The sequence below is a fragment of the Candidatus Sysuiplasma jiujiangense genome, from assembly GCA_019721075.1.
Classification (GTDB): domain Archaea; phylum Thermoplasmatota; class Thermoplasmata; order Sysuiplasmatales; family Sysuiplasmataceae; genus Sysuiplasma; species Sysuiplasma jiujiangense.
Genome location: JAHEAD010000012.1, coordinates 1 through 91764 on the forward strand (window position 1 = coordinate 1; position 91764 = coordinate 91764).

Annotated in this window: 78 protein-coding genes and 1 tRNA gene; 38 read left to right on the plus strand and 41 right to left on the minus strand. The window is 48.7% G+C overall.

What is annotated here, in order from left to right; translation table 11 throughout:
• Positions 1-158 precede the first annotated feature (158 nt).
• The 6 genes from purH to KIS29_07705 all read left to right on the plus strand — a co-directional run bounded on the left by purH (position 159) and on the right by KIS29_07705 (position 6413).
• Entirely contained in the window at positions 159-1724 is a 1566-nt protein-coding gene (gene purH, locus KIS29_07680; GenBank protein MBX8640197.1) for a bifunctional phosphoribosylaminoimidazolecarboxamide formyltransferase/IMP cyclohydrolase, read from the plus strand.
• 9 nt (positions 1725-1733) lie between these two features.
• Entirely contained in the window at positions 1734-2636 is a 903-nt protein-coding gene (locus KIS29_07685; protein ID MBX8640198.1) for a bifunctional 5,10-methylenetetrahydrofolate dehydrogenase/5,10-methenyltetrahydrofolate cyclohydrolase, read from the plus strand.
• Between the two features lie 183 nt (positions 2637-2819).
• Complete coding sequence (locus KIS29_07690) at positions 2820-3428, plus strand: RNA 2'-phosphotransferase (protein MBX8640199.1); 609 nt, start codon at positions 2820-2822, stop codon at positions 3426-3428.
• A gap of 59 nt (positions 3429-3487) precedes the next feature.
• On the plus strand, positions 3488-4324 hold the full coding sequence (locus tag KIS29_07695; protein ID MBX8640200.1) for a DUF2797 domain-containing protein: 837 nt from the start codon (positions 3488-3490) through the stop codon (positions 4322-4324).
• 133 nt (positions 4325-4457) lie between these two features.
• Positions 4458-5438: a hypothetical protein gene (locus tag KIS29_07700; GenBank protein ID MBX8640201.1), complete on the plus strand. Its 981-nt coding sequence runs from the start codon at positions 4458-4460 to the stop codon at positions 5436-5438.
• 30 nt (positions 5439-5468) lie between these two features.
• On the plus strand, positions 5469-6413 hold the full coding sequence (locus tag KIS29_07705) for a methylenetetrahydrofolate reductase (GenBank protein ID MBX8640202.1): 945 nt from the start codon (positions 5469-5471) through the stop codon (positions 6411-6413).
• Positions 6414-6416: 3 nt separating this feature from the next.
• On the opposite strand, the gene KIS29_07710 is transcribed toward KIS29_07705, so the two are convergent.
• From KIS29_07710 to KIS29_07720, 3 genes are all read right to left on the minus strand, one after another.
• Positions 6417-6953: a Zn-ribbon domain-containing OB-fold protein gene (locus KIS29_07710; protein ID MBX8640203.1), complete on the minus strand. Its 537-nt coding sequence runs from the start codon at positions 6951-6953 to the stop codon at positions 6417-6419.
• A 54-nt stretch (positions 6954-7007) separates the two neighbouring features.
• Positions 7008-8294 carry a thiolase domain-containing protein gene (locus KIS29_07715; protein MBX8640204.1) on the minus strand — a complete coding sequence of 429 codons (1287 nt, stop codon included), beginning with the start codon at positions 8292-8294 and terminating at the stop codon, positions 7008-7010.
• Positions 8295-8516: 222 nt separating this feature from the next.
• On the minus strand, positions 8517-9665 hold the full coding sequence (locus KIS29_07720) for an acyl-CoA dehydrogenase family protein (GenBank protein ID MBX8640205.1): 1149 nt from the start codon (positions 9663-9665) through the stop codon (positions 8517-8519).
• A 622-nt stretch (positions 9666-10287) separates the two neighbouring features.
• Here KIS29_07720 and KIS29_07725 point away from each other — a divergent pair.
• The 3 genes from KIS29_07725 to KIS29_07735 all read left to right on the plus strand — a co-directional run bounded on the left by KIS29_07725 (position 10288) and on the right by KIS29_07735 (position 12708).
• Positions 10288-11094 carry a hypothetical protein gene (locus KIS29_07725; protein ID MBX8640206.1) on the plus strand — a complete coding sequence of 269 codons (807 nt, stop codon included), beginning with the start codon at positions 10288-10290 and terminating at the stop codon, positions 11092-11094.
• A 56-nt stretch (positions 11095-11150) separates the two neighbouring features.
• Positions 11151-11735 carry a DUF1404 domain-containing protein gene (locus KIS29_07730; GenBank protein MBX8640207.1) on the plus strand — a complete coding sequence of 195 codons (585 nt, stop codon included), beginning with the start codon at positions 11151-11153 and terminating at the stop codon, positions 11733-11735.
• Between the two features lie 85 nt (positions 11736-11820).
• Positions 11821-12708 carry a twin-arginine translocase subunit TatC gene (locus tag KIS29_07735; protein ID MBX8640208.1) on the plus strand — a complete coding sequence of 296 codons (888 nt, stop codon included), beginning with the start codon at positions 11821-11823 and terminating at the stop codon, positions 12706-12708.
• Positions 12709-12905: 197 nt separating this feature from the next.
• On the opposite strand, the gene KIS29_07740 is transcribed toward KIS29_07735, so the two are convergent.
• The gene (locus tag KIS29_07740) at positions 12906-13091 is read right to left on the minus strand and encodes a twin-arginine translocase TatA/TatE family subunit (GenBank protein ID MBX8640209.1); all 186 of its coding nucleotides are present in this window, start codon (positions 13089-13091) and stop codon (positions 12906-12908) included.
• Positions 13092-13498: 407 nt separating this feature from the next.
• Between KIS29_07740 and KIS29_07745 the strand changes: the two genes are divergently transcribed.
• Positions 13499-14830 (plus strand): multicopper oxidase domain-containing protein, encoded by a 1332-nt coding sequence (locus KIS29_07745; GenBank protein ID MBX8640210.1) that lies wholly within the window; start codon positions 13499-13501, stop codon positions 14828-14830.
• A gap of 95 nt (positions 14831-14925) precedes the next feature.
• On the opposite strand, the gene KIS29_07750 is transcribed toward KIS29_07745, so the two are convergent.
• Complete coding sequence (locus KIS29_07750) at positions 14926-15075, minus strand: hypothetical protein (protein ID MBX8640211.1); 150 nt, start codon at positions 15073-15075, stop codon at positions 14926-14928.
• A 141-nt stretch (positions 15076-15216) separates the two neighbouring features.
• On the opposite strand from KIS29_07750, the gene KIS29_07755 reads away from it, so the two are divergent.
• The 6 genes from KIS29_07755 (at position 15217) to coxB (KIS29_07780) (ending at position 23678) form a co-directional block, all read left to right on the plus strand.
• Positions 15217-17316, plus strand: a complete 2100-nt coding sequence (locus KIS29_07755; GenBank protein MBX8640212.1) for a 4Fe-4S ferredoxin — start codon at positions 15217-15219, stop codon at positions 17314-17316.
• 133 nt (positions 17317-17449) lie between these two features.
• Positions 17450-18373, plus strand: a complete 924-nt coding sequence (locus KIS29_07760) for a Rieske 2Fe-2S domain-containing protein (protein ID MBX8640213.1) — start codon at positions 17450-17452, stop codon at positions 18371-18373.
• Between the two features lie 10 nt (positions 18374-18383).
• Complete coding sequence (locus KIS29_07765; GenBank protein MBX8640214.1) at positions 18384-20186, plus strand: cytochrome bc complex cytochrome b subunit; 1803 nt, start codon at positions 18384-18386, stop codon at positions 20184-20186.
• Between the two features lie 203 nt (positions 20187-20389).
• Positions 20390-22810, plus strand: coding sequence for a cbb3-type cytochrome c oxidase subunit I (locus KIS29_07770; GenBank protein ID MBX8640215.1), 2421 nt, complete (start codon positions 20390-20392; stop codon positions 22808-22810).
• A gap of 11 nt (positions 22811-22821) precedes the next feature.
• On the plus strand, positions 22822-22986 hold the full coding sequence (locus tag KIS29_07775) for a hypothetical protein (GenBank protein MBX8640216.1): 165 nt from the start codon (positions 22822-22824) through the stop codon (positions 22984-22986).
• 20 nt (positions 22987-23006) lie between these two features.
• Positions 23007-23678, plus strand: a complete 672-nt coding sequence (gene coxB, locus KIS29_07780; GenBank protein ID MBX8640217.1) for a cytochrome c oxidase subunit II — start codon at positions 23007-23009, stop codon at positions 23676-23678.
• Positions 23679-23757: 79 nt separating this feature from the next.
• On the opposite strand, the gene KIS29_07785 is transcribed toward coxB (KIS29_07780), so the two are convergent.
• Positions 23758-24330, minus strand: coding sequence for a hypothetical protein (locus KIS29_07785; GenBank protein ID MBX8640218.1), 573 nt, complete (start codon positions 24328-24330; stop codon positions 23758-23760).
• A 179-nt stretch (positions 24331-24509) separates the two neighbouring features.
• Between KIS29_07785 and cyoE the strand changes: the two genes are divergently transcribed.
• Positions 24510-25367, plus strand: a complete 858-nt coding sequence (gene cyoE, locus KIS29_07790; protein MBX8640219.1) for a heme o synthase — start codon at positions 24510-24512, stop codon at positions 25365-25367.
• Positions 25368-25455: 88 nt separating this feature from the next.
• Here cyoE and KIS29_07795 read toward each other — a convergent pair whose 3' ends face one another.
• The 5 genes from KIS29_07795 to KIS29_07815 form a co-directional block, all read right to left on the minus strand.
• A complete protein-coding gene (locus KIS29_07795) occupies positions 25456-27063 on the minus strand; it encodes a hypothetical protein (protein ID MBX8640220.1) in 1608 nt (535 codons plus the stop codon).
• Between the two features lie 141 nt (positions 27064-27204).
• Positions 27205-27292 (minus strand) — tRNA-Leu (locus KIS29_07800).
• A gap of 475 nt (positions 27293-27767) precedes the next feature.
• The gene (locus tag KIS29_07805; protein MBX8640221.1) at positions 27768-28118 is read right to left on the minus strand and encodes a hypothetical protein; all 351 of its coding nucleotides are present in this window, start codon (positions 28116-28118) and stop codon (positions 27768-27770) included.
• Positions 28115-30235 carry a heavy metal translocating P-type ATPase gene (locus KIS29_07810; protein ID MBX8640222.1) on the minus strand — a complete coding sequence of 707 codons (2121 nt, stop codon included), beginning with the start codon at positions 30233-30235 and terminating at the stop codon, positions 28115-28117. Before KIS29_07810 ends, KIS29_07805 begins: the two co-directional genes overlap by 4 nt.
• Before the next feature lie 26 nt (positions 30236-30261).
• Entirely contained in the window at positions 30262-30408 is a 147-nt protein-coding gene (locus KIS29_07815; GenBank protein ID MBX8640223.1) for a YHS domain-containing protein, read from the minus strand.
• Positions 30409-30560: 152 nt separating this feature from the next.
• Here KIS29_07815 and KIS29_07820 point away from each other — a divergent pair, with 152 nt between their 5' ends.
• Positions 30561-31157 carry an AsnC family transcriptional regulator gene (locus KIS29_07820; GenBank protein MBX8640224.1) on the plus strand — a complete coding sequence of 199 codons (597 nt, stop codon included), beginning with the start codon at positions 30561-30563 and terminating at the stop codon, positions 31155-31157.
• Between the two features lie 145 nt (positions 31158-31302).
• On the opposite strand, the gene KIS29_07825 is transcribed toward KIS29_07820, so the two are convergent.
• The 3 genes from KIS29_07825 to KIS29_07835 form a co-directional block, all read right to left on the minus strand.
• On the minus strand, positions 31303-32070 hold the full coding sequence (locus tag KIS29_07825; protein MBX8640225.1) for a glucose 1-dehydrogenase: 768 nt from the start codon (positions 32068-32070) through the stop codon (positions 31303-31305).
• A gap of 169 nt (positions 32071-32239) precedes the next feature.
• Positions 32240-33295 carry a prenyltransferase gene (locus KIS29_07830; protein MBX8640226.1) on the minus strand — a complete coding sequence of 352 codons (1056 nt, stop codon included), beginning with the start codon at positions 33293-33295 and terminating at the stop codon, positions 32240-32242.
• The gene (locus KIS29_07835; protein ID MBX8640227.1) at positions 33292-36024 is read right to left on the minus strand and encodes a GNAT family N-acetyltransferase; all 2733 of its coding nucleotides are present in this window, start codon (positions 36022-36024) and stop codon (positions 33292-33294) included. Before KIS29_07835 ends, KIS29_07830 begins: the two co-directional genes overlap by 4 nt.
• 393 nt (positions 36025-36417) lie before the next feature.
• On the opposite strand from KIS29_07835, the gene KIS29_07840 reads away from it, so the two are divergent.
• Both KIS29_07840 and KIS29_07845 read left to right on the plus strand, forming a co-directional pair.
• On the plus strand, positions 36418-37512 hold the full coding sequence (locus KIS29_07840; GenBank protein MBX8640228.1) for a hypothetical protein: 1095 nt from the start codon (positions 36418-36420) through the stop codon (positions 37510-37512).
• A gap of 45 nt (positions 37513-37557) precedes the next feature.
• Positions 37558-38817, plus strand: coding sequence for a hypothetical protein (locus KIS29_07845; protein ID MBX8640229.1), 1260 nt, complete (start codon positions 37558-37560; stop codon positions 38815-38817).
• A gap of 576 nt (positions 38818-39393) precedes the next feature.
• Here the strand turns inward: KIS29_07845 and KIS29_07850 are convergent.
• The 5 genes from KIS29_07850 to KIS29_07870 all read right to left on the minus strand — a co-directional run bounded on the left by KIS29_07850 (position 39394) and on the right by KIS29_07870 (position 45145).
• Positions 39394-40074, minus strand: a complete 681-nt coding sequence (locus KIS29_07850; protein ID MBX8640230.1) for a hypothetical protein — start codon at positions 40072-40074, stop codon at positions 39394-39396.
• A gap of 493 nt (positions 40075-40567) precedes the next feature.
• Entirely contained in the window at positions 40568-40792 is a 225-nt protein-coding gene (locus tag KIS29_07855) for an SHOCT domain-containing protein (GenBank protein ID MBX8640231.1), read from the minus strand.
• Positions 40793-41049: 257 nt separating this feature from the next.
• Positions 41050-41634, minus strand: coding sequence for a hypothetical protein (locus KIS29_07860; protein MBX8640232.1), 585 nt, complete (start codon positions 41632-41634; stop codon positions 41050-41052).
• A gap of 902 nt (positions 41635-42536) precedes the next feature.
• Positions 42537-44279: a nitrite/sulfite reductase gene (locus KIS29_07865; protein MBX8640233.1), complete on the minus strand. Its 1743-nt coding sequence runs from the start codon at positions 44277-44279 to the stop codon at positions 42537-42539.
• Between the two features lie 704 nt (positions 44280-44983).
• Positions 44984-45145, minus strand: a complete 162-nt coding sequence (locus KIS29_07870; GenBank protein ID MBX8640234.1) for a DUF2080 family transposase-associated protein — start codon at positions 45143-45145, stop codon at positions 44984-44986.
• Between the two features lie 107 nt (positions 45146-45252).
• Between KIS29_07870 and KIS29_07875 the strand changes: the two genes are divergently transcribed.
• The 4 genes from KIS29_07875 to KIS29_07890 all read left to right on the plus strand — a co-directional run bounded on the left by KIS29_07875 (position 45253) and on the right by KIS29_07890 (position 48915).
• Entirely contained in the window at positions 45253-46236 is a 984-nt protein-coding gene (locus tag KIS29_07875; protein ID MBX8640235.1) for an ISNCY family transposase, read from the plus strand.
• 177 nt (positions 46237-46413) lie between these two features.
• Complete coding sequence (locus KIS29_07880) at positions 46414-46719, plus strand: cupin domain-containing protein (protein MBX8640236.1); 306 nt, start codon at positions 46414-46416, stop codon at positions 46717-46719.
• Complete coding sequence (locus KIS29_07885; protein ID MBX8640237.1) at positions 46700-47908, plus strand: sedoheptulose 7-phosphate cyclase; 1209 nt, start codon at positions 46700-46702, stop codon at positions 47906-47908. Before KIS29_07880 ends, KIS29_07885 begins: the two co-directional genes overlap by 20 nt.
• On the plus strand, positions 47905-48915 hold the full coding sequence (locus KIS29_07890; GenBank protein ID MBX8640238.1) for an ROK family protein: 1011 nt from the start codon (positions 47905-47907) through the stop codon (positions 48913-48915). The genes KIS29_07885 and KIS29_07890 overlap by 4 nt, the downstream gene beginning before the upstream one ends.
• Before the next feature lie 68 nt (positions 48916-48983).
• Here KIS29_07890 and KIS29_07895 read toward each other — a convergent pair whose 3' ends face one another.
• A complete protein-coding gene (locus tag KIS29_07895) occupies positions 48984-49943 on the minus strand; it encodes a Gfo/Idh/MocA family oxidoreductase (GenBank protein ID MBX8640239.1) in 960 nt (319 codons plus the stop codon).
• A 570-nt stretch (positions 49944-50513) separates the two neighbouring features.
• On the opposite strand from KIS29_07895, the gene KIS29_07900 reads away from it, so the two are divergent.
• The 4 genes from KIS29_07900 to coxB (KIS29_07915) all read left to right on the plus strand — a co-directional run bounded on the left by KIS29_07900 (position 50514) and on the right by coxB (KIS29_07915) (position 58079).
• Positions 50514-53078 (plus strand): GAF domain-containing sensor histidine kinase, encoded by a 2565-nt coding sequence (locus tag KIS29_07900; protein MBX8640240.1) that lies wholly within the window; start codon positions 50514-50516, stop codon positions 53076-53078.
• A gap of 291 nt (positions 53079-53369) precedes the next feature.
• Positions 53370-54338, plus strand: a complete 969-nt coding sequence (locus tag KIS29_07905; protein ID MBX8640241.1) for a hypothetical protein — start codon at positions 53370-53372, stop codon at positions 54336-54338.
• Between the two features lie 555 nt (positions 54339-54893).
• Entirely contained in the window at positions 54894-57299 is a 2406-nt protein-coding gene (locus tag KIS29_07910) for a cbb3-type cytochrome c oxidase subunit I (protein ID MBX8640242.1), read from the plus strand.
• A gap of 96 nt (positions 57300-57395) precedes the next feature.
• Positions 57396-58079 carry a cytochrome c oxidase subunit II gene (gene coxB, locus KIS29_07915; protein MBX8640243.1) on the plus strand — a complete coding sequence of 228 codons (684 nt, stop codon included), beginning with the start codon at positions 57396-57398 and terminating at the stop codon, positions 58077-58079.
• A gap of 709 nt (positions 58080-58788) precedes the next feature.
• Here the strand turns inward: coxB (KIS29_07915) and KIS29_07920 are convergent.
• Positions 58789-61899, minus strand: a complete 3111-nt coding sequence (locus KIS29_07920; protein MBX8640244.1) for a PAS domain S-box protein — start codon at positions 61897-61899, stop codon at positions 58789-58791.
• A gap of 320 nt (positions 61900-62219) precedes the next feature.
• Here KIS29_07920 and KIS29_07925 point away from each other — a divergent pair, with 320 nt between their 5' ends.
• Positions 62220-63197 (plus strand): polyprenyl synthetase family protein, encoded by a 978-nt coding sequence (locus tag KIS29_07925; protein ID MBX8640245.1) that lies wholly within the window; start codon positions 62220-62222, stop codon positions 63195-63197.
• 79 nt (positions 63198-63276) lie between these two features.
• Positions 63277-64389: a geranylgeranyl reductase family protein gene (locus tag KIS29_07930; GenBank protein ID MBX8640246.1), complete on the plus strand. Its 1113-nt coding sequence runs from the start codon at positions 63277-63279 to the stop codon at positions 64387-64389.
• A gap of 71 nt (positions 64390-64460) precedes the next feature.
• Here KIS29_07930 and KIS29_07935 read toward each other — a convergent pair whose 3' ends face one another.
• Both KIS29_07935 and KIS29_07940 read right to left on the minus strand, forming a co-directional pair.
• Positions 64461-65960 (minus strand): MFS transporter, encoded by a 1500-nt coding sequence (locus tag KIS29_07935; GenBank protein MBX8640247.1) that lies wholly within the window; start codon positions 65958-65960, stop codon positions 64461-64463.
• Positions 65961-66090: 130 nt separating this feature from the next.
• The gene (locus KIS29_07940; GenBank protein ID MBX8640248.1) at positions 66091-67137 is read right to left on the minus strand and encodes a zinc-binding dehydrogenase; all 1047 of its coding nucleotides are present in this window, start codon (positions 67135-67137) and stop codon (positions 66091-66093) included.
• A gap of 364 nt (positions 67138-67501) precedes the next feature.
• On the opposite strand from KIS29_07940, the gene KIS29_07945 reads away from it, so the two are divergent.
• Genes KIS29_07945 through KIS29_07955 form a run of 3 tightly spaced genes read left to right on the plus strand, consistent with a single transcriptional unit; the run spans position 67502 to position 69718 of the window.
• Positions 67502-68233: a hypothetical protein gene (locus KIS29_07945; protein MBX8640249.1), complete on the plus strand. Its 732-nt coding sequence runs from the start codon at positions 67502-67504 to the stop codon at positions 68231-68233.
• A 1-nt stretch (position 68234) separates the two neighbouring features.
• The gene (locus KIS29_07950) at positions 68235-69143 is read left to right on the plus strand and encodes a hypothetical protein (GenBank protein MBX8640250.1); all 909 of its coding nucleotides are present in this window, start codon (positions 68235-68237) and stop codon (positions 69141-69143) included.
• Complete coding sequence (locus tag KIS29_07955; protein MBX8640251.1) at positions 69140-69718, plus strand: hypothetical protein; 579 nt, start codon at positions 69140-69142, stop codon at positions 69716-69718. Before KIS29_07950 ends, KIS29_07955 begins: the two co-directional genes overlap by 4 nt.
• Here the strand turns inward: KIS29_07955 and KIS29_07960 are convergent.
• Positions 69702-70403, minus strand: a complete 702-nt coding sequence (locus tag KIS29_07960; GenBank protein MBX8640252.1) for an NUDIX hydrolase — start codon at positions 70401-70403, stop codon at positions 69702-69704. The two genes, KIS29_07955 and KIS29_07960, sit on opposite strands and share 17 nt — an antisense overlap.
• Before the next feature lie 90 nt (positions 70404-70493).
• Here KIS29_07960 and KIS29_07965 point away from each other — a divergent pair, with 90 nt between their 5' ends.
• The 4 genes from KIS29_07965 to KIS29_07980 all read left to right on the plus strand — a co-directional run bounded on the left by KIS29_07965 (position 70494) and on the right by KIS29_07980 (position 76318).
• On the plus strand, positions 70494-71441 hold the full coding sequence (locus KIS29_07965; protein MBX8640253.1) for a 50S ribosome-binding GTPase: 948 nt from the start codon (positions 70494-70496) through the stop codon (positions 71439-71441).
• A gap of 106 nt (positions 71442-71547) precedes the next feature.
• Entirely contained in the window at positions 71548-72204 is a 657-nt protein-coding gene (locus tag KIS29_07970) for a hypothetical protein (protein MBX8640254.1), read from the plus strand.
• 104 nt (positions 72205-72308) lie between these two features.
• Complete coding sequence (locus tag KIS29_07975) at positions 72309-75620, plus strand: DNA polymerase II large subunit (GenBank protein MBX8640255.1); 3312 nt, start codon at positions 72309-72311, stop codon at positions 75618-75620.
• A 29-nt stretch (positions 75621-75649) separates the two neighbouring features.
• Positions 75650-76318, plus strand: a complete 669-nt coding sequence (locus KIS29_07980) for an HAD-IB family phosphatase (GenBank protein MBX8640256.1) — start codon at positions 75650-75652, stop codon at positions 76316-76318.
• Here the strand turns inward: KIS29_07980 and KIS29_07985 are convergent.
• The 17 genes from KIS29_07985 to KIS29_08065 form a co-directional block, all read right to left on the minus strand.
• Positions 76283-77113, minus strand: coding sequence for a DNA-directed RNA polymerase subunit D (locus tag KIS29_07985; GenBank protein ID MBX8640257.1), 831 nt, complete (start codon positions 77111-77113; stop codon positions 76283-76285). The genes KIS29_07980 and KIS29_07985 overlap by 36 nt on opposite strands.
• Before the next feature lie 12 nt (positions 77114-77125).
• Positions 77126-77506 (minus strand): 30S ribosomal protein S11, encoded by a 381-nt coding sequence (locus KIS29_07990; GenBank protein ID MBX8640258.1) that lies wholly within the window; start codon positions 77504-77506, stop codon positions 77126-77128.
• Positions 77503-78246, minus strand: a complete 744-nt coding sequence (locus KIS29_07995) for a 30S ribosomal protein S4 (GenBank protein ID MBX8640259.1) — start codon at positions 78244-78246, stop codon at positions 77503-77505. The genes KIS29_07990 and KIS29_07995 overlap by 4 nt, the downstream gene beginning before the upstream one ends.
• A 20-nt stretch (positions 78247-78266) precedes the next feature.
• A complete protein-coding gene (locus tag KIS29_08000) occupies positions 78267-78899 on the minus strand; it encodes a 30S ribosomal protein S13 (GenBank protein ID MBX8640260.1) in 633 nt (210 codons plus the stop codon).
• 116 nt (positions 78900-79015) lie between these two features.
• Positions 79016-80527 (minus strand): NADH-quinone oxidoreductase subunit N, encoded by a 1512-nt coding sequence (locus KIS29_08005; GenBank protein ID MBX8640261.1) that lies wholly within the window; start codon positions 80525-80527, stop codon positions 79016-79018.
• Positions 80524-82056 (minus strand): NuoM family protein, encoded by a 1533-nt coding sequence (locus KIS29_08010; GenBank protein MBX8640262.1) that lies wholly within the window; start codon positions 82054-82056, stop codon positions 80524-80526. The genes KIS29_08005 and KIS29_08010 overlap by 4 nt, the downstream gene beginning before the upstream one ends.
• 4 nt (positions 82057-82060) lie before the next feature.
• Positions 82061-83995, minus strand: coding sequence for a hypothetical protein (locus tag KIS29_08015; GenBank protein MBX8640263.1), 1935 nt, complete (start codon positions 83993-83995; stop codon positions 82061-82063).
• Between the two features lie 73 nt (positions 83996-84068).
• A complete protein-coding gene (gene nuoK, locus KIS29_08020) occupies positions 84069-84386 on the minus strand; it encodes an NADH-quinone oxidoreductase subunit NuoK (GenBank protein ID MBX8640264.1) in 318 nt (105 codons plus the stop codon).
• Positions 84386-84616 carry a hypothetical protein gene (locus KIS29_08025; protein ID MBX8640265.1) on the minus strand — a complete coding sequence of 77 codons (231 nt, stop codon included), beginning with the start codon at positions 84614-84616 and terminating at the stop codon, positions 84386-84388. The genes nuoK and KIS29_08025 overlap by 1 nt, the downstream gene beginning before the upstream one ends.
• Positions 84617-84629: 13 nt before the next feature.
• Positions 84630-84884: an NADH-quinone oxidoreductase subunit J gene (locus KIS29_08030; protein ID MBX8640266.1), complete on the minus strand. Its 255-nt coding sequence runs from the start codon at positions 84882-84884 to the stop codon at positions 84630-84632.
• Positions 84881-85642, minus strand: a complete 762-nt coding sequence (locus KIS29_08035; protein ID MBX8640267.1) for a 4Fe-4S binding protein — start codon at positions 85640-85642, stop codon at positions 84881-84883. The genes KIS29_08030 and KIS29_08035 overlap by 4 nt, the downstream gene beginning before the upstream one ends.
• Before the next feature lies 1 nt (position 85643).
• A complete protein-coding gene (nuoH, locus tag KIS29_08040; protein MBX8640268.1) occupies positions 85644-86702 on the minus strand; it encodes an NADH-quinone oxidoreductase subunit NuoH in 1059 nt (352 codons plus the stop codon).
• Entirely contained in the window at positions 86686-87768 is a 1083-nt protein-coding gene (locus tag KIS29_08045) for an NADH-quinone oxidoreductase subunit D (GenBank protein ID MBX8640269.1), read from the minus strand. Before KIS29_08045 ends, nuoH begins: the two co-directional genes overlap by 17 nt.
• Positions 87761-88363 (minus strand): NADH-quinone oxidoreductase subunit C, encoded by a 603-nt coding sequence (locus KIS29_08050; GenBank protein ID MBX8640270.1) that lies wholly within the window; start codon positions 88361-88363, stop codon positions 87761-87763. The genes KIS29_08045 and KIS29_08050 overlap by 8 nt, the downstream gene beginning before the upstream one ends.
• A 9-nt stretch (positions 88364-88372) precedes the next feature.
• On the minus strand, positions 88373-88861 hold the full coding sequence (gene nuoB / locus KIS29_08055) for an NADH-quinone oxidoreductase subunit NuoB (GenBank protein MBX8640271.1): 489 nt from the start codon (positions 88859-88861) through the stop codon (positions 88373-88375).
• Positions 88862-88953: 92 nt separating this feature from the next.
• Positions 88954-89313 (minus strand): NADH-quinone oxidoreductase subunit A, encoded by a 360-nt coding sequence (gene ndhC, locus KIS29_08060; GenBank protein ID MBX8640272.1) that lies wholly within the window; start codon positions 89311-89313, stop codon positions 88954-88956.
• 66 nt (positions 89314-89379) lie between these two features.
• Positions 89380-90672, minus strand: a complete 1293-nt coding sequence (locus tag KIS29_08065) for an MFS transporter (protein ID MBX8640273.1) — start codon at positions 90670-90672, stop codon at positions 89380-89382.
• A 258-nt stretch (positions 90673-90930) separates the two neighbouring features.
• On the opposite strand from KIS29_08065, the gene KIS29_08070 reads away from it, so the two are divergent.
• Complete coding sequence (locus tag KIS29_08070; protein MBX8640274.1) at positions 90931-91662, plus strand: PAC2 family protein; 732 nt, start codon at positions 90931-90933, stop codon at positions 91660-91662.
• Positions 91663-91764 lie beyond the last annotated feature (102 nt).

Below are 91764 nucleotides of genomic sequence, written 5' to 3' on the forward strand. Positions count from 1 at the left end.
GTTGTTTGAAATGCGAAGCGGATGGCGTTTACTTCGTATCCTGCAAAAGTATCCAGTCAGACATGCCTATCGGCAACATAAAAAGGATCGGAGATACTGGGCATCCAAATAACGTTTAAATGCCAGTAATTAATGACGGACGGGAACTTTGTACGGAGTTGAGAGGTGATTTTTCGCTTAAGATTAAGAACGCGATAATCAGCGTTCATGATAAACAAGGTTTAAAGGAGTTTTCAGCTCTATTGAATAAATTTGGCGCCCGGCTGTTTGCTACCGACGGGACTGCTGACTTCCTGGAAAAAGCCGGCATAACTGTAAAGAGGGTTTCATCAATAACGGGGTTTACCTCTCTTCTTGAAGGACGGGTAAAGACACTTCATCCCGCCATATTTGCAGCCATACTTTCCAGACCTGAAAGGAGGGAGGATGAAGAGCAGCTTGACAGTCTGGGTGTCCCTCATTTCGACATGGTGGTATCCAATCTCTATCCCTTTGAGGATCTTATAGCATCTGGAGAAAAAGGTCTGGATAAACTGCTGGAGAACATAGATATTGGCGGCATTTCTCTGACAAGGGCAGCAGCAAAGAATTATTCTCACGTGGCAGTGGTTTCGGACATAAAACAGTATAAGGCAGTGGCGGAGGAAATGGAAAAATTCGGTGGTGCTGTTTCCGAAACAATGCTCGAAAAACTCTGCGTGCAGGCGTTTCAGAGTGTTTCATTCTATGACGGTTTGATTTCCACCGTACTGGGGGATCGCTTTAAATCCAGTCCTTTTCCTGATCGCCTGATAATGATAGGAAGGAAGAAATCAGACCTCAAATACGGCGAGAATCCGTACCAGAGGGCAGCGTCGTATTTTGTTCCGTTTATCGGGAGTTCCGTTCTCAACGCTGCTGTAGACTCAGGCAAAAGTCTCTCTTACAACAACCTTCTGGACATCAGTAATGCCGTTGACTTGTTACGCGACTTCACCGAACCGAGCTGTGTAGTCGTAAAACATGCAAATCCGTGCGGTGTTGCAACGGCCGGCAGTGCCGAGCATGCACTCAGGGCCGCGTATGACGCTGACTCCCTGTCTGCATATGGCTCTGTGATTGGTCTGAACAAACCGATCGGCAGAGAGTCCGCGGAATATCTGTCAAACAAATTTGTTGAAGTCATTCTGGCTCCTGACTATGATGAAGATGCACTGGCAGTGCTCCGCCGTAAGAAGAGACTCAGGATCCTTACATTTCCGGGTATAGGCGGATATACAGATAAACCAGAAAAGGATGTGCGAAGGATCTCCGGGGGCTTCCTCGTCCAGGAAGTCGCTGCTCCCGACATCAGGCTGGAAAATTTAAAAGTGGTTACGGAAACGAAACCAACTCCCCAAGACATAGATTCGATGATTTTCGCTAACAGGGTTGTAAGGCACCTCTGGTCAAATGCAATAGTCCTTGCGGACGGAACGGTAACCGTTGGAATGGGAACCGGCCAGAGCAGCAGGGTCGATGCCGTAAAACTTGCAATAATGAAGAGCAGGGGAAAGGCCAGAGGCAGTGTCCTCGCATCGGACGCATTTTTCCCGTTCAGGGACGGTATAGACGAAGCTGCAAACGGAGGAATACGGGCGATTATCCAGCCCGGTGGTTCCATACGTGATGATGAGGTCATTTCTGCCGCAGACGAACATCACATAGCCATGGTTTTTACCGGAATAAGGCTCTTCAGACATTGAGTTGTGAAAATGAGTCCACCCAGAATAATTGACGGAAGAAGAATTGCGGCATCAATCAATTCTGAAACGCGGGAAAAACTGAAAAACGCCAGGTCTGAAAGAAGACCTGCCATTCTTTCAATCACCATAGGTTCGGATCCGTCATCTGAAAGTTACCTGAGACAGAAGCAAAGGGCAGCAAACTCACTTGGCATAGAGCTGAAACTGAAACAGTTTTCCAGGAGTGCGTCCGAGGATGAAATTATTGAGTTCGCGGACATGGCATCAGAAGATGGCGCGATAGATGCCATAATGCTTCATTCACCGGTCCCCCCAGGGTTTGATGCCGACAGAATAGCAGCTCATATTTCACCGTCAAAAGATGTGGACTGCATGTCTATGCACAGCCGTGGCCTGCTGTATTCAGGAAAACCTCTATATTCGCCTGCCACGGCGGAGGCAGTGGTCGAGACACTGCGCAGAGAAAATGTGCAGATTTCCGGCAAACATGTAGTCATCATAGGAAGGAGCCTGGTTGTGGGAAAACCACTTGCATCTCTCCTCCTCGTTAACGGGGAGAGGGGCGATGCAACAGTTACCGTCTGTCATTCAAAGACAGCTGAATTGCCATCCATAACGGTAACTGCAGACATTCTGGTGGCGGCAATAGGAAAAGCCCATTTTGTAACAGGAGAAATGGTAAGAAAAGGAACAGTGGTTATCGATGTCGGGATCAATGCTTCCAGAACAGTAAACGGACTGTTCTCCGGCGGAATCACAGGTGATGTTGATTTCGCCTCAGTCTCTCAAGTGGCGGCGGCACTGACGCCAGTACCTGGCGGAGTTGGCCCGGTTACAACAGCCATACTCATGAGAAACGTCGTAAAATCATGGACAAGACGCATAATTGCCGGAACGAACCATCCTGGTTAGTGGATACACACCGACGGAAAATCGCGTTCACTTGCGCAACAGGGAAGCATAATTCATTCAGACAAAACAGTATTAAATAGCCACACTATAGCAACCCCGGATAAGATGCTCAGAGAATGTCAGGAACACGGTTATTTCAGGGGCGAAGCGTGCCCTGTTTGCGAGGCGGAAGGCAAATTTCTTATGAGTGACAGAGAACTTGAACACATTGGCCGGAGCATGGCAGGTGTTCTGAGACACTTTCCCGAGCGCTTCAACCTCCAGATGGACGAGCATGGCTGGGTTGATGTAAGATCATTCATTTCAGCAATGACTGAACGTCAGCCCAGGCTGCACTGGCTCCGAATGCACCATATCGTAGCAATCATTGAGACTGACCCGAAAGGGAGATACCAGTTCAGCAACGGCAGAATGAGAGCCACATATGGCCATTCATTCGATATTGAGCTGGATCTGCCTACGGATAACATACCGGACCGCCTCTATTACCCTGCTACGGAGGAGGAGGCGTCCATACTTGCTGAAAACGGGCTTAAGCCGGCGGACAGGCGCATGGTCCACCTTTCTAAGACATCTGCGGATGCGTTCACAGCAGGAAGAGTGAGGACGGAGAAGCCTGTAATAATCGAAATTGATGCGTCCGCGATGATAAAGGAAAACGGGGCCATTCAGAGGGCCGGCAAGACAGTCTACCTGACAAAGGAAGTGCCTCCGAAGTACCTCAGAATAATGAGCGAAGAGGAGATAATTGTGCCCGACGAAGATACAGATAAAGAAGCGGAAACAGATTAACCACCGTTACTGTCAGCTTCAGGTTAAGGACAAATAAAGGATTGTGAATGGAGTAACCCATGTTCATTACTGCTGACAGGCTCCTTGCAATCAACAAAGGCAGCAGAAGTCATGCGATCTCCTTTTACTGGGAAGGATTCGAGCCCCATTTTGAAGTATATTCCTGTGAAACCGATGCACTGGGGGAGCTTGAAATGAACAGGTTTTCATTTACTGTCACTGAAGAGCAGAAATGCGTCGGAAGCTTCAGGAACGGCGCTTACAGACCGTGCCCGCTCAACAGGCATGTGGAAAACATGGATCAATGCGACTTCTGCAGCAGGACGCTCATACCCATACAGAAGTGCCTTTTCGATCCGATATGTGACGGCGAAATATGCAACTGGGATCTGTGCAAAAGAGAGCATTCCGTTTATCTGGCGTTTTACGGAGGAAAAATCAAGGTTGGAATGACAAGCACCACAAGGATCAGGGAGAGATTGATAGAGCAGGGGGCGGACGCGTACATGGTTGCCGGCAGATTCCGATCCAGGAAAGCCGCGAGAGAAATGGAAAAGAAGATAAGCCATGACCTTGGAATTTCACAGACACACAGGTACGGCGACACACTGAATGAGCTCCAGGCTGCAATTGACTATAATGCCGTTGAGGCAGGCTACAGCAGAATAAGCGCTGAGCTCGAAGAAAGATTCAACCTGAGATGCTCCGGCCTTGAGGTACTCGACGGGTATCCTATGGCACAGCCGCTGGAGAGCGCCCCTCTTTACGTCAGCATCACAGGCTTCCATGAAGGGGAGGTAATTGGGGTGAAGGGCAGAATTGCCATTTACAGGAACGGGGGGCTGAAGGCGCTGAATCTTGCCGCGATTCCATCGCGTTTCATAATAAGCGTGTAGAGAAGGCATAGAAAAGCAAACAGGGCATTAATTCTGATTAGAATAAAAACCACACAAGTAATGAAGATTATAATTGCCATTTGCATTGGTATTTATTTGTGTAAGGAGCTAGCGTAAAGAAGAGTGGAGATAAATGAAAGGGGATTTTGTCATTTGCACAGACGACGATATCGAGGAACTTGTTTCAAGGGACGACATGATCGGAGATATCGTCGCCGAAGTGGAGGAGTTCTTCCGTGACAAGAAGAAGGGGCAGGTTGTTTCTCCTCCCCGTTTCACATGCGAGGCATCTGATGGAAAGCTTGTGGTTACTGCAGGTGCAAGCGAGCGAAAAAGACTGATTGGACTCCGCGTTTATTCGACGTTCGGCATCAAAGAAAAAGATCCGCAGGTTACTGCAGTCTACAGCATGGACGGTTCTCTAGCGGGCATCTTCATCGGTGAAACGATTGGAAGGGTAAGAACGGCAGCGATCAACGCCGTGGCCGTAAAACACATGTCAAGGCATGATTCCAGGATCCTGGGGGTTATCGGCAGCGGGAAACAGGCGAGATCAGTTGTTCCCTATATTGCCAGGATGAGGCAGCTTGAAAAGATAATTGTGTTCAGCCTCCACCCGGAACATGCAAAAACATACATTCAGGGTATCAGGGATGAAATGAACGATCTGGGCATTGAGCTGAGCGTTGGGGAGACGGCGGAAGGGACCGTCTCACAGTCTGACATAGTGCTCACTGTGACCACATCTTCCACTCCCGTGATAAGGAACAGCTGGATTAAACCGGGGCAGCACATTTCCTGCATGGGACGTAAATTCAGGGAATCGCATGAGATTGAGCCTGAAACTGTGCTTACGTCTGAAATAGTTGCTTCCGATTCGGCGCAGCAGTTGAAAGACTACGGTTCACTTTTCTTCATAGATGAAAGGGGAAGGGAGAGCATTTACGACCTTTCGGATTTGGTTGACGGAGGCGGAAGGAAAGACGAGGATAGATCGCTTTTCCTTTCCGTCGGTCTCGCTGGAACAGAGGTTGCAGTTGCAGGCAGGATATTGTCGAAAATAGAGAAGGAGAAGGAAGCTGAAGGGACAAAAAATTTTTCGCATGCCAAATGACAAGGGAGAGATAAATTGGAAGACGGCGGGATAACTGGACGAAGTAGCAGGGAAGGAAGACTGCAGTCTCTTCTGAAGAATGGAAAATTTGTCATAACATGCGAACTCGGACCTCCGCAGGGGGCGTCCCCCGAACCGCTGATCAGAAAGGCGGAGGCTGTGAGGGATTATGTGGATGCTGCCAATCTTACCGACTGCACAAGCGCCATGGTGAGAATGTCGAGTCTTGCATCCTCCCTGATAGTCATGAGAGCCGGGATTGAACCGATAATGCAAATAACACTGCGGGACAGGAACAGGATCGGACTGCAGAGCGACGTGCTTGGAGCGTCTGCACTTGGGATACGCAACGTTCTCTGCCTGTACGGCGATCCGCCTTCCGCCGGAAATGAAAAAGAGGCAAAGGCAGTTTATGACATACCGACGGAAGCACTGATAGGCACGTTGAGAAAAATGAGGGATGAATCTCTTCTTCTGGGCGGTGGAAAGCTGAATGCCCCGCCTGAGCTGTTCATCGGCGCCGCCGCATCACCATCCAGAGAGGAGAGTCATGTCAGAATCGACAGGATAAGGAAAAAGGTGGATGCAGGCGCGCAATTTATTCAGACCCAGCCTGTGTTTGATACGGCGCTCTTCGAGGATTTCATGAGGGACATGAATTCTTGCGGGATAGCTGACAGAGTCGGGATCATCGCCGGGCTGATGCCAATCAGGTCGGTAAAAATGGCAAAGCATCTCAGGGAGCAGGTTCATGGCATCAGTGTCACTGACGAAATCGTCGAAAGGATGGAGAAATCTTCCTCTCCGGAAGAGACGGGAATCGAAATTGCAGTCGAGACAATAGAAAAGCTCAGGAAAATGCACGGTCTGAAGGGAGTGCACATAATGACCGTCTCATGGGAACATATCATACCGGAGCTGATCGAAAGAGCCGGCCTGCCCCTGAGGAAAGAGGCTACACAGCAGGCAGATTGACCTTCACCGGTGCCGGCCCGCCTGCCGGTCCTTCCTTCCTTTTCCTTTTGTGAGCATTTTTGAATTTGAAGGAACAAACCACACGTCCCTTACCAGGTATTCCGGTTTCTTTGCAAATTTCGCCTCGACCGGCATTCCGACGTATATTTCATCTCTCCTGCAATCCTTCAGTCTTGTCATGAAAAGGCTGTCTGCACCATCAAACTCAATCAGTGCGAGGTTGTAAGGTGTTTCCTTGAGAAATGCCTCGCTTCCGAATTCGCATGTTGTCCAGGAATGAACCCTCCCCTTTAACGGAAGGCGCTTCCAGGCAGTCGGCAAACCGCAGAACATGCAGTGGCTCCTCGGTGTTGCATATACATACTCGCACTTTGCGCATTCGGATCCGTAAAGTTTCCCCTGCGCGAGACCGAGGAAAAATTTGGAGTCGTTAGCATAGCTGTGTATATAGTTGACTGAATAAGGGAATCTGATGACCAGCTGCTCGCCGGACTTTCCCTGTCTGTAAATAGCTGCTCCATGCCTGAATACCTCTTTCATCACATCTCTGTATCTGCCGAACTTTTTCGGCTGTTTCCCGGAGCTTGCTGCCATCTATTTCACCGCCTCAAGTATTGAAACAGTTACAGAACTGCCTGTTCCCGCATGGGAGTGTATTGCCCCCATCTTCGGATTCTTCAGTTGCAGTCTACTGTTGCCAAAATGTTTGCCGATTGTTCCCTGCAGCTGCCATAACGCAAAGACTGCCTGCATGAGTCCGGTGGCGCCGACAGGATGACCGCATGCTATCAGTCCGCCCGAAGGGTTGACCGGTATTCTGCCGGCTTCCGGAACAGGGAAACCATAATCCATGTCAGAAAGGAAAGGCTTTCCGCTTTCAACAAAGTCATAACCTTCGCCGTATCGGCAGAGGCCCATGTCTTCATATGTCTGTATTTCGGACGATGCATATGCATCGTGCAGTTCTATGAAGTCCAGCTGGTCCAGGGGATTGTCGATGCCTGCTGAGTTGTATGCTTCAATGGATGCCGCCCTCCCGGCACGGAAAGAATGAACACCGGGATATTGGAGCGTTTCATAGGATGATTCACTCTCATGCTTCATAACTGGAACTTTTCCGAACGGCCTGTCCGCAAGACGCATCGTGTCAGTTCCGCATCCCACACCCTTAACCAGCACGGGATGATCCGAAAGTCTGAATGCTTCCTGCTCATTTGCGAGAATCGCGACCGCTGCGCCATCGCTCATTGTGCATATCATTTCCCTTGTGAGGGGATATGAGATCATCTCTGAGTTGAGAACATCCTGAACGCTGAGTTTCTTGGGATACTGTGCATAGGGATTGTGCATGGCATTCAGGTGATTTTTCACCGAAACCATCGCAAGAATTCTGGATGCTTCCCTTATTGCCAGCTTCTGGGCTTCTTTCTCATCCCTGACATTCGCAAACCTTCCCCTGCGCATAAATTCGTAAATATGCCTGGTTACCATCAGCGCGTAATAGCCCGAATAGAAGCCGCCTATCGGGAAGTCATAGTTTACATCAGACGCAAGCGCAATGAATTCATTGCCCTTCCAAGTCTGGACCCTTGACATTGTTTCGAAGCCTGCTACCATGCATACATCCATTCTGCCCGATGCGACAGCCTCAAAACCTGCCTGGAAAACCTCACCGCCGGTGGCGCCGCCCCATTCGATGCGCATGCTGCCTTTTGGGTTAAGACCAAGATAATCCTGGACCATGCTTGCTGCCTTGAGCTGTCTTGCGAAGTGATCCGAAAAATAGGAAATCCTTGATCCGTCGATATCTTTCTTCTCGAGCGAGGGAATGTCGTTCATGGCGTAATCGTAAGCCACTTTGACCATGTACCTGAAATCCATCTCGGGATGTGCCTTTGCAAACTTGGTCACACCCCCGGAGACGAGATACACCTTTCTGCTGAATTTGTAATTGTCAACACCGTTCCTGTTTTCAGCCCCGATTATCTTAATCACCGTGGCGAAGATAACAATTTGGTTATTAAACGAATTGCATATTCTGTCCTGAACCTAGAGATTCAATGCCATGCTTCAATGAAACCGGTTTTCATTAACATGCTGCAGCTATTCAATATCCCTGAGCACTTCCCTCGCTATGATTATTTTTCTTATCTCTGTAGTGCCTGCACCTATTTCAAGCAGTTTGGCATCCCTCATGAATTTTTCAACCCTGAATTCCTTCATATAACCGTATCCGCCGAGAATCTGTATGGCATCAAGGGCGCTCTTTGTGGCCGCCTCGGCGGAATACAATATGGCAGCAGCAGCTTCCTTGTTGCTCCTGCGATCCTTCTGCAATGCGCTCAGCGATTTGTATATCAGCAGTCTGCTGGATTCGATTCCAACATACATTTCTGCAATTTTCTCCTGTATCATCTCGAATTCCGAAATCGGTGTCCCGAACTGTTTTCTCCGCTTTGCATATTTCGCTGCAATCTCCAGCATTTCCTCCTGTATGCCAAGAGCAATAGAGGCGAGAACTGCCCGTTCGATGCTGAGCCCCGACATTACTATGTACGAGCCCTTATTCTCCTCTCCGACCAGATGATCCGACGGAACATGACAGTTCTCAAAGAACAGTTCGCCGGTTGGAGACCCCCTCATCCCCATTTTATCGAATTTCTTTCCTCTCTTGAATCCTTCAGTCCCGCTGTCGATTACGAAAGCACTGATACCTCTGTCTCCCGCTTCTGGAGCAGTCTTGGCATATGCAAGGCAGACATCTGCGACAGGCGCATTTGTTATAAAAGTCTTGGAACCGCTGATAACATAATTTTCACCTTTCCTCCGCGCTACCGTCTTCATTGACAGCGAGTCAGAACCAGAATCCGGTTCAGTTAGTCCGAGGCAACCTATGATTTTGCCTGTTGCGAGTTTGGGAACATATGCGTCTATCAGCTGTTTGCTCCCGTTGCGGTATAGATTATCAAGACAGAGATTCGAGTGGGCACCGACTGAAAGTGCGAAAGCAGGTGAAACCCTTGAAATTTCTTCAAGGCATATTGCCTGAGAAATATAGTCGAGACCAGAACCGTCAAATTCAGTGGGCACGGTTATACCAAGCATTCCGAGTGAACCTAGCTGCCTGAAAAGATCCTCGGGAAAGTAATCGTCAGCATCCATTCTGTCGCAGACAGGTGCAAGTTCTGCGCGGGCGAACTTCCTGACAGTCTCCCTGACCATCTCATGTTCTTCATTGAGCTGAAAATTCATCTGTACCATCCGGTCTATGCACATCGGGATAAAAATAGGTAAGTGAACACTCTTTTTGCGCGGAACTCCGGCATGCCTTATGCCGCCTTCCTCCTGGGCATCTCGTATGTACCTGCCTGCAAAACATTAATGATACCTGCGGCAGCGCCGCTCCCGTGTCTCCGTTTCCTGAATTAGATGCTCTATCCGCCTGTCCCAGGGACACAATCACCTTCTGTTGCCGTCTGTAAGGCATCCTGAAAGCATGATAGATGAATGGCTGCCGCTGAAGGTAAGTGCAACCAAACTGTCGACGGTATGGCAATTGCGCACAGTTCTTCAGTCAATGCAGAAAATATCTTCTAATTGAACAGAAAAGAGGGCCATTTAGCTCTTGGAACGGACTTCTCATGAATGTCGCGCAATCGCAACTGCGTGCACCTGCTTTTCGACGGCACATTTGCCTGGCGCCGACAGTGCGGTCCGGATTCCCATTTCGAATATGCGTTAACTATATTAAAACGCTTGAAGTAGCTTCACGGCGTAATGAGGCGACAGAAAATACGCTGCCTTCAGTTTTACACCCCGGCGCTTACGGAGTGTGAGAAGCAATTGATAGAGAGATCAGTCTCCGAGGGGTGGTGTGACGGCAAGATTTGAGAAATACGGAGATGCTGATTACGGTCCCGTTCTGGTTGGCCTTACGATTGCGGCTGTTTTGCTGTTTTCATACTGGTATGCAACTGAATTTATAGGCTACAGCGGTGCGGGAAATGCAGACCTGCCATCGGTAATTTCAGCAGTCGTTGCATTGCTTTTCTGGATTTCCGTTTCACTGATTACCTTCCGGTACCTGTTCAACAACGTCCTGAGACGATTTGTTGCAATAGTCAGGGTTAAGAGATGGGCATTGTTCCTCTTCCCGGGTTACCTGATCATTCATCTCCTGATCTATGGGCTTGTTGTCGAAAACATACTTGTTCTGACATTTGGTTCTCCAGGTTTTTCAAACAGCAGCTTGGGCGGTTTCATTGTCCTCGGTAATGCATTTTTCCCCCATACACTCGCCAATGCGTTGCTGCAGATCGCTCTGAATCCGAGTCTTGCTGTGTACATACCGCCCTACTTCGGGCTGGACTGGGGTCCGTTTTCATTTTATTCTGCCATCGTGATAGGGATGCTGGTAACAGTGCACATCGAAAGACTGGGCAGATTGAGACAGCCGCTTAGGAGGGTTGGCGGTTCTGTAGTTTATCCTGCAGCAGGTGTTGTCGGCGGAGCCTCCTGCTGCATATCGCTGCCTGTGCTTCTTCTTACACTGAGCCCGCTTTCCTCTGCCACATTGCTTGTTCCGATGTGGGTTGCGCTTGCTTACGCACTTTACTTCGTACTTCCAATATCTGTTATTGCACTTCTTTTCAGTGGACTCCGTCATCTGGGAAGAAGATAGAAGACAATGCAGCCGACGAATGACAGTCCGCGAAGAATCCGATGTGTGAACCGGACATGTATCTGGAGGAAAGAAGACCTACGAAATATGCTGCGAGAATAATTTCTGCCGTGTTACTGACAGTAGCATCTGTCAATCCGGAAACCGAAGCAATCGAGGGAACAAACGCGGTTGTTTTCATGTTTTCTCATTATGCACTGTTTGTTGCGGGTTTCCTGATTTCATTTCGAATTTTCAGAACAGTCAGGCATGCACTCATTGCAGGCATATTTCTCGCCGCAATCTGGCATCTTCCATTCCCCTTTGCACTTTCAGGAGCTTCGGATGAATACAGGATCATCGAGGAAATCACCATGTTTGCTGCCGGATTTCTTGTTGGTTCTTCGGTCGAACAACTTACATCCCTGTCAAAATCGGTGCTCTTTGCATTATGGATCGTAGGAGACAGCGCACTTTCAGTGATATTCATATTATTCCCGGAAATCTATTCGAGCAAAGACATCTCCATTTCCCCGTTCCCGGCAGACCAGTTTATCATACTCGGCGTTCTGATGATATTTTTCATGAATTCAATTATCGCTATTGCCGTTTATGTGTACGTAAGGCAGTTTGGCAATTTGCTGCCCGATTTGGATGAATAATTACTTTCGAAACTGGCCTGCAGATGCCTGTGTTTAGCCTGAAACAGATACATTTATAGTTTGCAGAGTTGCTCTCATCGCACAAATGAATGAAGGCACTCCGGGAAACTCATTGATTAATGCGACACCTCTGCTCGATCATCTGCAGGATCTTGCAAAGAGGATGAGACGCATAATCTTCACAATTCTTCTCTTCACCGCATTTTTCCTTTTCTTTGGCCCTTCAAGCATAGCAATAAAACCATTTGCTTTCGACATTCCCTTCCTGGGCAATTTCACAATAAGGAGATTGCCTGTAATCGTGCCCAGCTTCATAAATAGCTTTTCGACTGTGATGATCAGGTATTTCATTTATCACGAAATACCAAAAGGAATGGTGGTGCTGAATGTCAACGTCTTTGATCCGATTCTTTCATCCATGCAGGTTTCGCTCCTTTTCAGCGTAATCGTTTCCATGCCTGTCATTCTCATAGAACTTTGGAAATTTGTGTCACCCGCTCTTTACCAGAGCGAAAAGACGCACATCAAGTGGACTATTATTCCGGCGATACTGCTGTTTCTCGCCGGCGCATCTTTTGCTTATTTTGTAGTAATACCCGTTCTCCTTCTGGTTGTCAAACTGTATATTGTTTCCCTTGGCATACAGGAAACATTGAGTTTCAAATCGGTAATCACAATAATTGTCGGATTCCTGTTTGCATTCGGGCTTTCGTTTGAATTGCCGGTGATAATGGTGACGCTGACAAAGTTTGGGTTTGTTGGGTCAAAATTCTGGCTTGAGAATTGGAGGATGGGCGTACTCGGCTCATTCATAATTGCTCTCATCATATCACCCGGCGTAACAGGCGGTCTGATTGAAACGATAATCGGGCTTACACTTTCCGGACTGTACATTGCCGGTGCGCTGGTTGCCAGGAAGGTTGAAAACGCATCGGCTGAAAAGAAACAGTTCTTTTTTGATTCACGTTCCTGAATAGACACAAATTGAAATCAATTCATTCAATTCATTGCATGGGATAGAGGAACGTGCTTAAGAGCCGATCCGATTCATTTATGTCCAGTTGACTTCAATAATCGAAAACCTCAATGCAAAGTCCAAAAGGAGAATACATAAACTGGAACATGAAGAGTCTGCCGGATCTTCAGCAGCTTTTTAAACAGGTGATAATTTTATTTAGTTTCCTTTTGAGTCTGGACTTCCTTTTCAAGCTCCTTCTGGATTTCCATCTGGCCACGTTTGAACTCGCCTGTGGCCTTGCCAATAGACCTGAACAGTTCAGGTATCTTGTTTGCACCCCCAAAAAGGATCAATGCAACCACTATGATTATTGCCCAGTCCCAGACATTTCCTATCAATTGCTTCACCGACACTTCAGGCTATGACCTTCTCAATGAAAGCACCTGTTTATAGACATTTCGCATTTCAATCCATTTCCTGTTCCTGTTTACTCTGCTTCATGATGAATTACCGGAGTCATTTTCGCATCGTCAACGACCCGGTAGAAGCAACGATAAAAATCAGGAAACAGTTATTTCGGCTAGCAGGACACTTCATAAGGGAAGAGATTGTGCTTCGCGTTTTGGTTTTCGGGTTGCCCTTCCGTAATTCTTATGACGACACTGGGAGTGGAGAGGAATTGAGATTTGCAATATTTTGAAAAGACAGCCCGATTTGGCGATGCTGCCGTATACGGATCATTTTTCAATTTTTCAATATGTCTAAAAATGTATATAGTAAATGAGAAAATTAGGAGGCGGTAAAAATGCCGAAATCTCAGGAGAAGGGAGTAAAGGTAACCCGCCGGGACATTTATGAAGTAAGGCTAGGTGACAGAGATCCCATTCAGCTTTCAGAAGATGAAGCCGGCGAACTGTACAGGCAGTTGCATTCCACATTCTCTGCCGGAGAAACAGCAGGGACGGCTCTACCGCAGGATGAAGCCCTTGAAGTGTCAGGATCTGAAACTGCGGCAGCTGCCGCGGCAGTTTCCTCCGCGGAGGGAGACGAAAGTGCCCGGATCAAAAAGCCAAAGATGATTAATCCCGCGAAAAGGCACAGGCAGACCGTTCTGATGGCCGGCATCGTTATTATCGTTCTGGGACTGGCATTTGCTTCATACGATTTCGCAACCCTCCATCCGTCAAAACCGGGACAAAAACTGCCACCGCCCAGCCCTTACGTTCACCTTTACGTCCAGGCAGGCGTCGGCGGAGGTTTGAATTTTAACGGAACATCACCGGGTCCGACACTCAAAGCACCGCTCAATGATTGGGTGTGGCTCACATTTTCTGTCGCCAGCGATGCTGGCGTCCAGCACTCATGGGTACTGGTCCAGTCCAACGTTGCAAAGGTCAGTGCGCCGGATTATACACCTGTATTCGCGAATGCATCAACACCAAATCCGACTGCCGGAAGTCCGATTGGAGCCACTGTGAATGTTGTCTTCAAGGCAACAACGGCCGGTGACTATATGTATATCTGCGAAGTGCCCGGGCACTTCGAGGCAGGGATGTACGGCTCATTCATAGTGGGAAATTCGACCAATGTTACTAAATCCTCCCTGACCAAGAGCTTTTCAATTGTTGCAGGATCCGGAGGGACTCACACCTTCAACGGAACTGTTCCCGGTCCGTCCATGACAGTGACAAATGGCACAAAGGTGAGCATTGCATTTACCGTATCCAACAAGTCCACAGCTAACCATTCATGGATTCTGGTTCCCGGAAACGTTACAAATTCGACAACGCTGAACTATACACCTGTTTTCACCAATGCCTCATCGCCAAATCCGACAACCGGAACGGCCCCAAATGAGACAGTCTGGATTAACTTTACTGCCAATCGCACTGGTGATTATAAGTACATATCAGAGGTGAACAGTGATTACAAAGACGGCATGTGGGGCTGGTTCAACGTTACTGCAAGCAATTCATCGGCCGCCGTTTCAGCATACCATACGCCTCTTCAGAAATTTTCATCCGGGCAGAGTAATCGGGACTTCGGGAAAGCCACAGATTACGCTATGCCGTCAGAGATGAACTACATGCGGGCAGTCGATTTCAGGACGGCCACATCGGCATCCCGCTCACCGTAGTTTGGAACGGAGCCGGGGAAGCAGGGATGCGATTATGGGCCGGCAAAACAATTACACCCGCATTTTCCGGAAGCACGCCATTTGAAGCAAATTCCTTATTTCAGTATCATAGAATAGATTCCGAGTTCTGCAAGAAGCACAGAAGCAAATGTTGTCATCAGATTACCGCCGGCAATAGATACGATTGTTCCAATAACACCTACAGAAGCCATCACATAGCCGGATGATTTTTGCTTTTTATCCATGGCCTGGTCCATCCGGACAATATCTAAATTACGTAATTATAGTTTAGCAGTGATTTCAGTTTTGCAATTGCCGAATATCTGGTATAAATCGCCAAACTTATCTAATAACAGCTGCTCAGATATTGCGTGTATGAGCTCATTTTGATCCCTGTATCGGCTGTTATGGTTTACATAATAGCTGCCCTGATTAGATGGGCCTCAAATGTCAGGGAAAGAACAGGCTATTCTCTCGTTCTCTTCCTATTTTCCATGATGGCCGGAATGCTGGGAGGAGCGGCGATTTATTTCTACAAACCTGATCTTTCAACCCTCGAAGTTGCCGCTGTCCTTAATTTTATCCTCATGCCCGTGGGTATCATGGCAATTCTTTTTGCATTTTTGACAAAGGGAAATGAGAAGAGGACAACACCCCCGCAGGCTGGTTTCACTGGTAATGCCATGGCCAATATCAGGACTTCGTATTCTGGAATTTTTGTCTGGTCTGTAATAGGCCTTGCGCTCCTGAACGAAGTACTGATGGGGCTCTCATTTTCAATAATATCCGGCTCAATAGTAATGCGAACTGCAGGCGCCCCAATACAGGCAACAACGCTAATCGGTGAAACGCTCAATTCTTACTGGTTTACGCTTACAATGGGAGCAGAGATGCTTCTTACCACCTATTACTTCAGAAAGAGGATTAAGCATGAACTCAGGAACATACTGCTTTTCCAGGGAATAATAATGTTGCTCTCTCCGCCTGCACTTTTTTCACTTGGTCTTACGCCGTTTTCCATCTATGCAGGCAGCCTGGCGATGATAACTCTGATCATTTACTTCTTCGACTATTTCTACAAGAACCGGTCGATGAACAGACCAGTTTCTAATTATATAATACTGCTCCTGCTGCTCTATTCATTTATGATGGCTTCACTCTTTTACTGGAGATCCGGAGGAAGCGACATTTTATTCGGACTGTCCCTCGTCTTTGAAATGATAATATTCTTTGAAGCCATAATTGAACACAGGAAGTTCAACGTTGCTGACAGGAGGAACTGGGTGGATGAGCCATGGTGGACGCTTCTGCTCCTTGCGCTTGTCTTCGTCTCGGAATACTTCATGGGTGCACTTCTGGACATTCAGTTTTACGGCATTTCGTTCCTGAACAGTGTTAAGCTGGCCGCTCTGAGCGGATCACCCGCGGCAGTTATCGGCGGAGCAATTTACAATTTCATCCGTTATTTTTCACTTATAACAAATTCGTCGTGGTTCTACATAATGATGGGAGCAGAAATGGGAACGCTCGTTGTAATGCAGATTGGGAAAGTCAGGCAACTGGAAACAAAGGTAAGACTCTCGCTGATCATTGTAGCATATGCGCTTTACACTGTTTTCTTCCCCTATTTTTTTCTGTCTCCTTCAGACCTTCCCAGAACCGCGTTTCTGGGTTGGAATATGGGGCTTGGAACCACGGGCCCTCTTGCACCCGCCTTTCTGATAGCGGTTGGCCTTACCTACCTGATAAGCGGCATACTTGCATTCCTCTTCGGCGGAAGGCAGGTGTGCTCGATGTTCTGCTCGGCGGCCCTGATGTATCAGGGCACTTTCTATGACAGTTCGAAAGCGTTCAACAGAAAGTCTTCACTGTCGAGAAAGTTGCACAGGAACAGGCTCTCCAAAACATATGTTGTAGTTGCATCGCTTGTCTGGGCAACTATGCTTTCGTCAGCGGCACTATCCTACCTGGATGCTGTCAGGTTGACAAACATCACGATTTTCGGCGAAGACCCACTCATGTTTGCCTATTCCTTCTACCTCAATTTTCTGTGGTACATAGTATTCATAACAATACCGTTCGTGGGGACATACGGCTGTGTCTCGACTGGTTTCTGTTCATGGGGAATGTTCAACCAGTTCGTAGGCCGCATCGGCTTATGGCGTCTCAAAGTACGCGATCCGTACGAATGCGTAAAGTGCAAAACAAAGGACTGCGCCAACGCATGCCCGGTGGGGCTTACAACAATGCCTGGCAGTTTCATAAAAGGAGGGGAGTTCAGGAACTACAAGTGCATAGGTGTGGGAGACTGCGCCAACGCATGCCCGGTGGACAACATATTCTTTTATGATGTAAGGCACTGGTTTAAGGAGAGAGTTGCGAAGAAGGGTATGGAAGGGAGGCAATTCATCCCCGCGGAAGCACTTGGCAAATCTGTCGAAGACGGCAAAAAGGGCAGTTCTGATTTTACTGCCGGACTGAAATGATGCGGAACACTACAGCCCTTGTAAAGTTTTCAGGCTCTGCCGATGGATAGAGCATGTGCAACAAACGAAACTTCAACCGGCGTTTTGCAAAAATAAATATAAAGAGTGCTGATACATTGGGAGCAGATTAAGTATGACAGGTGAATTTGTTCGAAAAATTGCACCGATGACTCTTGCTGATTTTTACTACCTGCGAAAAACTTCAGGAGCAATGAAGAATCCCAGAACAAGGTTCAGCGATGAACTCTTTGTCAGCGAAGGTGAGGAGTACCTCTTCAGATATCTGACAAAAAACGTCGGCAATGTTGATGAGTCCAGGCGCAAATTTATCAAGGGAATGATGTGGGGAATAGGAGCCATTGCAGCAGGCAGCGTGCTCGACGCTGTACGCGGTCTCCAGATCCCGCTTATAGGTGCAAAGTCCTTTGCAAAAATGCAGCTTGTCGACACTGCCGGGAATCCGATAAAGGCATCGGCCATCCCCGTGAATGAACCTGTCATCACCCTCTATGAATATCCTCTGGAGAATGAAATAAATTTTGTCCTGAATCTGGGAGATTCGAACAACAATCCTGTTGCCATTGCGGCAACAGATGTGAAAATCCCGCTCACCGGTGCGACATACAAATTCCCGGGGGGAGTAGGTCCGAAGGGTTCTGTGGTTTCCTACAGCGCAATATGCCAGCACCTTGGCTGCGAACCGCCTGAAATTCATCTTTATCCCCCTGAATACATGAACAGCAATATGGCTCCACCTGCCTTCCTGCCGCCGGCGGCCCTTCAGGCTGCAAAGGCGGCCAATCTTCCCGCCGTGATACATTGCGACTGTCATGGTTCTACATACGATCCGTATCATGGGGCATCGGTGGTGACAGGACCTACACAGAGGCCATTGCCTGCAATGGTCCTTGAATGGGATTCCTCTACCGACTACCTTTACGTAAGCGATGCAGTAGGTGTCCCGGTTTATGGCCACGTGAGCACGCTTGTCGGCGGTGAACCCGTATCCGGCACATCAACACAGGTTTCGACTACAGTAAATCCGTTTCCGGCCTGAGTGGAATCTTATGGAACTGATGGATAAAATTTCGGAGAAGATCAAGGAGATTTCATCTAGGTTCTCGATGAAGTCAATTATCGACATAAATGAGCAGCCATTATTCAGAATGCCCAACTACATGTTTCGCCTGAAGTACTGGCTTGGAGCCATGGTTGGTGCCGCACTGATTTATGAAGTGATAAGCGGTCTTTTCCTTCTGCTGAATTATTACCCGTCCGATCCCTACAACCAGACAATATACATGATTTACCACATACCGTTCGGCGCTGCAATACTGTTTTCCCATCTCTATGGCGCATATGTAATGATTTTTCTCATCTACATACACATGTTTCGTAACTATTTTGACGGTGCATACAAGAAACCGAGGCAATTTCAGTGGGTTATCGGGATCATACTTTTTGCACTAACGCTTGCCACCGCATTCACAGGCTATTCACTGCCGGCCGACATACTCGGCATTGATGCGGACGACGTGGCGAGGGGAATTCTGGGATCCCTGCCTAGTGGTACAGCCCTTTCTTTCATCATATTCGGAAACGGACTTCCGATAAGCCAGTACACAAGGCTGCTTGGTTTCCACGTAATACTGACGGCCCTGATAGGCGCATTCTTTGCCATACACTTCATGCTCTTTGAGCAGAATGGAGTGATGCCTTCAGAAAAGGTCAAGGGAACCGTACCCGCAATTTATCCAAAAAAGGTATGGGAAAAATTCAATCCCTGGTGGCCAAGAAACTTTGTCTATACGCTTGCAGTAACGATGATGGTATGGGGGATTATCCTGCTCATACCAAATCTGCTGGCGAATGTCAACGGGGTTCCATTTTTATTCCAGCCTGCGCCTGCACCGCCTCCGTCAAGTCCTTCAGCTGCACAAATACCTGCTTACCCTCCATGGTTCTTTCTCTTCCTCTACAAGGTGCTTGATTTCAGCACACCGACAGGCGCATCATACAATCCTGCGGTGGCATCATTGCTTGCCGGACTGGTTCCAGCCCTTTTCCTCCTGGCACTGCCATGGTTGGACAGGTCTCGAGAAACGGCACCCCATAAAAGACCGTTGTGGATCGGCATAGGCATACTGCTCATAACATACCTGGTGCAGCTCAGCGTCTGGGCATATACAGCAGCAGGTGTCAGGGAGCCGTTTTCCACCCAGGTGGGCATCATGCTGCCTCCTCTGGTAATTGCCTTCGTTTCCATATACGGTATTCCGAAATTGCTCATGCTCGATCGCAGGAAACTGGAACTTACACCAAAAACTGCGGGACTGCTCATTGTGGTCGGCCTTACTCTCATCGGTACAATCGGTGCTGCTTTGTCCCAGCCTTCTGTTTACGCGCTTGGAATAATCATACCGATAGGACTCACTTTTATACTGTTTGCAAAGAGGGTTCTTGCCGAAAGACCCGACAGGGCAGTTGTCGTCAAGAGCGACGAAAGGAGAATGAACCCGAATGTCGCAATGGCCATAATGTTCATATTGTTTGTAATTGCGGCAGGAATTGTTTACTTCATGAGTTTCTTCCCGATCACCGGCTACGGAAGCACCTTCTGGGGAATGGGTACGGGCGTCATACTGCTCATTTTCAGTTATGCGCTTATCCTCTGGGATTATGTGGCTTACCCGCAGGAAGAGGACGAAATACCCCTTTCCATACTGCTGCGGGAAGCTGATGCTATTCATGATGCGAAGACTACAAGGACTGCTCCGTCGGTACGAAACCCTTCCATTTCTGTTTCGGTAAATACAACAGCAGGAGATAGGAGCTCAGCACCCAAGAAACTGGAGAACCCGGACAACTGAAAGTGGTTATGATTGTGTTTCCGGCCTGATTGTTTTCCTTGAAATGATCACATGCAATGAAGTAAACTGTGCATTGCAGACTAACCGGATCCTCTGTCGAAATTCACAAGGTATTTATGTTAAAGTTTGTTAGTCGTGCAGCAAAGACGGGTGGGCATATCGCGCCTGTCTGAATTAACAGCGCCGGAAGGGAGATCGGTAATTTGATGGGGCATTACACCGAAAATCCGTACTCGAACAAATTTGCCAAGTCAATAAAGAGATGGCTCTTCACGACGAATCACAAGGACGTGGGTATCCTTTATCTCATTACTTCCCTCGCGTTTTTCTTTGTGGGAGGTTCGTTCGCCCTGCTGATGAGAACACAGCTCTATTACCCGAACAACACATTTCTCAATGCATATTACTACAATCAGCTCGTGACTTCGCATGGACTGATAATGGTTTTCTGGTTCATCAGTGCCTTTGCTTTCGCTTTTGCCAATTATATTGTCCCCATACAGATTGGAGCAAAGGACATGGCTTTTCCACGACTGAACGCACTGAGCTACTGGCTCTACCTCTTTTCAGGCATACTGTTTCTTTCGGGCTTCTTCATGCCTGGCGGAACCATTGCAGGCGGGTGGACAATATACCAGCCGCTGAACCAGCTGAAATATTCTCCTCAGCTGGGCGAGGATGCCGCACTTTTCGGCCTTCTTCTTTTAAGCGTTTCTGTGATAGTGAGCACGATCAATTTTGCAGTCACCATCACCATGAAAAGGGCCAAGGGCTACGGCTGGCTCGATCTGCCCATGTTCACAATTTCAATCATGTTCACCATAATGATGATGTGGATGGCTTTTCCCGTATTCGCCACCGACATCGTGCTGCTGTTGATAAGCAGGACGGTTGGAGGCAGCATACTGCTGTCCGAGGCTGGCGGTGCCCTCCTGTGGCAGCATCTGTTCTGGTTTTTCGGGCATCCTGAGGTGTACATAGTATTCCTGCCGGCGCTTGGAATCATGTACGATGTCTCAAGCGTTTTTTCAGGTATGCCGATTTATACAAAGAAAGTGATGATTGCGACCTTCGCAGCTGAAACGCTGCTCAGTCTTACTGTCTATATGCATCACATGTTCATGACTGGAACGAATCTGTTCTGGCTTGACGTATCCAGCGTAAACACGCTTACAATCGGCATACCGGCGGGCGTGCTCGTCCTCGGTGAACTGACGACCAAGATCGACGGTACATTTCGCCCTGAAACGCCTGCACTCTTCACAGTCGGGGGGGTTATAGCATTCATCATCGGTGGGGCGACAGGCGTTTTCCTGTCATCCATAACGCTTGATTCCGGATTCAATGGAGGGTACTGGGTAATTGCGCATTTCCACTACATATTTGTCGGGACAATACTCTTCGGCATTTATTCCGGACTGTATTACTGGTTTCCCAAAATGTTCGGCAGGATGTACAGCGAGAAACTGGGGAAAATACATTTCGTCACGTCATTCATAGGACTGAATCTCCTCTATTTTCCCATGTTTGCCCTGTACAGCATGCCGCGAAGGTACTACACATATCCCGCGGGCCTTGGCTTTACCCTCCCTAATCAGCTCGCAACCATTGGCAGTTATCTTTTTGGCTTTGCGCAACTGATACTTGTGGTAAACTTAATATATTCATACAGGCACGGCGCCGTCGCCGGCGAGAATCCGTGGAATTCCTGGTCATACGAATGGCTGATCCCTTCACCGCCCCCTGAATTCAACTTTGAGGGGGGAACAAGGGTAAATGACGGCAGGCTGATGATACTTCCGCCTGAGCCAGGGGTTAAAGAGGTTCATACCGGGAGTCACCTGAGCCCGTGGCCTATAACACTGTCGCTCGGTGCCACCCTTTCGTTTCTCGGCCTCACGCTAGCAATCGGTGGTTTCGGGAATATTGTCTTAGCAGCAGGTCTTATGATTTTTACCATAGCCGTTTTCGGCTGGATGATAGACGACTATTATGACGCATTTCCTGTTGTTGAGAAGGACGGAAGCAGGGATAAGGAGACATGGCCGTTCAGCGGAATGGACAGCAGAAGAATGGGAATGTGGGTATTCATTACAGGCGATTTTTTTGTGTTCATGACACTCTTAACATCGACGATGTTTCTGAATCTTCAGATATCATTTTTCCACCTCGACCCGCCGTCTCCTGTAGAAAGCGCTTCAAATTTTGCAATTGCGGCTGCAGTTCTTATTGCGAGTATTTTCAGCATGTATGCTGCGGTATGGGGGGCAAGAAACAAGAAGAGAGATACAGTGCTGATGGGGCTCATCATGACACTGATATTTGCACTGATTTATGTCGGCACGGTGATGATGGACTGGGGGCAGCTGGCTTCAATAGGGGATGGCTTTGGTGCCATGGCTGCCAGCCCGTTACTTTCCGCGTTCTACAGCGCCGACTTTATACACTTGGCACACATAGTCGCTGCAATCGCGCTGCTCATTTACTTTTCAATAAAGGCAGTAAGCAGCCACTTCTACAGGACTGACGGTACAGCTCATTCAAGCCTTGCCTCATTCTTCTATTTCTGGGTCCTTATTGCATTGATGGGCATTGTGTTCACAGGAGTTTTCGCAATGGTATGAGGTGAAATTAATTGAGCAGCCAGGAGACAAATGAAGGAACGGCAGACAACGGAGATGAAAGGAAGGATGAACCATTTGTCGTTACAGACAACCTGGTGATATTCCTGCTTATACTGTTTACTCTCATGATAAGCGCGTGGTGGCTTTTGAACATGTACATGGGAAGATGGATTTGAACTGAAAAGGGACGATTGAAATGATAACGGAACAGATGATGCTGTCGTCGGGTGTATCGGTTACTTCGAATGTCTGGTATTCCATATTTTATCTCTACATGACTGTTGCAATCATTGCCAGCGCTTTCTTCATAGGCTGGATAATATACCTGGTCATTTCCACCAGAGAGAGACCAAGCAGGCATACACCCAGCCAGATACACCCCGGCATCATTCCATCGTCCACCAGAGGAAGGCCGAGAAATGTTGCATTTCTCATCTTATTCCTGATTGTCGTCTTTTTCGGGCTTTGGATATACCAGCTTCCGACTACAAACTTCATAAAACAGGCTCCCCAGAATGCAAAGAATGAGCTTGTAATTGATGTCTATGGACAGCAGTGGTTCTGGAGCTTCAGGTACCCCAACGGCTACAATGTGTCAAAATATGCAACCTTTCCGACAAATACAACCATCCTTTTCAGAGTTACCAGCCTTGATGTGATGCATGAATTTTCAGTGCCTGCATTCGAGATAAAAATAGATGCGTTTCCGGGTGTCTGGAACATCGCATGGACAAAGGTTTACCAGACAGGCAACTATACAGCATTCTGCACGGAACTCTGCGGTCTCGGACATGCCACGATGTGGGCCAAACTCAATTTCGTCAGTCCGTCACAGTATCAGGCCTGGATTGCCGCCCACAATCCCTGACCATGACGGATGCGATTGGATGCATGACAAGAAAACGGACTGATGAAAACACCGAACCCCGGGAAATACATTACGCCGGTTAGCGCAGAGTTCGGCGATCAGCCAGTAGTTTCCTCCAGCTGAGCAGGAGAAGGTAGAGTATTGCCGAATCAAATGTGAACGTGATATAGCCGTAGTCACCGGCAAGCACTGACAGGTATTCAAGAAAAGAGGATCTGTAGGCCAATTCCACGAACATGACGCCGAGGGTGCTGAGGGGGGAGAGAAACATGACAGCAGTAAGAAGAAGTATCCATAGAGCTGGATTCTTCCAGAGAATGACGTTGTTTTCCGGGACATCCGGTTTCAGGGCATTCCAGGCCGCCTGTGTGTCCTTGACCACAAGCGTTGTAATGAGCACTGAGAAAAAAGTATTTCCAAACAGCAGCATGAGTATGATGTGGCCGGTGGGAAACCATTCAATGCCGGAGTTATATACGGAAACAGGATTGTTAGCGTGAAAGAAAAAGAACGGATTCGGAGTCCCGGTCTGTTTAAGCAGAGGATAAACGCTAATCCTGTAGTAGAATATCATATTGTTTGATTCTGCAAAAAGCAGCCAGTACACAATGCCCAGTAGAAGTGTCAGTGCTGCGCTAACATATCTGCCCACTTTTATTTCACGAAGGCAACATAAGTCTACTTGACTTATTCTTTACCGCAATGGACGGAAAAACGGATTATTAATAGTGCAGCAGAGAACACTTACCACTTCGGGCGAAGTAGAAGGTTCCAGAGAGTATTTTAGTAAGTTGCAAATAGAGCGAACTCACGGGAAAAATATCAGACTACGTGGATCTGCTGAAGTTCAGGCTTATAACAGCAGAAATCATGCTTGCATCGGCCAGTCTTATTCTGGCGGCCGGGCCCTCATTGCAGCTGACAAAACTGCTGTACCTGATAGTTTTCGGTTACATGGGACTTGGCGGTTCTGCGGCCATAAACTCCTATCTTGACAGGGACATAGATGCGATAATGCCCAGGACTGCAGACAGACCCATACCATCAGGCAGGATAAGACCACGGAATGCCCTTACATTCGGCATTTCGCTGATAACACTCGCAATTGTACTCACATCGCTACTGCTAAACCCGCTCACTGCGGCAATTGTCGGAATAGGCTCATTCCTGTACATCGTATTCTACTCCATCTATCTTAAGCGACGGACTTCCATGGCTGTCGTATGGGGGGGACTTGCCGGCGCGATTCCTGCACTCGGTGGCTGGTCCGTCTATACGGAAAGCTACTGGATCATACCAATACTGATATTTCTTGTCGTCTTTTTCTGGCAACCTTCTCACTTCTGGAATCTTTCCATATATTATCGCGATGACTATATAGCGGCAAAAATCCCGGTCGGACCAGCAGTAAAAGAACAGTCCGTGATCACCGCCCGGTCACTGGCATTCAACATTGCCACTGTCTCTTTCACCTATCTGCTATATTTTGTTTCACATCTTTCAGTCGAATTTTTTGCAACAATAACAGTGATGAATGCATTTCTGCTTTATTTTTCAGTCAAAGGCATAGGTAACAACAGGAAAGAATTCTACAGGATTTCGTTCTTTTTCTCCGTGACGTATATCTTCATTTTCATCATTGCACTGGCGATATCCGGCATAATCCTGCCTCACAGCTATATTAACTGATTTTTCAGTCAAGGCAGGTGTTGGGTTCATGATTGAAAAACAGGTTACCGCCCGCAGGAGTTAAACAACGGAACGAATAGAGGGAGAATCAGGTCTTTTGACCCTGGCTCTTGGACAATTTAAACAGTGCATCTGACACGTCGGTCAGAGTGTGACCATGGCGGAAAGCGGCTATCAGTAACCCGATGAGTCGCACGTCGACCGAGCCGCAGTCGGATATTGCATCCAGAAATTTGTCGTGCCTGACCACATGTTTCGCGCGCGTGATATCATTTGCACTGGTTCCGGTAGGAGTGTAAAACTGCTTTGACCCGGTTTTAGCTTTTAGATGCTTCCCGCGCCTATGGGCAGCAAGAATATTCCGTTCAACAACCAGTTTTTCACCGGAGGATAACATATCCCTCAACTTTTCCGAGTTCTTCCGCACCGCCGAATACACGTCACCGGTTTCAACTGCAGTCTCAAAACTTCCCAAGTCCTGGAACTTCACCAGATAGGAACGTGCTGTTTTTTCAATATCGTTTGTCATGGATTCCACATAATAGGAGCCGCCTAGTGGATCTATGGTGTCCGTGACGCTGCACTCATTCGCGATTATTCGATGCATCATCAGGCCGCTAAGGATGTTCCTGCCTGCGGTATCGGTATAAGGTGTTCCTGCCCCGACAGCTATCCCCTGCGCCCCTCCAAGAACAGCCGCCATCGCCTGAATTGTTGAGCGCACCGAATTGATTTCGGTGTCCGAATCGGTGAGGAGTGATTTCAGGGGCCTTGCAATGAAACGGAATCGCAGCAGATCGTCATCCAGACCCGGGAATTGTGAACGGACTGAACTGTACCAGAGCCTCCGTGCCGCTCTGAACTTTGCAACCTCAAGTGGGAGATCCATTCCGGCACCTAGAACAAATGACAGCCTTTTGAGCAGTTCAGAAACATCTATGCCCGCGTTGTCCGCATGCTTCAGATAAGTGAGTGCAGATGCAACCACGAATGCAATCTCCTGCGCTTCACTTGAGCCTGATTCCCTCAGATTATAACCACTGATAGTCAATGGTGAAAAATCTGGTGCCTCATTCAGCAGATATTCAATAAGGGAAAGAGACATCCTGACTGAGAAATCTAACGGGAATCGCAGTCTACTGCTGCCGAACAGCGACGGAGCCTCAAATGCGTTGTTCTCTACAAAGCCTTTCATCTTACCAAGGCCTTTCCGTCCGGACAGCAAATATGACATATACATTGCCATTACCTGCGGTGCGGAATAGCCTGAATGAAAGCCTATTTTGCAGTTCGGACTCCTGACAGAATTGAGAAGATACCTGAAATCGCCTGCGGTTCGAATACGCAGGCCCGCGTAGTCCTCCCCGGTCCATTCAAACAGGGCAGGGCGTGTGGTTGCTGCATCCATCACAGGATCAAACGATAGCGAAAACGATGTCATACCGTTTGAGGCTAGTGTACCTATCTCTTTGCGCGCCCCCTCAAGATCCGGCGATTCGACGCACAAGAACAACTCCCATTCTTCTGTCCGAAACATTTCCGGTGTTATTCCGCGAAGATAAGGAGGCTGGCCCGGGAATGAGGCATCCCTCAGATAGTCGATATTCTCTGCATCTTCCTGACTGTAATATGGCTTAGCCCTGGGGGATGCCTTATCCGGCATTTCAGGCATTTTTGAATGTTTTACTTTTTTCATATAAACGCCGGAAGCACGTTTCACAGAAAACATAATGAAGCTCAGGGTTGAAATACTTTTCAAGCTGCCAGATGAATGAGTATCTGCACAATACGCTCATCAAGACTGCCAATGCAATGCAAACGCCTAAAGCCGATCGCGTGGTGCGAGGGCTCGGATTTGAACCGAGGAACTCCTTCGAGAACAGATCTTGAGTCTGCCGCCTTTGGCCATACTTGGCTACCCTCGCGCTGAGCGCCCCTATTCGTTTCGTGTTTTTAAGCGTTGCATGACGGATGTTCAAGCCAATCACCTCCCATTTTAGCGGGAGACATGTAACACTAATTCAAAAGTTCGGAGGTCGACAGCAAAGTTATCCGTTGTTTGCATGTTGGCATCGGACTGCGGAGGTGGGACATGCCCCCGTCTGTAATGTTTTGCGCAGCACGGGGTCTTCACTGAGACAGAAACACTGGAGTCGCCAATGAGCGATGCGTTACAGTTTCGCTCCCTGGACACTGCAGCGTGGACCTTCCCGGCCGCACTGGCAGGTTTCCTTTCATTGTTTACCTGCAGACTGTTTCAAATATACATCTCAGCAGAGATTCCGGTCTGGTGAGGCTACAGTCGCAAAAGAAGCGGTCTCCTTCCTCCAATCGGCATGCTGTGTAATTTCCGCAAGAAAGTGGGATGTGGCTCAGCATGATCGAACCATGAAAATGATATCAGTAATTTGGCGTAAGGCCTGATATCCTTATTCGGCCGAAAGGACCCGAATCCAGGTTTATTCGATCCCTGTTCTTCTGCGCCGAACTGTAAATCCTCTTATCGATATAGACTCTGACTCCGCTGCTGACTTCTACAGTTACAGTGCCCTGCGGGGGGTCATTGCCAGTCATGAAAAAAACTTTGAGTTTGCGGATAGGCTGGCACCAGTTATCTCTGCACGGTCCCTGAACCAGCTTCAGCAAAACAACCACTGGAACTGACTTGCCGTATTTTGCTTTCATCAAAGTCAGTAACCTTTCACTAAGTTCTACAACAGGGAATTCAGTCTCCTGTCCGCCGGATTTCATGCTGGTACCCCCGCTCCAGCCACATACATTCTTCCGGCAGGATTGAATCGGCGCAGCAGGATTGAATTGGAAACTACCGTTGTACTGCTGAATGCCATTGCGACCGCTGCAGCAATCGGCAGATAAGTGTACATACCAAGACCGAAGAAGGGAACCAAAACGCCTCCTGCAATCGGAATCAGAACGGTGTTATAGGCAAATGCCCAGAACAGATTCTGTTTTATCTTTGAAAATGTCTTTCTCCCAAGCCGCAAAGCAACGAGAACATCTCTGGGATCTCCCTTCATCAGCACAATTCCGCCTGTAGCCTTCGCAACGTCGGTTCCGGTACCAATCGCTATGCCGAGGTCTGCAGCAGCCAGGGAAGGCGCATCGTTCACACCGTCTCCGACCATGGCAACTATATGGCCGTCTTTTTGAAGGTCTCTGACAATCCGTTCCTTACCCTCTGGTTTAACGTTGGCAAAGAAGCGTTTTATACCGATCTCCTTTGCGACTTTTTCCGCTGTTGATGTGTTGTCGCCGGTGACCATTACTGCCTCGACCCCAATCTCAGACATCGATTTTATCAGTTCCATAGTTCCCGGCCTGATTCTGTCTTCCAGAGAAACGGCACCCAGGACCTTCTTTCCGGCTCCAAGCATTATGACAGTCCTCCCTTCTTGTTCCTCCGATTCGATGGCATTTTCATTGATCGGAGCGACTGCAGCATTCTGAAGCTTTAACATGTCTCTGTTTCCGGCCCAGTAAAGTACACCGTCCAGCCTTCCACGCAAACCGTATCCTGGTATCGCCTCAAATTCTGCAACGGTGGCCTGTACAGGCGATATGCGTCTCGACCCTGCATAATCGACTACGGCCCTGCCTACAGGATGTTCAGAAGATCTTTCAAGTGCCGCAAGAATGCCGATCACTTTTTCTTCACTTTCCTCATTGAGTGACAGAACACTGGAAACAGATGGTCTGCCCTCAGTGAGTGTACCTGTCTTATCGAATACAACAGTATCTACCTTTCTTGACATCTCCAGGGAATCCCCGCCCTTGTAGAGTATTCCGTTCTCGGCGCCCTTACCGGCTCCCACCATCAGGGCAGCAGGAGTGGCAATTCCAAGAGAGCAGGGACACGCTATGATTATGACAGAAACAAACGCGAGAACAGCCACTGTTACACCAGCGTTTCCAATGAAATACCATGATAACGAGGATATTACAGCCGCAACGGCTACAATGGGAACAAAATATGATGAAACCCTGTCCGCTATCCGCTGAATCGACGCTTTTCCTTCCCTGGCTTCGGTTACAAGTTCGACTATTTTTGCCAATGCGCTGTCGGAACCGACAGTTGTCGCTTTTTCCACAAAAGTACCAACAGTGTTGATAGTTCCTCCAACGACGGCGATGCCCGGCCTTATAACCACTGGTATGCTTTCTCCCGTTACCATTGACTGATCAACTTCACTTGACCCTTCAACCACAATCCCGTCGACAGGAATGCTTTCGCCCGGCCTGACTATTATGTTATCGCCGCTCTGTACCTCTTCGACGGGCGTCGGAATTTCCTGTCCGCCGCGTATTACTCTCGCAATTCTTGGCTGAAGATCAAGAAGTCTCCTAGTGGCCTCAGAAGCTTTGTCCTTCATCATTTCCTCCATCAGACTCCCTGTCCTGATCAGCGCGATTATGAGGGCTGACGTGTCGAAGTATACAACCAGTGATGATGCAAAAGGATTCATCAGGACCAGATACAGGCTGTAAAAAAATGCAACTGTGGTCCCTAAAGCAATGAGAGTATCCATGTTGGATGATCTGCTCTTAATTGCATCAGAGAATCCTCTGTAGAACTTCAGCCCCGGGACGAACTGGACGATACCCGCCATGACCGCTATTGCAATGAATACGCCCGAAAAATGGACAAAATAGCTCATCACGAAAATGGGAATGCCTAGTCCCCAGCTTAAACCTGTAAGGATTCTATTCTTTTTCCAACTTTTAGCGGGCGCATCGAATTGCTCTTTGCAGTCCGTGCTGCAGAAGTAATAAGAACGATCACCGACAATACTCTTCAGTTTAGCAGTATTCTCGTCAACATACATGCCACAAACTGGATCTTTTGCCATTCAGATATACCGCAACTAAACTGAGCTCAGTCTCTGACGAATTTGACAGGATTGGCATCGAAGGATCTTTTGCAGCTGTCAGAACAGAAGTAATACTTCCTGCCCTTGTATTCGGAACTGAACTTCGCGTTCTTTTCATCGACGCCCATGTTGCAGACTACGTCCTTTACCATTTTCATCACCGCTTTATTGAGATACCTTCCAATATATTAGATATTTCATTTAAGATTGTTAAGATATTACCTCAATCTGCGGATTATTGCTAGAAAAATCTGCGATTTACGCAAAAATTATATCTACCACTCCGTAATACTCAGATAATATAATGAAAAAAGACAAGCTTGTTCTTGACGAAGTGGATGCCACACTTATAAGGTCGTTGCAGGGAAATGCGAGACAGTCATTGAGGGCAATTTCCAGAAGAACTGGTTCTTCCGTTCCCACATTGAGCCTGAAATTGCAGAGATTGATGGAAACAGGCGCAATCAAGGGCTTCACCGCGGTGATAGATTCAGAGATGTTCGGATTCCACGATTACCTTGTGGAGATTGCACACAGACCCGGCGTAATGAAAGACCTGGAAAAATACGCCAGCGAGTTCTCTCATTGTGTCATAACACAGGATTCAAGGGTCGTCGGCATATTTTCAGGAAGAGAGAAAGATGTGGTTGCACTCTATTCCAAGATGTCGTCGATCAGGGGAGTGGAAAGAATAAGCATAACACCGACAGTTTCATATGAGACAAATACGATGAAACCCGAACTTGAAAGGGGGGCAAAAATAAACATACGCTGCTATTACTGCAAAGGGGAGATCGGTCCTTCGCCTGTTACAATCAGATCCGGCGGGAAGACAACGTATTTGTGCTGCAGCAGTTGCAAAAAGCTTTACGTTGAAAAGATTGCCGGGCTTAAGGGATAATCGTCCCGTCACCGTATGACACACCCGATGGAAGCGGCGGGGCATTGATGGACGCCAAACGGCTGACGCATAATCCGGGAGTAAATAGCGCTTCCGCAAATCCGTGTATTTAAATTGCGGTTTGTGCGGGAGCGCCTCCTGTTGTTTATCTTGCCGTATATCCTCCGTCTATTACAAGTTCCGAACCAGTCATGAACGCAGATTCATCCGAAAGAAGGAATGCAATACCATCTGCAATTTCGTCGCTTTTCCCTAGCCTGCCGATTGGATGCAGGCTCTTCAGCTGCTCATAAACAAGATTCCTGTTTCCCATGCTGTCAGCGAAGTTCTGAACCATAGGTGTGTCGATAAATCCAGGATGTACCGAGTTAACCCGTATGTTGTATTTTGCATAGAAAAGTGCGTCAGTCTTCGTCATCAAACGGACTGCACCCTTCGAAGCGTGGTATGGTGGTGCATCCTCGGCTCCCACGAGACCGTATATTGACGAGAGGTTGACGATAGAACCTGCCCTTTGCGAAATCATCTGAGGTATGGCATGTTTGGTGCAGAAAAATACACCCTTCACGTTCACAGCAAAAACACGATCCCAGTCTTTTTCATCTATTTCATGAGTTGGCTTGCTTACGCCTGAAATTCCGGCATTGTTGACCAGGCCGAATACGGGACCAAGCTCCCTGGCGACTTTGTCGAAGACGGAAGATACCTCCGACTCCCTGCTCACATCCAGATGATAGTATTTGGCTGAAAGACCCTTAGATATTAGTTCGTCGACGGCCTTATTGCCCTGCACATCACTGATATCACACATTGCGACCTTCGAACCCTCCTGTGCCAGTCTGACCGCAGCTGCTTTTCCTATGCCCATCGAAGCGCCTGTTACAACCATTACCCGATCTTTCAAGCCTTTCATATTGTGTCACCATTTGCTTTCACAGTTCGACTGATATTTAAAAGAACGCTGTGATATATTAAGCAATGAATGTTTATATAATCGCCCGTATGAGCACGGGAAATCACAGGGACAATGTGCCAGATGCTTTTTGCTTCAGTTCTTCCGCACACAGATTAATTGGGTGTTTCTAGAAAAAATGAACAGGGATACCCAGATTGGAGAGAAGCGGATATAGAAGCAGGCCCGCAATGTATAACCAGCCGAAGAGCTTTTCGTGCAGAAGCGCCTGGCGGTGATACCATAACGGCCATCCGACATAACCGGGCGGCGGTTCAGACGGCCTGCTCTTCCTTATCACACTAAATGATTTCAGGAGACTGCTGATGTTTATAAAAACCAGAAGAAGCGTGAAAGGCAGCAGAAGGAATATCGCGGAAATGGCGACTGTTGCGTACATCGCCACCATAGAGAAGAGGAGCATTGCCCGTGACCAGTATTCGCCCAGTCTTACCGGCAGAGTGCCTATGCCTTTCTTGCTGTCAAAGGGCATCTGGTCGATATGCTTGCCAATCAAAACAGACATAACACCAAGCCCGAACGGGACGCTTGCCAGAACAACCGAAAGATTGATTGTACCGGTAATTGCGTAGAATCCGCCTGCAATCATCAATGGTCCCCAGACAACGAAAGAGGAGATTTCTCCGAGGCCCATCATCTTGAGAGATACTGAAGAAACGTCATACAGCGCCAGAAAAATCACACCAGCCAGTATCAGTATAAACGCGCCTGTGCCTCTCAGGAGCAGAAAATAAGCAGCAATGGAAAGCAGAACCGCTGAAATAACGAACAATGTTACCACCATCTCCCCCATGCTCACGATTCCGTCAGCGATTGGATGGAGTGTGTACCTCCTTCGAGGAGAATCTGGTGAATCATGGCCGTACCTGAATCCGAAGTAATCGTTCAGAAGATTGCTCTCCGTGTGAAGCAGAACAAATGACAGCAGTATGAGCAAGAAATTCAGTAAGCTGAATGATTTGAAAATATAAGCCAGCAATCCGCTGATTACGGCCGCCTGAAATGATATTACCAGAATTGTGCTTCTCATTGAATAGAGCATTCTTGTAACAAAGTCGTTCGAAGTCTTTGAACTGCCTTTGTCGTAAAAACCTCGGAAGGCATTTGACCATGAAACCATCCTGTGCTTCACCCCATCCCGGGAAACTGGCGTATCCGCTTTCATGAAAATTGCTCGCCATCCCCGTCCGACAATGCTGGATTCCTCTTCATGCCGAAAATTCCATACCTTTCCACTTTCTGGATTCTAATACGTGTATCCACGATGCTTAATCCCTTGCCCTCGTCATGGACAATCACAGGGTTCATATCCATCTCAAATATCTCAGGCACATCTCTGACCAGAGAACCGATACGGACAATGAGATCGTTGAATGCACTGACATCCTTCTTTGTGTTTCCCCTGAATCCGGTCAACAGAGGATAAGATTTGAGAGAGCTTATCATGGAGAAGGCGTCGGAGTCGGAGATCGGAGGCAGCCTGATAGATATGTCCTTAAAAAGTTCTACCGAAGTGCCGCCGTAACCGCATGCAACTACGGGACCGAAAGTTCCGTCGTTTGTTACACCGACAAACATTTCCGTGCCCTCCGCTGCCATCGGCTGTATAAGGAAACCCGCTGTCTTTTTACCCTTCGATTCTATTTCACTCTTCATAATCTCCGCTTCCTGAGCGACTACAGACGCTTCGAGATTGACCCTGACACCGCCGACATCGCTTTTGTGTATAACCTCCGGGGAGATTATTTTAAGAGCGACTCTGCCTCCGAATTTATTTGCCGCCTGAGCTGCTTCTAATGGAGTCTTGCACTCAGCATACTCGGAGATTTCGATGTTATACGAAGATAGCAGCCTTCTAATTTCGTCTAGATTCAACCACTCTCTGCCTGCCGCAAGAGCAGAGGAGATGACAGATGCCACCTGATCTATCTTGCCGCCGGGGACAGGCGGGTAATTGCCTTTAGGTGATTTCTTCCATATTGCATATTCATTGACTTTGGCAAGCGCATTGACAGCCTCTTCGGGAAAATGGAACGACGGTATACGCCTCCTGTCTGATGAAAGAATATCAGCCACCCCTTTCGATGCTATGAAAACGCTGATAATAGTCGTTTCAGGATGGGCGGCGGCAGCCTCCAGAATGTGGCGGGAAACGTCCTCCGCCCTTACCATGATCGGAGGTACGAATATCACTATTACACTCCCGACCTTTTCTTCCTGACAGACTATGGAGATTGCCTTGAAATAATCCTCTGGAAGAGCACCGGCACTCATATCCACGGGATTGCGTATCGAGGCAAGGGGAGAAAGGGAGGAACGGAGTTTTTCTGTCGTATCTGTAGAAAAACTGACAACTTCGAGACCCGACAGTTCGCATGCATCCGCCGCCAGGATCCCTGCACCTCCTGCATTTGTGACAATAGCGACTCCCTTGCTTTTCGGAAGAGGCTGTGTCGAGAGTATCGATGCAATGTCGAACACTTCTCCCAGCGTCTCGGCACGCAGGACACCCGTCTGCCTGAACAGGGTATCCACGGTGATATCAGAACCGGAGACAATCGAACCCGTATGACTGAGGGCAGCTCTGGAACCAGCCCTGCTTCTACCGCTCTTTACAGCAACGATGGGTTTTGAGAGCGAGACCTTTCTGGCAATAGAAGCGAATTTCCTCGGATTGCCAAATGATTCCAGATACATCAAAATTACGGCCGTTCTGTCGTCATGTGCCCAGAATTCAAGAAGATCGTTCCCTGAGATGTCAGCCTTGTTTCCGGTCGAGATGAATTGAGAAAGACCAAGACCAAGACTGTTCATTTCTGCCATTACTGCGATGCCGAGTGCTCCCGACTGCGAAAAGAAACCGATGTTGCCCGGTGAAACATGAATCGGTGCGAACTGTGCGTTCAGGCTCACTGCGGGATCTGAATTCAGGTAACCCATACAATTGGGTCCTATGAGTCGGACACCATGATCAAGACATAGCCTGTAAAGTTCCTCCTGCATTTTTTTGCCATTTTCAGTGCCCATTTCAGCAAAACCCGACGAAATCACCACTATTGTTTTGACACCTTTGGAAAAGCTCTGGAGTGCGACATCCCTCACGTATTTTGCCGGAACTGCGATTATGGCTACGTCAAGATCGACAGGGCAGTCTGAAACTGTCCTGTAAGAATGCATCGCCTGTACGGATTCATATTCATTGTTTACAGGATAAACCACCCCTGTGAAACCTCCCTCAACTATGTTTCGGAGCAGTTGCCATCCGATTGTTCCCTTCTTTGTTGAAGCGCCGACAACAGCAATGCGTTTTGCCTCAAAGAGAGCTTTCAATGCATTGCGTGCAGAAACCATCTCCATAGTTTCGAAAATGCGCCTGCTCTCTTCCGTGTTTGAGGGCGAAAATCGAATATCAATGACACCCGCATTTATGCTCAGCTTATATGGATAGCCAAGCTTTTCAATCAATTTGAGTAGAGTGGTATTGTCCGGAAGCACTGATGCCGTTACCTCACTGAATCCTTGTTCATTGGCATAGGAGATAGCTGCCTGTACAAGAATTGTGCCTATCCCTCTTCCCGCATATTTATCAGAGACGACAACATAAATTCTCCCTTGTCTGGAACCATCGGTGATTTCTGGAATAAGCAGCACGTGGCCAGCTACAACCTCTTCCCTGATGGCTATGAAGGCGATCTCGCCTTTCTCCGCCGGTATGAGGCTGACGATCAACTCATCTGCAGAACTGAATTTATCGAAGAACCGCTGCTTGAATGATTCTGCGGAGAGGGTGGAAACAAAAGCCGAAAGTCTCTGCCTGTCGGAAGGTGTAACATGTTTGACTTCAATCAGCGAACCGTCCTTCAAAGACGCTGTGAATAAATGTTCTCCGGACATACAAATGACACTCCTTGTATATGGTGGGAATGGATGACGTATTACTAAGGTATTCCTGACAGAGAGATAGAGTGAACTCTCATGAACCCAGGGGATTGTGATTGTTGATTGAAAGTCGATACGACATGAGGGAACGCCGATAAGGCATGCTCAAACATTGATAAACACTGCACGACGATCTCTCCGCCAAGATGAAACAGTCCAAATACATTCGATCTATGATTCATTACCGAAAGGTAATCGGTGTGAAATCGACTGGTGCACAGGGAAAATCCAGTTCGTCTCCTTTTATTCGTATTATACGTACTGTAATGAAGAAGGATAGAAATCGCCTCGCCGATTTTCGTTGAATCGGAACAGCATGACAGAAGAAGTCCAACGAAAGGTGAGAAGATGACTACCGTGCAGGAGACTGAATCAAAACAGAAGACAGAAATGGGTTATGAACACATGACGCTCAAAAGGAGCGGGCTGATACTTGCGAGGATTTCCGCAATAGCGTTCGGTATACTGTGGGCGTGGGACGGATATTTCAAGTTTGCAATGAACCTCTACGTCTACATGCCTGCTGCCATACAGAGTGCGGGTGTAGGCCAGCCCGCGTATCTCAGCGGATGGTTTTCATTCTGGTACCATCTGGTGGCATGGGATCCGATGCTCTTCACCTGGTCTGTCGGCGTGATGGAACTGCTTCTCGCATTCGCGCTGATCCTCGGATTTGCCAGAAAACTCGCATATTTCGGCGGCATAGCCCTGTCGCTGATTATTTGGACTGTTCCTGAAGGGTTCGGCGGACCGTACGGTGCGGGTTCGCTCGTGCTCGGGGCAGCGCATGTCTACGCGATAGCCTTCCTTGTCCTCATAGCGCTCAATGCGACATTTGGTCCTGACATATACACGCTTGACGCCCATATCAGCCGGAAGTACGCGTCCTGGCGCAGGATTGCGGAGATAAGGTCAAACGGAGGTGCGTCACCAAACTGGTTCGGCAGGAACTCAATGAAACTCAGCAGATTCGCAGCGATACTCTTCGGTCTCGTATTCGCGGGCGAGACGTATCTTGTGTTCGCATACAACACACCGTCGACGATTGTTTCTGCAATAAAGGGCGCTGCATCGGGACAGCCGGCATACATCAGCGGATGGTACTCATTCTGGATTTCACAGGTCACGGCCGCACCTGCATTCTACTACTACCTGATAGGTGCTGTCGAGCTGCTGCTGGCATTCTCGCTGCTCATGGGCTTCGCCAGGAAGGCCGGTTATATCGGCGGCATGATATACGCACTGATGGAATGGGCGACGCTCAAGGCGTTCGGCGGACCCATATCCGCCGGCTACACCGATGCCGGGCAGGTGATAACGGCCATAGTGTTCCTGATATTCCTGGCACTCAATGCGGCGCACGGAACAGATCCATACACACTGGATGCCAGGATTGAGAAGAAGTTCCCGTTCTGGCGCAGGGTTGCAGAGATGGCAAAGTGAGCAGCTGCCGGAACTGAAACCATATTCGCAATGTGCGGTGGTCAGATGAGGAGGAACGCCGAAGGCATTATCTGTGCCTGGACAGGCGGCGGCCACCGCACCGCTTTACTCCATCCGTCGCCAGCCGGCAGCGATGCCGGACGGCACGGGAAACGACATGTATGCGGTAATGCCATCTCGCATCACGGAGAATGGTACAATGCAGCAGAGGGGTTCGATTTGGAAAGGGAGTTGAGACGCCTTCAGCGCCTCGGAACAGCGAGTCTCGGCATATCGATACCCAAGGAGTGGGCGAAGGCGAGGGGGTTCAGGGCAGGAAGCCTGCTGAACTTGACGATGTCCGATGACGGCAACATAGTGATAAGCCCGTCCGAAGCCGGGGTGCCGGCATTCCCCGCGGACTGCACCATACATGCCGACAGCTGCCCGGATGCGAAGCTGATACTGAGAACCATCATAGGCTGCTACGTTGTCGGCTACAGCACGATAAGGGTTGTTTCGAGCGAGGAACTCACGGGAGAACAGAACGAGAACGTGAGGCTCGCTGTGGAAATGCTCACGGGTGTCACAGTCGTTGAACAGAGCGACAGACACATTCTCCTGGAGATCATGATACAGCCCCCGAACTACCCGATGATGTCTATGATCAGGAGACTCTATTCGCTGTCCTCCCTCATGGTGGAGAGGACGCTCGACAGCATGTTTAGCCCGGAGACGAAGACGCATACCGAAATACTGAGGATGGAGTCGGATGTTGACAGGCTTTACAGGCTGATCCTGCGCCTTCTGCTGCTGAGCGCACGTGACAGGGATCTTGCCAGGCAGATAGGAATAACGGACATGCGCCATCTGCTCGGGGACAGGGCAATTTCCGCCAGCCTCGAATTCGTCGGCGATCTCTGCGAAGAGCTTGTTCTTGAGTTCGCCGAGGTTCCGCCTCAGAAAGAGTATGAGCACATCATGCATGGAAAAGTTGGAAAACTCTCGGCCATGTTTCATGAGCTGTCAACCAGCGCCTCCTCCTGCCTCTTTGAACACGACCTGAATGCTGCATCACAGGCGCTTGACAGCGTACTGCTGCTTGAAAGGGAGTGCTGGTCAGGCATGAAGACGATACGTGGCAGTGAAATGAAGAGGGGGAGCGCTGCGGCATCTGTGGGAAAGGACGAGACGTGCCGCTATTCCCTGCTCTTCAGCAGCATCAGGAACATAGCCAAGGAATATGAGCTGCTTGTGCAGGTAATGATGAACAGGTTCATCGAGGCACCAAATCCGAAATTTCCCTATCTTGAGATCGGGAAGTGAAAGAACGAAGGTAACCCGGGTCCGCCTTTCCTCCGGTTTGCATATTGTTATTGTTTGTTTTCCTGTTCAGGATTGAACATCCCTTTACAACAGTAACGCTGTCCTATCTTTCCATCATATTTCGTGTCACCTGCCGAATGATAAGGGTCCGTGTCCCGTTAATCTGCATAGCGGCAACGCCGCCACACGGACACACCAGATTTGACAAGGGGACAGAAGATGCGCATATGTTCACTTTACCTGGACAGTCTTCCAGGCATGTTCGAGGCATAAGCGAAAAATAGCCAATAAGATGGGATTCGAAATGAGAGCGCGAATCGCCACTGCAGACAAATCGCTTTGCACATTATAGGTGTAACGACGCATCATGTGTTCGGAGGCGGAAAGCGGAAACAAGACTGGCAGATGTGACGGGCCCGAAGTCCTGAAGAGCATATACATTCTACCTGAAGCACCCCCAGACAATATACGGAAGTCACCCTCGGCGAAGGAGAAGTCATGTACACCTCATAGGCAGAGTCCGGCATATTCTAACGCTTCATAGATCAAAACTGTGTAAATGGACCCGAAGCAGTTTCAGCTCACAACAACCGTACCCATCATCCACCCTGGAGTAGCTGTAGAGCCTCCCCATCCCGTTGGCCCTGAACCACATGCCGCCTCGCACTGCCACACATACACTGCAGAATGATAGAAGATGAAGGACGCCTGAACGATTGATAGAGGTCCCACCGGTATGTTAAGTATCACGGGATTTCCGAGGGTTCTTCCTGCTATCACGGTGAATGTGTGAGAAATGTCGTTGGCTGGAACAGAGGATGACTGTATGCCGCCGGAGATCTGAATGCCATTCTGAACCAAACTGGAATTGACATTCTGGATGTTGAATGTTGAAATTTTATCTCCCAGTGTGCCGGAGACAACGGCATAGTTTCCATTTGGATTGAGAGGACTCGTCGCATTGTCCAGATTTATTATCGTGAGAACAATGAGGCGATTTGCGGGAAACGCAAGATTGGCCGATGAATACAGATTTCCGCGATGAAGAACGAAATAGGCATCCTGATAACCCACACTTGAATTATACCAGTTCTTTGGGGTCACGAGAAGTGTCAGGTGGAAAGGGACACCGGCAACGTTCTGTTCAGGGGACGCATTATAATATTTTGTCAGGAGGTATGGCATGGCTGCAATTGATAAACCGCTGATCAGGACGAGGGCAACTATCACAACCTCAGCCCGTTTAGATTTGTTCATGCTGCTACACTCCCGCAGCAACATTGACTATATTCAGGCACTTGCATGCTGATCACCGATAATGTTAAAGTATTGATCATGGACTTTGCATAATAACTGACCGTCAATACAATAATTACAATATGCATGTCGACAGGGTGAAAGATGATACTGCCTGCCCCGAAAATGCGTTCAGATGGCGATAAATCCGGCGACTTCTGAGATAACACGTTGCAAGCCGTGCAGGAATCACTAGCTGATGCTATTCATTAGAGACGATGGAAATCATGGCATGATGATCGTTTGGCAGACAGCCTGGTATGTACTATAGGCAGAGGCAAGATGGCGAGATGCGACTTGGCACAACCTGCATAGGCGCTTGTGCTGTCAGGGCGATACTTCCCATGCAACCTGGAGGATGCTTCGTACATCACTGTCCTGTTATGCAGATCTGATATTTGCACACCCGATTTGCGTTTCGTATGCAATTCCTGTCGTCTCACGCGTCATGCTTTCACCTCTTCGAAAGATCTTCCCTCATCTGCAGATACTGCTCCCTCGTTATGTCCCCCTTCGCATACTTTTCATCCAGTATCTCTCTGGCTCTGTCTTGACCTCCCCCAGCCTGCGGCCCGCCGGAGTAATAGTGATGAACCTCATGAGGCCCGTTTGCAATCCTGATTATCCAGTATATGAAAAGGAACAGCAGGAGCAGTGGAATCACCATGAAGACGGCCATGAGAGGATATGCATAGGTCGTCATCATGCTGTAACCATACGGATAGCCGTATGTGGTTCTGCCATATCCTGCCAGGAAATAACTGGCGGCTGCTCCAGCAACGATCACCACCGCTATCAACACTATCACAAGCCAGAAAACACGTTCGAATTCGTTCTTCTCTTCCATTTAATCACCAGAGACCCTATTGGCTGAAATTGGATATCAATCCGACCTGAAATTGATTGAAATGAGTTTCAAATCAATTGCTGCAGACATCATTTCGACTGTTTTCTGACGACAATCAAATTTGTCGATCCGTGTCTGACCCTGTCAACCAGTCCCATGCGCTGAAGCCTGTCGAGTATCCTGGTAACCTTCGACCTCGAGTATCTGTCCTGGTTCACAATATTTCTCTGCAATATGGAACCGCCTGCAGAGAGTATCATCTCATAAACATCCCTCTCATTTGCGTCAAGAAAATCTGTTATGTTTCTGTACTCCGCATCAGTATCACTGGATGTGCCTGTTGATGCGGACCCAGATCCGGCTTCACACATAGACTGATTCGCGCCGGCTGCCCTGATATATCTGACGTTCGAAAGCGCCTTTTTCAGAAAATAACCCGAAGCTATTGCAAGCACTAGTGCTACAATCGTTTCAATGACAAGGAATGTATACAGCAACGGATACCCGTTCCACGCTCCCAGCTCGGAATATGTCATCCTCAGAATGATCAGAAACATGGAGTTCATGACCAGGAATATCACAGAAAAAGCGAATGCAACCACGCTGACAGCAATGCTCACAATCGTAGGATTCAGGTTCTGCCCGTCCTTCTTGTCGGCACCTTCAGTATACACCTTCACACCTAGGGATGGTTTCCAATCTGGCCAATTGCTGTATGAGTAATAATTTTTTGGGCCTTGCACAAGCACTTTAGCCCCGCACTACACATAGAATATTCATGCCTCCTGATGATGGTCGGACTGCCCTATAAAAGTCCTCACTGTCCGTTCTGCGGCCATTGATTATTGACTCAGCCAGCACCGGAATGCCCGTGTGTGTAAGCCTCTACAGCACTTTTAGATTCATCCACGGACATCACGTCGTCGGCCAGGAGGATCGTGTCCAACTTACAGTTCAGGCCGGCGAACGAACAGAACATCTCAATGCCTTCAGCGCTTGCCGCGTTCGAAACATGCCTCCACTATCTTCATTCTCACGCCATTGCTGCGATGACCTCCCTTAAGGCGCGTGCATCCGGATATTGCTACTGGCACATATGGAGTAACATGCAGGACGGGGATTTAGGCGTGATACGGATACCGTTGTATAGTGTCACCCGAGAAAGAGCGTGCATAAGTATGCATCTGGGAAAATCTGGCTAAGAGGAGAATAGGTGCAGCTGTTAGTGATGCACTTGTTCCGGCACAGTTACGAGCACTCTAACAGCTGCAGATTGAGTCCGGAAACATGTCGTTAAAGAATACTCGGATATATCATTGAAATGGCTACTGGGATACTGCCCGGCAGAAATTGCGTGAATCCTTCTCCATGCTACTACCGCGACATACACGGAATGTGATTTACTTGTGGCAGAAAAATTAACTGTGTTGCTCACACCGGTTAGGCCGCGGTGTTAAGTAACCTATTTTCTATGAATTTATTCTCATTTACCGGTTTGTCTTAACTCCATCTGACGGAATGATATGGTTTTGTATTGCGTTTTCACATGCCATTCTCAACAAATTCGTTTGTCAGTTTATGGCGCGCATTCCCCCTTTGCAGTCACAGGCCTGTATCTTATCAGAGAGTCCCAGTCTAGTTGTACCGGCATGGTGCCGAATCGCTGGTTGACGAATTCATCCAGTCTTAGCCTGAGAGATTCGAAACCTTCCATATCTTTCTTCCTCAACCTGGAAATCCAGTTGTTGAATGACTCTTCAGTTCCAGATTCGCCGACATATATATTGAGAAGCGCGACGACTGCATCGGGAACCAGTCTGGCGGGTACTCTGAGAAGAGGAGTTCCAAATTCAGTTTTCTCATCGCCACTTCCACCGACCAGCATTGCATAGGATGGGACCCATCCCTCCCTGAGTTTAACAGCGCATCCCACAAGTCCAATTGATGCTATCGGATGTTGCCCGCAAGAATTCGGACATCCACTTACCTTGATGGTCACATTCCTCAATTTGCGGTTCATATCGAATCTTTCTTCAAACAGTCTTTTCTGCAATTCTCTGGTTAGCATCCTGGAGTTGGTGAGCGCGAGATTGCACGAAGTCGTTCCGGTGCAGCCGACTGCCGCTGTCACGGTGCATGCACCTCCCTTGTCCAGATGCGATTCATGCAGCTGATCAAAGAGCGGCGCAACATCGCTACCGGAAACAAATCTCAATGCCAGTGTCTGGTTTGGCGTAAGAATTCCAACGTTTTCTTTGGAGAATCTGGCCGTTATCGTGCTCAATATACGTAGTTGCTGAGGAGCAAAGTCTCCTGCGTTTACCAATACATAGACCATATAAAAATTTCTCTGCTTCTGTGTAACTACATTTCCTGAAAACCACCTTTCATAATCCTGTCCCTGTTTGGGCTTAAGTTCATCGCCCACAGCAAAACTACCCGTGTTCCCGTCAATACTGAATGAGAATCCCTTCAAAGTACTCCTTTCTTCAAAGACGAGCCGTCTGAATTCAGCAAATCCCAGGTCCCTAAGCAGATAACGCAGTCTGTTTCTGTACATATGGACTCGATCGCCTTTTCGGTCGAATACCTTTATGATGGCCGCACATGTGGAAAGGAGACGATCAATTGGAGTGAATTCTTCTAGCGGCTCAGCAACATATGGCTTGGAACCCAGTCCTCCGCCAACAAATATCCTAAAGCCCATGGAATTCATTCCGCCCACACTGTTTAGGGCAGCCACAATACCTATATCAGCAATGGACACACCGGACCAGTGGTCAGGGCAGCATGCTAGATTGATCTTGAATTTCCTTGGCAGATTCTGGTTGAGCGGATTCCTTAGAAAGAAATCTGAAAGCGCCCTTGCATACGGTGAAATGTCAAATGGTTCCTTCACACAAATGCCGGCAAGGTGCGAGCACACGACATTCCTGACAGAATTGTAACATGCTTCCCGGGAAGTCAGACCGGCTTTTCTCATCTCCTTCAGAATATCGACGACATTCTCGGTTTTCGCCCAGTGCAGCTGAATGTCCTGCCTTGTAGTGAAGTGTATGGTCTTCAACCGGAATGTCTCTGCGATATCTGCGACGGCCTCCAGCTGTTCGGGCGTGATCCTGCCTGCAGGCAGTCTTATTCTTATCATGAAATAACCGGTAGACAAACGCTCGGAATAGATGCCGTTCTGAAGTCGGATTCTCCGCAGATCTTCAGGTTCCCTGCCCTTCATATATTCGCTGAGCTTATTTGCAAGTTCCCGCAGTTCTTCATCTGTAATTGCGTTTGAGGCATGCGTGTCAATCCCTGAATTCAGCATAGTGCCAGTACATATTGTTTTTGTTATAACAAAACGTATCATTGTACATATCACGGACGCCATCATCCGCACAGGGGGAATACACAGACACAGGTAGATTGAAGACGATGAAATAACCCGCCATAACCAGGGAAGGCGGAAGGCATCTCTTCAAACTTTTAGGGAGGTCGAGTCCGGATATGGTGCCAAGTATTGCGGTCGGATACGAAAATAGAATAATTATCGCTGTGCCGGAGGCATTCAAGAGTAAAATGGAGTTGGGCCGCCGCCGTTGAGCACCGGAATGAAGAATTTGCAATCGCATATCATGCAACAGAAATGGCGCCACATGCATTGGACGGACTAGTGTGGTGATTCAAAACATACTTCTGCATTTTCCGTTACTGCTACAAACTCATTTAATGAGGGTTTGGAATAAGGAATTCACTTCTTTGTGGTGGCAACCGATAATTTGGAATCCTGAACACAAGTTTTGAAACACGCCAATAGTGCTTTACCAGTCACTTCATGCCTTCCATTCCAGCGTCTTCTGTTTCGCTCCACTCGCGTTCATGATGAGCGATGGAAAGAATACTTTCGTCGCATTAGATTTACTTGACATTGGAAGGGCAATGAAATAATGTTCAAACGATCGGAGATTGCCCTCAACATATTGTTGAAAACGGAAACAACTAATGCAGCGTGGGATATAAGTCGTCTACTGGCTACTTCTTGAGAACGATGACATAGGCTCTCTTTCCTGTGTATTTCTTGGGCGCATCCAGCTCCGCGGAATTGCCGAAATTTGTTACGCGCCTCTCATCGAACACTTCAACCTCATCCTTCGGTAGTATTGTGCCTTCATCGACCTTTATTTCGCGGGACATAGTGTGTTCCCCAGAGGATGACTGATGGGCATTTAACAATATTACAGTGTTGCATGCATATGAGCATTGATGGCTGTCCATACATAGATTTGCGACCATTACCCTCTGTGCTGACGAACGAGCAGTTCGAACGTTTTCACAATGAGTTCGATTTCCTTGTGAAGAAGTACAGGGAACAGTACTCCAGGCACACCGGAAGAGACCGGAGTGCATATGAGCGGTCATATGAACAGAGAATCAGGCATGCAGCAGCTGAAGTGTACTCTGTCGTGAAGAGTGCGTCATCAATCATATTCTCTACGGACGACCGCATGGGCAGGCCGCCGAAGGTGACGCCTGAACAGAAGGTTGCCATACTGCTGCTGAAGGAGATATTCTCACTGAGCAACAGGAAGATGTCCGGACTGCTGTCGCTGTTCGGTCCGCTGACAGACATAGACATATGCTACAAAACAGTGGAAAGGGCATACTCCAGCCTGCCGGTCAGGCTCATAATACACAACATGTTCATTCTCCTTGCCTCCGGTACAGGAGGCAACCTGACCGGCGACGGCACCGGCTGCTCCCTGTCGATAACGCGTCACTACCGTTCCATGCGAGTGAACGGCAACTGCATAAAGACAAATCCAGACCACAGGCTCTTCGTATATGCGTTCGCAATACTCGACCTGGGCACAAAACTCTATGTTGCCTACGGCGTGAGCATTAAGCCTGAGAAGGATGCATACCGCGAAGCGCTCAGGATGCTCGGCATCACAGTGAGGGATGCCGGGAGCATCCGCCTCGACCAGTATTACTGCACACAGTACACACTGGACGACTTCTCTGAAGGAACAAAAGTGTTCGTAATACCCAGAAGCAGCACAACAATCAGGGAACCGCCTGCATGGAAGGAACTCATCGGCAGACTCATCGACTCGCCGATGGAGTTCCTTTCCGAATACTACAGGAGGGAGAACTCGGAGTCTCAGTTCTCCGCGGACAAAAGGACAACGGGATGGCGAATACAGCAGAGAAGAGAGGAAAGGATCAGGACGGCTGCCATGTGCAAGGGCACATGGCATAATCTGTTCAACATGACTTCCGGATAGGGGACTCATGTCCCACTCACAACATAATGAAAAGATTGAAACAGTGTCACCCATTACTTCTCGCAGCTACGCTGAAGCGCATTAATTTCCAGCAAATAAAATAAAGGTGACAATGTGACGCTGAAAGTCAGAAATGTGTTTGAAATTGAACATGAAACCGAAATAAGCCATGGAGGGATTGGTCTTCTTGAAAAAGTCAGAGCGTTCACATCGGACGATTTCGAATCTCAAATTGCATTCATCGATTATGTGGTGGTCCCGCCTGGAACCACAGTGGGATACCACAGGCACGGCAACGACGAAGAAGTCTATTTCATCATCGAGGGGAGTGGTATCATGAGAGATGAGAATTCGGAAATAGCGGTTAAGAAGGGGGACATCATACTGAACACCAGATATGGTTCTCATGGTTTATCCAATAACACCAACGATAATATAGTCATTCTAATCCTTGAAGTAGCATGTGACCGGACTGAAAGTTGATTCTAATTCTGCGGCTACGGAAGTCATAACACTTTCAGAAAGCGGAAACAGGATTTCAGTGAAAAACGGATTCGACTACTCCTACGATGTGCTGTTCACGGAGGAAGATATTTTTTCCACAGACAGTCTACTCCTGCACGATGTAATCGACAGACACAGATGCCTTGTTGTGGTGAGTGAGACGGTCAACAAGCTTTATGGCAGTAAAATAGCGGACTATTTCCGCCACTGGTCAGGAAATGAAACTTTCAGGATACTGCCGCTTCCTATCAGCGAGAACATAAAGAATATAGAAACTGTCATGAGGATATGCAAGGAGGGGAAAAGATTTGGCCTTGACAGGAAATCACTTTTCATCGCAATAGGAGGAGGTGTTCTGATGGACACAGTGGGCCTCGCATCCTCGATATACATGCGGAAATTGAATTTTGTGAGAATACCTACGACACTGGTAGGACAGGTGGATGCAGGCATAGGACTGAAGACAGGCGTAGATTTTGAAGGCAGGAAAAATTTTATAGGTTCATTTCACCCTCCAATTTGCGTTCTTAATGACTTCAGATTTCTGCGCACACTCAATGCGGAAGAAATAAGAAACGGACTGGCAGAGATAGTAAAGATGGCGATTATTTCCGATTCCGAATTGTTTTCAGCGCTAGAGACCAACAGCAAAAGAATCGTTAACTGCTATATGAGCGGATCCGATACCGCATTCACACAGTGGATAAACCTCACTGCGGCAAGAAGAATGCTGGAGCAGCTTCAGGCAAATCCTTATGAGAAAGAGCTTGAACGATTGGTGGACCTCGGGCATACCTTCAGCCCATTTATTGAAATGTACACACGGCACAGTATCAAGCATGGTCGGGCAGTTGCAATTGATATAGCCATTTCAACCGAAATAGCCTGCCTCATCGGCAGAATAGACACGCAGTTACATGACAGGATTCTGTCGATGCTTGCTGCTCTTGGGTTCAATCTTCATGATGTCAAAGCATTCGAGGCCGAGCGCATGTGGCAGTCACTCGATTCGATTATTCTTCGGAGGGGAGGGAAACTGAATCTTGTTATACCAACCGGTATCGGAACAGCCGGGTTCTTGCGTGAAGCGGAAGAACTGGAAAAAGATATACTCAAACAGGCGATGGCAAATCTCTGCAAGTTTCAGTCCGGAGGACACTTGAAATGACATTTTCAACACTTGCGGTAGATGTTGGCGGCACATATATGAGGAGTGCAATGGTGGATGGTGATGAACTGATACTGCCAACGAAGAGGAATGCTCCCGGATTCAGACTTCACCACGTTCCGCTTGCAGACCTTCAGAATATGTTTATCAGAGAGATGTTAAAGCTCGTGGACTCTTACACAGAAAAAGGTTTCAGAGTTTCAAGACTGGCGGTGGGCTTTCCGGGACCTATGAAGGATGGAACCGTTTACGGCGCACCAACCCTCTGGGGCGAGATGGATGTCCCGTATCCGCTTCTTTCCATGTTGAAGAAAGAACTGGGAAATAAGGGTATAACCGACATTGTAACTGTGAATGATGTTACAGCAATGGGCTGGAGCTACCTCACAGACAAAAACAGGACATTCTGCATAATTACTGTAAGTTCTGGTATTGGAAACAAGATATTTCATGACGGCCAGGTACTGACGGGGGAGACGGCGATTGGCGGAGAAATCGGACACTGGTACTGCGGCGATACTTACAGAGAGTTTGTATGTGACTGCGGGAAAAGAGGACATCTTGGGGCAGTTTCCTCCGGAAGGGGTGTGGAAAAAATAGCCGAAAAACTAAAACCGGAATTCGTCGATGTATCGGAAATTGCCTCGCTGGGACGTATCACAACTGCCGACATAGTGGATGGGATAAAAAAGGGAGATACGCTTGCTTTGAAAACGTTGAAATTCAGTGTGTCTCCGCTAGCGAGCGCTATCGGCCTCATCAATCTGGCCGCCGGAGTCAACAATTTCATCCTGGTGGGCGGATTTGCGCTGAGTGGCGGGAAGGCATATGTAGCAACACTCAGGAAAAGTCTCGAACGCCACCGGTTTCATGGACACTTCACGGATGGTGGCGATGGAATCAATGTGAGACTGGGCGTCGACAATGACTTTCGGGCGCTTGAAGGTCTGGGCAGAATGATGAAAGAACGGGATGCTGCCGGTGCATCTGTCATAACTGCAGCTTGAACAGGAAACTTCTGACCGTTCTTCCATCGTCAAAAAACAGGATTTCGACATTGTTTGCGCAATCATTTTCAGTTTATCCTGTGAATCACAGGAGAGGATTTATACGCACTTTCAACAAACACGATATCCCTCAGAGCTATCTCGGGGGGCATTGGAACACTCTCATCCCGGGACACGGCATCAATGAAACCAGATATGCCTATCCTGAAGGGATTATACGGATCAAACACCTCCTCCTTTCCGTTTACCATAAGATTGCCGAATTTCCTTGGCTGTTTTCGATATTCAGGCATCTCGGTAATCCACCCTTCGGTGCCGAGAATTTCCAGCCTCGGCATTGACGGAATTTCATCGAACGCCCATGAATGGATTATGGAACCGAATGCCCCGCTGGCGAACTTCACAGTCGCAGACAGCGTGTCTTCACCTGCCATTTCAGAGTGGCGCAGATTGAAGCGCATTGCACTTACTTCCACACAATCACCTCCGACATTGAGGAAGGCGTCGGCGAGATGTATGCCATCATCCACAAATGAGCCGCCACCCATCAGTTCCTGACTGCATCCCCATGGAGTGGGATCGACCCGCTTGATTTTTGTAAACCTGATTCCGCGTACCTTTCCTATCCTACCTTCATTTATCAGATCACATGCCTTCTTCACCGGTGGTTCGAAAAAGTAATTCTCAAGGACCATGAATTTCCTGTTGACCGCTTTGGCCTTCCTGATCATTTCGGCTCCTTCCGAAGAGTTCAATGCTATCGGTTTCTCCACAAGGACATGCTTTCCCATCTCCAACGCCCTCATTGCTGTGTCCTTGTGAAGATAATGTGGAAGCACTATGTCCACAACATCGGAATCTTCCATTGCCTTTGACATGCTGCTGTACGGAACAGCGTTGTATTTTTTGCTGTCCTCCGACAGAACATTTTCATTTCTATCGTAGACGAGCAAATCCACGTTCATCGATGACAGAATTTCGAGATGCACTTTCCCGAAATTATTTCCGCCTATTACAGCAACCTTCAATCTGCCTCATCCTCACAATATGATTGGTAGTATGCCCGGTGATTAACACTTTTCCATACTGCAATACGACAGCTTCAATCGTTTCGCACGGACATCCGGCACTTTCCACGTGACACTGAATATTATCCGATCATTACTCATCAAAGAAAAAAGGACAGGAGTTTCATGCCGCAGACATAAAACAGGCAGAAAGTAGCCTGACGGAAAACAAGAATATATCGGTTCTGATGCAGATGCAGGTTCCAACATAGTGCATGTGACAGATTATCATTGCTGTTTTTCCTTTCAGACCGGTTTCACTTCACATACCGTTCATGTGCGTGTGATCGACCGATGAATGTTGGCAGAATAGCTACAAAACGCGCCAAGCAGCAAAAACTTCGGAAAACAGGTCCAATTACTGCAGTCGCCATACAGTCCATTCATAGTGATCCTGACTCGGAAACACAGATAAAAGTCCAGAACAATATATATATATATCACCAAATCGAAATTTCTCTTACGTTTCAAAAAACCCATGTGGGCCCGTCACAAAGAATGATGCGCCCTGTGTTAGCTCTCCGGCGGTGGATGAGAGAAGAGAGAGCAATGCCACTCTGGGGGTGGATTTTGCCGGGCACCCTGGTGTCACTGCTTGTGCTCAGCGATACACTGTATTTCATGCATTTTCATTCGGCGATACTGCCGGCTGCAGACTTTGCCTCGGCACTTTACGATATTGGTCTGCTCATTCTTGCTCTCTCATTTCTCGCAGTCCGATATTTCAGGATCGGATTGCGCGCTGATCTGATAATAATGCTTGCACTATGGGCCAGCATGCTTGACACCGCCTATATCGCAGCTTTATCCAATTTGGCGATTGTGAATGCAAGCAACGGGGAATTGGCTTATGCTGTAAGCGAGCTGAGAGTAATCGGTTTTTTGATCCCGGGATTGATTTTTGTAGCTGTCCGCGGCCGATTGAAAGTGGGACGATACTCGCTGTTCCTGACAACGATTCTCTTTGCGATCACGAGTTCTGCGACTGCACTTATGGTTCTGTATTTCGCGGGGGAGTTGCCGTTCCTAAACCCACATTCTGCTTCGGCCTATTCATATCCGCTTGCAGCAATTGGCATGCTTGCATCAATGTTCGTGGCTGCCGGGATAGCGGGAACTTTCTTATCGAAGGCAGGCAGAAGGATATTTGAAAATAGCTTTAAGGGTCTGGTTCTTTTCCTTGCATTTGGTCTGACAGGCAGTTTGCTCAACTCATTTCATCCTGCCTACTATTCTTATGTGTGGTATCTCGCGAAAATATTTGCCGTGCAGGCATACTTTTTCATCGTGTGGGGACTGCTGCTTGATTTTGCCATTTCACGGAAAAGGGGTGATGCTCTCAGTCTTGCCACAAGTGACCTTGCAAACCAGCTAATGCAGTCAACCGCATCAAAAGAGGCTAGGTTGCTCAATCACCATGTTGTCAACGTGATTCATTCTGCGTTTGGAGCGGGAGAATCATTCTCATACTTCTCGAAGAACGGAAACTGGTGGCAGCTGGAGTCGAATATGCGGGGCAGCCTTCGGAATGTGCCAGAATTGCCGACAGAATTCTCTGCGAAACTTGATCGCATGAAAATAATGGATCGCGAGTTATTTTTCACCCAGTTTGGAGCAGACAGCAGTCACATTCAGCTCACAGATATAATGAAAACAACGTTTCTGGCAGGCGTCTGCACATCAGCAAATGGCACATACCATCTTGTCGGTATAAGGGAGAAGAACAGAATAGCATGGTTTGAAGAAGAAAAAACGTTCATTGAAGGTGCCGTTGCTATTTTCGGCGCCGCGATCACCGAGAGAGAAGCGGTCATGAAGGAAAGCGAAAGTATCTCGCGTCTGCTTGCATTGATGACGACAGGCCGTTTACTGGAAAGAGTGGGGGACGGACAGCTGAACGCAGCCTGCAGCGACACTGTAGATGCGGTCATCGGGCTCCTCCATTATGAGCATGCGTCCATATGGCTTCCCGATGAAAATAACAAGCTGAGGCTTGCGGCCTCAAACCGGAATAAACAGATTGAGGAAACCGGCGGTGTGACGGAACTTAATTTTCAGGAGGGAATAATAGGCCGCGCAGCCTCCTGTTTGGCGCCAGTCCTTGCCAATGACATAACGCGTGAACCAGTCTATATCAATCTCTACGGGGAAGAGATCGGGAGTGAATTTGCTGTCCCTGCCGTACTGGATGGCAGGGTTGCTGTTGTGATTGATGTACACTCATCTTATGCCAATTACTTTCAGGAGATTGATATCAAAGTCATGAATTCGATTGCAGGTATGCTTTGTTCAATTATAAGAAACAACCTGGTCTATTCGAGTATTAGTGATGGAAGGAAGCTGGCTGAAACGAGAATGCATCTCATTTCCCACGACATAGGGAATATCCTTCAGGCGATAAGTGCGAACGTGAAGCTCATAAAATTAAAAGGAAGAAAAAGATCGGAGACTTTCAAACAATGTATTGAAAATCTTGACGCAATCAGTAGTGGCGCTCTTGTGGCATGGGACTTTCTGAGTGATATTTCCAATATCCTGCGTCTCGAGACCGGCAGCGCCGATATCCAGAAAGAAGTTGAAGTTGTACCTCTGATTGAGAAGGTGAAGGAAGGAATACGGTGCATCTTCCCCGAAAAAAGGGTGATATGTCATATTGTTGAGAATGGTGCCGGCTGTTCGTACAGTGTAAACGCGTCGGTACTCATCGCCGGAGTTTTCTTCAATCTTTTTTCCAACTCAATCAAATATTCAAATGGCGATTCCGTAGAAGTGTGGATAGAGCTTTCAAGGAATGAGACCGGAGGAAGATCGTGGATATCCATCGATTTCTCAGATAACGGCGTAGGAATAGATCCCGGAAAAATGCCTGAAGTATTTAAAAGAATTAACAAGAGTGTGAGTGTTGCCGGTCATAGCCTTTCACTCATCAAGCAGGTCATTGAAAGTTCCGGAGGAAGCATAGAAGTCAGGGAAAGAGTGAAAGGCGATTACAAGAAGGGCACTACCTTTTCAATCCGGCTGATCCCTTCGGATTCCGCAAATGATATATTGAACGTGAATACAGGCGCAAGGTCGGACAACTCGAATCTGCTCTGACTGAGACACAAAAAGGCTCCGTGCGATGTTGCATGGTACACCATGTCCTGTGGTGGTGTGTTCTTTGCCTGTCTTCGGACCGCGGCTTATCGACGTCTGCGATGCGTGAAGGAGCAGACTGGTTTTACGTGATGATGCCCTCTTTTCGTGACCGCGAAATGCGTCCGCGAGACAACATATCATATCAAACATCATCTCCTCCATGAAATGATGCCGGCGTCTGTCCGGTATCCGCTGCTGCCTGACATATCATTGGACAGTTAGAAATAGGGTTTTTACAATTCATGTTCCATGAAACCTGATACTAACGACGAAGAGCCTCCACAGATAAGACAGCCAAACGCGTATCCCTTTGACTGGGATTTTGTGGATCGCAGGCTGGCAAGAATATATACCCGTGCGAAGAAGGAACACTGGGATCCGGAAGAGATAGACTGGGATTCTGTCAATCCCGCCGACTATGACGAGTTGCAGAAGACGGCGATGGCCTACTGGTGGGCTGAACTTGCAAATTTTGAAAACAATGCGGCTGCCTCCTTCGCTAAGGCACTTGTCCATGTAACCGTAAATCATTACGATAATGCGACACAGAAAGTCACGGCAACAATTGTGATGGATGAATGCAGGCACGACGAAACATGCATGAGGGGGTGCAACAGGCTCTGTCCGAAGTTTCTGAAGGGATGGAAGCCGCGAAACGCGCTTGAAGCAAAAGCACTCAGGAATATAAGATGGATATACTACAATGGAGGCAGGTACTGGGAAGGATACACCAGATCATATGACAAGTACAGGTTTCCTCTCATTTTCACTTCATTCATGATGGGGGAAGCGTGCGCATCGAAGCTCTTCAATGAGATGGCAGGGAAGACCGACCACCCGGCATTTCGGGAAGCATTCAAGCACCTTGCCATGGATGAATCAAGGCATCTTGCATATACCTGGTTTGTTCTGGAAGATGCGATACCCACTCTGACCGAAGAAGAGATAATGCTTATCCCCAAGAGATTGAGGCACGGATTTGTGTATCTCTCAATGATACTTTTCGAGCCACCTGCTGAGTTCTGGGAACTACCCGCGGATTTTATGGATGTGCATAGAAAAATGGAGGATATTGCGGCGCAGGCGGGCCTGGGCGTTCTTTCGCTTGAGGAGAAGAGGGCGGCATGGAGATCCACTATACTCGAAGTCAAGAGGAAAATAGGGAAGTACGGCCTTCCTTTCCCCGAACTTCCGGAGATCGACGTGACAGGAACGTGAAAGTTACCGGTCTGAGCAGAACGTCATGGGGATCACCTATCCCGTATCCCGCTCCCTTCTGCGGATGTCAATCAGGCGCTGCGATCGGTATTATGAACCGGGTGGCTTCAAAATTTATGGCTGATAAATGGACCGGACTCAGATGGGTTGCCATAATGTCGAGATGGAACGAGCGTTTTCCCCTCCCTGTAAAGGGAGACGACCTGAATCCGCACGTGATGCCAGCCCGGAGGGAAAAGAATGAAAATTTGGAAACAGCAGGCAGATCATTCGCTTATGACACGGATCATATAATTCCGGTCAGACATTTTCTTAAAAAACATATATTTAATGTTGATGCCTAACATATCAGGAATGATTATCAAATAGCGATCCCTGATTGGAAAACAAAAATCGCGCGAAAAGCAGAGTATATGGGCAATCGGATGCTTTGAGGTCTGGGTTGGATGGCTGCGACACCGTGAGTAAAAATTTGCGGGACCCAGAGCGGGAACGGGTATTTGCCTCAGGAGAACCGACTAGAAGTCACGGCTTATCAGTGTCCGGTGACTACGCGTGATTGACAGGGGGAAGTCCGGAGCCTTGCCATCGTGCAATACACTGAAAGAATGGTTGTTCACGACAAACCACAAGAAAGTGGGAATTTTCTATCTGGTAACCTCATTTATCTTCCTTTTCATTGCCGGTGCATTTGCGGAAATGATGCGAACCCAGCTTTACAGCCCCAATAACACTTTCCTGAATGCTGCAGAATACAATCAGCTTGTGACGATGCACGGTCTGCTCATGATACTCTTCTTCATCTCTCCCATGGGGTTTGCATTTGCAAACTACTTTGTCCCGATACAGATAGGCGCGAAGGACATGGCTTTTCCGAGACTTAACGCGCTCAGCTATTGGATGTATCTCTTCGGGGGGATCCTTCTTCTCAGCGGTTTCCTTCTTCCCGGCGGCGCATTGAGCGGTGGATGGACACTTTATGCGCCGCTCAATGAAGTTCACTATCTGCCCCAGGCGGGCGAAGATGCAGGAATTGCCGGCATTACAATGCTCGGCATTTCACTGATCGTCTCTACCGTAAATTTTGCGGTAACCATCGCGCTGAAAAGAGCGAAAGGAATGAGCCTCCTTGATATGCCGATGTTCACATGGTCCATACTGTTTACTGTCGCGATGCTCTGGATAGTTTTCCCCGAGTTCGCTGGCGCACTTGTGCTGCTGCTTGCGGACCGCATTATCGGATCTGTTGTCTTTCTGTCTCCGGTTGGTGGCGCGCTGCTGTGGGAACAGATGTTCTGGTTCATGGGACATCCCGAGGTTTATGTTCTCCTCCTTCCTGCTCTGGGGGCCATGTTTGATGTTGCAAGTGTATTTTCCGGCAAGGCGATCTATGCAAAGAAGCTGATGATAGGATCGTTTGCGACAATTTTTATCATGAGTATGCTGGTGTTCATGCACCACATGTTTATGACTGGAGTCAATCTCGTGTGGCTCGAGATACAGGAGATAACCACTGAACTCATATCCATACCATCAGGTGTTCTGATAATAGGCATAATCGCGACGATGCTTCGCGGCAGGATAAAACTCAGGACGCCGGTGCTCTTCACGATAGGTGCGGTCATTGTGTTCATCATCGGAGGAGCGACAGGCGTTATGCAATCCTCGATCGAACTGGATACGGCATTCAACGGGGATTACTGGGTAATAGCCCATTTCCATTATATTCTTGCCGGAACGGTGCTCTGGGGACTGTACGCCGCACTCTACTTCTGGTTTCCGAAACTTACAGGAAAAATGTACAGTGAAAGGCTTGGTGTCATTCACTTCGTCTTTTCATTCATTGGTCTGAATCTGACCTTCGCTCCGATGTTCTGGCTGCTCAACATGCCGAGAAGGTATTACACTTATCCGTCCGGCCTGGGTTTTACCCTTCCCAATGAGATTGCTACTGCCGGCGCACTGTTCTATGGCTTTTCGCAGCTGCTGCCCGTCGTGAATATGCTGTATTCCACACATTTTGGCGATACTGCGGAGGCAAATCCCTGGGGTGCATACAGTCTGGAATGGCTCATTCCAACACCTGTGCCCGAATTTAATTTCACAGGCACGCCTTACATCGTAGACGGCAAATTTATCATGGACAGCAAGGATGCATCGAAAGATGAGCATGGCACGTCCGGTCATTTGAGTCCATGGCCCCTGGCGATAAGCCTCGGTATGTTTCTCTCATTTCTAGGGCTTGTTCTGTTTCTCTATGGTGACGGGAATGCGGTGCTCGCAGCAGGTCTTATGATTTTTACCATTTCCGCGTTTGGATGGATGATTGATGATTACTATAATGTCTTCCCTGAGGTGGAAAAGGACGGAGTTTCCACCAAGGAAACATGGCCATTCAGGCATATGGACAGCACAAGGCTCGGCATGTGGATATTTGTGTCCGGCGATATTCTGCTGTTTACCACATTCATCAGCGCCTCGCTCTTTATTTTTCTCCAGAGCCAGTATTTCGGCGATCCGGCGACAAGCCTGAGGGGTAGTGCCGTGTACGATATCATCTCAATCATGGTTCTCATAGCAAGCATAGGAAGCATGTACGCGGCTGCGGAGGGTGCAAAGAGGGGAAACAGGGAGATGACAGGCCTGGGCCTTCTTCTCACCTTTTTCTTTGGCCTGTGTTACATTGCATCCACGTTGATTGACTGGAGTTATCTCAATGCAGCTGGCTCAGGGCTGGGTGCGATTTCAGGCAGTGCGCTTCTTTCTATTTTTTATGATTCGTCAATTGTACATATTGTGCATATAATCGGGGGACTCGCACTGGTTATCTACTTTTTTGTGAAGAATGCCGGGAACAGGATTGCAGAGAGATCGGTGCCCAGCATGTACGCTCTTCTCTATTTCTGGAGTTTCATTGCGGTTGCAGGTGTGATAATGATAGGTACGTTCGCCATGATCTGAGGAGAAAAGGAAAAATGGATTCAGGAGCAAACAGCATGACAAAAGGGATCGCGGAAGAAATCAAATGCGAGACAGGCCGGCATGCGGTGGGTGGATATGCTTATTGAAATCACAATAACTTCCATTACGTCCGCGAAGTGGCTTTCACTGTTCGACATTTACCTCATCACCGGCGTTCCAATTTCTGCGTTCGTGATCGGATGGATAATTTATGTTGTAATCAGAAACAGGGAAAAGACAATTACAGGAAACGTGGAAGATGTGGAATCCATCGTGCCGGGTTTCATTCCGACAGCGGAACGCGGAAAGAAAAAACCATTTTTATTTTTCATTGTTTTCATGGCAGTGTTATTCCTCGGGCTGACTTCAATTGCGTTGCCTGTTGCCTCTTTTACGAGAACTGCTCCCGCTGATCAGGGAAATGCGCTGGTCGTTGATGTCTACGCATCACAATGGACCTGGACTTTTCACTATCCTGACGGATACAATGTGACCGGATCGGCACTTATTCGCAACTATTCGATAGAATTCCCCGTAAACACAACCCTCATATTCAGGGTGACCAGTACGGATGTGTTGCATGAATTCGCCGTACCGTCTCTCAAGATAAAGGTGGACGCTTTTCCCGGCATATGGAATGTCGTATGGACAAATGTCAGTGTACCTGGAACGTATACGGCATTCTGCATGGAGCTATGCGGACTCGGGCATGCAGGGATGTGGGTGAAAATCAGTTTTGTGGGGCAGTCTGCATTCCGGTCATGGTACGCGTCACACTGACCGTCGACATGCCGTCGCCTAACCTGATGGCGACAGGATATTTTTCATCTCTGAAGACACGGCGCGGAATCAGGATTTTACCTGCCAACATTGTTGCCACACAGCTCTTCAAATCCGCAGGCTGTCACTATTAGGATATACATGACGTGATCGCGGTCTTAACATATTTGCGACTGCCTGAAATTTCGCCGAAAAGACATCCGTCTCCACCGTCCAAGTTTGCACTGCTGACGCTGTTGTAATGCCGTATGCCGGCTGTATATCATAATATCAAGCGGGAAGACCCCCAACCTGTTGGTGGATGAAAACGAGCAAAACTTTCAAACTGTGTAATGACAATGCCCGACCAGGTAGGCAAGAGCCTTCCCGGATTAACGCACGTGGAGAGAGTTGTCTACATAACCCGCAAGGTGGATCGAACGGCCTCCGGGATGCGTGAACTGGCGGAGGGAAGCGGGAACACAATCCGGCAATGATGTCGAAGGTGAACAGCATGCCACGCCTCCTCTCCCGAAATTGTAGTTTTTTATAGCATAACTCAAAAGTTCTGTGGATACCATTCTGCTGAATCGATGGAAAGACTTTCCACAAGACTTTTGTGACTTGCCATAAGTATCGATACAAAGACATGGTTATTGTCTTACTTCCATCTAGGAAAATTCTGAACTTGTTCTGAGGAGAATGTCACATGAGGACCATGCCATTCGGATTAATTTTCCAGACCCGATCGCTTTTCTGTTTCCAGATCAATAAACCTGTAACTGCCCGAAGGAACCTTAAATTCAAATACAGCCCCTTTTCCCTGGGTGCCTTTTTCGCTTATTGAGATATTTGTAATTTTCAGTACGTCACTAACCAATTTCAACCCATGAGGTTGTCTGTCCATACCACCGGAAAAAATGGACTCTTTCATCGAGTCAGGTATTCCCCTACCATCATCGGAATACACGATAAGCAGATAATTATCCTTCACTGAAACATTGAGGGCAATGCTCCTTACTGGTCCGCCGTGTTTAGTTGTGTTGACAATCAGATTGGAAAATGCCCGTTCGAGGAGCGGATCGGCCAAGATTTCCACATCCGGGCCCGTCGTGCTTACACCTATTCTTCCAAGATCCATCGATTCTATGCAGCCCATGAATGTTTTCTTCGGGTCCGTCCAGCGGGGGCTTCCCGAAAACTGCAGCTCCTTCAACGTTTGGAGCTGTGTCCTCATTCTTTCGGTGATGCCGATTATTCTGTCAGTTCGCTCCGAAAGACCTTTGTCAACTGTGGAGTCCACAACCATGCGCGTATAGGCTTCTATCGCCTGTATGTGGTTCATCATGTCATGCCTGCTTATCGTCTCCATGAGATTCAGTTTGTCGTTTATCTTCTTCAGGTTTTCACGGTACAGAGCTGAATCGGTTATGTCCTTCTGTATCAGAACCCAGACCACAGCGCCATCCGTACTATTCTTCATTGGGAAGAAATTCGTATCCAGAATGATCTCCTTTCCGTCCGTCCCGTAGCTCACAACCTCGCCCGAGTAGGGTGTCCCGCTGATGTATGAGGCATACATCCTGTTCAGAGAAGCGGAATCAACGGCATCACCCTGAAGATCCCAGAGTGTCTTTCCAATCACCTCGTTTCTGGAATAGCCGATCGTACGGACATATGCGCTGTTAACATACTTCACAACGGGCTCATTGATGTCGTTCAGTTCCGAGATCACAACCATTTCTTTGAGGTTTTCCATTACCTCGTGGTTGAGCCTGTTTTCGGCATCGGCCAGTCTTTCCTTTGTGATGTCTCTTGCGATGCTGGACATGCTGATCACTCTTCCTTTCGAGTCCACGACAGGAGAAGCAGTTATTCTCATGTAAATGCGAGTGCCGTCCTTCCTCAGTCTCGCAGCCTCATACGTAAAACTGCTGCCGGAAGAGACAGCCTTCAGTTTCTCTTTCACATCCTGACGTAATTCGGGCGGAACAATACAATCCACCGATTTGCCGACAATTTCTTCCCGCTTCCAGCCATATGTTGCTTCGAACGCGTTATTGACGGAAACTATTGTTCCGTCGATCTTGCTGGCAATTATTACAAGCGGTGTGTTCATTATAAAAGATTCAAGGTTGTGTAACAGTGTTTTAAGTTCCTCCTCAACTCTTATTCTCCCTATGAAAAGACCGATCTGCTTTCCTATATCCTCCATCGTATTGAGTGTGTTTCTGTCCGCGTCCAGCTGTGAACTGCTGAAGAACAGCATCGCTCCCTCCACTTTACCCTTGTTTGAGAGCGGAACTCCAAATGCAGATCTGGCGTCGGCAGGTTTTGCTTCATTCACGACCACACCAGGCTGATCAGCCGTCAAATCGCTGATCCAGAGAGGTTTCCCAGTTCTGTATACTGTAATCAGCAATCCGGCTGCTGATTCGGGATCCGCCTTGACAGAAGTTTCCCCATGGTCCGAACCGGAGCCTTTGTCTGCGGGCACGCGCGTTTCCAGGTGTATTCTGCCGTCCTCAGGACTGAGCAGCCATATTTCTCCAGACTGGAAGTTCAACTGACTGCAGACGTTTTCGGCAATACTTTTGAAAGCTCCCTCCATGGATTTTTCCGTCGCAAGTGCAAGAGACACCGCATACCGTGTTCTTCTTCTCCTTTCGGTCAGTTTTTCCTCAGTGGCATCTTTGAAAACCATCACTATACCGCTGATTTTCCCGGATTGGTCCTTTATCGGCGCAGCGGAGTCCTCTATCATGTATTCCCTGCCATTTTTCGATATCAGAACAGTATGGTTTGCGAGACCGACAATCTCTCCTTTCAACATCACGATTTCCACAGGTATGCTGACTTTTTTTCTTGTTTCCTCATTTATTATATTGAATATCTCATTCACAGGTCTTCCAATCGCTTCTTCTTCAGTGTAGCCTGTGAGTTTTGAAGCTATGCCGTTGATTACGGTGATCCTCCCATGCGTGTCCGTCGCAATTACACCGTCGCCTATGCTTGCAATCGTAACCTTCAATTCCTCTCTCTGCCTTGCATTTATCTCCAGTGCTCTTGTAAGTTCGGTAACATCCCGTCCGATGCCGGCGATACCTACGATTTCGCCCTTTGAATTCTTCACCGGGGTGATTGTCATGCTCATTTCAAATAATTCGCCGTTTTTGCGCATTCTGCGTCCGATATAGCTGACCGTCTTCCGTGTGGTTAAAAGCTCCTGAAACTTCCCCTTCGCTTCATCAATGCAGTCGGGAGGCACCATCAGTAACCCCTTCCCAATGGCCTCTTCCGCGGACCAGCCGTAGATTTTCTCAAATGCGTTGTTGACAGAAACAATCTTTCCGTCGAGATCGAAAAAAGCAAACGCATCGGAAGTATTCCTGATTATCGATTCCATTCTTTCATTCGCAAGTGCGAGCTGTTCCTCCCGCCGCTTCCTCTCAACTGCGAGTATTATATAATGGTGAAGTTCAGCAAAAAGCGCGATCGGATTTCCACCCTTCTGCATGTAGTAATCAGCACCGCTGTTAAGTGCTTCAATAACAATTTCTTCTCTTCCTTTACCCGTGAAAAGAATGAAGGGAATGCTGCTGGATTTTCTCAGTTCTTTGAGAAATTGAATACCATCCACTTCAGGCATCTGATAGTCTGAAACAATTGCGTCAAACTCTTCCCTTCCCATTGCTTCAATAGCCTCATCAGGAGACGAAACTACTGTTACCTTGATGTCGAACTGCAGTTCCATGAACTGTTTGAACGAATCACGCATTGCGAACTCGTCGTCAACGTAGAGGATATTAGGGGGTTTTCCAGCACTTTCTTCAATTCGCATTTATCAGCGAACTCCTTTCCTCGACTCCACCTTACCGACGAGAAGCGCGATGGGTTCTGCTCGGAATCGCATTATGTGACTTCTCTTTATCGACTTATAATCCCTCTGTCATACTTATCACATCAGATAATTTCAGTCTTGCCCCTACCATAATCAATTTATCGACGCGTGCCACACCGAAATTCATCAGGTGACTGATTACTTTTGTTTATCCGTGTCGGGTAGAGCGTAGACAAGGGTTGTATCTTCCCGGCTTCCATCTAATCCACTCCAGAGAGTAACAGATAAGATTAATGTAGTTGATGAAAAGTGTCATTATTATGAACGATTACGTTGCCGTTGACTTCGGCGTCGCGAAGGAGCTAAAACTCGTGGAGGATACCCTCAAGAAGAGCGTTAGATCTGAAAGCCCTGCGCTGACCGAAATTGCAATGCATGTGATAGCCGCCGGCGGCAAACGGATCAGGCCCGCGATATGCATACTCGCGTACAAGGCGGTAGGCGGCGGAGACAGTAAACTGCACTCGGCAGTCGACGCTGCTGTGGCTGTGGAGCTCATTCACAGTGCAACTCTCATACATGACGACATAACTGATGAAGGAGAACAGAGGAGGGGAAAAGTCACAGCATACAGGAAGTATGGCGTTCACAATGCGCTGGTTGCAGGTGATTTCATGTTCGTACAAGGATTCAAGTATGGTCAATTTCTCAGCCCCGAATCCATTAGAATAGCGGCTGAAGCATATGAAAAACTTGCAGAAGGGGAAATGCTACAGGAGCAGTGGAGAAACAATCCATCGGTACCGATGAATGAGTACGTAAACATCATAAGCGGAAAGACTGCCTCTGTATTTTCAGCAAGTGCACAGCTAGGAGCTTTCCATGGTGGTGGAACTGATGACGAAATTGAGGCACTGGGATACTTTGGTACCAACGTGGGAATTGCTTTTCAGATAATTGACGACATCCTGGACATAACATCAGATGCCGACACCCTTGGAAAGAGCGTCGGAAACGACATAAAAGAAGGGAATATGACATTGCCGCTGATACTGGCGATGAATAATGGCGTCGACAAAAAACTGCTTGCGGATGTCATAGCCAAGAAGAACAAACCCAGGGAACTCATTGAGAGTGCAATAGAGATGATAAGGGGAAGCGGATGTGTGCCGGAATCTCTCGGGATTGCAGAAAAGTATGCTAAATTGGCTAATGAAAGTCTGAAAAGACTAAAACCGTCTGCCCACAAGGATGCGTTAATAAAGCTCTCCGGTTCCATCATCAGCAGAGTGAGGTAGATCCCTTGGTTCTTCGATACAGGGTAATTTCTTTTCTAAATCATCCGTCCGACTTGAGCAATGCATAGGTGATGCTCAAATGCGGAAATACGATGTTGTCGTTGTGGGAGCGGGTCCTGGAGGGAGTTCTGCAGCAGAGTATGCGGCAAGGAGCGGACTCAGTGTTTTATTCATCGACAGCAGAAGGGAGATAGGATGGCCTGTTCAGTGCGGGGAGTTTATGCCAAAAACAGAGGAGATTCACAGGCTCTTTTCCGAAGTGGACGAACCTTCTGAACTCTTCGATGTACCTGCACGGGTCGTATCTAAGCCCACTTCAATAATACGGATGGTCTCTCCGGGCGGCAGAGACTATGACATAAATTTTTCAGGCTATTCTACAGAAAGAAGAGATTTTGACAAATACCTTGCCGAAAAAGCTGTGAAGGCAGGCGCCGAATTGATGACAGACACAAAATTTCAGAAGTTTGACGGCCGAAACAGGGTGGTCACTTCCAGGGGGACCTTTGAAGCAAAGGTCATCGTTGGAGCTGACGGTCCGTTTTCCACCGTGAGGAAGGAGATAGGGATTGAGTCACCGAAGCTGCTTTACCCTGCAATGTCAACAACGATGAACGGTGAGTTCGGGGACACTGTATACATGTACTTCGGCAATGCTGCTCCAGCCGGATATGCTTGGATTATTCCGAAAAATGGTGGAGCCAACGTTGGACTCGGAGCCGATCCTAACCTGACAAAAAGAAAGGTTGGTTTCTATGCAAGGGACTTTATCGAGGAGATAGGCAGAAAATTCAATACGAAACCGAGACAGATCATCGCCGGCGGATGGGTGCCCATGGCAGGACCGCTGAAGAGGACAGTGGACGGAAACGTGCTGCTTGTCGGAGATGCCGCAGGACACGTAATGGCTACGAACGGTGGCGGAATATGCGTCGCTATGATATGTGGAAGGATCGCAGGCAGGGTAATAGGAGACAGCATCAACAAAGGGACCGCACTTGTGGAATATGAGAAAAAATGGAGAGCTGCGGTCGGAAGGGATCTGGAGACAGCAAGGAGAATGATGGGCTATGCACACTTCTCATTCAGCAATGACTGGATGCTCTCACTCCTGTTCAGAATTGCAGGCAGGAAGGGACTCGGCAAAGTTATCAAATGCAAGTCGATCTTTTCGCTCAAGGACTGGACCTGAAAGCCGAATAATTCGGAAAAGAAATAAAAGAGTTAAGATGTTTAATGTTCGTCTGCCGGGTTGCGCGGCATTTACTCTGTCGTGCCTGTCGGGGCCCATTCACCTGATGCCTGTTCCAGCGTCGCCTGGTTTGTCTCCTTTATGAAGAGAGTGGTAACAGCGACTCCCATTATGGCGACAGCCGAAAGGAGCAGCATCATTCCGGAGTCGTGCAGGACAATTGTGAGTGTTCCAAAGGTCAGAACACTCAGCGCAGCGCCGAGTTTACCTGCACCCGCCGCTATTCCATGGCCCGTTCCCCTGAATCTGGTCGGAAAGGACTCTGCCGGTATAACAAATGTTGTTGTGTTTGGCCCGATGTTGCCGAAGAGGAACGTCAGACCGTATATTCCGACAAACGGAAGGCCCAGCGATATCAGCGAAGGGTCGAGTCCGAGCACCGCGAAGGCAATAGCCATTACAGAAAACCCTACAAACTGCAGTGTTTTTCTTCCCACTCTGTCAATTGTGGCGACTGCGATCCAGTAGCCTGGAATAGTAAACAGAATGTCAACTACTGCAGTGTATTCTTCAGCAATGAGCAGATGCTGGACGTGAGACAGACCGGGCGAATAAAGCAGGCTCAGTGAATTCAGAAGCGTTGGAGTGTATATTGATGTGCCATAGAATGATATGTCGAAAAGGAACCAGCTGAGAGCTGTCCCCACAACAAGAGGAAGATATGATGAAAGGAGACTGAAATACGTTCCTTCGCGCCCCCTGATGTCCTTTCCTTTGACGCTCTTTCCTGTAAGATTGGAAATCACTTTTTCTGCCTCTTCCTTGTTTCCCTTCACCAGGTATGTGTATCTGGGCGTCTCAGGCATTCTCCTCCTGAAGTAATAGACTGAAATGGCAGGTATCGCTCCGGCCAGAAGAAGCAGCCTCCATACAAGATCAAGCGAGGTCGGAAATGAAGCAAGTAGACCAATACCGAGAACTATACCGGAGATGAGACCGAATCCCTGCATTGCAAAAACAGTTGCAATAAGCTTTCCACGGCTCTTTACGTTTGAATATTCACTCATTATGGTTGCGGACATTGGGTAGTCGCCGCCGATGCCTAAACCCAGAATGAGGCGGAATGCGACAAGTGAGATGAAACTCCATGCAATGCTCGATGCTATGGCACCAAGGACGAGTATGATCATTTCTATGCCATACACGGTCTTTCTGCCGAACAGATCACCGAGTCTGCCGAATATAAACGGCCCAACAGCAGCTCCGAATATAGCCGCTGCGCTTATCAGTTCAATTCCTGAAACAACTGCAGTCTTCCCAAGCAGCGGGAATGTGAAAAGGGAATGAGGTATTGGAAAGGGCGTGAAGAAACCGAACATCGCAACAATCACACCTATCACAAACAGATCGTATGCGTCTGTAAAAAATCCCATACCCGCAATGAGTATCGTCTTCAGATGATACTTTTTTACGCTGGATTCATCAAGCGGTCTGAAGGGACTCGGAGATCCTGCGTCCCGGGGGTCTGCGGTTCCTTCTCCTTCCGACTCAGTTTTTGCCTTTTTATTCATGTTCTCCCGGAGGGAAATGAGAACTGGCGGATAGATAGCTCGTTCGCTCTTAGACTAAGAAGCACGTTATAGACTATATAGAAACACATTGAAGACGGAAAGCATGATGAAGCGACAAACAAATGAAATTTCATCTGGAAACGACAACCTTCACTTTGCCGAATTTTCCTCTTTTCGAATGCCTGTCCAGGGCCTGAGGCATACAGTCGAATGCGAATTCAGAATCGACAACCGTCTTGATTTTACCTTCCGAAGAGGCTTGAAGCGCAGCTCGCAGGTCCCTGATCGAACCTGTAGTGGAGCCGACGAGCTCAATTTGTCTCGAATAGAGTCGCAGGAGGCTTATCTCTGAACCCGGACCCGTCATGGTCCCGCATGTCGCATATCTGCCGCCCGGGGCAAGGATTGAAAAACTCTGCTGGAATGTAGACTGACCCAGAAAATCTATTACAATATCCGGTCCGATTTTACCTGCAAAATCTCTGACACAATCGGCAAAGTTGTCCTCTGATGTAATGCAAACAGCATCGGCTCCGAGTTTTTGTAGCTCATAAACTCTTGCAGAATCGTTGACAACAGCCATTACGTTGCAGCCCCCCAGCTTCAATATCTGGATTGCGAACAGACCTATTCCACCTGTCGAGCCCATTACAACTGCGTTTTCGCCACTGTTCGGCCTGGCTCTTTCAACCATATGCCACGCTGTCATTCCGCTCAAAGGAACAGCAAAAGCGCTATCGAACGAAAGGTCGTCGGGAAGAGTGACAACGTTTCTTGCAGGTATCAGCGTTTCTTCCGCCCATCCGCCATTCATGGAAAGAGGGAGCATGTTTGTTGAAAGATCTACCGGCGCATGATCAGGATTCCAGCCGCTTAAACAGACACTTTCCTGGTCAGCCAGGCAATAACGACAGTTGCCACAGAACATCTTCGGAAAAACCGCAACCCTGTCCCCTGGAAAGATGCCCTTGACACCACTGCCGATTTCTTCTACAGTACCGACGTATTCCGATCCCGGAATACGTGGAAGAGGAACCCATTTGAAACGGCCGCCGATAACAAGCCTGTCGATATGATTGACTGCAGTTATTGCCACCCGCACCTTTACGGTACCCTCACCCGGATGTTCAGCGGCACTGTCTGCCAGCTTCAACCCGACCGGAGAACCAAATTCCACTATCCGCCAGTTTTTCAGAAAAACACCTGCATTAACAAGAAGTTCGTCTGTAAGTAAAGTTTATGATTAAGATATTAACCAAATCAGAAGGTATGGCAGTTGAAGACGCGGAATATGATTTGCAGTCTCAAAGCTCTAGTCATTGATTTACTTGGGGAGAATTGTCGTCAGTGCGGTAGATCATTTGACAGGACTGCTCAAAACGGGATTACAATGCATGCCCCACTTTCAATGTTAAGTTCCGCCTCACCTTCATGTGAGAATTTTAAATAATTGTATGACGATATGTCTGACAGAGTGGAATGATTGTTTTTCCGGACGGGAAGCAATCTACCGGCTGAAACAAACAGAGGATGAAGTACGAATGTCGACCATTAGATGCCCTTCATGTAGTGCGCCTTCCGATGATGACGGCGGGAAGAAATATAACATCTGCAATCACTGCAGGACGCTCTATCTCTTTGATGGTACCGGCTCTTACGTTCCTTCTTATGCAGAGGCAAAACTGAAAGAATCCGAAGCCATACGAAGAATCCATGAGTGGGCCTCCGATGTAAAAGGAGGAAGAGAGTTCTCGAGAAACATCGAGCTGGCAAGAATGTCGTTAAAGCACCTTCCCTTATACATATACGGGAAAGACAGGACGGGAAACGACACGGAGGTCGTCGTCAGCGGAATACCGTCCATACAACCCGGAATCAGGCAAATAGATCCTGCCGGCACCCAGAAGACACAGGTAACTGCAGACACAGACATATCCGATTTCCAGATGCCAAACACTGATCCGCAGGCATACATACAGATACTTTCAGTGGATCCCGGATCGAGGCAACTTCTTTTTTACCCTTTCTGGATTACACAGTACGTCTACCGCGGGAAACTCAACACCATCACGGTTGACGCATACAATGGCAGTGTTTACGGTGATCTGAACGTCGAAGTAGAAAGAAAAAATCCAATTCCGCTTGCAGCTGGGAGTTTTGCAATAATTTTTGCGGAAGGATTCATAGCATTTTTCGGTATCGTTTACGCACTTGCTGCAATAGGCGTGACTGCGGCCGGAATTGCCTTCTACACAAACAGGAGGAAGGAATAGAATGATGTCCAAGAGCGGCTGTGTCGAATGCGGCACACCCATTTACTTTGATGATTTTGATCCGGTTACGACCTGCCCCAATTGCAGCACGGCGTTCAGACTTCCACGTGACAGTTCAGGGTCTTTCATCCTAACATACTCATACAACATCGGCGCAGATGATGCAAGATCCCGTGCGGTGAGCATCATCATGTCCAAATTCTGCCCGAACAGATTCAGAAACACATTTGATATCAGTGAAGTATTTCCCGTCTGTCTTCCGTTATGGGGGATAACAGCCAGAATATCCGGATGGACCTGTTCGGGAAACGGTGAATCGGAAACCGTATTGCCTGTGAACATGACTAAGAAATTCCGACTGCCGGCTTATGAAAATGTGGAGTATATCGGAGAGCCTTCCGATGTAAACGGATCTGAGGCGGTGATATCCCCTGAAAGACACTTTCCCTCCCTTGGCCTGACAATCAGGCCCGAGAATGTCAGGGAGCACACGGAGCAGGTCATGCACAGGGAGCTCTCGGTGCGCCATCCGGAATACACAGACAGCAGGCAACTGAAGGTTTCGATTGTTTCGCAGACAATAATAATGTACCCGGCATGGATAGTGAGATTCCGGACCGGGAGAGGGGAGCATGCACTCACGATAGACGGCATAACCGGAGAGCTGATGAACCAGCCTGATGTTCAGAAGATGAATGAAGGACTCATGCACGAAACTGCCATTGCACTTGCATGCTCAGGTCTCGCTGCTTCCGGTGCAGTGCTCTTCACCGCGACATCATTCCATGGCCCCGGCCTTGGGCTGATGACTTCAGGTATTGCACTTTTTGCGGTTATCAACAGCCTCCGCTACCTGCTCAGGACGCCTCATCACAGCCGTTCCAGGAATACAAGGAGAGTAACGGTATGAATCCCGTCTCGGAACGCTGCCCCAGGTGCGGAAAGAGCACAAAACTCGAAAGGGGCGAGATACTGGCTTACTGTTCCTCATGCAAGAGTCTGCATGAGATAGGGGAAAAATCGGTTGTGGATGTCGAGATAGCCAAGTTTGGCAACGTAACGGAAGGAAAAAGAGTTTACATACCGTTCTGGAGATTTTTCTGCTCTTTCAATCTGGATGACGCTGGGAATGAAGCACATGGCAATCTCAGGAATTTCATAAAGGAGGGCAACGGTGGCAGAATGTTTGTATATGTGCCTTCCGCGGATCTTAATCCTCGCGACCTTATAGAGATGGGAGCGCACATGACTGCATATAACCCTGTTTATTCAACGACCTTTTCATTCAATGACATCGAGCACCTCAGGTGCACAAGGAACAGCAGCGACGCCAGGGGCGACATAGAATATTATTTCCTTGCGGCGGAAACCTCCGAAGGCAGAAAGGAGGACATAAGGAACGGTTTCAGCATAGATAGCACACACGAGAAGATGGTTTTTTTGCCGTTTTATCACAACGGAGATGAATTTATTCCCGCTGTCTGACGTTCAGCGACTCCAGGTATTCAGTGACAACCTTTCCATGATCGAATGCAAGAGGCGGAATGGAAGTGACGGGAAAAAAGGATGCCGAGGATGCATCGTCGCCGGCCCTGATGCTGCCTCCTTTCAGGTCAACAAGATAAACGGCACTGACCATCCTCACGCGCGGATCCCGGTCAGGATTGCTGCATATCGTGAGCAACCTGTTTATTTTCCCTCGGATACCTGTTTCCTCAAAGAGTTCACGCAGAGCGCATTGTTCAAGCGTTTCATGTTCATCCAGTATACCTCCGGGCAGTGCATAAAAGCCCTTGTAAGGGTCGTGGGCCCTTCTGACAAGCAGAATCATGTTGTTGTGAATCAGGAGTGAATCGGCGGCGACGCTAGGGCTCTTCCATCTGTTCACAAGCTGTTCTTCGGAAAGACGGACCTTATTCCTGTATATGGCAGCAGCATTGCTGTATTCCTCCCCCTCCTTTATGACAAGATCGTCGTCGAAATCAATTCCGCTGCTGCCTGTAAGCTTCAAAAAGCGGTCGTTTATCCTCAGAACTGTCCGCCTGAATTCAACCGATCGCCTGTCCCCGGATGAAATAGACTCGTATTCTTCCTGGGTCCAGATGAGCTCTCCGTTGAAGAAAAGGTCAAACCTGGGTCTCAGCGAGTAACGGCTGCTGTTTCTGTACATTTTCATGAGACAGGATGGCGGAAGAGACAAAAATACTTGATTGCGCTGCCGATAAGCATTTGAGCAGATGACGGCCTGGGCAGGATAGAAATGAAACTTCCAAGAGTGATGAATGCAGGCGAAATAATAGATTACCTCTTTTCAGCCGCCTCAAAGGCGCAGGGAAGCGGAACAAATGCGCTTACGAAGATCAGAAAGAGAAATATAAACAAACTGCACACGATCGGCGAACGGGCGGATAGACTGTTCTCCGAATATGTGACAGGCTTCCCTTCATTCGAAGAAAACACTTTCGAGTACGAGTTGGCGGATCTGCTTGTAGGTGTCGGTACACTGAAAAAGGCGATTGCATCCGTGCATGGATGCAAAAATAACGTTGTTACTGTGGTGAACAGGGCCGCCAGGGAAGTGGCAAAATCGTCCACCACCTCTGAAATGAGAAAGGCCAGGGAAGGCGCCTATGGAAGGACCGCTTCCCTGATCAAGGGCGTGGACGAAGATCTCAGTATGCTTGCCACGGCTTCGGCCAGGCTTGCAGAAATACCAGACATTGAGGGGGAAAACATAGTTGTTGTCGCAGGATTCCCCAATGTTGGCAAAAGCAGATTCGTATCATATATCTCTGGCGCCAGGACTAGAGTTGAACCCTATCCATTCACAACAACGGAACTTGTGGTGGGCCACAGGATCGTGGCATACACGGACATAACCTTTGTTGACATACCTGGACTCACAGAACGTGCCTTCGTAACCGGAAACCAGTACGAGAAGAAGGCGCTGCTTGCCATAAAACACAAGGCAAGGCTTATGCTCTATATCATAGATCCCACAGGGAGCTGCGGGTGTAGTTTGAAGGATCAGCATGCTCTTTTCACTGAACTCGAAAAGGCATTTGGGTCCAGGAGAACAATTGTTGCCTACAGCAAGGCTGATCTGGACAGCAACGTCAGTGAGGTGGAAGGCCTTCATTTTTCATCTGTGACGGGTCAAGGGGTGGATGACCTTCTGGAAGCAGTGAGAAGGACGCTTGCCGGCTGAAATTTGATTATCAACTTTAGAAACCTGTTGGGAATACTTTAGTATTATCAGGGGCGGATTACAGAACACAGGCAAAGAAGGTGGTCGTCTGGGCGAAGAGCCAGACTTGAGGAGCGCAGCATTTACACTGAAAAAGGAGGTTGACAGGCTTACTGTAGAGTACGCCAATGCCATCAAGATACTCGAGGAAATAGGTCTTAATGCAGAAAAGGGTGAAAGCTTTTCAACTATACAGGGCGCAATCAAGGTTCTCAGAGTCGAACTTGACCGGGAACTCGATATGAGCGAGATGAACAGATTCAGGAGCGAGGTGGTACTGCTCGATCCGGATGAAGAGATGAGACGCGGGAATGCAGAGACTGCGTCGCCTGAAACTTCGCGCCGGAGGCTGCAGGACAGCAAACAGGATGAAATTCGGGAAACGGAAATGCAGTTTTCGGGCGGCGTGCCGGAGGGTGGGGCCAGCACCGGAAGAATTGGAGTCTCCGGTGTTTCCGGGACGACCGGTCCTTACATGGCATCTCAGACCAGGAGACCTGTGGTAAGGGAGGCCGATACAGACAGAATCCAGATAAGGCTATCTTCAATGAAGATTGAGAAGGTTGCCTCCGGAAAACACGATACTTCAGTGACGCAGGATCCTGCAAACGTTGCCTATGAAGCCGATGAGACAGATGGAGAACTCATAAAATGCAGAAATTGCGGCACGAAGATCAGCAGAAAATCGATTGTCTGCGTCTCCTGCGGTGAGTTCCTGCGCTGAATGGCTGTAACACAGGATTCCGGTAACCGCCAGACGGCCATTAAAGAAAGGATTAATACTCAGTACCCATGCCAATCAGTCTGAGTAACAGTTGCTGGTAAACGATGCCTGAAATTGCCATGAGCACGAGGGTGAGGGAATATTTTGCGCGTCTCGAAGAAGAGGCGAGAAAATGTTACGATATTACGTCGAGGGCACGTATCACTGGTATTGATACCGAGGAGAAAGTGGAAATACCCCTTGCGGAGGATATGGCTGCCCGGGTTGAGGAGCTTCTATCGGATTACAATGTGAAAGGGATTGCAGCAAAAATCAGGAAGCTCGCTGAAAACTACAACAGGGAAGAACTCTCGCTTATAATTGCGAAGGAAATAGCAAACGAGGGATCGGGTACAAAACTCGAACTTCTGGAGCGTGCAGTCAGGGTTGGTCTGGCGATACTCACAGAGGGCATACTCGTGGCACCGCTGGAGGGTATTGCCGGTGTAAAAATATCGGCAGAGGGCGGGACCGGGAGCTACGTGACGCTTTATTTTTCAGGCCCCATACGTTCTGCAGGCGGCACAGGGCAGGCCATGAGCGTGCTTATTGCAGATGTGGTAAGAAGAGAACTGGGCATCGGCAGATATGTTCCAACAGAGGAGGAGGTTGAAAGATTCAAGGAGGAAATTCCGCTATACAAGCAGACCCAGCACCTTCAGTATCTTCCATCGCCTGAAGAGACGGAGATAATAGTAATGAACTGTCCGGTGTGCATAGATGGCGAGGGCACGGAAGACGTGGAGGTTGCGGGTTATCGCGATCTCCCGAGGACAGGCACCAACAGACTCAGGGGCGGCGCGTGCATTGTAATTGCGGACGGTTTGTGCCAGAAAGCATCGAAGATAATGAAGCATGTCGGGAATCTCAAACTGGATGGTTGGAATTTCCTGGAGAAAATAACAGGCAAGGCGACCGACATAGATGACGGGGAGGTCAGGATAGCACCAAACGAGAAGTATGTGAAAGATATGGTGGCGGGAAGACCCATATTCTGCCACCCTTCAAGGATAGGAGGATTCAGGCTCAGATACGGAAGAACACGCACAACCGGGCTAAGCGCTGTTGCAATAAATCCCGCTACAATGTTTGTTCTTGACAGCTTTATAGCCATAGGTACGCAGATCAAGCTGGAAAGACCGGGAAAAGCGGGAGCAGTGACGCCGTGCACCGAGGCGGAGGGACCAATAGTTCTGATGAAAAATGGCGACGTTGTGCAGCTCAACACCACTCATGAAGCCCTGGATTCCCTGAAGGAAGTTAAGGAAATCATAGACATAGGGGAGATAGTCATACCATTTGGCGAATTCCTGGAGAACAACCACCCGCTGGTTCCGGCGGGTTATTCGCTCGAATGGCACAGGGCGCTGCTCAGAAACAGACTCGGGAAGCTGCCGCCGAACTGGAGGGAACAGTCGTGGGAAGAGGCTCTGGCGACCTCCATCGGACACAATGTACCGCTGCATCCTGCTTACAATCTTTTCTGGAGTGACCTGACGATGGAAGAGCTGTTCCGTCTGATTGAATACGTCTCAGGCAGCGGTATATTTCTGAATGATGAGCTGCATCTTCCACTTACCTCCGAAAAATCGCTGCTCGAGAAGCTGGGTGCGCTGCACAGGATTAAGGGAAAAGAGATCATAATAGAAAAATATGCGAAACCCCTGCTCCTGTGCCTCGGCCTTGAACCGGCGGAAGGAACGCTCAGGAGAATCAGACAGCCCGGACTGTTTTCAAATGCAATCGAGACCGTTTCATACCTTGCCGGAATCAGGATTATGCCCAGGGCTATAACGAGAATAGGCTCCAGAATGGCACGGCCCGAAAAAGCTGCTGAAAGAAAAATGAAACCCTCACCTCATGTCCTCTTTCCCCTGGGGCACGAGGGAGGGATGCAGCGGCTGTTCTCGACTGCTGCGCAGAAAGGTGAATTTTCGGTTGAGATGAATCAGAGAATCTGCCCGTCTTGCGGCTCAACGACATTTCTGTCGCTATGCAGGTGCGGGGCGCATACATACTCGAGGGGGAAGTCTGCGACTTTCAGAGTCAACATACGGTCAGTGCTGGAAGATGCCGCGGGCAGAATTGGAGAGAGCCGATACAGCGATATGAAAGGCGTACAGGGGCTGATTTCAGCGGCCAGAACGCCGGAACCTGTGGAGAAGGGCATTCTCAGGGCGAAGCACGGCGTAAACGTTTTCAGGGACGGCACTGTCCGGTTCGACATGACGGATGTTCCGCTGACCCATTTCAGACCCGCTGAGATTGGGCTTAGTGTCGAGCGTGCGAAGAAGCTTGGGTACACAATGGATGCAGAAGGCAGGGAACTGGCATCTTCCAACCAGCTATGCGAGCTGATGGTGCAGGACATAGTGCCTTCAGTAAAATTTGCAGACTACATGAAAAGAGTGGCTGACTTTGTAGATGATGAACTTGTCAGGCTCTATGGCCAGCAGCCATACTACAAGCTGAACAGCAAATGGGATCTGATAGGGCAGCTCGCGGTTGGACTGGCACCGCATACTTCCGGCGGAATATTGTGCAGAATAATTGGTTTTACAGAAACAAACGCCGGCTATGGCCATCCATTTTTCCATGCTGCAAAGAGGAGAAATGCCGACGGGGATGAAGACTCGGTGATTCTGCTGATGGACGCGATTCTCAACTTCTCAAGATCGTATCTTCCCGAAACACGGGGAGGGCTCATGGATGCACCGCTCGTCCTTTCATTGAGGATAGATCCGAATGAAATAGACAAGGAGGCGCACAATATCGACTTGCTGAAAGAATACCCTCTTGAATTTTTTGAGGCAACCGAGCGCTTCGCCAGGCCAAAGGAGGTGGAGGCCATCATGGACACTGTGGGCCCCAGGATATTCAGCGAAAGACAGTACGAGGGATTCGGCTTTACCAACGACACCGCCGACATATCGGAAGGACCCAGGGGATCCGTATACAGTACCCTGGAAACAATGGAAGATAAATTATGGGCACAGCTTGAACTTGCAAGAAAAATCAGGGCCGTTGATGCCGGGGATGTTGCCTACAGGGTGATAACAAAGCATTTCCTTCCCGACATGATAGGGAATCTGAAAAGTTTTTCAGCTCAGGAGCTCAGATGCACCAAATGCGGATCGAAATACAGGAGGATGCCACTCAGGGGAAAATGCTATTGCGGCCACGAACTGACACTGACTGTCCATGAGGCCAGTGTCAAAAAGTATCTGGAACTCACGAAGGAGATTGTGAGGAGGTTCGATCTTCCCCAATACACAATCCAGAGGATCGAGCTCATTGAGAGTTCGATGAAGAGCCTGTTTGAAAGCGACAGCGTCAGGACACTGAAGCTGACTGAGTTCGAACAGACGGCAGATTGACATCAGCCGTCGGGAATCCGGCTACCTGCGTGATTGAGATGCGACCGGAAATAGTGACTTTTGACATCGACGGTACTCTGACAGTCGGTCATGGATGGTATTACATTGCGGAAATGCTTGGGAAAAAGGATGATTACCTCCGTTCAACGCGCCTTTACAGGAGCGGAAGGATAGATGAAAGGGAACACCTGAACAATCTGCTGAATCTGGCGGCGGGCAGGACGGTTGATGATATTGCAGGAATGCTGGAGAGGGTCCCTCTCATCGATAACATCGCTGAGGGAGTAGAGCGGCTGAAGTCAGAAGGCATCGGCTCTTTTCTCCTGACACATAACCCTGAATACGTTTGTAAATGGTACTCCGGCAGATTTGGCTTCGAGGGGTATATCTGCTCCAGCCAGAAGGTCGACGGAAAAACCATCCGGAGAGCTGAATCCGCAGCGCCTGACAAGCTGGCCTGGCTTGACAAGTTCTGCCGCGCCAGGAAAGTGGAGCTGGAAGGCATACTGCACATAGGGGACAGCGCGAGCGATCGCTCTGTATTCATCCGGACCGGACGCGGCATCGCAGTCAATACAAGGGACAGGTCGATAATATACAGCGCGACAGCATACCTGAACACAACGGACATGAACGATATTGCCGGAAAGGTGCTGGAAATATCAGACGGCACTCAGCTTTTCCGCGAGATCCGATGATTTCTTTTCGAGTATCTCTATTGATTTGATAAGCGCCTCAGACGCGGTCAGTGAGCCGTCCGTCTCAAACTGCATGACAAATCGGGATTCGTCGCCGGTGACTTCGACAGCCCCCCTGGGTGCTGCCTCAACGCAGGCTTTGCAGAGCGTGCACTTTTCGATATCTGTAACAACGATGCTGGATGCCCGCTTTTCAAGTATGTTCACCGGGCAGCAGCCCGTATCGAACTTGTCCAGGTCCAGCCTGTCATAATTGAACTTGACGCTCGGATAGTACCTGTAACCGGGCGACTGGACTGCCTGAAACCTCGCATGCTGTTTACCTGTACCAAGTTCAGCGGTTGCATAAACCAGGACTGCCTGTTTCGGGCCGAGTTTGACAATTGGTATGAATTCATCCTTTACGCGGTACTTTTCGCTTCCCAGAGGTTCCAGATCTCCGGAATAAACGGTGCATGGCCCCTTCTTGTTCAGCGAATACATAACAGTGCAGCTGGGGCAGCCTTCACCCTTGCAGGTGCATTCATTCCTGAAATTGAACTCATCCAGGTAGGTTGGAAGAGGTATGAGGCCGAGTCTGTGAGCTATCATTTCATCGAACAGTGGAGTGACACTCTCGTACTCTGTGCCGTCTTCACCCATTATAGGACCGAGATGAAACTCCACATTGTTGACAGCCATTTTCGGCACTTCTGAGAGAAGCGTTCTCCGCAGCGCATTTACCTGCTGAGGATTCGCATCCGAGACTACAAAGCGAATGAAATTGTCCTTTACTTCCCTGAATTCTATATCCATCTGAGCACCCGTTCAGACCCTTCTGCCACGTCTTCCGCCCTTCTTCTTTGTGCCGTCATGCGGAACAGGGGTAACATCCTCTATTCGCCCAATCTTGAGTCCCGCTCTAGCGAGTGCTCTGATTGCCGCCTGCGCACCGGGTCCGGGTGATGCTGATTTGTTTCCGCCGGGGGCCCTTACCCTGACATGCACCGTATCGATGCCCTTCTCCTTGATCTGCTCAGCAACCCGCTCTGCGGCGCGCATTGCGGCATACGGGGAGGACTCATCCTTGGCTGCCTTGACAACCATGCCTCCGGTACATTTAGCAATTGTTTCAGCGCCTGTTATGTCGGTGACAGTTATGAGAATATTGTTGTAGCTTGCGAAAATATTCGCAATGCCTATCTTCATTTGTCCGCCTCCGTGTCATCAGGCACAGCATCCTGCAGGGGAACATCCTCTTTTACCTCCACCGCCTCAACCGCTTCCTTCAGCACCACATCCTTCTTTATCTCCTTCTTCACGACCTTCTGCACCACAGGAGGAACGAATGACCGGCGTCTCGAAAACTTCGAGTTCCTTCCTTCTTCCCTGTCCGGTCTCTTCTCCTTCAGGACACCGACAAAATCTGGTGCAGGGCGCATCGGATGCATGTCGCCGGATATCGGGGATGTGGGTGAATAAGCGATAGATTCGTCCTCCCCTATCTTGACCATATATCCCGGAACGGTCAACCGTCTCGACTGCATGCTTATATGACCGTGAACAATAAACTGTCTCGCCTGTTCCACGCTTCTTGCCATTCCCTTCTTGAGTATAATCGTCTGAAGTCTTCTGGACAGGACCTCTTCTATGTTTATCAGAAGCAGATCGTTGAGATCTGCTGTCTCGTTGACAAGACCGAGCCTCTTGCATTTTGCCAGAAGAAGCTCTGTTTCCTTCCGTGCCTGTTCGTCTCCGGCCCTGTTGCGCGCCTGAAGAGATCTGGACTGTCTTCTCACTTCCCTGAGGAAAGACTGGGCCTTCCATAACTCCTTCTTGTTCTTCAGTCCGTACTTGAAAACGAGATTGCTCTCCCTCTTAATTCTCTCCCCTTCCCACGGATGGGAAGGCCTGTCATATTTTCTGACCGGAAACTTTGGATCTCCCATTAATTCACCTTAAAATTGGCTCAGCTGGCCTTCTCCTTTGAAGCTGGCTTGGCAGGCGTTTTGGCAGGAGCGGCGGACTTTGCGGCTGGCGCAGCGGTTTTGGCAGCCTTGCCCGCGGTTGCAGACTGTCCAGGCGCGGCTTCAGCGGCCGCCTTCTCTCCGCCGGCACCCGCGGCAGGCGCGGCAGCGACCCTGGTCACACCCATCGTCAGACCTGTCCTTCCGTTGGAACGCGTCCGCTGTCCCCTGACTTTCTGTCCTGTCTCATGCCTTATTCCCTTGTAACAGCGAATCATTTTCATGCGGTTGATGTCTTCCCTGACCGCAAGGTCAACTTCGGTACCTATGGCATGCCTGCTTTCCCCGGTTTCAAATTCGCTTGGCCGGTTTACCATCCAGCCCGGGAAGTTACTTGCGATTGAATTTATTGCCTCTTCTATTTCTGCATACTTGGATTCAGGGTATGAGCCGAGCTTGACGTTCCTGTCAATGCCTGCGGATATGGCCACCCGTTCAGCAATACGCTTTCCGAGACCTTTTATCTTCATCAAGGCAACAACGGACTTCTTGTTTCCGTCCAGATCAGTGTTCGCTATATGAACTATGAAATGGAAATCGCCCTTCGCAGCATCATTCCCGGTCTGATCAGCCAAAACTAACCAATCCTCTTGTAATAATTGCCTAAAAGGTTGCCATATTTAACCTATTCGCCGGCTGATTCAGCCGTTTGCCGGAAAACTGTTTGGCATGTTCGGAATGGCACTGCGGTTCAGAGCAGCGAAAGCAGTGCCCTTGCAGCACTGTTGCAGACAGCAATCACGGGACCCGGATATATGCCTATGAGCACGACAGCCATCAGTGCTATCAGCAGGGATGCTGAACCCGGAATTCCAAGGGAGTACCTGGGTGGAGGCGATTCTGTGTCGCTGAACATGTTTCTTATCACCCTTACATAATAGATCAGCGATACAGCGCTGTTCATTATTCCGAAAACTGCAAGCCAGATGACCCAAGAATAACCGGGTATTATGGATGCTCCCACAGCGCTTGAAAATATCAGCAGCTTGCTGTCGAATCCGGCAAGAAGCGGGATACCCAGCAGCGAGAGAAGGTAGAACGTCATTGAAAAGGAGATGAGCTTGTTGTTCCTGAAGAGACCCCTGAAATCGTCAACGGCTACGCCGCCTACACTCGATGACATGAGCGCAACGATGGCGAATGCGCCTGCGGTCGCAATGGCATGGGTAAGAATCTGAAATATTCCTGAGGAGATGGAGAAGATCTGCAGACTGGAACCATAGATGCCCGGATCACCGTACGCGGCAGCAAAAACAGGCAGTGTTATGAGGATGTAGCCCGCCTGTCCTATGCTGGAATAAGCAAGCATTCTCTTGAAACTCTTCTGCTGGAGTGCAACAACATTCCCCACTGTCATTGTGAGGATGGCAAGTATGCCGAATATGGGAGCCCATTCGGCTCTGAAAGCAATAAGCGCGACAATGAATATCTTGAAAATTGCCGCCAGACCGGCCTTCTTCGTTCCTGACGAGAGCAGACTGGAGACCGGTGTGGGCGTTCCCTCGTAGACGTCCGGTGCCCACATGTGGAACGGTACAATCGCAACCTCGAATCCGAAGCCGGCAATTATCATGACAAGCGCAATCATGGCGGTCGGAAAATACGGACTCTGCGAGGAAATGGACTGCAGGGAAGTAGCCAGCGCGGAAAGCTGGAGAGTGTGGGTTATGCCGTAGAGAAGGGAAATGCCATAAAGAGCGAGTGCCGCTGAAAGCGCACTGATGATGTAGAATTTCATAGCCGCTTCGATTCCAGTCCTGTCCTTCTTCCTGAACGCGGAGATGGATGCACTTGCGAGACCGGTGAGCGCAATGCCCACAAACAGGGTAATCAGGTCGGTCGCGGCGCTGATCACCATCATACCTGCCACTGAAATCAGCAGCAGGCTGTAGTATTCACCCTGGTTTCTGTCAGACTGTATATAGCGAACCGAGGGGAGCATTGAAAGGAGTCCCACTGTAAGGAATATGAGCTGAAAGACGACGGCGAAATCGTCTTCCACCATGACATTGCCGAAATTCTGGTTGACAGGAATCACATCGAAGAGGATGAGGAAGAGCAGGAGGAATGTTGCAGCAATAGTGGCCAGGGACACACCCGCAACCGTCCTGTTGCTGACATAAAACGAAAGTGCTGCGGCAATTACTGCGCCTGCGACCATAACGATTAATGGAGACATGCCTGATGCGAAGAACTGTATCATTTCAGTGCACCTGCCATCATTGAGTAGTAATGAGCGACTGCAATGTTGATCGGATTGAACATGAACCACGGGAGTATTCCGAAGACAACAATAATCAGAAGCAGTACGGCCATCGGAAAGGACTCGAACCAGTTGCCGTCATGTATATCATTCATGGATATCTCCTTTGAATCCGGGCCGAATATCGTCTTCTGCATGGACCAGACATAGTATCCTGCCGTAAGCACCACAGTAAATATCGGTATGATGAGCAGCAGGCCGAAACTGAGATATGTGACGTAGAATACGCTGAATTCCGCAGCAAACCCTATCATACCCGGCATTCCAAGCGACGCGAGGAAGCCTCCCATCATCAGGGTGGCTAGCGTCGGCATTTTTCTTGCCAGACCGCCGAGTTTGCTCATATCTCTCGTTCCGGCATGATGCTGAATGACGCCTGCCGACATGAATAGCACTGCGGTGATGAGCCCGTGGGAGAACATCTGGAAATCAGCAACTGTTATACCCAGCGGATTAATCTGCCCGGTTTTTGGATTCAGCGTAAAAATTGCGGCTGCTATAGCAAGGAGAACAAGGCCCATATGACTTATGGATGAGTTTGCGATCATCCGCTTCAGATCCTTCTGCGCCATGCTGACCCATGCACCGTAGAGTATGCTTATCACTGCAAGGACGACGATCAGATATTCGAAGTATTTTGCACCATAAGGCAGGGTGGGCACAGCGATACGTATCAGCCCGTACGAGCCCATCTTGAGCAGGAGGGATGCTAGCAGGACGCTTCCCCCCGTGGGCGCATCTGTATGCGCATCGGGAAGCCAAGTATGGAACGGGAAAACAGGCATCTTTACGATGAAACCGAAGAACAGGCCCAGAAACACTATTACCTGAAAATAGAGGGGGAAGAGAGGCGAGACCGCGGCAATCTTTGTAATTGAGAATGTAAACGGTTTTGCAGGGTAGAAGCTGTGATATTCAAAATAAAGAGCAAAGAAGGAGAGAAGCATTACAAGACTCGACGCGTGTGTATATATGAAGAATTTTGTGGCGCTGTATATCCGCTTCTGAGAGCCCCAGATCAGTATTATGAAATACATCGGGACGAGAACCACTTCCCAGAAGATGTAGAAGATGAAGTAATTGAGCGTTGTAAAGACACCCAGGACTCCAGTTTCGACCAGCAGAATCATGGAGAAATACTGATTTGACCTGTGCTCAACGTCCCAGGAGAACAGAACAACCAGGAAGGAGACAAGGAGAGTGAGAAAAACCATCGGCAGTGCTATGCCATCCACTCCGACGGCGTAGCTTATCCTGAAATATGAGGTGCTAATCCACGTGTAATGCTCTGAGAACTGATACCCGGGATTGCCGTAATTGAATGACACGAGCATGTAAATGCCTAGAAGAAGAGGAATGAAACTGAATATTGCAGCGACTGCCCTGTTCTTCCGCAGATCTGCAGGCATTGCAAGCAGAAGTGCAAAACCCGCGGCCAGAAATATGAGCATCAGCGATATCAGGAACAACAAATCACACCCCCAGAATCGGGAACAGAATCAGCACTATCGCGAGCAATATCACTCCGAGTATGATTACATCGGCATAACTCTGGACAAAGCCGGTTTCACTCTTCCTCACCTTTTCCGAGGACCATACGAAGAACCTGCCTATCCCGTTGACCAGGCCGTCTATTCCCTTCCTGTCAAAGAAGTCGAGGCCACGGGAAATTTGATACCCAATCCATTCGCCCATGCCATCGTAGAGTTGAGGAAAATAATACCTTTCAGAGAGAAGCGTGAATATTCTTTTTCCCGCAGGTCCTGAAACAAAGGCGTCAGCTGTTCTGCCTCTTCCCCAGTAGGAATATGCAATTCCCAGACCGAGAAATGCCATGAAGAGGGAGAGGTAGGTCGCAGGCTCCCCGAAGATCCCGAAAACACCGTTGAACTGTGTATATGGACTTACAGCTGACAGGGCGATCGGGTAATGCACTGCCTGGGCAAAACCGGCCACGCCGAAAACCGCCATTCCGATGACGAGTGTGAGAACAGCGAGTATGATCAGCGGAACGGTCATCACGGGAGGAGACTCATGGACATGGACTTCCTGCGGATACCTTGCCTTTCCCCTGAAGGTATAGAACCACAGGCGGAAAATATACAGACCGGTGAAGAGGGCCGCAATCAGCCCGAACAGCCAGATCAGAATGAAAATCGAATTATAGGCGGAAGCACCCAGCGCAGCGCTGAGAACCGCATCCTTGCTGAAAAATCCGCTGAAAGGCACGATGCCTGCGAGTGAAAGAGAGCCGAAGAGCATTGTCAGGGAGGTTATTCTCAGCTTCCCTGAAAGTCCGCCCATTTTGCGCATATCCTGTATTCCGTCAAGCGCATGCATTACGCTCCCGGCACAGAGGAAAAGCAGCGCCTTGAATATTGCCTGATTCATAAGGTGAAACACGCCTGCGCTGTAGCCTAGCGAGTAATAAGCGGACGCTCCGGGAGACGGAGAAACTGAAAGAACATATGCTCCCGCGCCGAGCGCCAGGAACATGTAGCCGAGCTGGCTTATTGTTGAAAATGCGAGAACGCGCTTTATATCAAATGTCGCTATTGCCATCGTTGCAGCAAACAGTGCGGTGAAGCCGCCTATGAAAGCAACAAAGAGTGAACTGACAGGCGACTGGCTGAACAGAGGATACATCCTCGCTACGAGATAGACACCCGCATTGACCATTGTAGCACCATGTATCATTGCGGAGACGGGCGTGGGACCCTCCATGGCATCGACAAGCCAGTCCTGCAGCGGGAACTGGGCGCTTTTGCCCATTGCTCCGCCGAAAAGTGCAAGCGTTGCAATAGTGAGCAGTCCCTGATTTTTCAGTGCCGTAATCGAACCCGGCTGGAAGAGCGTATCGAACATAACGGTATGATTTCCTGAACTGAGCAGCAGCACTATGCCGAACAGAAGAAACATGTCGCCGAATCTCGTGACAATAAATGCTTTCTTGGCAGCCCTTGCCGCAGACGGTCTTTCATACCAGAAACCTATGAGGAGATAGGAGCCAAGTCCCACGAGTTCCCAGAATATGTACATCTCGAGCAGATTGTTTGCCATGACAAGCCCGAGCATAACTCCAACAAACATCGAAATTATGCCGAAGAATCTCTTTCTCCTCGGTCCCTCCTCATGCATATAGCCGACGCTGTAGAGCACAATCAGGAAGCTGACAGAGGAAACGACGGCCATCATCACGACTGTGAGCCAGTCGACATAAATTCCAAGATAAACACCTGATGTTCTTGAGAATGTTATGTATTCGAACTGCTGCTGGAATGCAGCGGGATAGATTCCGGCACCGTTTCCGGTAAACTCGATAACAAATATGAGCAGTGAAATGGCGGCTGAAATCCCGACACCAAGAACCGCTATCCATTCGGCCAGCCGCGGACGTGAAACAGGCACAATGGAAATTACGGCGAATGCGATTATCGGGGAAAGGGTTACCAGCGATGCATACGGAAGAAGCGGATCCGTTCTACCACCTCAGATCTGCGACTTCGTTCACTTCTATCGTGTCCCTCGATTTCCACAACACCAGCAGTATTGCCAGTCCGACTGCCACCTCGGCGGCCGCAACTGCAATCGAAATCAGTGCAAAGACCTGGCCATCGGCTGCGAGAGCCTGGGTCGGCGCTGTGTTTGAAAATGCAACAAAGTTGATGTTTGCAGCATTTAGCATCAGTTCTATGGACAGCAGAACCATTATGGCGTTTCTCCTGAAGAGGACGCCAAACACTCCGACCACAAAGAGGAGTGAAGAGAACAGTATCACGTCCGCTATCGGTATCAGAATTATTCCTCCTTTGCAAGATAGACGCCGCCAATCATGGAAGCGGCGAGAAGAACGGCTACTATCAGAAATGTTATGCCGTAACCACCCGGATTAAACATCTGGTAGGAGACTGCGGCAGTGCCGGAAACAGTCTGGCCCGCATATCCCCAGTTTGCAGGAACCAATGCAATCGAGAGGACTATAAACAGCAGAAAACTCAGGAGGATCGCGATTATTTGATATCTTTCCAAATAGATTCCTCCTTCAGCCGACAAGTATGTTGCGTCTCGTGAGCATTATTCCAAACAGTATGAGAACGACCACAGCACCGACGTAAATCAGTATCTGTATGATACCGACATAAAAGGCGCCCAGCAGGAAAAATATCAGAGAAACACCTATGAGGACGCCTGCAAAATAGAAGGCACTGTGTACTATCTCCCTTGACAGCACCATAAGTAGCGAAAGAACTGCCGATGCGGCTGCCACCAGAATGAAAACAGCAGTGTCGATGTTCATACCGCCACCTCCGCCCTGGATGCTTTTTCCGCGCTTCCTATCTGTACAACGGGATCGCTGGCAGTCGTACTCCTCGGTAGCATTTCCAGCGCGTCAAACGGGCAGGCATCCACGCAGAGAGCACAGCTAACGCAGAGTTCGTAGTTGAACATTGGAAGTTTCTTTTCCGGACCCAGTGTCCCGTTTGGCCTCTTCTTTGCTGTGCCCGGAATACTTACCATGTCTATGACCTCATGTGGGCATGCCCTGTCACAGGCACCGCAGCCTGTACAGTTTATTTCATAGAGTTCGGGATAGGGAAATGGCTTCTGGTCCGGCGCTTCATCGGGCTTTATTGACCATTCATGCGGCTTGAATATCTTGTCATTCCTGTCCTGCGTTGCAGTTTCATATCTGTTTGTCATGTGCAGTGCGGTTGACGGGCAGACCTCGACACAGAGACCGCAGAACATGCACTGCGCCATGTCGAGCGCTGGCATCCACTTCTTCACACCCTGCTCTGTCTCGTCAAGCATCATATCGAGGCATTTGTTAGGGCAGATCCTCGCGCAGTACTCGCAGCCAACGCACCTGTCCATTACAAGACCCAATTCCCCCCTGAAGTCGTCGGGGAGTTCCATCTTTTCTTCAGGATAGAGCAATGTGTTGGGCTTTCCTCCCGCCAGCGACGTACGTATAAGAGTTCTGAGCGATATCCACATCGGCTTGAAAGCATAGCCCATCAGTCCTACACGTTTCCTTTCAGTTGTTTGTGTCATTTCAGAACCACCCGGCAGATTTGAACAGAACGGCAATCAGTATATTCAGGAGAGCAAGCGGAAGAAGACTCCTCCATCCTATGTTGAGCACCTGATCGATCCTGACCCTCGGGAGGGACCCCCTCAGCCATACGAACAGTGTGAATACTGCATACACCTTGATGTAAAACCATGCAACAGGGGGCAGGAAAGGCCCGCTCCAGCCACCCAGAAAGAGTATGACCATAATCGCAGCGCCGGCAAAGGATCTGACATAGGATGTCAGCTGGATCAGTGCAAATTTAATGCCGGGGTACTCTGTCATCCATCCATGGACAAGTTCTGCTTCAGCGTCCGGCGTATCAAATGGTATTCGTTCTATCTCAGCGACCATGGATATGAGAAAAACAATGAATCCTATAATCAGCGGGATTATGAACCAGAGGTGACTCGACTGCTGACTCACAATTGTCATGAAGTTGAAGCTGCCTGCAAGAATGGCGACAGAAATGACAGTGATAAGCAATGGAACCTCGTAACTCATCATCTGTGCCGTTGAACGGAAGCCGCCGAGAAGTGAGTATTTGTTGTTGGAGGCCCATCCTGCAATGACAATTGCAAATGGCTCAATCGCAAAAATGGCGAAAGCGAGCAGCAGCCCGAGATCTGAATTGACAAAGAAGAAATCAGGCGCCTGCGGAATGACAGCAAATATCAGAAGAGAGGAGGCAACAATTATGACCAGTGTGCCGTTGTATCCCAGAGAGTCGGCGCTTTCAGGGAGTATCATCTCCTTGACTAGCAGCTTGAATGCGTCTGCAAAATTCTGGAAAAAACCGGCAGGGCCGACGACCATCGGTCCCCTTCGGTCCATGAATCTGCCAAGCTCCTTTCTCTCAACATATATCAGTATTATGACATTGACGAGCACGATGACTATCAGGACTACTGATGCGATCACCCACGTCAGACCGTAATTGAGGAATGCATCATTCTGCAGTCCCGCGAGGCCAAGCAGAAAGGTTGAAATCGCATGGGATATCGAGTAGAGGTAGTTCAGTTTATCACCTGTCCGATTCACCGAGGCACATGTCCAGGCTTCCCATTATAGACGGGACGTCGGCTAGCTTGTACCCCTTGAGCATTGCAGGGGCGGCAGAAACAGTTACGAAAATCGGACTCCTGATCTTCACCCTGTACGGCCTGTCCGTACCGTCACCCTGAACGTAGAAGAAGGCTTCCCCCCTGGGATCTTCGGTTCTGGCATATCCGTCCGCCTTCGGGATGTGCCTCGGAACCTTTCCAATCACAGGACCCGGAGGGATCGTTTTCAGGGCCTGCCGGATGATTTTGCAGCTTTCATACATCTCATTTATTCTTACACGATATCTGGCATAAACATCACACCCTTTCTCCACACAGATGTCAAAATCAAAATCAGGATAAGCCGAATACGGATCATGCTTCCTGATATCTATTGGAACGCCGCTGCCCCTCAAAGGCGGTCCTGTGACACCGAGGTTTATGGCATCAGAGGGGCTGAGATAACCAACCCCCTGCGCTCTCATTCTGAAAACTTCGCTTTCCTCAATCAGGTATTCGTACTCGCGCATGCGCTTCTCAAAGATGTCAAGTGTCCTGCTGCACTGCTGCGGGAAATTTACCGGCATGTCCTGTGAAACGCCGCCTATTCTCGGATAGTTGTGTGTAAGTCTGGCGCCGCAAAGTGCCTGAAGGAGATCCAGAAACATTTCCCTCTCACGCATCGCATACAGAAAAGCTGTCAGATTCCCGAGATCCGTCATGAACGATGCAAGCCATATCAGGTGGGATGCAATCCTCTGTATTTCCAGAGCAATTACCCTTATGTATTCAGCCCTCACGGGCACATCAATGCCGAGCATGTTTTCAACTGCTGAAACATAAACGTGGTCCCAGCTCATTGCTGCCACATAGCAGAGACGGTCGCATATGGGCACAATCTGTGCGTATGTCCTGTTCTCGCACAGTTTCTCGAAACCCCTATGGAGATATCCGATCACCGGCTCCGAATCCACTATCGTTTCACCGTCGACCTTCACCTTCAAGGTCCAGAGTCCGTGAGTAAAAGGATGCTGCGGTCCCATGTTTATCCACATTTCAGCCATCGGCATCACCCATTTTTCGGGGGTCACTGGAAACAAGCGGCTGCGGCGGAGGACGCTTCCCCTTGTTTTCCCAGTCGATCTTCCAGTGGTCTAGCAGTTTGAAATCCTTCCTGAACGGGAAAAAATCGGTTCCTTCAGGCGAAAGCACCCTCTCCAGTTTCGGATGATTGTTGAAAACTATTCCATACATATCATATGTTTCCCTTTCATGCCAGTTGGCTCCCCCCCACAGCAGGCTCAGCGAATCCACTGAAGGATCGTTTCTTGGAAGTTCGCATCGTATCTGGATGATACATCTGTTCCTGTAGGAGCTGATATGATAGAAGACCTCCCAGCTCCTGCGCAGGTCGTTGCCTCCCATGCATGTCAGATGATCAAAGTGAAGTTTTTCCTTCAGAAAAGTGCAAAATTCTAGCAGCTTCTCTCTTGGAACCTTGTTGGCCTCAATCCTGCGATCTGTCTTTGCGTTCACAGCGATATCAGGAAAATGCGACTTCATCTCCGTAATGAGTTCCTGGACCGGCATGACATCACTTATGCCGAGTTTCGAGTAATCTCTGTCCTCGCCGGATATGACAACTGTAGGTGTGGACATTTGCTTCCCTCAGTGCGGTAGCATGAAGTTTTCTTTCTCCGACCTTATCTTCTTCTGAAGTTTCAGGAAACCGTCCAGAAGAGCCTCAGGTCTCGGTGGACAGCCGGGGATATAGATATCCACCGGCAGAAAGGTATCCGCACCCCTGACAATATTGTAGGAGTCCCACCATGGGCCTCCAGATATGGTGCATTCGCCCATGCATATTACCCACTTGGGATAGGGCATCTGTTCGTAGAGCCTGATCAGGACCGGCTTAAGTTTCATTGAGATCCATCCGTTCAGCAGAAGAACGTCGCACTGCCTGGGCGAATTCCAGAAAATGACGCCGAGTCTTTCAATGTCAAATCTTGGAGCCGCCGCGGCGGCCATCTCTATGGCACAGCAGGCAATGCCGAAATGAAGCGGATACAGCGAGTTTCTTGCAGACCAGTTGAAGACACTTCCGGTGAGTTTGTTTGTTCTGGCGCGACCAATCTCCTGTCTCTGTTTTACCATTTCTGCGACCTCGCCGCTCCACTGAAGGAACGTGTCATGAGACATTGCGATCGCGCTGGGGGCGTTGGAATCAGCTCTGCTCTGGGCCCTGCTCATATCCATATGACTTCCTCCTTCTTCAGAGCATAAAGTATCCCTACAGTCAGCAAACCGACGAACACAAGCATGAGCAATTTGGCTTCAACAGACATGGAGGAGAAGGTGTATGCCCAGAGCGCAAGGAAGACCGTGAGAACATCCGCAATGACAAAAATGAGAGCGAACATATAATACTGGAAGTGAAACTGTATCCTGGTATCGCCTATAGGCACTTCGCCGCATTCATAGGTGGTTTCTTTGAGCGGTTCTTTTTTTGATGGCCTGAGAAGAGAGGACAGGAACATGCCGACAAATGCAAAAAGGACCGAAATAACAGCAAAAACGAGCACTGGTGCATAGGGTCCGTAGTTCATGATTTTTCGATTAGTATGGACTGTTATAAGTACGTTTCTGATAACATCTTCTGCTTCGCCGCAATCTCATACCTCGAGCCTCTTCGGTTCCCTGATGCTCAGCAGCACAATAACGGAAACCGCAAACACAGGAACCGATACAATGAAAGGGAGAAGCGGCGTCACAGAATACAGGTAACCGCCGAGTATCTGCGCCGGAATGGAGAAGAACAGCGGCAGTGCGCTGAACATTGCCATGATCCTTCCCCTGATGAATTTTGGAACAATGTCTGTCTGCAGTGCTGTCAGGGGAGGACCGAGAAGTGCTGTTCCGGTCCCTCCCACAACGCTCCACGTGACCATCTCATCCATATCCTTTGCCCGGGTGAAGAAAAGCTGGTTAAGAGGCACCGAAAGTGATGAAAACACGACTGATTTCTTGAGACCGAATTTCTCGACCATTCTTGCGGCAGGGAAAAGGAGGAGCATCACGACAAAGGATGAAATGCCGACAACGATGCCGTAAAGGTAGGGCTGGAAATGAAGTTCCTGGACGAAATAAAGGACAGAAAAGGAGGATGTCAATCCGAGCGCGAACGACGCCACAATAGAATAGAGCAGGAGCAGCCTGGCGTCTTTGCCGACAACTGAGAATGCTCTCCTTGTTTCGGCAAATAATGTGAACCAGAACTCTGAAAAACTTACCTTCTTCCGCGGTGTGAAGTTTTCAGTCATCCTCAGCGCCCTGTACGTTATCGCAGCGATGCCAAAGAGACCGGCTGCCAGGAATGCAAACCTAATCCCCTGTATATCGCCGAATCTTGATATCAGCAGGCCACCAAGATACGGTGAAATTACAGCAGGTATGGTGTTTATGAAAGAATATGACGCAATGCCCCTAGGTCTCAGTTCCGGTTTCATCGATTCTGTAAGCGATGTTGTGAACAGAGGTCCGTATATTCCGGAGACGGAGCCGATGACAACAGGGAGCAGGAGAAGCGGGGCATCCGGCGTCATAAAGTAGATGAAATTATTGGCCACCCCGATGAAGCTGAAAACTATGATTGCACGCTTCCTTCCCCAGACATCCCCCACATACCCGCCAACAAGCTGGGATACAGCGGTTACCAGAGAGGTTATTGCGGCAAGGTAACCGATAAGAATAGCGCTTGCACCAATGGAGTAGAAGAAGAGAGACTGGTATGGCGAGGCCATGGCACCCCCCACGGACCAGAGGGTCGAACTGCTGGTGAGTATCCATGCATTACCGGGAAGATAGAATCGCCTTTTCAGCCTGCCGATTATTGCGCTGGAGAAGAGGTTGCGTGCGTTCTCTTGCACGTCTTTGAGACCGATTTCAAGCTGGGCACTGTCCGTCATTCGACAACCTGGACTGTTTTACCAGTCTTTACCTCTGCAGGTATTTATTCCTGTTACTTCTGTTTTCGGGCAAATGAGAACATCGGTAAAAGCGGGGGACTGGCAGATCCGGAATGAGTAAATCGGCCCTCCCAGCACCTCAGCGACGACACTGAATGCTAGTTGGTTCAGAATGCTTTTCTCACAATTAACGCAGATTATCAAGGTGAAATTTTTGACAGGCTATATTTTAAAGTACTCGGCAGCAAATTACATGTCATGAGTAAAACAATTCCTAAAACAAGCCACGGAACAATAGTGATCGAGGGATTTCCGGGCATGGGGGGAGTTTCATCAATCACTTCGAAGTACATAATTGACTTTTTCCGGCTGAAAAAAGTGACGACACTGGATCTCGACTCGATGCCGCCCGTTACGATAGTCAGGAACAGACGGCCAGTACCTGCTGTGGGCGTCTACGGCGGGATGCTTCCAAGCGGCAGAAGAATTGCAGTCATCCATTCAGAAATACCTGCACCGGAAAAAGGCATACGGAAGATTGCAAGCGAAATCTCCCACTGGGCAAAATCGATAAACGCATCCCTTCTCCTCAGTGCTCAGGGGATGGTTGTGGAGAGAGACATCGGAGATCAGGGCGAAATAGGCATATACGGAACTTCGTCCTCGGCAAGGGGCGAACGGATGCTGAAAAATGCAGGCATCAACATAATGGAGGAGGGCGTGATCACTGGCATACCGGGGCTGCTTCTTGCGGAGGGGGCCAAAAGACACCTGACTACCGTCGCACTTCTTGCCGAATCAGGCACTTCACAGATTAACCCCGGTTCGGCCGCGCTGATGATCCATGCGATTGATATGCTGTGCCTCAACAGCAACATGGACTGCGGCCCGATTTGCAATCTGGCGCTGGAATCGATAAACGGCAACAGGCTTCTTATTCGGAAAGAAATGAATGACAAGGAGCTGCTGCCCGGTCTTGTCTACAGGTAAGGGCACCGTTCCACGAAACTTACCCACTTATTCCGTTGGATGTGGTGTTCATTTCCTGAATCACAGGCGGGCACTGAGCACACGGCTCTGTAACCTCCCGCC

Coding starts and splice junctions, on each gene's coding strand:
- KIS29_07855 (MBX8640231.1), bottom strand. CDS start 40,792: ATGGCCGTCTTCATGGTGATTCCACTGCTCCTGCTGTTCCTTTTCATA.
- KIS29_07845 (MBX8640229.1), top strand. CDS start 37,558: ATGAGGAGGAACGCCGAAGGCATTATCTGTGCCTGGACAGGCGGCGGC.
- coxB (MBX8640243.1), top strand. CDS start 57,396: ATGCTTATTGAAATCACAATAACTTCCATTACGTCCGCGAAGTGGCTT.
- ndhC (MBX8640272.1), bottom strand. CDS start 89,313: ATGAACTACGGACCCTATGCACCAGTGCTCGTTTTTGCTGTTATTTCG.
- KIS29_07685 (MBX8640198.1), top strand. CDS start 1,734: ATGAGTCCACCCAGAATAATTGACGGAAGAAGAATTGCGGCATCAATC.
- nuoB (MBX8640271.1), bottom strand. CDS start 88,861: ATGGTAAAACAGAGACAGGAGATTGGTCGCGCCAGAACAAACAAACTC.
- KIS29_07820 (MBX8640224.1), top strand. CDS start 30,561: ATGAAAAAAGACAAGCTTGTTCTTGACGAAGTGGATGCCACACTTATA.
- KIS29_08070 (MBX8640274.1), top strand. CDS start 90,931: ATGAGTAAAACAATTCCTAAAACAAGCCACGGAACAATAGTGATCGAG.
- KIS29_07950 (MBX8640250.1), top strand. CDS start 68,235: ATGATGTCCAAGAGCGGCTGTGTCGAATGCGGCACACCCATTTACTTT.
- KIS29_07955 (MBX8640251.1), top strand. CDS start 69,140: ATGAATCCCGTCTCGGAACGCTGCCCCAGGTGCGGAAAGAGCACAAAA.
- KIS29_07945 (MBX8640249.1), top strand. CDS start 67,502: ATGTCGACCATTAGATGCCCTTCATGTAGTGCGCCTTCCGATGATGAC.
- KIS29_07935 (MBX8640247.1), bottom strand. CDS start 65,960: ATGAATAAAAAGGCAAAAACTGAGTCGGAAGGAGAAGGAACCGCAGAC.
- KIS29_08030 (MBX8640266.1), bottom strand. CDS start 84,884: ATGAACATCGACACTGCTGTTTTCATTCTGGTGGCAGCCGCATCGGCA.
- KIS29_07890 (MBX8640238.1), top strand. CDS start 47,905: ATGACATTTTCAACACTTGCGGTAGATGTTGGCGGCACATATATGAGG.
- KIS29_07985 (MBX8640257.1), bottom strand. CDS start 77,113: ATGGATATAGAATTCAGGGAAGTAAAGGACAATTTCATTCGCTTTGTA.
- KIS29_07870 (MBX8640234.1), bottom strand. CDS start 45,145: ATGTCCCGCGAAATAAAGGTCGATGAAGGCACAATACTACCGAAGGAT.
- KIS29_07750 (MBX8640211.1), bottom strand. CDS start 15,075: ATGGATAAAAAGCAAAAATCATCCGGCTATGTGATGGCTTCTGTAGGT.
- KIS29_07815 (MBX8640223.1), bottom strand. CDS start 30,408: ATGGTAAAGGACGTAGTCTGCAACATGGGCGTCGATGAAAAGAACGCG.
- KIS29_07765 (MBX8640214.1), top strand. CDS start 18,384: ATGGAACTGATGGATAAAATTTCGGAGAAGATCAAGGAGATTTCATCT.
- KIS29_07840 (MBX8640228.1), top strand. CDS start 36,418: ATGACTACCGTGCAGGAGACTGAATCAAAACAGAAGACAGAAATGGGT.
- KIS29_07920 (MBX8640244.1), bottom strand. CDS start 61,899: ATGCGAATTGAAGAAAGTGCTGGAAAACCCCCTAATATCCTCTACGTT.
- KIS29_07760 (MBX8640213.1), top strand. CDS start 17,450: ATGACAGGTGAATTTGTTCGAAAAATTGCACCGATGACTCTTGCTGAT.
- KIS29_08005 (MBX8640261.1), bottom strand. CDS start 80,527: ATGATACAGTTCTTCGCATCAGGCATGTCTCCATTAATCGTTATGGTC.
- KIS29_07830 (MBX8640226.1), bottom strand. CDS start 33,295: ATGAAAGCGGATACGCCAGTTTCCCGGGATGGGGTGAAGCACAGGATG.
- KIS29_07900 (MBX8640240.1), top strand. CDS start 50,514: ATGAGAGAAGAGAGAGCAATGCCACTCTGGGGGTGGATTTTGCCGGGC.
- KIS29_07835 (MBX8640227.1), bottom strand. CDS start 36,024: ATGTCCGGAGAACATTTATTCACAGCGTCTTTGAAGGACGGTTCGCTG.
- KIS29_07905 (MBX8640241.1), top strand. CDS start 53,370: ATGAAACCTGATACTAACGACGAAGAGCCTCCACAGATAAGACAGCCA.
- KIS29_07720 (MBX8640205.1), bottom strand. CDS start 9,665: ATGAATTTTCAGCTCAATGAAGAACATGAGATGGTCAGGGAGACTGTC.
- KIS29_07975 (MBX8640255.1), top strand. CDS start 72,309: ATGCCTGAAATTGCCATGAGCACGAGGGTGAGGGAATATTTTGCGCGT.
- KIS29_07710 (MBX8640203.1), bottom strand. CDS start 6,953: ATGAAAGAGGTATTCAGGCATGGAGCAGCTATTTACAGACAGGGAAAG.
- KIS29_08065 (MBX8640273.1), bottom strand. CDS start 90,672: ATGACGGACAGTGCCCAGCTTGAAATCGGTCTCAAAGACGTGCAAGAG.
- KIS29_07805 (MBX8640221.1), bottom strand. CDS start 28,118: ATGAAATCCGGCGGACAGGAGACTGAATTCCCTGTTGTAGAACTTAGT.
- KIS29_07735 (MBX8640208.1), top strand. CDS start 11,821: ATGAATGAAGGCACTCCGGGAAACTCATTGATTAATGCGACACCTCTG.
- coxB (MBX8640217.1), top strand. CDS start 23,007: ATGATAACGGAACAGATGATGCTGTCGTCGGGTGTATCGGTTACTTCG.
- KIS29_07715 (MBX8640204.1), bottom strand. CDS start 8,294: ATGGATTTCAGGTACATGGTCAAAGTGGCTTACGATTACGCCATGAAC.
- KIS29_07960 (MBX8640252.1), bottom strand. CDS start 70,403: ATGTACAGAAACAGCAGCCGTTACTCGCTGAGACCCAGGTTTGACCTT.
- KIS29_07730 (MBX8640207.1), top strand. CDS start 11,151: ATGTATCTGGAGGAAAGAAGACCTACGAAATATGCTGCGAGAATAATT.
- KIS29_07965 (MBX8640253.1), top strand. CDS start 70,494: ATGAAACTTCCAAGAGTGATGAATGCAGGCGAAATAATAGATTACCTC.
- KIS29_07700 (MBX8640201.1), top strand. CDS start 4,458: ATGAAAGGGGATTTTGTCATTTGCACAGACGACGATATCGAGGAACTT.
- KIS29_07825 (MBX8640225.1), bottom strand. CDS start 32,070: ATGAAAGGCTTGAAAGATCGGGTAATGGTTGTAACAGGCGCTTCGATG.
- KIS29_07850 (MBX8640230.1), bottom strand. CDS start 40,074: ATGAACAAATCTAAACGGGCTGAGGTTGTGATAGTTGCCCTCGTCCTG.
- KIS29_07795 (MBX8640220.1), bottom strand. CDS start 27,063: ATGAAAAAAGTAAAACATTCAAAAATGCCTGAAATGCCGGATAAGGCA.
- KIS29_07690 (MBX8640199.1), top strand. CDS start 2,820: ATGAGTGACAGAGAACTTGAACACATTGGCCGGAGCATGGCAGGTGTT.
- KIS29_08045 (MBX8640269.1), bottom strand. CDS start 87,768: ATGGCTGAAATGTGGATAAACATGGGACCGCAGCATCCTTTTACTCAC.
- KIS29_07745 (MBX8640210.1), top strand. CDS start 13,499: ATGCCGAAATCTCAGGAGAAGGGAGTAAAGGTAACCCGCCGGGACATT.
- KIS29_07990 (MBX8640258.1), bottom strand. CDS start 77,506: ATGAAGATAGGCATTGCGAATATTTTCGCAAGCTACAACAATATTCTC.
- KIS29_07695 (MBX8640200.1), top strand. CDS start 3,488: ATGTTCATTACTGCTGACAGGCTCCTTGCAATCAACAAAGGCAGCAGA.
- KIS29_08050 (MBX8640270.1), bottom strand. CDS start 88,363: ATGTCCACACCTACAGTTGTCATATCCGGCGAGGACAGAGATTACTCG.
- KIS29_07925 (MBX8640245.1), top strand. CDS start 62,220: ATGAACGATTACGTTGCCGTTGACTTCGGCGTCGCGAAGGAGCTAAAA.
- KIS29_07865 (MBX8640233.1), bottom strand. CDS start 44,279: ATGCTGAATTCAGGGATTGACACGCATGCCTCAAACGCAATTACAGAT.
- KIS29_08035 (MBX8640267.1), bottom strand. CDS start 85,642: ATGACACAAACAACTGAAAGGAAACGTGTAGGACTGATGGGCTATGCT.
- KIS29_07930 (MBX8640246.1), top strand. CDS start 63,277: ATGCGGAAATACGATGTTGTCGTTGTGGGAGCGGGTCCTGGAGGGAGT.
- KIS29_07995 (MBX8640259.1), bottom strand. CDS start 78,246: ATGGGAGATCCAAAGTTTCCGGTCAGAAAATATGACAGGCCTTCCCAT.
- KIS29_07810 (MBX8640222.1), bottom strand. CDS start 30,235: ATGGCAAAAGATCCAGTTTGTGGCATGTATGTTGACGAGAATACTGCT.